Source organism: Ralstonia sp. Ralssp110 (genome assembly GCF_047325135.1).
GTDB classification, from domain to species: Bacteria; Pseudomonadota; Gammaproteobacteria; order Burkholderiales; family Burkholderiaceae; genus Ralstonia; species Ralstonia mojiangensis.
The window spans coordinates 1,638,165-1,753,507 of sequence record NZ_CP168610.1 but is presented as its reverse complement, the minus strand read 5'-3'; the positions used below and the strand labels follow the sequence as shown (position 1 = coordinate 1,753,507).

Sequence of the window (115,343 nt, the reverse complement as noted above, 5' to 3'; positions counted from 1 at the left end):
CGCGCAATGGTGCCGGGTTGCACCTTCCACCTCGTGGGTTTTCTTGAACAGGAAGCCAACCGTGAATACCTCATCTTCGGCACCAAGCTGCGCATTGAAGACATAGGCGAAACCACGGGCACCGGCCAGCAATGGCGTTGCGAAGTGGAATTCGAGGTACAGCCCACCAACGAAATATTCCGGCCCGCACGCACGCAGCACAAGCCACGTATGTCTGGCCCGATCCAAGCGCGTGTAGTCGGCCCGGCAGGACACCCGATACATACCGATCAGTACGGGCGCATCAAGGTGCAGATGCCGTACGACCTGTACGGCAACAACGACGAGCACAGCTCATGCTGGGTACGCGTTGCCAATGCGTGGGCGGGCCATCGCTTTGGCGCCATGCACCTGCCGCGGGTCGGGCAAGAGGTCTTGGTGATTGGCATTCATGGCGACCCGGATTGCCTAATCGCCACCGAGCGCGTCTACAACAAGATGAACCTGCCGCCGTGGGTCTTGCCTCAAATGCAAGCGCTCTCGGGTTTTGCCAGCCAGGAATTGCCCGATGGAGAAGGCCGCGGCAGTGGCCGCCAAAACAAGATTCTGGCGGATGACACACCGGGGCAACCGCAGGCTCAAATCGGTTCGGACTTTCAATCATCGGAATTGGCGCTCGGCCATATCGTTGAGATTCCTGGCTGGCAGGGGCGCAGGCATAAGCGCGGTGAGGGCTACGAATTGCGCACAGATGCGTGGGGAGCCATGCGGGCATCCATGGGGATGCTTCTGACGACCTACAAGCGCAACCACGGCGACGACTACGCTTTGAGCATGGGCGATATGGTGGACGCCTTGCAACAAGCGGAGTGTCAGACCGAGCAACTGGCCGACGCCGCTCAGCAGGCGGATGCCCAGAATGGCGAGCAGAAGGAAATCGCCAAGGCCATGGCACTCCAGCATGCCGCGCTCAAGGGCGATGGACCGCTCAAGGAATTCACGGCTCCTCAGCTTGCGCTGACCAGCCCCGTGGGCATCGCCACCTCAACACCGGGCCTGACCCACCTGCAGAGTGGCACGCATCTCGCCATTACCACCGGAGACCATGTATCCGTCACAGCTGGCGGAGGATTCTTCGCCAGCGTTCGGCAGGCATGGCGTGTCTTTGTCTACGAGGCAGGAATGCGCTTTGTTGCTGCCGCCGGCAACATCAATGTGCAGGCCCTCAAAGATTCCATCCACCTGCTCGCCAAGCTCGAAATTACCGCCACCGCCGAGAAGATCATCATCAAGGCCAAGCAGGAGCTGCAACTCAACGGTGGAGGCAGCTATATCAAGTTGACCACCGGCGGTATCGAAAACGGCACCGAAGGCGCGTGGAAAGTCCACGCCGCCAGTAAAAACCTCACCGGCCCAAGCAGCATGCCGGTCGAACTCAAGCCCAAGCAGGTGTGCCTTGAATGCCTGCTGAAGGCCGCCATGCGCAATACCGCCGTGGTGCCCCGCTAACTCCCCCCAACTTTTCATCAACCATCATCGAACTGATCATGCGAAATTCCTATCAAGCGCACCGACCCTCTTTTGCCTTTGTCGCAACTTCCTGGGCGGCGCTACTAGCCGGCTTTCTTGCGTTTCTCGTTGGACTCTTCAATGCCAACATGCAGTTGAATGAGCGGGGCTACTACTTCACCGTGCTCGTCTACGGCCTCTTTGCCGCTGTGTCGGTACAAAAGAGCGTGCGAGACCGGCTCGAAGGTATCCCCGTCACGGGCATCTACTACGGCCTGAGCTGGCTTTCCGTGCTTCTGGCAGTGCTGCTGCTGTGCGTGGGTCTGTTCAATGCCACGCTTGCCCTGAGCGAAAAGGGTTTCTACGGCATGTCGTTTGCCCTTGCACTGTTCGGCGCCATTGCCGTGCAAAAGAACACGCGCGATATCCAGGGAGCCCTCGTCATTGATCCGGCCCTGGTACAGCACGTTCCGGATGTCAGCGCATTCGCGCGCCAAGACGACTAGCACGCCCAGCAAGCCATCCGGCTCGCTGATGTCGCTCCGCCACCGCGAGCCGGCCACTCTCTCAGCCATCCCAAAGTGTGCAATGTCAGGAAACGAAACCACGATTCATATCTATGTGCTGGCGGATGGCGCTGCTTACCCTTTGCGCCTGGCCGCCTTGTTGCGCGAAGCGGGCATCGAATTCCGCAACGTCTACGCCGGCTTGCCAGAAGAAGAAGCAGGAGATGCCTCGCTCTTCCTCGCACAGGTGGCTGACGCCAACGCGCCGTGGCTGGCCGAGCTGGATGCGATGGACTTGCGGGCCCCATGTCTAACCTTGATCTGGAGCCGTGCCGATATTGATCCGCTCGCGCGCCACTTGCGCCAATTCCTGATTGCCGACATTGGCGATGGCATGACGGCGTTAGTCCGCTATTACGACCCACGCAATCTGCTGCTCGCAATGGAAGTCTGGGGGGATGAAATCAGCGACAAGCTCATGGACCCCATCGAGCAGTGGAAATACCGCGGCCACAGCGAAAGCTGGGAACGCATTGATGGGCCAGCAAATGGCGGCACCACGCAAACCGTTCCGCTTTCGATTCAACTCACCCAAGAGCAACTCGACCGGCTTGTTGAGCACTGCGAGCCCGATCAGCTTCTCGCAGCATTGGTGGAGAACGGCACTGTAATGCCGGATGGCCCTTACCTCCCCCGGTTCTCAGATTTTCTGCATCGCTACCAGAAAGCCGCAGCATGGGGTTTAACCGAACCCGCTGACAGACTGCGCTTTTGCGAGCTGTCCTACAAATACGGTTCCGCCTTCGATGAACACGACAGCGTTCGCATCGCATTGGAAGAGCGGATGCATCGCGGTAGCTCCATGGCGGCATGTGAAGAAGGCATTTACCCCGCAACGTGGGAGCAACTGCTTGCGAAAGCCAAGCGCTCGAAATAGCCGGATGCATTTGAAAGAACCGATCACAAACGATTGCGACGCCTCACACGAAAAGCGCGTTCGCATCCGCCTGCTCTTAAATCGAAACGTCAGCTTATGAAAACCCAATCAATCAGGGCGCTCTTGCTGATCAGCCTCGCCCTGCTTGCCGGATGCGATGACCGCACTGCCCTTGCGGCACACGATGATGGCGACCCCATGCAATACGGCGGCGTCAGTGGCTTGAACTACACGCCCTACTACATCCACACCTTCACCGTGAAAGGCCACGATGACAACGGCATCAGCGGCGGCGGACCAAACATCATGCCCGCCACCCCAGACAACATGCCATCCGGAGGGGGGGCGGAAAAATGTTGTGCCTCCTTCCCCAAGAAATGGCGCCCAGGCTTGAAGGTGACGGTGCGGTGGATTGCCAACAAGAAGCTAGACGGTATTGCATGGGGGGCCTGGTACAAAGCCGAAGCGGAGGTGCCGGAGTATGGCCCACGGGCAGGCGCACTCTTTGCCATATTTCTTTCCGGAGACCGCGTGAAGCTGATGGTGCAGGACGGTAACGCAAATGGACACAACAGTCTTGAAGTCAAACCAACTGACGATGACCCTTATGTGGCCACAGGCACGGTGGACGAAGAACTCACGCGTCAAGATGAAGAGCGGCGCGAGAAGCAACGTCAAATGAAGATCGCCCGAGAAGCCGAGTTGGCCCACGAAGCCGAACTCAGAAAGCAAGAGGAGACGAACCGATGAAGGTCCTACGCTGGCCCACTAAGATGCCTGATGGTGGCTTGCTCTCACAAGGCAAAACCGCATATGAGCACGGCAAGAGCAAAGTCATCGACCCACTCGGCTCCTGCGAACAAACCATTCATATCAGCCTGTTCTTCGATGGCACCAACAATAACGATGACGAAGACAACCCGGAGTTCCGGGACTCCAAGTGGCAAGCGCACACCAATGTGGCACGCCTCTATAACGCTGCGCATGACAAGCCCGTCAGTGGAATCTACAAGCACTACATCGCGGGCGTCGGCACCATCTTCAAGAAGCTAGGTGAGCTGGAATATTCATCCACCGGCAAAGCCTTTGCGCGAGGCTATGGCTGGCGATGCGTGTGGGGCTATACCCGCATCCTAAACTCTATCTATCGAGCCATCGCGGGTGTGGATACAACATTGATCGAGAACGACGAAGCCAAGCACCTCTGTCATTCCACCGCCGACGGCTACCGAGGCTTCTCCAATCTCTTCGACATGACACACCGCAAACTCGCCGGCATCCAACGCGACAGGCAACGCGACTGCCAGCGCAACAAGATGGTCAAGCAGGTGTGGATCAACGTGTTTGGCTTTTCGCGCGGTGCAGCCTGCGCGCGTTCGTTCATCGGAAAGCTCACGCGCGATTGGGCACCGAACGGCAAGATTGCTGGAACGATCCCCTACCAGATCAACTTCATGGGGTTGTTCGATACCGTGGCATCCGTGGGGCCACCGGATTCGGTGCGGGCGGCATTTGATTTCGATACGTTTGATGGCCACTTTGCGTGGTCCAGCAGTGGCCTCATGAACATTCCCAGAGACGTCAAACGCTGCGTCCATTTCTTTTCCATTCACGAACAGCGCATGAGTTTTCCGCTGGATACCATCATGGAGGGCCAAGCCTATCCGGGCGGCGCTGGCCAGAGGCTGGAGGTGGCCTATCCCGGCGTGCATTCAGACGTCGGCGGCGGTTATCCGCCTGGTGCCCAAGGGAAGGCCCGCGCTGGCGATGCCGACAAGCTCAGCCAGATTCCGCTGCATCACATGTATATCGAGGCGTTGCGCTGGGGTGTGCCTCTCATGCTGAAAGACGACATCGTTCGCAGCCAAGGTGAGCAGCATGATTTCGTCCTGAGCTCGTCGGTCGTCAATGCCTTCAATGCATGGTTGGACAAAATGGGCGAAATATCGACCGTGACAGATGCCATGCGCATCGGCATGCGGCAGAACCTTGCATGGCGCACGTTGCGCGCACGCTGGAACACTGGCGACTACCTCACCAATCGACCGTTCTTCAAGGCTGCTTCTGAAGACAGTTTGACGCCGCATCAACTGGAATTGCAGGTCGACAAGGCCACGGAAACCGATGCAGAAACCTTGAAGCTGCGCCAGCGCATCAAGGAGTTGGCCGCAGGCAGCGCCACTGCAGGGCTGGAAAATGCTTCACGGGGCTACGCCAGTGCGGCGACGAGAGCGGCCCAGATGGAACAGGCTGCCGAACGAGACAAGAAGATGCAGGCAGCCTGGAACGCCATGGCACGCAGGCGGGAGCAACTCTGCCAAGAAATCGCCAGGAAGAAAGACAAGACCCGGCCTGGCGAAGGTGCGGATGAAACCGTCACTAATGATCAGCATGACCTGCGGGAGAGCGCAGAAGAATTCCGCCTGCTGCTTGGCTATCTTCATCCTGAACGGCAAGCCGAGCTTGGCGTTGAGAAAATACCATCACCGTTGATGGCCAAGATGGAGCGATCTGCGCTCGGCCCGGTCGGCATTGGAGCCGCAGCCTACGATGCCTATAAGAATGCAGCGCAATTGCTTTACGTGCGACGCGATCGGAATCGCGACAGCGAGCGCATCAAGCTGGTAGACAAAGACATGCATGTGCGAACAGGCCCAGTGGTCGCTGGCGCGCTCAAGACCAAGGCATTCCTGCCAGAGCGCTACGACGTGTTGGTTCTGCCAGCACGCGAAATGGTGGAGAAGTTGCGCGAATGGACTGCACCCAAAGCAGTAGAGCAGTTTGAGCGTCAGAACCGAGCCATCATCGCCCTCTTCGATGACTATATCCATGACAACCGCGCATGGTTTCGCATGCCGTACTTTCATGAGTACGCGCCAGGCGGGTATGGCTGGGCGCGAGTGTTCTTTGTTGGCAACGACAACGCCATCAGACATTTGGGCTTGGAGGAGGATGCGCGCGCGGCGGAACAAGCAGCACGAACAAAAGCGCTCGTGCGCAGTATCAACGCCGGCCCAACGCCAACGCTCGATGAAATGCTGATGAGAGATTGAACATGCTATCCAGATCCATCATCGTGGTCGGAGACGTCAACTCCAGCAACGGCCCCGTCATCAGCGGATCACCAACGGACACCATTGACGGCAAGCCGATCGCCCGCAAGGGCGATCTCGTGGACTGCCCCGCGCGCTACCCAGATGGACGCTTGCATGGCATCAACCCCATCGTTGAAGGTGACGATTCCATGATCGTGAACGGCCAACCGGTGGCTCTGCACGGGCATCGTTGCCGATGCGGCTGCGCACTCATCGGCACCACGACGGGGTATGTCGATGGCTAAACTTCAGCGTTCAAAAAAAGCGCCAGTCTGGCTGGCCGATCGAGATGTGAAACCTGGCAAGCCGCAGGCCAAATCCGAGCGGAAGGCGCTTGCGGTTGAGAAGAAGCTCACGGACATCAAAGGCGCCATCCGCGGCAACGATACCCAGCCCGTGACGGTCGAGGCGTACAGTGAAGCCGAGCTTGAAAAGATGCTGGATCGCATCAAGCGAACGGAGCATCCGTGGGGCTTGAGAATCGCAGCAGGTCAACTACTCAGGGCCATCGCTGATCTGTCTTCCGTCAAGCACCTCAGACGCGGTCAAATCGAGCACCTGCGTGCCTTGCTGGTGCTCGAAATCCAAACCTTTATAAAGCTCTGCCATCGGGCGGGCTTTGACCGTCATCACATCGTGGGGGCGAGCTATTGCTTGTGTGCCGCGCTGGATGAGGAGGCGCATCACACTCCATGGGGTGGTGGCGGCAAAGACGGCATTGGCGCATGGTCGCAACATTCGCTCACCGCGCAGTTTCATGGCGACCGCGATGGCGGCACCAAGGTGTATCAACTCCTTGCTCGCCTGGTCGAAGACCCCGATGCCAATCTACAGTTGATCTACTTGATTTACTTCATCATGAACGTGGGCTTCATGGGCTCTTACCGCGTCAAGGAGAATGGCGAACGCGAGCATCAACTGCTGCGTGAAAAGCTCTACGCGATCGTGAAGGCTAGAGTTCCGCCCGTGCCACGGGAGCTTTCACCGTCATTGCACGTCGCCACCGAACGCAACCTCAAGCCGATCGGCGGCGTTCCAGTGTGGTTGACTGCAGTCGTTGGCCTGGTGATTGCCACTGGAACCTATGCGTACTTCCAATTCAAGCTGCACAAGGCACAGGAGGCGGCCTTGCAGACAATTGAAGCCATCGATCAGTTGGTCTCCGCCCCTCCGCCCTTGCCCGCGCTTGATGCGCCGAGATCCCGAGCGAATGGCGAGCCCAGTCGCCAGCCCTCCGGGAGCCGATAGCCATTGGGGCGGAATGCAAGCAGCTCCGCGGGGGCGACGTCGCGTGGGTAAAATTCAGCCCCACTCGTTACGTCTTTCGCTGTTCGAACACCCCGCCATGACCAAGGCACACCGTCCGCCCATCAGCATTACACCCGATCAGCACCCGGACGAATCCCTAACGCTGTCGAAGGCCCAGAAAGCATTCAACGCACTGATCAAGCAGATCGAGAATCGGCGCAAGCGGCTGGCGGACTGGGAGGCGGCTACCGTTCAGTTCCAGAGCCGATATGCCAGCGAGTTCCTGCCGCTGGAGCGAACCCGCACCGAGTTGCAGATCCGCCTTGTGCGCAGCCTCGACCAAGTCTACGAGCACGATGGCTTTACCAAAGCCGAGCGCCGCAAGATGTCCGCGCTCATCGTCGATCTGGCACGCGATCTGATTGATGAAGACCCGAGCCTGAAGCTGCTCTACAACAAATACAGCGGCACAGACTTCGACCGGCAAACCGCGCTGCAAGCCGCAGAGATGAAGTCGAGGCTGGAAGCAGCGCTCGGGGTCGACCTGGGCGACGACACGGATGACCACTCAGAGGAAGCGCTGCTGCAACGCGCCCGCGCGCACATCGAGCAACGGGCCGAGAAAAAGGCCGCCGCCGCAAGCAAGCGCGAAGCCCGCCGGGCCGCCCGGCAGAAATCTCCCAAGCAACTTGCCGCAGAAGCACGGGAAGAAGACGAGCAGGCGAAGATCAGCCTGTCCATCCGCGAGGTCTATCGCAAGCTCGCCAGCGCCCTACACCCGGACCGGGAGAGCGATCCGCAGGAGCGGGACCGGAAGACACGGCTCATGCAGCGCGTCAACGAGGCGTACGACAAGAACAACCTGCTGCAACTGCTAGAATTGCAGCTTGAGCTTGAGCACATCGACCAGCGCTCAATCAACCACCTCAGCGAAGCGCGGCTGACGCATTACAACCAGATCCTGAAAGACCAGGTGCGGGAGCTTGACCGGCAGATCCATCGGGTCGAGACCACGTTCCGATATACGTACGGGTATCAGCAATTCGAAGCGCTGCCGCCGGACGCCGTCTTGCAAAAACTCGACCTCGAGATCGCTGCGCTGCGCCAACAGGTGCGCAATATCGAGCAGGACCTTGCCGCCTTCGACGATTTCCGCGACGTGCGGCGCATGCTGAAATCCCGCTCGACGCTCGACTGACGACCTGCTGAGCCGCACGCCGATCCAGCAAAACGGGCACCCGAAGGTGCCCGTGTTCGCTACTGCGATCTGTCGATCAGAAGCGGTGTTGCAGGCCCGCCGTCACACCGACCTGGTTGTTGCCATAACCCACCACGTCGCGCGACAGGCTCACGTTCTGGCCGTTCTTGGCCTTGGCATAACCAGCAGACAGATACGCCGTGGTGCGCTTGGACAGCGCGTACTGGCCGCGCACCGAGAACAGGATCGGATCGGCATCCGTGCCGTCCTTGATGTTCTGCTTGTACACCGCGCCATACAGCGTGAAGGCCGGCGTCACGTCGTAGCTGGCGCCCGCCCAATACATATCGCTGCGCAGGCTGGCGGTGGCCGTGGTGAACGCGCGCTTGTAGTTGCGATAGCCCGCGAACAGCTTCAGTGCGCCGAAGTCGTAGCTGGCGCCGGCGTGAATGCCCTGGATGTAATCGGTCGTGTCTGCCGGCGTGGTGCTGTTGCCCGCGCCGTTCTGGCGATCCCACGTGACGGCTGCCGAGAAGCCGCCCACGCTGTAGCCGACGCCCAGGTCGTACTTGGAGCTGCTCTTGAAGTTGCCGGCTGCCTCGCCAAAGCCCACCGTGGCGCCAAGTTTCAGGCCACCAAAGGTGCCGTCATAGCGCACGGCGTTGGAAGCGCGCGAGAACAGGCCGTCCTTGCGGTCGCCCGTTGCCGTGGACGACGTGGCCCACGAGTAGTTCGGCGCATAGCCCATCGGGTCGTACGGCAGCATGAAGTCGTACGTGGTGGTGAACGTGCGGCCTGCCACCACCTGCCCGAAGCCGCCTGCTAGGCCGACCACGGCGCGGCGGTCGAACAGCGTGTTGTCGGTGTCGAGCTTGCCGGTGTCGATGGCGATGCCGCTTTCCAGGTTGAACACGGCCTTCAAGCCGCCGCCCAGGTCTTCCGTGCCGCGCATGCCCCAGCGCGACGTGTTCTTGCCGCCCGAGACGAGGCGCGTGGCGCTGCCGCCGTTCGGGCCGGCGTGGTTCACGTACTCGATACCCGAATCCATGATCCCGTACAGGGTCACGCTGGAGGATTGAGCGGCAGCAGTACCGGCCGTGGTGGCGGTGGCAAGCGCAACCACTGCCAGCGCCATCGAAGTCTTGTTCATCAGGTCTCCCTTATTCGTTGTCCTTGCGCAAGAGCCCCAGTCACAGGGGCTTTGGGCGGGACGGATCGTATGAGGGGCGCACTTTCAGTTCACTTTCGATTGGCGGGAAATTGCCGGTGTGTGTCGCGGCGTTCTCGGGGGTTTCCCTAGCTTCAAAACATGCGGCGATGTCTGTATTCCTCTGCGGCTGATTGAGAGACGTCTGATATGCGCATCCTGTTGGTGGAAGACAACCTGAAGCTGGCCAGCACGCTGGAAGAAGCCCTGAGCCAGGCGGGCTTCACCGTCGATTGCGTGCATGACGGCCACGCCGCCGACTTGCTGCTCACCACGCAGGACTACGCGCTCGCCATTCTCGACATTGGCCTGCCGCGCATGGACGGCCTGGAAGTGCTGCGCCGCCTGCGCGCGCGCAAGAACCCGCTGCCGGTGATGATCCTGACTGCACACGGCGCCGTGGAAGAACGCGTGCGCGGCCTGAACCTCGGGGCTGACGATTACCTTGCGAAACCGTTCGACCTGACCGAAGTCGAAGCCCGCGCCCGAGCGCTTATCCGGCGCAGCCACGGCCACGAAAGCACGCAGCTGCAATGCGGCCCGCTGCACTACGACGGCATCAGCGGTGCCTTCACGCTTCATGGCGAACTGCTCGCCCTGACCGGCCGCGAGCGCGCCGTGCTGGAGGTGCTGATGCTGCGCGATGGCCGCGCCGTCAACAAAGCTGCCATCTCAGAAAAGATCTTCAGCATCAATGAATCGGTCAACGCCGATGCCATCGAGATCTACGTGCATCGCTTGCGCAAGAAACTCGACGGCAGCGGTGTGGCCATCGTCATGCTGCGCGGGCTCGGGTATCTGCTGGAAGCCACGCCCGGCACGCCGGCGGCCACAGGCCGATGAGCCCGCTTACCCTGCGCCGGCAGCTTTCGTTCTGGCTGCTGCTACCGCTGATGGGGCTGCTTGCGCTCGACGCCTGGCTCACGTATGCGCGGGCCATGACGGCTGCAAACGCCGCCTTCGACCGTACGCTCGAAGCGTCGCTCAAGGCCATGCGCGAGGGCGTACGCCTGCGCAACAAGCAGTTCGCCATTGATCTGCCCTATCTCGCACTGGACATTCTCGAATCGGAAACGGGCAGCAGCATCTTCTACCGGATTGTCGATACCGGCGGCAGCACGCTCACCGGCTACGACGATTTGCCCATGCCTGGCGGACGGCGCCCCACGCCGTATCGCACTGTCTTCTACGACACGCTGTTTCGCGGCATGCAAGTGCGCATGGCCGCGCAGCCGCTGCCGGTGCGCGACGCACAGTCGGCCGAGACGCAGATCATCTGGCTTCTGGTGGGCGAAACGCTGGAGCCGCGCGAGGCGCTGGCGCACGAGATTCTGGCCGGCTCATTGCAGCAGGAGGTGCTGCTGGTGGTGCTGGCGGTGGGCATCGTCTGGCTGGGTGTGCGGCGCGGCTTGCGACCGCTGCGCGAGTTGAGCCAAACCGTTGCTGGACGCGGCACCGATGAGCTTGCCCCGCTTCCGCAGCAGGGTTTGCCGGCAGAAGTCGCTCCGCTGGTCGAGGCCATCAATCAGTATGTGGCGCGCCTGCTGCGCATGGTGCAAGCCCGCAAGCGCTTCTTTGCCGATGCCGCACATCAATTGAAGACGCCGCTGGCCGTGATCCAGGCGCAATCCGAACTCGCCCTGCGCGAGCCCGATGGAGAACGCATCCGCCGCCATCTTGAGCCCTTGCACGGCACCGTGCGCCAGGCCGCGCGGGGCGTGCAGCAACTGCTGTCGCTCTCCCGCCTGGAGACCGACAGCGGCTATGCGCCGCAACTCCAGCCGCTGCGCCTCGACACACTGGCCAGCGATGTCGCGCTGGAACTGGCGCCCGTCGCGCGCAAATCCGGCGTCGATCTCGGCTTTGAAGGCGAACCCGTCACGGTGGCCGGCGAGCCCCAATGGCTGCAGGAGCTGATCGGCACTCTGCTTGATAACGCCATCCTCTACGCCGGAAACGGCGCGCGCGTCACGCTGCGGGTCAAGCGTCAGGCGATGGCGATGCTCGGCGAGCAAGCCGTGCTGCAAGTGGAAGACGATGGCCCCGGCATTGCCGTGCCGGAGCGCGATGCGGTCTTCGGCCGTTTCTATCGCGGCGCGGCATCGGAAGGCCACGACGGCAGCGGTCTGGGTCTGGCGATCGTTCGCGAGATCGCTCGCCTGCATGGCGGCACGGTCGCGCTGTCGGAAACGCCCGGTGGAGGGCTGACCGTAAGCGTCTACCTGGCGTTGGCATTGGCTGAAGAGCCGGCCGCCTGAACGCAGGTTGCTGCACGACAACATTGTCTTCGCACGGCTCGCACACTTCCCCCAACGCCGTGCACCGTTTGCGTGACGCGGCGGCGCACCATTTCCACGCACCCTGACCGGCTCGCGGTACCGCCGAAATTGGTTCCATCTGCGCTCTGTTATGCCCGCCGCACGCGGGCTGGCATACGACCTAAACTCAAACACATCGACGCGACGGCACGATCGACCGCCGAGCTTGCTCGGGCAAGGCATCCGGGGTTTTCCCTATTGTGGTGCCACGGGCCGCACGCCCGTGGGCCACACCTGACGCGCCGCCAAAAATGGCTCCATCAAATAACCAGGATTGGGTCCACTTTGCAGAACAATGAGCCGCTATAGTCCATCAACAATTCGTCACAACACGGCATGTTGACCGACCCGAACGGATCGGAGAACGGCAGGACGGGCGGCACCAGCGTAAGCCAGCGAATGCCGCCTGCAGCCGACAGCGCTCAGGCCCGATGACCGACATGGTATGGAGGAAGCAGCAATGAAGACCGACGACGTGATCGTCAGCTTTCGCGGTGTACGTAAGACGTATGACGGCGAGACCCTCGTGGTCAAGCATCTGGACCTGGACATCTACCAGGGTGAGTTCCTGACCCTGCTCGGCCCCTCCGGCTCGGGCAAGACCACGTGCCTGATGATGCTGGCCGGGTTCGAGTTCCCGACCGGCGGCGAGATCCGCCTCGAAGGTGCGCTGCTCAACAACGTGCCGCCGCACAAGCGCAACATCGGCATGGTGTTCCAGAACTACGCGCTGTTTCCGCACCTGACGGTGGCGCAGAACGTGGAATACCCGCTGACGGTGCGCAAGATCCCCGCCAGCGAGCGTGCAGACCGCGTGCACAAGGCCCTGCAGATGGTCCGCATGGAAGGCTTTGCCAAGCGCTACCCGGCGCAGCTCTCGGGCGGCCAGCAGCAGCGCATTGCACTGGCGCGCGCGCTGGTGTTCGAGCCCAAGCTCGTGCTGATGGACGAACCGCTGGGCGCACTCGACAAGCAACTGCGCGAACACATGCAGTACGAGCTGAAATCCCTGCACGAAAAGCTGGGCGTGACCTTCGTCTACGTGACGCACGATCAGGGCGAAGCGCTCACCATGTCCGACCGCGTGGCCGTATTCGACAAGGGCATCGTGCAGCAGCTCGACACGGTGGATAGCCTCTATGAACGCCCCTGCAACGAGTTCGTCGCCAACTTCATCGGCGACAGCAACACGCTGCGCGGCACCGTCACCCGCGTCGAAGGCGACTACTGCGAGCTGCAACTGAACGACGGCGCCCGCATCATGGGCCGCAATATTGCCGGCGCCAATGTGGGTGCCACCGCCACTGGCTGCATCCGGCCCGAGCGCATGCGCCTGGCCGAGGGCGCCTCCGCTGCCGGCAATGCGTTGCAGGGCCAGACACGCGGCCTCGTCTACTTTGGCGACCACGTGCGCATGCGCTGCGCCCTGCCCGATCAGCCCGAATGTTTTGTGAAGGTGCCGCTCGGCACGCGCGCGCTCGAAGGCTTCGCGCCGGGCGCACCGATCCAGCTTGAGTTCGCACCGGAGCACCTGCGCGTTTTTGCATGACGCACGCGGGCAGCCCTGCCCGCATGCCAAGACCACACGTTGTACCCACACGCCAAAAAGAGGAGCCAGGAATGAAACACATCGCAAAGACGCGCTTGAGCATGCTTGCCGGCGCGTTCGCCATTGCATTCGGCGCGCATGCTGCGGAAATCACCGTCGTCAACTTCGGCGGCGCCAACGGTGACGCGCAGAAGGCCGCCTTCAACAAGCCGTTCGAGGCGCAGACCGGCAACAAGGTCACCGTGGTCGAGTACAACGGCGAGCAGGCCAAGATCAAGGCCATGGTCGAAGCCAAGCACGTCAACTGGGACGTGGTGGAAGTGGAATCGGGCGACATCGGCCGCGGCTGCGATGAAGGCCTGTTCGAGAAGCTCGACTGGAGCAAGATCGCCAAGAAGAGCGATCTGATCCCCGAGTCGCCGAGCACCTGCGGCGTGGGCTTCTTCGTGTGGTCGACCGCGATGGCGTACAACGCCGACAAGCTCAAGACTGCCCCCACCGGCTGGGCCGATTTCTGGGACGTGAAGAAATTCCCGGGCAAGCGCGGCATGCGCAAGGGTGCACGCGGCAACCTCGAATTCGCATTGATGGCCGACGGCGTGCCAGTCAAGGACGTGTACAAGGTGCTCGCCACCAAGGACGGCCAGAACCGCGCGTTCAAGAAGCTCGACCAGCTCAAGGCGAACATCCAGTGGTGGGAAGCCGGCGCGCAGCCGCCGCAGTTCCTGGTGGCGGGTGACGTGGTGATGTCCACCGCGTTCAATGGCCGCATCGACGCCGCGCAGCGCGAAGGCAAGAACCTGAAGGTGGTCTGGAACGGCAGCATCTACGACCTGGACTACTGGGCCATCCCCAAGGGCACGCCCAACAAGGCGCTGGCCGAGCAGTACATCGCCTACACGCTGTCGCAAAAGCCGCAGCAGGAATACGCCAAGCACATCGCCTACGGCCCGGCCAACGTAGCGGCCATCAAGGCGCTCGACGCGAAGACGCAGGCCAACATGCCGAACTCGCCGGAGAACGCCAAGAACGCCGTGCTGCAGAACCTGCAGTTCTGGACCGACCACGGCGACGAGCTGGAGCAGCGCTTCGCCTCGTGGGCTTCGAAGTAACCGCATAGCGGTGTAACGCAGTGACCGCGCGGATGCCCTCGCCCTATGGCAAGGCATCCGCCGGACGAATTCCTGTAGCGATGGCGAGGCAGCATTGAACACCATGACGATCGCGGCTGAATCGGTTCCTGATTCGACGGCCAAACTCAAACGCGAATTGAAGAGCGCTGAGGCGCGCAGGCGTGCCATGGCGCTGGCGCTGGTGGCGCCGCTCGCCATCTTCCTGCTGCTCATCTTTGTCGTGCCGATCGGCGCCCTGCTCACGCGCGCCGTGCAGAACCCCGAGGTGGCCGATGCGCTGCCCAAGACGGTCATCGCCCTCAAAGACTGGGACCGCAAGAGCCCGCCGGCCGACGCCGCCTACGCCGCGCTTGCCGCAGACCTCACGCTCGTGAGCGAAGGTGAAGCGATGGGCGCACTGGCCCGCCGCCTCAACACTGAAATTCCGGGCTTCCGCTCGCTGGTCGCCAAGACGGCGCGCGCCATGCCGCTGGCTGATGACAACGGCAAGCCATTGGCGCTGACGCCCGGCCAGACCCGTGCCAAGCTGCTCGAAGTCGACGAGCGCTGGGGCGATGTCTCGTACTGGCAGGCCATCGCGAAGAACAGCAGCCGCACGTCGCCGTTCTACCTGCTGGCCGCGCTGGACCACCGGCAAGATGCCTTCGGCCATATCGAAGCGACCGACCCCGACGAGCAGATCTATGTAACGGTGTTCATCCGCACTTTCGTCATCAGCGCGATGGTCACGTTATTCGCGCTGCTGCTCGGCTATCCGCTGTCGTACTGGATTGCCTCGCTGCCGGAGCGCCGCGCCAATCTGGTCATGGTGATGGTGCTGATCCCGTTCTGGACGTCCATCCTCGTGCGCGTGGCGGCGTGGATCGTGCTGCTGCAGACCGAAGGCCTCATCAACCACGGGCTGATGGACCTCGGCATCATCAAGGAGCCGCTGGCGCTGCTGTTCAACCGCGTGGGTGTGTACATCTCGATGACGCACATCCTGCTGCCGTTCATGATCCTGCCGCTGTACAGCGTGATGAAGTCGATCCCCCCCACATACCAGCGCGCGGCCGTGTCGCTGGGCAGCCATCCGTTTGCCGCGTTCTGGCGCGTGTACGTACCGCAGACGTATCCGGGCATCGGAGCCGGTGCGCTGCTGGTGTTCATCCTGGCACTCGGTTACTACATCACCCCCGCGCTGCTGGGCGGGCCGAACGATCAGATGGTCAGCTACTACGTGGCCTACTTCACCAACGTCACCATCAACTGGGGCATGGCCTGCGCGCTGGGTGCGCTGCTGTTGTTGGCCACGCTCGTGCTGTACGCGGTGTACGGCCGCTTTACGCGACCCAAGGTTCGTGTCGGCTAACGGAGAACATCGACCATGAAACTCGCCAAACCGATGTTTGCCCCGCACACCTCGCTCATTGAACGCATCTGGTACTTCTCGCTACGCGGTCTGGCCGTGCTGACGCTGCTCTACCTTGTGCTGCCGGTGCTGGTGATCGTGCCGCTGTCGTTCTCATCGAGCACGTTCCTCTCGTATCCGATTCCGAGCTATTCGCTGCGCTGGTATCAGAACCTCGTCACGTCGGATGAATGGCGCATGGCCGCCAAGAACAGCTTCATCGTCGCGCCCGCCGCCACGATCGTGGCAACGGTGCTGGGCACGCTGGCCGCCATCGGGCTGAACAAGGCCGACTTCCGTGGCAAGGGCCTGCTGATGGCAGTGCTGGTGTCGCCGATGATCGTGCCGGTGGTGGTGGTCGGCGTGGGCATGTATCTGTTCTTTGCACCGCTGGGGCTGGCCAACACGTATATCGGGCTGATCCTCGCGCATGCGGCGCTGGGCGTGCCGTTTGTGGTGACGACCGTGCTTGCGACGCTGCAAGGGTTCAATCACAACCTCGTACGGGCGAGCTTGTCGCTGGGTGCGAACCCGGTCATGACGTTCTTCCGCATCACTCTGCCCGTCATCGCACCGGGCGTGATTTCCGGGGCGCTGTTTGCGTTTGCCACGTCGTTTGATGAAGTGGTGGTGACGCTCTTCCTGGCGGGGGCCGATCAGGTGACGCTGCCGCGCCAGATGTTTACCGGGATTCGCGAAAACATCTCGCCGACGATTGCGGCGCTGGCGACGATTCTGATTGTGTTTTCGACGTGTCTGCTGTTGACGTTTGAGTGGCTGCGGGGGCGGGCCGCCGCCAAGGCCGTGGCCTGACAACGTCCGCCCCAACGGGTGCCGTTATGGCGAAACGAACACGTCCGTCCGGTTGGTCACGTTGCCCGAGTTGGTCTGGATGAAGAACGGCACGAACTTCGTGCCGGTCGCCGCCAGGCCAGCGTAGTCGCCAATGAAGAAGCCCTCCGCAACGGGCGCCGTCTTCATGTCGAACGGCCCGGCCAGGTGCGATTCACTGCCGAAGGATTGCCCGCCGTTGGTCGACTGCGTCTGCCAGTAGTCCGTCGGCAGTGTGGTGGTATTGCCCGCTGCCAGATTGCGCAGGTCGTAGTACGTCACCGCCACGGTACCGGCGGAATTGACGCTCACCATTGCGTTGAAGGCCGCCTTGCCTGTCGACGTGTTCACCTGGCTTGGCGCGCTCCAGGTCCGGCCGCCATCGGTGGAGGTTGAGAGCGCGATATCCGCATGCGCGCCACCGCTGAAGCGCCCATCCTGCCAGACCACATAGAGCTGCCCCGTGGCCGGGTCGATGGCAGGCTCGGGGATGATGTCGCCCGTGCGCAATGCCTCGCCGGTGTTCGGATCTGTGACGCTCACCAGTTGCAGGCTCGCAATGACCTGCGGCTTGCTCCACGTAGCTCCGCCATCCGTCGATTTGACGAACGCCACGCTGTTGCTGCCGGCCGATCTGCCGGGCGCGTGGATGTAGTTGAAAAAGTCGTACAGCGCGCCAGTCTGCGCGTTCACCACGATCTGGTTGCCGATAGTCTGATACTCCGACGGCGTGTTCACCATCACGCTGGGCGCACTCCAGGTCTGGCCCCCGTCCACCGTCTTGGAGAACATCCCCGGCCCACGAAACGCCAGTGCATGTTGATCCGCATAGGGGTTGCCATTGGGTTGCTCCAGGCGGTCCCACACTGCGTAGGCCACGCCGCGCTTGACGGGGTCTGCCGTCACTGACTCCTTGTCGTTGAAAAACTGCGTGCTCGGTTCGTCGTCGGTGATGAGCTTCGTGAGGAGAGTCCAGCTCAAGCCGCCGTCTCTTGAGACGGCTGCACCCACTGCGTTGCTGTTGTTGGTGTGGTTGAACGAAATCGACACAGAGTAGGCTGTACCGTCAGGCCCGAAGGACACCCACGGATCGGACGCCCGCTCGTACCCCAGCCCACCTGCACACGCGCTGAACGGCTGAGGCACTGGCTTCCACGTGGCCCCGCCATCGAACGAAGCCGCAGACATCAGGCCATGTGCGCCGCCATTGGACCACCGGTCCTGCTGCCAGACCCCAATGTAGTTCGTTGGATTGGCGGGGTTGACCGCGACGTAAGGCTCGACTTCTGCGTTCACGTAATTCGTCCCTGCCCCGCCGACGGTACACCCGGCAAACGGGCTGGGGCCGGAAACGAGCGTGGCCGCCCAAAGCGTCGGGCTGGCGATCACGGCCGCCGTCAGCATGCTTCTGCGCAGCAGCGCAGTCGCTCTGTTACAAGACATGAGAACCTCCTGGTTCGGAGACTGCCTGTGGTAGACGCCCCCCTTCTTCTGGGTGTGCAACGCGTGGGCAACTGGCTGCGGAGCCATACACACGATGCCCCGCATGCCGTTACCTCGAGCTCCAATGGCGAAGCGATGCCATTGCGTTCCGCCATCACGTCAATCACCCCGAAACCCGGCGGGGTCGGGTGAAAGGCGCTCAGGCAGCCGTTGCCGCGTAAGCTTAGGAAATGCTTACGACCGCGGAGTGAAGTAATTTTTATCGCTGTGCAAACCAAAACTAACGGTGCACTGCAGCCAATCGCTCGCATCAAGCCCACACGGGCGAGCACAGCAACGGTGGCTCGCCGCTCGGTTCATTTCGCTGCGATGCAGAAGGGGCAAGCGGTGGCTAGTCCGTCCACCGTCCGGGGGAGAGCGATCGATGCGCGGCACGCCGCCTCCCCTATCCGGATGACAGTGCAAGGCGAGCCTCCCACGCTGAGCGTCAAGCACGAAATAACTGACAGACCCGCCGAGCCTCTTTTCTTGAAATTCCGAGCTCAGAACTCGATGCGCGAGGCTTTTTGCTCGGCGCATGGCGCTCGGAGCTCGACGCATGGCGCTCGGAGCTCGACGCATGGCGCTCGGAGCTCGACGCATGGCGCTCAGAGCTCGACGCATGGCGCTCAGAGCTCGACGCATGGCGCTCAGAGCTCGACGCATGGAGTTCAGAACTCCACAGTTGGCGTTCTGAACCCCATGCGCGGGGAGGCCCGCCGCTTACAGGAACATCCCGCCCGATGCCTCAATCCGCTGAGCGTTGATCCAGCGGTTATCCGGCGACAGCAGCGAGGCCACCACGCCGCCGATATCATCCGGCACACCAGCGCGGCCAAGCGCCGTATTGGATGCCACCATCGCATTCAAATCGGCGTTGTCGCGCACGGCTCCGCCACCAAAGTCCGTCTCGATGGCGCCCGGCGCGACCACGTTCACGGCAATGCCACGCGGCCCGAGTTCCTTCGCCAGATAGCGCGTGAGTACCTCCACCGCCCCCTTCATCGCCGCATACGCGCCGTAGCCCGGCAGCGCAAAGCGTGCGAGACCTGACGAGACATTGACGATGCGTCCGCCGTCCGCCATGAGCGGCAGCAGGATCTGCGTGAGGAAGAACACGCCTTTGAAGTGCACGTTCATCAGTTCGTCGAACTGGGCTTCGGTGGTTTCGGCCACCGCGGCATGCACGCCAACACCGGCGTTGTTGACGAGGTAATCGAAGCGTTCAGCCTTCCACTGCGCCAGCACACCGCGCACGGCATCAGCAAAGGCGGGGAACGTAGCGATCTTGCCGGCGTCGAGCTGCAAGGCGGCGGCACGGCGGCCCTGGGCAGTCAGTTCAGCGACAAGGGCGTCGGCTTCAGCACGGTTGCTGCGGTACGTAAAGATGACGTCGGTGCCGCGCTGGGCCAGCTTCTGCACCATGTTCTTGCCAAGGCCGCGGCTGCCGCCGGTGACAATCGCGATGGGGGTGTGGGTCTGCGTCATGTTTGCTCTCCGGTTGGTTTTGGGGTGGATGTCGACCACCGTGAGAGCATGGTATTGGGCGGCAAACAAAGAATAAATCTCGCATATCCTATCGCTGTGTTTGCTCATAGATAACAATCAACCCGCCCGCCATGTCTACCAACCGACTCGAAGCCATGCAGATTTTTGTGCGCGTGGCTGAACTTGCCAGCTTCACGCGTGCGGCGGAGGCGCTGAGTATTCCCAAGCCGGCCGCCTCGGTGGCGGTGCAACAGCTCGAAACGATGCTCGGCACGCGCCTGCTGCACCGGACCACCCGCAAGGTGCAGCTCACGCAGGACGGCCAGACGTTCTACGAGCGGTGCCAGGACCTGCTGGCCGACATGGACGAACTGCAGACCATGTTCCGCCAGAGCCCGCAGGCGCTGCGCGGCCGGCTGCGCGTCGACATGCCGGTGGGCGTTGCGCGCCGCATCGTCATCCCCGCCCTGCCCGCGCTGCTCGATGCGCATCCCGAGCTGGAAATCGAACTCTCCAGCACCGACCGCCGCGTGGACCCGGTGCGTGAAGGCTTCGACTGCGTTCTGCGCATCGGCAACCTGACCGACAGCAGCCTCATCGCCCGCCCGCTCGGCCAGTTGCATCAGGTGAACTGCGCCAGCCCGGCCTACATCGCGCGCTATGGCATGCCGAAAACGCTCGACGACCTCGACCACCATCGCATCGTCCATTACGTGCAGACGTTGGGCACGAAGTCGCCGGGGTGGGAATACACGGTGGACGGCCGCTCCGCGTTTCGACCGATGAAAGGCGCGGTGACCGTCAGCTCGGCCGAGAGCTACGACGCTGCGTGCCGCGCGGGGCTGGGGATGATCCAGGCGCCCGTGTATGCGGGGCTGTCGTCGGCGATTGCGGACGGCACGCTCATCGACGTCATGCCCGACTTCCGGCCACTGCCGATGCCGGTCTCGCTGGTGTATCCGAACCGGCGAAACCTGCCGGTGCGGGTGCAGGTCTTCATGAACTGGATGAGCGAGTTGCTAGGGCCGTATCTGGAACCACTGGCATCGAATTCGTAGGCGCTCCGCCTTGCGGCCGGTGTAGTCTCACGGCTTGCCGCCGCCAGCAATCTCACCCCCGACCCAGCCAATGAACGTTCTCCAACACTGTGCGATGTGCGCGCTGCTCGCTTGCAGCGCCGCCGTCGCCTCTCCCGATGAAGATCGACTCGGCAAGGCGCAAGGCTATCCGCTTGCGCCAAGCGCGGCACGCATCCACGAGGCCCAGTACATCGTGGGCGCCTTCAGCGGCATGGACCGCATCTCGCCGTCTTGTGAACTGGCGCCGGCCGACCAACCGGTGCAGCTCAAAATCGCAGACAAGGAGGCGGATGTCCGGTATCGCTTCCGCAACCATGACTACACGCTGGCCGACTACATGGAGCATCAGCGCGCGACCGCCGTGCTGATCGTTCAGGACGGCGTCATCCTGGCCGAGCATTACGGCTACGACCGCACGCGAGACATGCGGATGCTGTCCAACTCGATGGCCAAGACGCTGGTTGCACTGGTCATCGGCAAGGCGCTGGAGGATGGAAGCCTGCGCTCGCTGGATGATCGTGTGGACCAATACGTGTCTGAACTGGCAGGCACGCTGTACGGTGGAACGCGCATCGTCGATCTGCTGCGCATGGCTTCCGGTGCGAAGTACGTCGAGGACTACACCCCGACCGACGACCGGGCACGCTTCCTCAAAACGGCAGCCAAGCAAGGCGTGCTCGCGGCAGCGGCCCAGGTCAACGAGCGCGCCGATGCGCCGGGCACGCGCTTCAACTATGCGGGTGCGCAAACCGAAGTGTTGGCGCTCGTGCTGCAGGCGGCGACGCAACGCAGCCTGTGCGACTTCGTTGACGACAAGCTATGGAAGCCGATGGGGGCCGAAGCCAAGGCGACCTACCTCCTGCGTCAATCCGACGGATCGGCATTTGCCCAAGGCGGCTTCAATGCGACGGCGCGGGACTACGCGCGCCTCGGGTCCATGCTGGCCAACGATGGCATGGTGCAAGGCCAGCAAGTCGTGCCGCGCGAGTTCCTGCTCGACATGACCGACGCATCGCGCCAGCCCGACGCGTTTCGCCCGGGGCAGATGACGTATCACGGCAGCCGCTACTACGGTTACGGCTTCCAGGTCTGGCTTCTGCCAGGACAGGCGCGGCGCTTCGTGCTGCTCGGCATCCATGGACAGGCGATCTACGTGGACCCGCAATCCAGGCTCACCATGGTCCATCTTGCGGTGGGACAAGACGCGTCGGGCGATGCAAGCGGCGCGCACCTGGGCGCAGAGCGCGAGGCGTTGTGGCGCGGTGTCGTCGAAAGGTTTGGTCGCCAAGCCGCCGTTGATAGGCCCGCCGCCGCCAATCCGTGAATCCCCACCGCTGTGTTTGCGTGCAGATAGCGATTGGCTCTCGGTGGGAATACGCGGTGGATGGCCCTTTGGAGACGGCATCGAGCAGGCGATATTGAACGCGTCACTGCGCTGGCTTGTCGCTGCGCTTCTTCAGATTGGCGCGCAGCGCGTCGCTCATCGGCATGTCGAGGTTTGCACCGGCGGGCGGGATGGGTGACTCGAACCACTTCTTGTACAGCGCTGTGAACTCGCCGGACTTCATAAGGCGTTTGATGGTCGCATCCACAAGCCGCTTGAAGGCGGGGTCGTCCTTGCGGACCATGCAGGCGTACGGCTCAACCTGCAGGGTTTCTGCCACGACTTCCAGCGCAGCCGGATTGGCCGAATTGGCCCGCAGGCCGTATAGCAGCACGTCATCCAGCGCCAATGCCGACGCTCGGCCGGTTTCGACCAGCTTCAGCCCGTCTGCATAGTCCTTGCCGGAGATGATCTGGACGTCGATGTTGTGGTCGACGGCAAATTTCTTCAGCACCTTCTCGTTCGTGCTGCCGGCAGTGCTGGCGACGGTCTTGTTCGCCAAGTCCGCGTAGTTCTTGATGCCCGAATCGCGCTTGGTCAAAAGGCGCGTTCCCGCGTAGAAGAAGTTGATCGAGAAAGCCACCTCCTTGCCTCGCGCGCTGGTGTTGGTGGTGGATCCGCATTCGAGGTCGTAGGTGCCATTGACCAGCAGCGGAATCCGGTTCGTGCCGGTGACTGGAATCGCGTCGACCTGCAAAGACGGCTTCTTCAACCGCGCGCGTACATCGTCGACGATGGCCTGCGTCAGATCGACGGAGAATCCAACGGCCTTGTTCGGGCCCAGCAAGTAGCTGAACGGAACCGCCGCTTCACGATAACCGACGGTGATCTTGTCTGCCGCCGCGATCTTTTCCAGCGTCTGCGCGTGGATGCCCTCCGCGGCCATCGCCAGTCCGGCGACGACAAGCGTGGAAGCAAGTGTGCGAATCGTGTTCATTTGCGTCTCCATGGATGCGTCCCGCGCTCCGTTGCTCTGTTGCTCTGTCGGCTTCTGGCTGCTACAGCCCCCTCTCTACGGAAATCTAGGCGCCATGCCATTTTTGCCATTGATGCAAGTCAACATGCCGCACACGCGTGGCGCAGCAAAAAAAAACGCGCCGAGTTGCCCCGGCGCGTTGTTCGTCGATCTAACTAGCGTGCGCATCTGCACGCCTTGCTCCGTCAGAACCTGTGGTTGACACGCACATATGCGGACTGCGCAGACACATGGCTCGTATTGATGGTGGCATCCAAGCCCAACGACACCGTGGTCGCCTTGGCAGCCTGAAGCGTGACGCTGGCCCCGGTGGTCAGGAACGAACGCGGCAGGTCGGTGCCGGGGGCGGCGAACACGGTGCCGTCCTGGCTCTGGACCTGGACGACGCGGCCGGCGTTCATCAGCTCGTGCGCGTAGCCCAGGCGAAGCTGCACGTTGACCGGGCGCACATCGCCGAAGGCCTTGTCGAGCGTGACACCCACATACGGTTGGAGACTGCGCGCGCTGTCCGGGCCGACTTGCAGGTTCTGGCCGTTGGCACCGTTCTCGCCAAAGCCGCTGCCGCGCACGTACGCATATCGGAGGCCCACCTGCGGCGCGAGCCGGATGCCGCCCGCTTCCATCGGCAAGCTGGCTTGGGTGGCGGCGGTGAATTCGTGCGCGAGATGGTCGCCCTCGGCGGTCCCCACGCTGCCAAACGGCCGCTTCTGTGAGAAGAAATCGAGCCCATAGCCGACGGTGGCCGACAGATTGACGGCTCCCATCGGCTGCGCCCCGTAAAGCGCGACGCGCAGGGTGTCGATGGCGCCCGATGCGCCGGTGGTGTCTTCGCCCAGCGTGGTGTGCGTGTAGCCGCCCGCCGCGCCCACGGTGGCAGCACCAAGGCGGCCCTCCGCGCCCGCGAGGAACCCATAGGCGTGCGTGAGGAAGCCCGGCGCGTTGCCCGTACCGCCCACCTTCGTGCTGGAGCCGCTGGCCGTGACCCACACGTCGTTGGAGCCGCCCGGGGCGTCCTGCGGCCCCGACAACCGGCCGAGCAGCGCCGAGTTGGCGCCCTGTGCCTGCAGCAACGCGGTCGTCCCAAGCGCCGTGTAGATGGAGGTCTTGGTCGGTGCCACCACGGTCGGGCTGCCGGGGGTGCTGGGCCCGGTAGCTTCAGCAAGCAGCAGGTCGACCGCATTCGTTCCGTAGTCGACCGAGGTCTGCAGCGTGCCGAGGTTGGCCCCGGCCGTCGCCATGCTGACGTTTGCGAAGCGGCCCGTCACGCCACTGCCTGCGCTCAACACGGTGTAGCGGCGGGCGGCATAGGTGCCCGGATCGAACACGATGGCCAGCGAGCCGCCGAGCGCTGCAGCACCGCCCACACGCAGTTGCGATGCGTCGGTCGGGCTGACCTCGATGGCGAGCGTCCCAGTCGAGCCTTGCGTGTAATTGCCGCCGACGGACAACGTTCCAATGGAGCCGCCAGGCGCGACCACCCCGCTGCTGCTGATATTGCCGGAAACCGTGCCATGGCCGCGCAGGGTGCCAAGCGCGCTCACCAGGACATTGCCGCCAAGCACGGCACTGGCGTTTGCCGCATCACCGACCGCCAGGGTGCCACCCGCTACCGTGGTCGACCCAGAGAAGCTGCTGCTGACACCATTGAGCGTGAGCGTGCCCGTGCCTTGCTTGATCAACGCGCCGTTGCCGCTCAGGCTGCCGCTGAAGGTTTGAGAGGAGTCGTCAGCCAGCGTGAGCGCGCCGCCCAGCATCACGCGGCTACCCGTGACGCCGGAGAGATGCGCCACGGTCTGGTTCACGCCAGCAGACAGATCGAGTGCCGACGTTGCCCCTGTGAGCGCGACAGTCGTAACCGACGCCAGGCGGCCAGCACCCGACAACGCCAGCGTGCCGGCATTGACGGTCGTGGCCCCGCTATACGTGTTCACGCCCGACAGTGTTTGCGTGCCGCCATCCAGCGTGAGGCCGCCTGTGCCGCCAATGGCGCCACTGAACGTGCCAGAGGCATTCGCCAAGTTGAGCGTCCGGCTGCCCAGGGCGACGGCGCCGGAGCCCGTCAGGGCATTGATGGTTGCGCCGGACGTCGTGCCGGAGATGTCGAACGTGCCGTTGTTGACCACGCCGCCGGAGGTCGCGATGCTGCCGGCCCCCGACAGCGCTAGCGTGCCCGCGTTGATGGTCGCTGCGCCGGTAAAGACGTTTGTGTTCGACAGCGTTTGCGTGCCACCCGCCACCGTCAGCCCGCCTGCGCCACCGATAACGCCGCCGAACGTGCCGGCGGCGTTGGACAAGGTCAGCGTCTGGCCACCCAGGGCGACTGCGCCGGAGCCTGTCAGCGCGCTGATGGTGGCGCCAGACGTTGTCGCCGAGATATCGAAGGTGCCGTTGTTGACCACGCCGCTGGAGCCGGCAATGCTGCCGGCGCCGGACAGCGCGAGCGTGCCCGCGTTGATGGTGGTGTTGCCGGCATAGCCCGCCGTGCCCGAGATGGTCAACGTGCCAGCCCCCGCCTGCACCAGATTGCCCGAGCCGCTGATGGTGCCGGCGTACGTCACCGCGTCGCTGCGGTTGAAGGCCAGCGTTCCGTTGTTGACGATATTGCCCGCCACCGAGCCCGTGGTTCCGCCATTGCCGATCTGCAGCGTGCCAGTGGTGATGGTGGTATCGCCCGTATAGGTGTTATTGCCTGTCAGCGTGATCGTTCGGCTGCCGGTAACGGCTGCACTGCCCGCGCCCGAGATGACGCCAGACACCACGAGGTTCGTCGTGGTCGCATCGAGCGTGACGCGCGACGTGGCGTCGCCCAGCGTGACGTTGTTGGACAGCGAGAGCCCTGCACTGCCAGCCGTGATCTTGGCTGCTGCCCCCGCCGCCACGTCGAGGTTGCCGATGATGTTCGAACCCGTCAGCAGTTGCAGCGTGTTGTTCGTCCCGTTGAACTGGATTGCGGCCGCCCGCGTGACACCATCGCTGTACAGGCCGCCGCTGATGGTGCCGCCATTGACGATGACGTCACCGTTGGAAATGACGCCCACGCCCGCGGCACCGCCATTGCCGGCCCCGCCAGTGATCGTGCCGACGTTGGAAAGCACGTTGAACCCGGCAGCCAGATTGACGCCGGCGCCGCTGGTCCCGGCCGTGCTGCCGCCGCCACCACTGGCACCGCCTACACCGCCGACGATCGTCCCAATGTTGGTGACCTGAGTACCGGAGCCCAAGGTCAGCAACCCGTCGCCGCCGCCGCCGCCGCCGCCCGGGTTCCCGGCTGTACCTCCGTTGCCACCGTTGCCGCCGATCAGCGTACCTTGATTGTTTACGTCGGCAGCCGGCGTCACTATGACGAACGCGGCGCCGCCACCACCGCCGCCGCCGCCGTTGGAGGCCAGCCCCGATGTGCCGGCACCGCCATTTCCGCCGGTGCCGCCCCGCACGGTCACCCCGCCACTGACTGTGACGCTGGTGCCGGTGGAATACACGCCAGCACCTCCGCCACCGCCGCCGCCTGCGAAATTGAATCCATCGAAGCCCTGGCCAGTCCCGCCCTGCGCGTTCGCGTTGACCACGGCATCGCCAGCGAGCACCACATCGGGCGCGCCTCCAGGGCCGCCCTGTCCACTGTCGTTCGCGGCACCGGTACCGCCCGTTCCGCCGGAAGTCGGACTACCCGGCACCTGGATAGTGGCTGAGCCGCCACCCAGCGTTGACGAACCGCCGCCCTCGCCATTGCCGCTGCCCCCATTGCCGCTGCGGTTTGGGATGCCGTTGCCGCCTGCGGCGCTGCAGTTTGCGATCGTGCTCGGCGAGCAAGTCGCGGCCCAGCCAGGGAGCGCTGCACTGGCCAGACCGAGTGACACACCGATTGAAATGATGGATGCGCGCCGACGCGCGGGTGCCGTATCGTGGCTGGCGTCAACGCCCCCGTGCGACGCCTTCGTAAGTTCGGATACCACTTGCGGAGCACGCAAGGTGCGGCTCCAGACCAGCCGATAGACCCGGTTCATGTTGACCCCTCGTTGCATAGACCCATGGATCGGGCGCTGGCCACTAAGAGGCAGGACCGCGGCGCAATCGACCCATTTTTGTGTTGTTGTTCTCTGACGCGCCGTCCGGTGGATACCGTTTTTTTTTGACTTATTGATGGGGGCGCATGCGCGCGAAATATAACACTTGCCTAGGAAATATTGCCCTGGCCATTGGTCATGGCTTGCCGCGCGGGGTCGATGGCTTTGGCTGGGGGCAAAAAAAACGCGCCGAGTCGCCCCGGCGCGTTTTTCATTGCTGCAGCAGACAGGTCAACCCATCCACTTGCGCGCATTGCGGAACATCCGCATCCACGGGCTGCTGCCGTCGCCGGCGGCTTCCCACTCCTTCGGATGCCAGCTCATTTGCACGGCGCGGAACACGCGTTCCGGGTGCGGCATCAGCGCAGTAAAGCGACCGTCGTGCGTCGTCACCGAGGCAATGCCCTGCGGCGAGCCGTTCGGGTTGAGCGGATACGCCTGCGTGACTTCGCCGCGGTTGTCGACGTAACGCAGGCCAACGGCCACTTTGCCGATGTCGCCTTGCTGGGAGAAGTCGGCATAGCCTTCACCGTGCGCAACGACGATGGGGATGCAGCTGCCTTCCATGCCCGCGTAGAAGATCGACGGCGATGCTTCGACCTGCACGGTCACCAGGCGGCCTTCGTATTGCTCCGACTGGTTGCGCGTGAACTTTGGCCATGCGCCGGCGCCCGGGATGATCGGGGCGAGGTTCGCCATCATCTGGCAGCCGTTGCACACGCCCAGCGCGATCGAATCGGTGCGGTTGAAGAAGGCCGCAAACTGCTCGGCCAGCATGCTGTTGAAGAGGATCGTCTTCGCCCAGCCTTCGCCCGCGCCCAGCACGTCGCCGTAGCTGAAACCGCCGCAGGCGACGAAGCCCTTGAAGCTGGCGAGGTTCGTGCGGCCGGCCAGCAGGTCGCTCATGTGGACGTCGTAGGTGTCGAAGCCGGCCTTGTCCATCGCATAGGCCATTTCGATCTGCGAGTTGACGCCCTGCTCGCGCAGGATCGCCATGCGCGGGCGGGCACCCGTGGCGATGAACGGCGCGGCCACGTCTTCCGCCAAGTCGAACGTGAGCTTGGGCGAGATGCCCGGGTCTTCAGCGTCGAGGATGCGGTCGTATTCGCTCTGCGTGCACTCGGGGTTGTCGCGCAGGCTGGCGATGCGCCAGGAGACGTCGGTCCAGGTGCGTTGCAGTTCGATGCGCGTCGCGCTGAACACCTTCTTGGCGTCGCGCCAGATTTCGATGTGATCGTTGGCGTTGGGTGCGCCGATCACGTGGCTGCAACCAGCCAGGCCGTGCTCGCGCAGCACCGCAAAGACGGCGTCGCGCTGGGCCAGCGGCACCTGGATGACGGCACCGAGTTCTTCGGCAAACAGCGCACGCAGGGTCAGGTCGGCACGGCGGCCGGAGACTTGCTGCGCCCAGTTCTTGGCGTCGCCATGGTCGGCTGCGTCGTCCAGCGTGAGCATGTCGACGTTGATCGACACACCGCAGTGGCCCGCAAACGCCATTTCGCAGACGGTCGCCCACAGGCCGCCGTCCGAACGGTCGTGATAGGCGAGCAGCGAGCCGCTGGCGTTCAGTTGCTGGATGGCTGCGAAGAAGCGCTTCAGATCCTCCGCGTCGTCCACGTCCGGCACGCTGTTGCCGATCTGCTCCGTGACCTGCGCCAGGATGCTGCCGCCCATGCGGTTCTTGCCGCGGCCCAGGTCGATCAGGATCAGCGTGCTGTCTGCCGGCGCGTTGGCCGATTCGACCTGCTTGAGTTGCGGCGTGAGCGTCTTGCGCACATCCGTCACCGGGGCAAACGCCGAGACGATCAGCGAGACCGGCGCGACCACTTCCTTCGCTGCGCCTTCGTCTTCCCACTTGGTGCGCATCGACAACGAATCCTTGCCCACCGGAATGCTGATGCCCAGCGCCGGGCACAGCTCCATGCCGACCGCCTTGACGGTGTCGTACAGGCGGGCGTCTTCCCCGTTCACCCCGCAGGCGGCCATCCAGTTGGCCGACAGCTTCAGTTGCGTGAGCGAGTCGATCGGTGCGGCGGCGATGTTCGTGATGGACTCGCCGATGGCCATGCGACCCGACGCGGGTGCGTTGATGACGGCCAGCGGCGTGCGCTCGCCCATCGTCATCGCCTCGCCGGCGTAGCCTTTGTAGTCCAGCGTGGTGACAGCCACGTCGGCAACCGGCACCTGCCACGGGCCGACCATCTGGTCGCGCGTGTTCAGGCCACCAACGGTGCGGTCGCCAATGGTGATGAGGAACGACTTACTGGCAACGGTCGGGTGGCGCAGCACGTCGCGCGCGACGACTTCCAGATCCAGGCCGGTGACATCGACTTCCGGGAATTCCTGCGCGACGCGGTGCACGTCACGATGCATGCGCGGCGGCTTGCCGAGCAGCACGTCCATCGGCATGTTGACGGGGAAGTGCTCGGCGACCTCGGGTGCAGTGTCGCCATCGACGACTTGCAGTTGCTGTTCATCCGTGGCGAAACCGACCACCGAAAACGGCGCGCGCTCGCGCTCGCACATAGCCTGGAAGCGCGGGAAATCGCCGGGGGCAATCGCCAGCGTGTAGCGCTCTTGCGATTCGTTGCACCAGATTTCCGCCGGGCTCAGGCCCGACTCTTCCAGATGCACCTGGCGCAGGTCGAAACGCGCGCCCTTCCCGGCGCCGTCGACGATTTCCGGGAAGGCGTTGGAGATGCCGCCCGCGCCCACGTCGTGGATCGACAGGATCGGGTTGTCCTCACCCAGCGCCCAGCACGCGTTGATGACTTCCTGCGCGCGGCGCTGCATTTCTGGGTTGCCGCGCTGGACGGAATCGAAGTCCAGGTCGGCGGTATTGGTGCCGGTGGCCATCGAGCTGGCGGCGCCGCCGCCCATGCCGATGCGCATGCCGGGGCCACCCAGCTGGATCAGCAGCGTGCCGGCCGGCAGGCCGTGCTTGTGCGTGTGACCGGCGTCGATGTTGCCGATGCCGCCGGCAATCATGATCGGCTTGTGATAGCCACGCACGGTGCCACCGACGTTCTGCTCGTAGACGCGGAAATAGCCGCCCAGGTTAGGCCGGCCAAATTCGTTGTTGAACGCCGCACCGCCGATCGGGCCTTCAATCATGATCTGCAGCGGCGAAGCGATGCGGTCCGGCTTGCCGACGGGGCCCGGTGCAGCTTCATTCGGATTGCGGTGCGCGACGGGCTGAGCGGTATCGCGCGCGTTTTCCCACGATTGCACGGCTTCGGGCAGCAGCAGGTTCGACACGGTAAAACCTGTCAGGCCGGCCTTAGGCTTGGCGCCGCGGCCGGTCGCGCCTTCGTCGCGGATTTCGCCGCCCGCGCCCGTCGACGCGCCCGGGAACGGCGAAATGGCCGTCGGGTGGTTGTGCGTCTCCACCTTCATCAGCGTGTGCGTGAGCGCTTCGCGGCGGCCGTATTGCGGCACGCCTGTCTTGCCTTCCGTACCCGCGTGCGGGAACCAGCGCTCGGCCATGCCGCCTTCCATCACGGCGGCGTTGTCGGAATACGCGACGATCGTGCCCTGCGGCGCAAGCTGGTGCGTGTTGCGGATCATCGCGAAGAGCGACTTGTCCTGCGTCTCGCCGTCGATGGTCCAGTCGGCGTTGAAGATCTTGTGGCGGCAGTGCTCGCTGTTGGCCTGCGCGAACATCATCAGCTCGACGTCGGTCGGGTTGCGTTCGAGCTTGCGGTAGGCATCGACCAGGTAGTCGATCTCATCGTCGGACAAGGCCAGACCCATTTCGACGTTGGCGGCTTCCAGCGCACGACGTCCAGCATCATGGCCGCCCCCAATGTCCACAAAGCGCAATGCCTTGGCGGGCAGCACGTCGAACAGACCGTAGCCGGCTTCGCGCGAGTCGATGACGGTTTCGGTCATGCGGTCGTGCAGATGCTCGGCAACGGCGGCGCGAGTGGCGTCGTCGAGGTGCTTGGCAGCGCCGGTCAGGCTGCGGATGAGGCCCTTCTTGCACGTGACGGTGAATTCCACGCCGCGCTCGATGCGATGGATTTGCGGCAGCGCGCAGTGGCGGGCGATTTCGGTCGCCTTGCTGGCCCACGGCGAGATCGTGCCGAAGCGCGGGATGACCACAAAGCGGTCGCCCTCGACATCGGCCGGAGCGGGCGAACCGTAAGTCAGCAGCGCTTGCACACGGGCGGATTCATCGGCCGACAGCGGCGCGTCGGCGGCCACGAAATGCAGGTATTGGGCACTGACGGCATCGATGTCCGGATCGATGCGCTTGAGGGTGGAAAGCAGGCGTTGCTGGCGGAAGGCGGACAGCGCGAGAGCGCCGGGAAAGCACGAGAAATGCGCCATGGTGGGCAAGGCAGGCAGTAGCTGGAGGGAGGGGTTTCCCGGCGTGCGCGGGAAAACCGCTATTGTACCTTGCCCTGCCGATGTTACCGACCCTCAAATCGGCCGAAAATGGCGCTGCCTCGGCTGCAACCGACCGCAAACGCCCGTTTTACAGCGACGTGGCGGACCGTGCTGCCTGCTCGTACAGGCCTGTCAGCACGCGCAGCAGGCGCGCCAGCTCGCCAATCTCGGCATTTTCCTCGCCGCTGGGCGAAATATTGCTGGTCAGGCACTGCTCGCGGATCTCGCGGTAGCGGGCGCAGGCCTTTTCTCCGGCTTCGGTGGTGGTGTAGGTGACTTCCTTGCCGTTGCGCGTGCCTTCCACCAGCTCCATCCCCTGCAGCTTCTTGAGGGAATACGTCACAAGGTGGGTGTCTTCCACGTTGAGCACGAAGCAGATGTCCGCCAGACGCTTGGCGCGGCCACGGTGGTTGACGTGGTGCACCACCAGCACATCGAGGAAGGTCAGGTCGCGCACGCCGGCGGCAGCCATGCAGCGTACGCACCAGCGGTTGTAGGCGTTGTAGGCGGTGTTGAGCGCAAACTCGAACTCCGACAGTTCCGGGCTGCGCGCCGACACCAGATGCGACGAAGACACGATCGGGCCGCCCTTTCCCGCGTCCTCATTGGCTGCGGATTGCGGCAGATCAGCTTTCGGGGTGGTCGGCGATTTGGACATTGCAACGGGCTGGGAAAGGACCGGAAACGCGGGCTATTGTAAGAGAATAGATCGTCATGTCTGCACAATGGAAAACGTAGTTGCCATGTCCTCACACCCTTCCTGGCGCGAAATCCTGATCAACGGTGCCCTCGCCGCACACACCGGCGCCGACCTGCTCTTCGGCACGGCCGGCATCCGCGCATTGGAAACGGGTGCGCATCGAACTCTCGAACCCTTCACCCTGATGGCGCGCGCGGGCGAAGCTGCCGCCGATTGGCTACAGACGCGCGCGCCACATGGGCACGTGCTGCTGGTTGCCGGCCCAGGCAACAACGGCGGCGATGCGCTCGTGGCGGCGACGGTGCTGCATCTGGCGGGGCGTGCCGTCACGGTGTGGCTTGCCGCAGACCCCGCCAAGCTGCCCGACGATGCGCGCCGAGCCTGGACGGAGGCTTGTGCCGCTAATGTCCCCATCGAACGTCTGCACGCGACGGCTTCGGTACCGGCGGCCACCGCCGCCATCGTCGATGGCCTCTTTGGTATTGGACTCGCCCGGCCGCTGACGGGATTGCATGCGGCGCTGGTCGATACCATCAACGCCAGCGGCCTGCCGGTGTACGCACTGGACATTCCCTCGGGGTTGAATGGCGATACGGGGCAGCCGCCTGCCTCAAATTCGCCCGTTATCCAGGCGCGCGCCACCATCACCTTTCTCGCCGTCAAGCCGGGCTTGCTGACGGGGGATGGCCGCGACGCCTCCGGCGACATTGCTCTGGCCGACCTGCAAGCCGCACAGACCGCTTATGACGGAGTGATCGAAGCGGACGCGTTCGTCAACACACCGTCACGCTGGCTCGCGCACGTGCCGCGCCGCCGGCATAACGGCCACAAAGGAACATACGGCAGCGCGGCAATCGTGGGAGGGGCGGCCGGTATGGTCGGAGCGCCGCTGCTGTCGGCGCGCGGAGCGCTCTATCTAGGCGCGGGCAAGGTGCACGTGGTCTCGCTTGCCGCCGATGCACCGCGTGTCGACCCCGCGCAACCTGAATTGATGCTGCACACCTGGGGCGCCCTCGATCTGGGCGACATGCAGGCGCTCGCCGTGGGCCCCGGCATGGGCATCGGCAAAGAGTCAGAAGCTGCGCTCGAACATCTCCTGGACCGCATGCTCTCCGCGCGCACGCCGGCCGTGTTCGATGCCGATGCACTCAACCTGTTTGCGAAAACGCCGGCCCTGCTCGCGCGCCTCACACGACTGGCCGGAAGCGGTGTCCCGCTGGTACTGACACCGCATCCGCTGGAAGCCGCGCGCCTGTTGCATACCGATGCGCACGCCGTGCAGCACGATCGGCTGGCCGCCGCCAAGGCGCTCGTCAATCGGACGAGCGCGGTGGTCGTGCTCAAGGGTTCCGGCACGGTTATCGCGGCACCAGGCATCCCGCCAGCCGTCAATCCAACCGGCAACGGCGGACTCGCCACGGGTGGTACAGGCGATGTGTTGACCGGCATGATCGGCGCATTGCTTGCGCAAGGCATGGGTGCGCGCGAAGCCGCACTCGCGGCCGTGTGGCTGCACGGTCGCGCCGCTGACGATCTCGTCCAAGCGGGCGTCGGCCCCATCGGCCTGCACGCAAGCGAGCTATGCGCGCCGGCCCGACGTGCGCTCAACGCTCTGCTGGCGTCGGACGTTCGCCGATAGAAAGGCGTCATACAGCGCCGTTATACTGCGCATTCGCTTTCCCGCACCAACCTCACGTCACATCACGCCGTATGCCCACAGCCCTACCCGCCTGGCAGTCCCTGACGCAACATGCTGAATCGATTCGTGCGACACATATGCGCGACTGGTTTGCTGCGCCGGACGCCGAGGAACGGGTACGCGCCTTCACGCTGGAAGCGGCTGGCCTGACGGTCGACTACTCAAAAAACCGCATCACCTCCGACACGCTCGCCCTGCTGCTGCACCTGGCAGACGAGGCCGGCGTGCTCACGCTGCGCGACGCCATGCTGCGCGGCGACCGCATCAACAACACCGAGCACCGATCCGTTCTCCACGTGGCCCTGCGCGGACAAGCGGAAGACGACTATCGCTCCGACGGCGAGCCCGTCATGCCCGAAGTGCTGCGCGTTCGGGCCCAGATGCGTGACTTCGCAAACCGCGTGCATAGCGGCACATGGACGGGCCATTCCGGCCAGCGAATCACGGACATCGTCAACATCGGCATTGGTGGTTCGGACCTCGGCCCGCGCATGGTGTGCCGCGCGCTCGACCACCTTGCCGTGCCGCAGGTGCGCGTGCATTTTGTCTCCAACGTCGACGGCACGGACCTGGCCGAAACACTCGACCACCTGAACCCGGACACCACGCTCGCCATCGTCTGCTCGAAGACGTTCACCACGCTCGAGACGATGGCCAACGCGCACAGCATGCGCCGCTGGTTTGTCGAGCATGGCGTGGCGGAAGACCAGCTCAAGCACCACTTTGTCGCCGTCTCTACCAACCGCGAGGCGGTCGTCCAGTTCGGCATCGACCCGGACAACATGTTCACGTTCTGGGATTGGGTTGGCGGGCGGTTCTCGCTGTGGTCGGCAGTGGGCCTGTCGATCGCGCTGGCGATCGGGCCGCAGCAATTTGAAGCGATGCTCGACGGCGCACGCGCGATGGACCGCCACTTCGCCACGGCCGCACCGCGTGAAAACCTGCCGCTCATTCTCGGGATGCTGTCGGTCTGGTATCGCGGCTTCTTCGATGCGGCGAGCGCATGCACTGTGCCCTACTGCGCGCCGCTGGAACTGCTGACCGACTTCATGCAGCAGTTGGAGATGGAGAGCAACGGCAAATCCGTCCAGCGTACCGGCGCGGCCATCGACACCGACACCGGCCCCATCGTCTGGGGCACGGCCGGCACCAACGGACAACATGCGTACTTCCAGCTGATTCACCAAGGCTCGCAGATCGTGCCGGTGGATTTCATCACCACGCTGGAGCCCGTGCGCAGCCTGCCCGGTCACCACGTCAAACTGCTCGCCAATTGCTTCGCGCAGGGCGAGGCGCTCCTGCTCGGCCGCACCGCCGAGGAGGTCCGCGCGGGCGGCATCACCGACGAAGCGTTGGTGCCTCATATGGTGTTCGAAGGCAATCGCCCAAGCACGACCATCCTGATGGAGCGGCTCGACGCTGCCTCACTCGGTGCGCTCATTGCCTGCGCCGAGCACCGCACGTTCGTGCAGGGCGCGGTGTGGAACATCAACTCGTTCGATCAGTGGGGCGTAGAGCTTGGCAAGAAACTCGCCAAGCCGATCCAGGCGGAACTGGAAGGCGCGCCCGCCTCGGTGGCGCATGATGCGTCGACGGCGACGTTGATCCGCCGCGCCAAAGCCGCGCTCTGACGCAAACGTTCAGAGTTCGGTGACGGTCTCGTCGCCGACGAGATGCCCAGCTTCGATGGTGAGAATGCGGCTGCAACGCGCCGCAACGGAGCGATCGTGCGTCACCAGCACCAGCGTGGAGCCGGCACTGCGGTTGAGTTCAAACATCAACGCGATAACGGCCTCGCCCGTGGCGGTATCGAGGCTGCCGGTCGGCTCGTCGGCAAAGAGAATGTCGGGCTCGGTCACGAACGCGCGTGCCAGGGCCACACGCTGCTGCTCGCCACCGGACAGCGTCTTCGGATAGTGCGAGAGCCGTGCACCCAGGCCGACGCGCTCCAGCAGAACCGTGGCGCGACGGCGCATCTCGGCGCTGCTGACATCGCCCCGCAACTCCAATGGCAGCATCACGTTCTCAAGCGCCGTCAGATGGGGCAGCAGCTGGAACGATTGGAAGACAAAACCTACGTGACTGCCGCGCACGGCCGCGCGGCCATCCTCATCCAGCTTGAACAGGTCGTTGCCCAGCAGCTTGACCGAACCCGACGTCGGCAAGTCCAGGCCTGCGAGCAACCCAAGCAGCGTCGATTTGCCCGAGCCGGAAGCGCCCACAATGGCCAGTGTCTCGCCCCGTTCCACACGGAAGGCAACATCGCTCAGAATAGGCAACTCACCGGTGGCATCGCGCACAGTCTTGTGCAGCGAATCGACTTCAATCACCCAGGTAGCGGAAGACGACATGATTGGACTGGTAGGTAGTAGAAGGCGCAGCGTGAAGTCACTTGTAGCAGCGCTTGGCTGCGCAGCGTTCGGCATGCTGCCACTGGCGCCGACGGCTGCAGCACAAGGCACGCTGGCATCGCATCGCGTGGTGGTGCTGGGTGACAGCCTGTCGGCAGGATACGGCCTTGCGCAAGGCACGGGCTGGGTCGCGTTGCTCGACAAGCGCCTCAAAGAACGGAAGCCCGATTATAGCGTCGCCAATGCAAGCATCAGCGGCGACACCACTGCCGGCGGCCGCTCACGCCTGCCCGCCGTGCTGGCGCGTGAAAAGCCCTCTGTCGTGATTCTCGAACTGGGCGGCAACGATGCGCTGCGCGGCCTCTCCCTCGCCTCCAGCGAAGGCAACATCAAGGCAATGATCGAAGCCTCGCAAGCGGCAGGCGCGAAGGTGCTGCTGGTGGGCATGCGCATCCCGCCCAACTACGGCCCGGATTACAGCGAGCGCTTCTTCGCCATGTTCGGCAAGCTGGCGCAGCAGTACAAGCTGCCGCTGGTGCCATTCCTGCTCGAAGGCGTTGCACAGCGGCCAGACTGGTTCCAGGAAGACCACATCCACCCGATTGCCGCGGCGCAGCCGACGATGCTCGATAACGTGTGGCCCAAACTGGAACCTCTTCTCAAAGCCCGGGTCGGAAGATGACAATTCTGCCGCGCCGTCTTGCGCCACTAGGCGCATCGGATTCTTAAGTCGGGCGCGGCCACATCTCACACAGGCGGACACCATGAAGCTTCTGGCAAACGGGCTGCGTGCAGCGCGCGACAACAAGCGGTTCCTGGTCGGCATGTCGTTGCTCTTTGCCTTCCGCGCCTGCATTGCCGACTGGTCAGTCGTGCCCAGCGGATCAATGAACCCCACCCTCATCGAGGGCGACTACATTTTGATGAACCGGTTGGCCTACGGGGTGCGCGTGCCGGCCACGACCGTCTGGCTCAAGCGCGGCAGCGACCCGCGACGTGGTGATGTCGTTGTCTTCGCCTCGCCCGAAGACGGCACGAAGCTGGTCAAGCGACTCATCGGGCTGCCCGGCGACGTGGTTGAAATGCGCGACGAAGCGCTCTACATCAATCGCGAGCGCATTGCCTATGCGCCGTTGCCAGACGTCGCACCCGGCACGTTGCCGCAAGCAACGGCGACGCTGCCACACGAACTCTGGTCCGAAGCGCTGCCCGGCCGCGAGCACACCGTGATGGTCCTGCCGGAAGTGCAAGCATTGCGCAGCTTCGGCCCCATCACCGTCCCTCAAGACCACTACCTCATGCTGGGCGACAACCGCGACAACAGCCGCGACTCCCGCTACTTCGGCCTCGTACCGCGCAAGAACCTGATCGCCCGCGCTTCCCACGTGGCACTGTCGTTCGATCCGGACCACTTGTATATGCCGCGCCTCACACGCGTCGGCAAGTCACTGGACTAGCCGCCCCCTCAAAAAAGAACGCAAAGAAAAAGCCCCCTCTACAACGAGGGGGCTTTTTCGTCAGACTACCTGCGGCGCGCCGTATCAGTCCTCTGCCGTATTGGCAGGTTTGCTGGTGTCAATCACGCTACTGTTGATCTTCACCTTCGAGCGCGCCTTCAGTGCTTCGTAGTAAGCGTTGAACTCGGTCTGGCCAGCGGCCTGAGCCAGTTGCTGCGCATCGGCGACACGGCGCGCCTCATCCACATTGGCCGGCGGCAGCACCTTGTTGATGCGATACAGCGCGTAGCCCTGAGCACCCAGGTCAACGCCGATGGTGGCGGGCAGCTTGGTCGCATCAGCGCGCAAGATTGCCGTCAGTGCAGCGGGCGACGTGCCCTGTGCCTGCTGGCGCGAGACCGTCTGTGCTGCGCTGAAGCCATCGGCGCTGTTGCTCTGCTTCACTGCGGCCAGCTTCTCTTCGCCGGCCTTCTTGGCCAACGCAGCCGCTTGCTCGGCGATCACCTTGGCTTTGACCTGCTCCCGCACGTCGGCCAGCTTCTTGACCGTGGCCGGACGATACTCCGCCGCACGCGCCGCAACCAGCGTGGTCGGTCCCACCTGGATGGCAGCCGTATTGCGGTGGTTCTTGATCACGTCGTCTGCAAACAGCGCCTTGAGCACCTTGTCATTGCCGATCGGGCTGCCGGACTGCGCCGGGCTCGGCGTGCGGGTCACGTTGTCGGCCGTCTGAATTTGCAGCTTGAGTTTGTCAGCCACTGGCTTCAGGCTGTCGGACTGATCTTCCACGGTGTTGGAGAACGCGTCGGCCAGTTCCGAATACTTCTTGTTGGCGAGTTGCGTGCGCAGTTCGCGCTCAAGCTCCGGCTTGACCGCCTCCAACGGCTGCACGCCACCGCCCTTCACTTCTTCCAGCTTGATGATGTGGAAACCGAAATCGCTTTGGACCACGTCACTGATGTCGCCCGGCTGCTTGAGCGCAAACAGCGCGCTCTCGAACGGCGGCACGGTAGCGCCCTTGCCCAGGAAGCCCAACTCACCGCCCTGCGCCGCCGAACCCGGATCGCCCGAGTACTTCTTGGCCAGCTCGGCAAAGCTCGCGGGGTTCTTGCGCACCTCGGCAAGGACCTCTTCGGCCTTCTTCTTGGCGGCTTCCTTGTCGGCGGGCTTGGCGTTGTCCGGCAGCTTGATCAGGATGTGCGCAGCGCGGCGTTCTTCCTGCGTCTTGAAGCGCGCGGCGTTCTGGTCGTAATACTCCTTGATCTGCTCAGGCGTGACCGGAATCTGCTTCATCATGTCTTCGCCCGAGAACACGACATACTCGGCCTTGACTTGCTCCGGCACAGAGAACTCCTGCTGGTGCGCGTCGTAGTAAGCCTGGATGGTCTTGTCATCCGCATTGACTTTCGCAGCGTAGTCGGCCGGCTTGAACAGCAGCGCCTGAACTTCACGTTGCTGATCGCGTACCTGGATAAGGCGGTCCACCAGCGACTTCGGCACGAACGCCGACGAAACGATCGATTGCGGAATCTGTTGCTGCGACAGCTCAAAACGCAGGTTGCCTTCCAACTGCTCGGGCGTCATGTTCTGCGCTGCAAGCAGTCGCACGTAGGCTTCCTGGTCGAAGGAGCCATCCGGCTTGCGCAGCGCTGCCACGGCCGGAATCTGCAGGATCGTGTCGCGAATCTTCTCGTTCGAGATGGTCAGGTTCGCATGCACGACCTCATTGGCCAGCACGCGTTGCTGGATGATGCCGTCGAGCACATCGCGGCGCATCTGCGGACCTTCGAACTGGCGCGGATCATATTGCGCGCCAAGCATCTGGCGCAGACGCTCTGTCTGCTCGCGCACGCGCGCGTCGACTTCGTTGGTGGAGATGACCTTGCCGTCGACCTTGGCGGCGTCATGCGAGCTGTCCATGAAACTCGAATAACTCTGCACACCGAAGAACACGAACGACGGGAACACCAGAATCAGCAGCACCAGAAACATCAAGCGCCGATGCGTACGTACGAAATCAAGCATGCTGGACCGGAGGTGAATGGAAGATGGAAAATCCGGCGATTCTATCAGGTGCCGCCGACATTCCGGACAATCGCGGCACCGCGTACAGGTATGCCCCGCAACGCATTCACCGCTGAAAAGACAAAGGCCCGAACGAATCGGGCCTTTGTACAGGATTTTGGCGGAGCGGACGGGACTCGAACCCGCGACCCCCGGCGTGACAGGCCGGTATTCTAACCGACTGAACTACCGCTCCAAATTGGGTCGGACCACCCGACGCAAGAGCGGCAATACGAACGATGGTGGGTGCTGAGAGGCTCGAACTCCCGACCCGCGCCTTGTAAGGGCGCTGCTCTACCAACTGAGCTAAGCACCCGTTCGTACTGCCGGCGTGAGCCGGACTGTCCGGCGCCCGTGTTGTCACCCACGAGCGCCAAAGCCCGCTAGTTTAGCGCATCTTTTAGCGCTTTACCAGGTTTGAATTTCGCAACTTTACCGCCTTCGATCGTGATGGCCGCGCCCGTACGTGGATTGCGTCCATTACGCGAAGACCGCTTGCCGACCAAGAACGTACCGAAGCCGACCAGCGTGACCGACCCACCGTCGCACAACGCATCCTTGATACCGTCGATCAGCGCGTCGATGGCGCGCCCCGCTGCGGCTTTTGACATGTCAGTTTGCGCCGCCACATGGTCGATGAGATCTGTTTTGTTCATCGCGCCACCTCCCCGAACACCCGCTAGTGTGGATTCATTAAAGTGGCCGCCAATCGACGTGTCAAGGCGAAGAACGGTGCGCCACACGTCGCAGCCTGCGCAAAGAAAAAGGGCCCGAACATGTCGGGCCCTTCCTCAACTTTGACAGGCTAAGGTGTCAGTGATGCACCATTTCCTGCGACTTGCCGTCGTCGCCCTTGGCGGGTGCCGGCTTGGCTTCTTCTTCCGGCAGCGGCTCCGGCTTGCGCACCAGCGCGAGTTCCAGCACCTTGTCGATCCAGCGCACCGGCTGAATCTCGATGCTGTTCTTCACGTTGTCCGGAATGTCCGCCAAGTCCTTGACGTTCTCTTCCGGAATCAGCGCCAGCTTGATGCCGCCGCGGTGTGCAGCCAGCAGCTTTTCCTTCAAGCCGCCGATCGGCAACACCTCGCCGCGCAGCGTGATTTCGCCGGTCATTGCCACATCAGCGCGCACCGGAATACCGGTCAGCACCGACACCAGCGCCGTCGTCATCGCAATACCTGCCGACGGGCCGTCCTTGGGCGTCGCGCCCTCGGGCACGTGGATGTGGATGTCGCGCTTCTCGAACATCTCGTCCTTGATACCCAGGCGCGCCGAACGCGAACGCACCACCGAGCGCGCAGCCTCGACCGACTCCTTCATCACGTCGCCCAACGAGCCGGTGCGGGTGATGTTGCCCTTGCCCGGCATCAGCGCGGCTTCGATGGTCAGCAGATCGCCGCCCACTTCCGTCCATGCCAAACCGGTCACCTGGCCGACCTGATCTTCCTTGCCGGCCAGACCAAAGTCGAAGCGACGCACGCCAAGGAATTTGTCCAGGTTGTCCGAATCGACCTTCACAGACGTACCGGTTTCCTTCTTCAGCAGCAGTTGCTTCACAACCTTGCGGCAGATCTTCGAAACCTCGCGCTCCAGCGACCGCACACCCGCTTCCCGCGTGTAGTAGCGGATAATGTCGCGCAGAGCGGCTTCGGTCACCTCGATCTCGCCTTCCTTCAGACCATTGTTCTTGATCTGCTTGGGCAGCAAGTAGCGACGGGCGATGTTGACCTTTTCGTCTTCCGTATAGCCCGACAGGCGAATCACTTCCATCCGGTCCAGCAGCGGCGCCGGAATGTTCAGCGAGTTCGACGTCGCCACGAACATCACATCCGACAAGTCGAAGTCCACCTCGATGTAGTGGTCCTGGAACGTGTGGTTCTGTTCCGGGTCCAGCACTTCGAGCAGGGCAGACGATGGATCGCCGCGGAAATCCGCGCCCATCTTGTCGATTTCGTCGAGCAGGAACAGCGGGTTGCGCACGCCAACCTTCGTCAGGCTCTGCAGGATCTTGCCCGGCATCGACCCGATGTACGTACGGCGGTGACCGCGAATCTCGGCCTCGTCACGCACGCCACCCAGCGCCATGCGCACGAACTTGCGGTTCGTTGCACGCGCCACCGACTGCCCGAGCGAGGTCTTGCCAACACCCGGCGGCCCCACGAGGCACAGGATCGGCGCCTTCAGCTTGTCGACGCGCTGTTGCACTGCGAGGTACTCAAGGATGCGTTCCTTGACCTTCTCCAGGCCATAATGGTCTTGATCCAGCACCTGCTCAGCGTTCGACAGGTCGTTGTTAACCTTGCTCTTCTTGCGCCACGGCAAACCGACCAACGTATCGATGTAGTTGCGCACGACCGTTGCCTCGGCCGACATCGGCGACATCAGCTTGAGCTTCTTGAACTCGGACTCGGCCTTCTTCTTGGCCTCCTTCGGCATACGGGCGGCCTTGATCTTCTTGTCCAGCTCTTCGAGATCAGCGCCCTCTTCGCCTTCGCCCAGTTCCTTCTGGATGGCCTTGACCTGCTCGTTCAGGTAGTACTCGCGCTGACTCTTCTCCATCTGGCGCTTGACGCGCCCGCGGATGCGCTTTTCCACCTGCAGGATGTCGATCTCACCTTCCAGTTGCGAGAGCAGGCTCTCCAGACGTTCGGTCACGTTGAACATCTCGAGAATCTTCTGCTTCTGCTCGAGCTTGATCGGCAGATGCGCAGCGATGGTGTCGGCCAGGCGACCCGGCTCATCGATGCCCGACAGCGACGTCAGGATCTCAGGCGGGATCTTCTTGTTCAGCTTCACGTACTGATCGAACTGCGACACGATGGCGCGACGCAGCGCCTCGGTCTCGGCCGATTCAGTAGGTTCCGGGCCGACGGGCACAGCTTCGCAGAAGAAGTGCGATTCGTCGTCGGTAACGGACAGGATGTTGGCGCGCTGCGTGCCCTCAACCAGCACCTTCACGGTGCCGTCCGGCAGCTTCAGCATCTGCAGAATGTTGGCGATACAGCCGACCTCATACAGATCCTTGTCGGTCGGCTCGTCCTTGGCGGCGGTCTTTTGCGCCACGAGCATGATGCTCTTGCCCGCCTCCATCGCAGCTTCCAGCGCCTTGATGGATTTGGGGCGCCCCACGAACAGCGGAATCACCATGTGCGGAAACACCACCACGTCACGCAGCGGCAACAGCGGCAGGCGAATCTGCTCAGCGGGTAAAAGTTGGGTTCCGGACATTATTTTCCCCAGAAAGTCATGTAAGGGCTAAATTGGGCACAGCGACGGTTTTACAAGACCGCTGCTGCAAGTCGCATGCCGACCCGGTTTCCCGAAGCAAAAAAAGCCGCTCGCAAGCGAACGGCTTCCTGCATGGGACGCATACGGCGCATCCCGGCCGGGCATTCGCTTCAGTTGGAACCTGCAACCTTGGGTTGCTCTTCGTAAATCAGCAAGGGCTTGCCTTCGTCGGAGATCGTACTTTCATCGATCACCACCTTTTGCACACCCTTGTGGTTGGGGAGGTCATACATCACATCCATCAAAGCGTGCTCGACGATGGAACGCAGACCGCGCGCCCCCGTCTTGCGCTTGATCGCCTTGCGGGCGATTGCCGTCAGCGCGCTCGGACGAATTTCCAACTCCACCCCTTCCATTGCCAGCAGCTTCTGGTACTGCTTGACGATTGCATTCTTGGGCTCGACCAGGATTTCCATCAAGGCAGCCTCGTCGAGCTTGGCCAGCGTCGCCACCACGGGCAGACGGCCTATCAATTCGGGAATCAGACCGAACTTGATGAGGTCTTCCGGCTCGACTTGCGGCAGCACTTCGCTGACATCGCGCTCTTCCTTGCTCTGCACCTCTGCACCAAAACCAATACCGGTCTTGTCAGAGCGCTGCATGATGATCTTTTCCAGACCATCGAAAGCGCCGCCGCAGATGAACAGGATGTTGGTCGTATCCACCTGCAGAAAGTCCTGGTTCGGATGCTTGCGACCACCTTGCGGAGGCACCGACGCCATCGTTCCTTCGACCAGCTTCAGCAAAGCTTGCTGGACGCCTTCCCCAGAAACGTCCCGGGTGATGGAAGGGTTGTCAGACTTGCGCGAAATCTTGTCGATCTCGTCAATGTAGACGATGCCGCGCTGGGCCTTGTCCACCTCGTAATTGCAGTTCTGCAGCAGCTTCTGGATGATGTTTTCGACATCCTCGCCTACATAACCAGCTTCGGTCAGCGTAGTGGCGTCGGCGATGACGAACGGCACGTTCAAGAGACGCGCCAGCGTCTGAGCGAGCAAGGTCTTGCCGGAGCCAGTCGGCCCGATAAGCAGGATGTTGCTCTTGGACAGCTCGACATCGTCCTTCTTGCCGAGGTGCTTCAAACGCTTGTAATGGTTGTAAACCGCGACCGCCAGGATCTTCTTGGCCTGCTCCTGACCGATCACATATTGGTCCAGGCTCTGGCGAATTTCATGCGGTGTGGGCAGATCGGACTTGACCGCCAGACCACCCTCCTTTTCGGAGATGGCAGCTTCGTCCCGGATGATCTCGTTGCACAGGTCGATACATTCATCGCAGATGAAGACCGAGGGGCCGGCAATCAGTTTCTTGACCTCATGCTGGCTCTTGCCGCAAAACGAGCAGTACAGCAGCTTTTCGCCAGTCGAGCCTTTCTTGTCCGCCATAACGATTACCAGTAGTTCTTGGCAGCATCATACGCCAAATTATCTGGCGACGATCCGCAGGTGTTGTTCAAAGCAAAAACGAGGCGCGAGGCCTCGTTTTTGACACCGCTTGACATGTTTGGTGCGGTTAACCGGTGTGCCGTAGAACGCACCGGCAACCCCGCCTACCGCGCACATCGACGCATGACTTCGACACTTCAGCGCTTGGCGATGACCTGATCGATCAGACCGTATTCCTTGGCCTGCTCGCTGCTCATGAAGTTGTCGCGATCCGTGTCGCGGGCGATCTTGTCGACTGGCTGACCGGTCGCCTCCGAAAGCACAGTGTTCAGGCGCTCACGCAGGTACAGAATCTCGCGGGCCTGAATCTCGATGTCCGAGGCTTGGCCGCGTGCACCACCCAGCGGCTGGTGAATCATGATGCGCGAGTTCGGCAAGGCAAGACGCTTGCCCTTCGCACCAGCTGCCAGCAGGAACGCGCCCATGCTGGCCGCCATGCCCATGCACAGCGTGGACACGTCCGGCTTGATGAACTGCATCGTGTCGTACATCGCCAGACCGGACGACACTGAACCGCCCGGCGAATTGATGTACAGCGAGATGTCCTTGTCCGGATTCTCACTTTCCAGGAACAGCAACTGTGCCACCACGAGGTTGGCAGTCTGGTCGTTGACCTCGCCCACCATGAAGATCACTCGCTCCTTGAGCAGGCGCGAGTAGATGTCGTAGGCGCGCTCGCCGCGGCCAGACTGCTCGACCACCATCGGCACCAGACCGAGCCCCTGCGTTTCGAGCGCGGAGGCCTGGGTGCGAGCAAGTTGGTCGATCAGTTCATTGCGGATCATGCGGTTCTCCGGTGCTTATTTCGGAAACTCTATCGATCGAATCAGCCTTGCGCCGGAGTGGCGGTCAGCTCTTCGAACGACACAGCCTTGTCGGTGACCTTGGCCTTGTCGCACACAAAATTTACCACGTTGTTTTCGAGCACGTAGGCTTCCATCTCGGCCAGGCGCTGCTGGTCGCCGTAGTACCAGCGGATGACTTCCTTCGGATCTTCGTAGCTCTTGGCGAACTCTTCGATTTCAGCCTTGATCTGCTCCGGCTTGGCTTCCAAGCCGTTGGCCTTCACGACTTCGGCCAGCACCAGACCCAGCTTCACGCGGCGCTCAGCTTGCTGCGTGAACATCTCGGCGGGGATCGGCATGTTCTTGGCGTTCGGCATGCCGCGCGATTCGAGGTCGCGACGGGCCATTTCGACCAGACGTTCTTGGTCTTGCTCGACCAGCGACTTCGGCACGTCCAGCTCTGCCACCTTCAGCAGCGCTTCCATGACTTGGTCCTTGAGCAGAGCGTGCGTGCGACGCTTGACTTCACGCTCGAGGTTTTCGCGGATGTCGGCGCGCATCTTGTCGAGGTTGCCGTCGGCGATGCCCAGCGATTGCGCAAAGGCTTCGTTGACTTCCGGCAGGTGCGCCCATTCGACTTGCTTGAGCGTGACGGTGAATTCAGCGGTCTTACCGGCGACGTCCTTGCCGTGGTAGTCCTCGGGGAACGCCAGCGGGAACTTCTTGGACTCGCCTTGCTTCAGGCCCAGCGTGGCTTGCTCGAACTCAGGCAGCATGCGGCCTTCGCCCAGCACGAAGCTGAAACCTTCAGCCTTGCCACCAGCGAATTCCACGCCATCGATCGTGCCGACGAAATCGACCGTCACGCGGTCGCCGTCTTGTGCAACAGCTGCACCGCCGTCGCCATGCTCGCCGGCTTCGCCGCGCGGGTGATAGTGCACGCGTTGCTTACGCAGGATGTCGAGGGTCTTGTCGATCTCGGCATCGGTGATTTCGGTCTTGGTGCGGGTCAGTTCCGCGCCAGCCAGATCGCCGAGCTTGACTTCCGGATACACCTCGAAGGTGGCGTCGAACGCGACTTGATCATCGGCCACGCCTTCGGTCTTCAGCTCGAAGCGCGGTTGGCCGGCAACCTTCACGCCTTGCTCATTCGTGATGTCGAAGAACTGACGGGCAGCCTTGTCGTAGCGAACTTCGAATTCGACTTGCTGGCCGTATTGCTTCTCGACCATCTTCATGGGGACCTTGCCCGGGCGGAAGCCGGACATCTTGACGGTCTTGGACAGACGCGCCAGACGGCTTTGCTTCTCTTGCTCCACTTCGGCCTTCGGGACAGCCAGGGTCACTTTGCGATCAAGCTTGCCGAGGTTTTCGATAGTCGACATGGTCGTAATTCCAGATTCAGAAAATGGTTGCGTCGAACGGCGCAGCGCCAGCAGCAGCCGTGGTTCAAAGTTCTTGGTCTTGCCGGGCTTGCAGGAATGCGGCGCGAGGGCCGCTCGACTGCACGATGCACGGCACAACGGGCGCGTTCAGGCTGGCAAACGCAAAACGCATATTATGGCATGGAACGTTCGGCGGCCCTGCTTTTTTGGGTCAGAACGCTTGGAAAACCCTTCAAACGGCGCGTCAATCCACCGGTCCCGCGATTTCATTTTCCGCGGGTGCGGCGCCCTGCTCCTGCGCGCGTCGATGCTGCAATGCCCGCAGGATGAAGCGGCCAGGATCAAGCGCCGCGGCCAGATCGGATTCAAGCGGCAACGGACCACCGTCGATCTGGGCCGCAAGCAGCTCCGCCCCCAGCACCGACCATGTGAGCCCGCGCGAGCCATACGCAAGCGCCGCATACAGCCCGGCGAGGCGAGGCAGTTGTGCATGTGGACCGCGCAAACGAAAGCCGGGCGCCATGGCCGCCGCCTCATCCACCAGTGGGCCGATCAACGGCAACCGATTTGCGGAGACGCACCGCACACCAACATAACCATGCAGTGCTGAGGGATTGAGCGTCGCCAGCGCGCCCGATTGCTGTGGCTGCAACCGGGCCAGCCGCCCGAGATTGGCCGCGTGATCGGCAACGCGCTCGGCCAGATCGGATTCGCCCGGCTGGAACGACGAGCCCGTGCGCACCGTCTTTGCCCCCGATTCGGCGGGCAGCAAGTAGCCATCGCCGCAGACGACGGCCTTCGGCCATGCCGCACCCGTGTCCAAATTGCTCATGGGCACATCGGTAAGTTGACCGCGCACTGGCTTGAGCGACGCAGATGTGAGCGGAGCCAGGCGTGCGGCACCAAGACTGTTGGCAAGAACGACGACCGGCGCGCTCGCAATCACCTCGCCTCGGGAATCCAGTGCATGCCATTGATCGCCGGCTTGGCGCAGCGATTCGACGTGCGTATTCCAGCGTGCATCGACTGCGGCGCCAGCCGCGGCCAGATTGGCGCGGCAAACGTCAGGCGGCGCGACCCAGCCGGCTTGCGCAAACCACCAGCCGCCCTGGGGCACGCCGGCACCGACGCGCCGGGCGGCGTCGTCCACATTGAGCCAATCGATGTAATCGGCCGGATAGCCGAGCGCTTGCACGATGCGTTGCTGCTCGACGGCGTCGTCGGCGTGTTCGGCGAGTTGGAGCACACCGGTGGGTTGGAAACCTGTGGCGAAGCCGGCGCGATCGAGTGCGTCCCAATGGCGGCGTGCGAGCAAGTTGCCGGCGCGCGAGAGGCGCGAGAGCACGCTGTCGTCGATGGACACATGCGGGTGCATGGCCGCTGCGCGATGCGCCGACGTACCATGCGCGGGGCCATCGCTTTCGTCGATGAGCGTGATGCGCCAGCCGCGCGATGCGAGCCGCTCGGCAACAGAGCAGCCCGCAAGCCCGGCGCCAAGCACGATGGCGTGATGCTGGCTCCAGGCGGGCGCTTCAGCCGGCCCGCGCCTGGTGCGCCAATGGGTCGGGAACTGCGCGACCGTCATGTCGCGTTTGGAGCCGAAGCCGGGCGCCTTGTGGGCCTCGAAGCCAGCCTCCTGCAGGCCGCGTCGCACGAATCCTGCGGCGGTGTACGTGGCCAATGTCGCGCCGGCACGAGCGACCCGCGCAAGCTGCTTGAACACGCGCGGCTGCCACAGGTCAGGGTTCTTGGCAGGAGAGAACCCGTCGAGATAGAACGCGTCGGCGGCGCACGAGAGTTGGGGCAGCGTCTCCATCGCATCACCGAACAGCAGCGTGAGGGTGACGCGGCCGCCGTCGAACACCAGGCGATGCACACCGGGCACCGGCACTGGCCATGATTGGCGGAGCGTCTCGGCCAGGGGGGCCAGCGCGCCGCCCTTCGGATGCACGATCGACAAGCCAGCGCGATCGAACGGATGCTTCTCGATCGAGACGAAATCGAGCCGCGCACAACGTTGCGGATCATCGCGCCATGCAGCCCACGTGGCCAGAAAATTGAGGCCCTGGCCGAAGCCGGTTTCGACGATGGTGAAAGCGCGCTTGCCCTGCCACGCAGCCGGCAAGCGGTTGCCACCCAGAAAAACGTGATGCGCCTGCGCCAGACCGCCTTCGGAGCTGTGATAGACGTCGTCGTACTGCGCCGAGAACGGTGTGCCGTCCGACGTGAGTTGAGGCGTGGCGAGAACGAGGCCGCGTGGCATGAAACACCCTGGGAAGAAGCGGCGAATTGTAACGCCGCCCCTTCCCTGCGCCTTGATCTAAGGCAGCGGCTCTGCGTTACACGTCGGCGACGGGCAGCGTGCCCATCACGCGCCGGTACCACGCGTGGAAGTGCTGCATACCGTCTTCGAGCGGCGACTGATACGGCCCCGTTTCCGACACGCCGCGCTCCATCAGGGCCCGACGGCCAGCGTCCATGCGCTCGCCAATCTCGTCGTCTTCGATGCAGGTTTCCATGTAGGCGGCGCGCTGCGCTTCGACGAATTCACGCTCGAATGTGGCAATTTCTTCCGGGTAATAGAACTCGACCACGTTGACCGTGTCTTGCGGCCCTTTCGGATACAGCGTGGAGAGCACCAGCACATGCGGATACAGCTCGATCATATGCGTAGGGAAATACGTGACCCAGATCGCGCCAAAGTCTGGCGACGCACCGTGTCGATAGTCCAGCAGACGATCGTGCCATGCACCGTAGACATCCGAGCCCGGCTGGCTGAGTGCCTGGTGGATGCCGACGCGCTGCATGCTGTACCAGTCGGCGAATTCCCATTCCAGGTTGTCGCATGTAACGAAGTGGCCAAGCCCCGGATGAAACGGCGCGACGTGGTAATCCTCCAGATAGACCTCGATGAAGGTCTTCCAGTTGTAGTTGCACTGATGGACTTCCACGTGGTCGAGCACGTAGTCGCCAAAGTCGAACTCGGGACGCGCGAACAGCGGCGCCATGTCGCGTACCGGATCGCGGGGGCCTTCGAACAGCAAGCCATGGCAGTTGCGCAGTTCAAAGCGCTGCAGGTTCTTGCATGGCTTGCTGGGGAACTGCGGGGCACCGATCAGCTCGCCGCGGTCGGTGTACGTCCAGCGGTGCAAGGGGCAGACGATGTTGCCGCCAGCTGCGCGCAAGTTGCCCGTGCCGTTCCCTGGGCCAGCCACGCTGCCCGTTTCACCTCCGAGAATCAGCGCTTGTCGATGCCGACAGACATTGGACATCAACTCCACCCCGCTGGCGTTGCGCACGAGCACACGGCCGCCCCCTTCGTGGGCGAGGCGCCGCCAATCGCCGCATTCGGGTACGGCTTTTTCGTTGCCGACATAGCAGGCGGAATGCTTGAAGATGGTTTCGAGTTCGCACGCGAACAAGGCTTCGTCGAAATACGCGGCGACGGGTAATTGGGTATGCGCTGGCATCACGTGCGCCAGGCGCCCGACATCAGTCATCGAAGAGTCTCCAACACGGAGTGGCGAGGGGTTCGGCGTGGGTCGAACGCTTCCGCCCCACCAGGTATCGGGGGACCGAGCTCGCCCCAGAACGTTCAGGACGCGCAGGACGCTTCGGCCAGCAGGCGGGCGATGCGCGCGTCTAGCGCGAGCTTCGGACAGGTGCTGCACTTTTCTCCGTCGTGGCGGCGGAAATGGTGGCAGCAGACCTTGCGGTCGAGAGCAAGCGCGCGCGTGCCGTCTCGGGCGCGGTAGGCAAAGAAGCCGCAACCACCGGAGATGCCAAGATGCGCGAGCCACTCCTCCCCTGCTGCTACCAGGCCCGCATCGGACAGCTGCGCATGCGGACGCACGGCCATGAGGGCGCCAAGCACGCACTCGGCTTGCAGCCGATCGGCAGCGCGATCGTGTAACGCCACCAACGGTTTCAGCGCGCGCCGCATTGCCGCGCTGAACATGCGAAGTTCAGCAGAAGCGGCTTCCATCCGCACGGCGAACGTGCCATCGACTGGCGCATGCACAGGTAAATGAACACCGCTCGGGAAACCGTTCTTCACGGGCTGCGCAAGACCTGTCAACCTGGGCATCGGCGCATCGAGATGCGCGGCGATCACACACAGATAGATTGGCTGCCAGATCGCCAAGCTCCAACACCGCAGGGCGAGGTAATGCGAGCCGGCTTCCGGATAAGCGCGCGCCCAGTGACCGCATAGCGCTTGCAATGCAGCGTCATCGCCCAGACGCAGTGCGCCGGCCGGCGCTTGGCCGCCCTGCTCACCGCGCAAGCTGGGGATGACGCGCTGCGCCACCGCCCACACACGCGCGAGATGCGGGGCAGGCAACGGCCGCCAGACTGCAGCCGTGGCGAAGCCCGGGGCGGTGGCGTCTTCTGCGAAGGCGCGCATGCCGTCTGTCATGCGGCCGCTTCCTCTGTTTCGGCCGCCACCGAAGGCCCCCGCGCCGCGCGCCGGAACTTGGCGATCGGATTGACCAGGTTGCCGGCCATCTTCAGGCTCGATGCCGGGTCTGCCAGATTCACCATCTGCACGTTGTTGCCCAGTTGCAGGCGGTTCAGGCACGAATGCAGGAACTCGGGGACGAACATGTCGTAGTGGGCATACTTGGCGGCGCGTTCCGGATGCGCGTCCTGGTAGTCGTACACGCAATCCGCGACCGCACCCCAGAACTCGTCTTCTGTGCAGCAGCCGTTTTCCACCAGCACGTGATTGATGTGGCGCAACACACCATCGAACACGTCGATGAAGATGCCGAGCAGTTTGAAGTTGTCCGGCACCTCCACGGCCAGGCGTTGCACACGCTCAGGCAGCCATTCGCGCGCCTTGATTTCCAGGATGGCCGACTCCTCCGCAATGTCTTTCATGATGGCGCGCACTGGCACGTGGTTGTCGATCACGAGGATGAGGTTTTCGCCATGCGGCATGAAGCTCAAGTCGTGCGCGTAGAAGCAATGCAGCAGCGGCGTGAGGTACGCCTGCAGGTATCGCCGCACCCACGTCAGTGCCGGCAGGCCGGAGCGCCGGATCAACTCCGGCATCAGCGCGACGCCGTCCTTGTCGACATGCAGCAACGCGGCCATCGTCATCAAGCGCTCACCCGGCTGCAGAAGTTGCAGCGGGTTCTCGCGCCACAGTGCAGAGAACATCTTCTTGTACGGTGTATCTGCTGGAATCGCCGCCTCGTAATAGAAATTTCGGAAGCCGATCGCGGCCACTTCCTGGAGGATGGTGAAGCCGTTCTCTCGCAGGAACGGATCGTTTGACACCAGCCCCTTGATGAACTCGTTGATGGCTGGCGTGCCCGACATGTAATAGGGCGATAGCCCACGCATGAACCCCATGTTCAGGATCGACAGCGAGGTTTTCACATAGCGCTTGGAGCGATCACTCGTGTTGAACAACGTGCGAATGGATTGCTGAGCGATGTAGTGGTCCGCGCTGTAGTCGAGGCAGATGATCTTGCGCTGCGCCACGTAGCCGGCGAATGCAATGGAAAGCTTGCTGAACCACTGCCACGGGTGCGCGGGCATGAAGTGGTAGTCGGCTGGGTCGACGCCCTTGGCAGCCACCTGCCGGGTGAAATCGTCAACCGTGCCCTGGCCCAGTTCTTCGGCCAGCAACTGCGCGTAATCCAGCGTGGAAAGCGTCGATGGCGTGGCGTGGTCTTTGTGTACCGCCAGCCAGATCACGCGGATGTCGGACCCTGCCTCCGGCGCATAGGCTTGGTAGTCGACAGCATTGAAGCCGAGCCGTCCATTGTTGGCGACAAAACCTGGGTGCCCTTCCATCATTGCGACCTCGATGGTCTGGAAGTCGGTGGCGTCGGCCAGTTGTGCACTACTTGGGGCGTCGGCCTTCATGCGCTTGTAGGCACTACCGAACAGCGTGCTGCTGATTTCGTCGAGGTAGATGGGCAGCAGATCGTCACGGATGCAAAGACGCTGGCGGCATTCGATGATGAATTGCAATGCATCAAGCGGTTGCTCAACGCCATCGACAAGGCGGCGAATCGACTCCGACCGGATGAACCAATGGCGCAGCGCCAACCGCTGGGCTTCGAACTGGTAGCAGACCTTGCCGTCGTCGGAAAACACCTGAAACAGCGCGAAGCCGTTGGCCGCGTCTTTCACGTGTTCGGGTTGCAGGATGATCTCGTGCGCATATTCGGCAATGGCTTTGCGCAGCAGCAGCCGATTGGCCTGCGCCCAGACTTCTGGCGTGAGATGAGCCGCGGCCTGGGCCGGGTGCTGGGAAAGCTGGTTCTGAAGCGTCACATTCATGGCGAATCCTTTGGCTTGTTAAGCGGTGGCTGCGGTAAGGACGGTAGCCTGTTCAAAATCCCGTCGGGTGCAGAAAGCGAGGCTGGCAATCTTTTCGGTAAAGGCGACGTTGCGGTCGTAGACGAAGCCGGCGGCCCGGTTGATGGCGTGAATACGTTCGTTGTTGGCGTCGGGCTCGACCACGATGCGGGCCGCCCCGAGGTGTTCGAACATGAAACGCATCAACGCGAAGAACACCACGCGCGTGTAGCCCGGCACGCGCACATCCGATGGGCCGATGAAGAAGTGCATGCCCAAATCGCCGGGCAGCACGTCGTAGAACGCACGGATGCGGTCGTGCGCTGGGTCGTAGCACTCGGCCAGGAAGACGGGGCGCCCTGCTTTCCAGACGAGATAGGCAGTGGCATGCCCGGAGTCCATCAGCTCTCGATAAATCTGAAGGATCTCGGCTTCGGTTTTGTCGCGCATCAGCCAGAACGACGCGCGCTCCGGCTGGAACCAGCGGTGCAGTATCGGAATGTCTTCCGGAATACGCAGCAGGTGGAAGGTGTAACCCTCGGCATCCGTGTACGGCACGTGTGCCGCATCAGCGCGACGGTGGATGGCGCGCATATCAATTGGCATGGGCGGGCGCCTCCAGGTTGGCGGGTTCGCCTGCCCTGCCTGCTTCGGTCGCACGCGCGGCACTCGGCACGTTCAGGATCAGGCGATCTAGCAGCGCTGTCAGCACAAAGCCCCCGGCCGCCAGCAGGAACGGCACGTGCAATCCGTAGCGGCTGACGATGGCCCCTGCCGCAAACGAAGACAGCAGCACACCCAGGTTCTGGAAGAAATTGGTGATGCTGTAGTCGTGCGCATAGCGCTGCGGCGTAGAAAGCCGGAACAGGCTCACATCGAGCTTGACGATGATCTGGAACAGCGCCCAGCCATAAAGCACGCGACCCAGAACGATCAGCGCAGCGTCGGGCGCAGCCTGCAGCAGCAAACCGGCGGCGCCGAGCAGCAAATTGCCCAGCGTATGGTCGGGCAGCCGACCGCCGCGTGCCCGGATGCGGGCATGCAAGCGCAACGCCATGATGGCCATCGCACCCGGTATGGCAAAGACCAAGCCTGAAACGAACTCGCTGCCGCTGCCCGATACCTGCTGCCAGTACACGGCAAAGAACGAACGAATCAGGTACGCGCTGAAGTCGAACACCAGCATCACCAATGCCAGGCGCAGGATCGGCAGGCGATCACGCCAACTTGTGCGAGTCGGCTCATCGGCAGAAGCTTGCGCATGCTCGCCCGAATTGACGGGCACGATCTTGCCGCTGCGGATCAGATACAGGCACACGCCCATCTGGAAGAAATCGCCCGCCGCCATGGCGACGATGCTTGCGCGCGGCCCCCAGGTCTGCAGAACGAAACCGCCCACCACCGCGCCGAAGATGGCGCCAAAGTGCACCACCACGGAGAGGATGCCCACCGTGGCGGCGTGCTGCGCCTTGGGAGTGAGCCGCATCATGTACGGATACATCAGCAAGTAGCTGCTCTTGCACATGAACATCAGCATCGACAGCACCCAGTACGTCACCACGTCGGGCGCCCAGTCGCTCAGCAGACTGAACGTGCCTGCCGCGAATTGCGTGTAGACCAGTAGGTGCAGCGGTTCCACGCGCTTGGCTACGCGCGCCCAGACAGGCAACGTGCACATCACTGCGATGGAGATGGCGGCCACGTACGCGCCCACATGTACGGGGCTGTCCAGCCCATAACGCGATGCAAAGAATTGCGGATAGAACGGAATCAGGATCGCATCGCTGATGACGGCAAACGCGGTCATCAGAATGATGTAGCGGCGCAATGTCATGCGGCTACCCCGGCGGTCTCCTCGACCGTTTCCGGCACGTGCTCCTGGGCAGATCCCTTGGCAGCCAGCGGAATGAAATCGGGCGTGGCCGGAATCGAAAAGTCCTGGATGGCGATGCGCTGCTCGATCTTGTAGTGTTCCACTCCTGTCAGCTCGCGGATGATGCAGGAGTTGCGGTAGCAGCTCATCCCGAGGTCAGGATTGGTCAGGCCGTGCGTGTGCAGGCCGGCGTTCTGCACGTAGACCTCATTGCCGTTGAAATCGGCCGCGTAGTTGCGCGAAAGCTGATATCGACCCTTGGCGTCCCAGCGCAGGCGGTGGCGGATGCCATCGATAAACGCGGGGATGTTCTGCTCATAGCCCGTGGCAAGCACGAGCCCTTCGGTGCGATGTGCATAGCGCGCGCCGCTGTCGAGCTGCTGAAACTCAATCTCGTAGGTACCGGTCGCGGCATCGTGCCGACAGGCCTGCAACTCGCAGTTGGTGATGAGGTGCGTGCGCAGCGCGCCCGTCTTGCGCTTGTCGTCGAGGAGATCGTATATCTGGTTGATCAGGCTCGCATTGACCCCTTTGTAGAGGCTGTCCTGCTTGCGGATGATGCTTTCCTTGCGACCATCCGGCAGGTTGAAGAAGTAATCGATGTAGTCCGGAGAGATCATCTCCAGCGTCAGCTTGGTGTTCTCCATCTGGAAGAAGCGCGGCGAACGCGTGATCCAGACGAGGCTGTAGTCGTATTTGTCGCGCTCCTTGAGCAGGTCGTAATAGACCTCCGCCGCGCTTTGCCCGCTGCCGACAATGGTGATGGAGCGTTTCTCGCGCAGCGCCTCCCGCACGTCGATGTAGTCGGCGGTGTGCAGATAGCGATGCCCATCGCGAGGCACGCATGCGGGAAATGACGGTGATGATCCAACGCCCAGCACCAGCTTGCGTGCGCGCAGTACGAACGGCTCCCGCTCTGCGCCGCGAAAGCCCGTGACGACGTAGCAATCACGTTGAGCGTCATAAACCAGCGCGTCCACGTCGTGGTGGAAATGCACGCTGCTGAGTTGTGCGATGACCCATTTGCAGTAGCGGTTGTATTCCGCGCGGCTCAGATAGAAGTTCTCGCGGATGTAGTACGAATAGATCTTGCCTTCCTGCTTGCAGTAATTCAGAAAGCTGAAGCGGCTTTTCGGGTCTGCCAGACTCACCAGATCAGCCAGAAAGGGGTTCTGCAATGTGGTGTTATCAATCAGCATGCCAGGGTGCCAATTGAATTCTTCAGCGCGCTCCAGAAATACACCATCCAAACCATCAATCGGCTCTGCCAGACAGGCCAGACTTAAATTGAATGGCCCTAAACCAATCGCAATAAAATCATAAACATCGGACCTCATCACGCTTGAACCTCCCGATTTGCAAAGACTGCATTTACCAAACGACAGCACCAGGAACGCGACTGGGCAAGCGCAGCGAACGCGCACGCCCTCCGTCGGCCGGCGGCTTGAGGCCGTGCCTAGGCCGGGTGAATTCAGGTGGGGGTTTGATCACAGCCGATGCGTGCCGGCCGCTGAATGATCATGAATATCGCAAGCGCGATATCGGGAACATATTCGAAATGCCCGGCGATGCAATGCAAGCAATCGCCGGACAACAAGCTAAGTCACAATACTACACAGAAAATGGAATGCTTGTGTGAAGAAAAGGTAATTACCATTGATAAGAAATAGTGGCCATCACATTGCGCGCATCACCCCAATAACAATAGGCATTGCTCAAGCAGGATGCCACGTAATTCTTATTAAAGAGATTCTTGGCAGACAATTGCAGCTTGGCACCCTTGAGCGACGGATCCCAACGTGCAAGGTCAATGCGCAACATCAGGTCCACCAGCGTATACGGCGGCACCTTGAAGCTGTTGGCGTTGTCGCCCCAGCTTGTGCCGACGTAGCGCAAGCCCATGCCGGCGGTGTAGCCCGGCATGAAGCGCCAGTCCACCCAGGCCGACGCCATATGGCGCGGCACCTGATACGGCGTGTTGCCTACGAAGCCCTCAGCCGACTCGATGAACTTCATGTTGGTGAAGGTGTAGTTGGCCAGCACCGACACGGTGTCCGTCACCTGCGTGCGCGCTTCCAGTTCGACGCCGCGCGTGCGGATCTTGCCGCTGGGCACGTAGTAGATCTGTCCCACCGGCTTGGTCGCCACGTTCTCCTGGTCAAGGTTGAACACAGACGCTGCCAGCAGCGTGCTTGAGCCCTTCGGCTGATAACGCACGCCTGCCTCGAACTGCTGGGCGGTGGCCGGTTGCAGCAGATTGCCCCGCTGGTCTGCGCGCAGGCTCGGGTTGAAACCATCCGAGTAGCTGAAATACGGTGCGATACCGTTGTCAAACAGATAGACCACGCCCGCACGTTTGGTGAACTTCGAGCCGCTCCATTCCGACGGCGTGCCAGTACCGTACAGATTGGACGCCTTGGCGTGGTCCTCGCGCACGCCGAGCGTGAAGCGCCAGCGGTCGATTGCAATCTGATCCTGCAAGTACAGGCCAGTCTGCTCAAGCCAACGGTCGATAGGCGATGCCGTCACGCCGGTCAAGCCGGTCACGCCGGGGCTGCCATACACCGGATTGAAGGCATTGATCGGGTCGGCGCTGCCGGATTCCCAGAAGCCATCGACGTGACGCTTCTGATAATCGAGGCCGAACAGCATCGTGTGTTTCATCGCGCCCGTGGCGAACTTGCCCTCCAACTGGTTATCAACCGTGTATGCGTGCGTGGCTTCCTTGGCGCCCGAATAGTAGCGCGTCAGTTCGTCCGCACTGGCCCAGCCGAAGCCGTAAATCTGGCGCAGGCGCGTATCGCCGAACACGTAGCGGAAGTTCTGGCGCACAGTCAGTTGGTCATTGAACGCATGCTCAAACTGATAGCCGACCATGCGCTCAGTACGACGATATTTTTCGACGGTTGGATCGCCATCGAAAAAGTAGCGGGAGATGTAGCGACCGTTGCGCGGGAAGAGGCTGCCTTCGGCCGGCACACCGCTGTGATAGCCGCCCTCCGGATCGTGCTGCAAATACGCTTGCAGCAGCAGATGCGTATCAGGCGTGAAGTTGATCGCCAGCGACGGCGCAATCGCAAAACGCTGCTCGCGCACGTGGTCGAACTGCGTGTCCATGCCGCGCGCCAGGCCGGTCACGCGGAATGCCATCACGCCGTTCTGGTCGATAGGTCCTGAGATATCGAACGCCCCTTCCAAACGGTTGCGATTGCCCACCGTGAGTTCCACCTCGTGGTACGGCTGGAAGAGCGGCTTCTTGCTCGTCAGCGCCACCACGCCACCCGGCGACGCACGACCGTACAGGATCGAACCCGGCCCCTTAAGCACGTCAATGCGCTGGAGGAAATACGGATCGACCTGGAACGAGCTGTAACTGCCCTGGTCACTCATCAGGCGCAGGCCATCGAGCAAGGTGTTGTCGACACTGCTGTCGCTAAAGCCGCGCAGCGCAACGTAGTCGTAGCGGTTGGATGCGCCCACCAGTGCGGTGAATGCGCCAGACGTGTAATTGAGCGCCTCTGAAATGCCGCGCGGCTTCTGGTCGTCCAGTTGCTGCTGCGTCACCACCGAAATCGATTGCGGCGTTTCGATGATCGGCGTATCGGTCTTCGTGCCCGCCGCGCTCTGCCTGGCAACGAAGCCTTTGCCGGGACTTTGCGCCGTCTCGCCTCGCCCCACTGCTGTGGTCGCGGGCAGCGTGGCACTGATTTCGCCGGTGGTACGCTGCGCCATCACTTGCGTTGGCAGAACCCCCGCCAGCAGCACTGCGCAACTCAGCCGTGCAGCAAGCGCTATCGGGCCCAGCCTCGTATGGCAAATCGTGTCGGATGGAAAAACCGTTGTTGTGTTCGTTTGCTTTGGCATGGTGTGTTGGAAGATGCGTGTGGTCTCCACACCCATCGACGATCCACACTGCGAAAGCGGAACTGGCTCGAGAAATTTCTTTCGATCAGGTCATCGTGCATGTCGCGCAACGCTCCACCGCTTGCACGAGGTACTTACGCACCATGCGCGTTGACTTGCCAAGCTGTTCGGCAATGCACGCATGGGACTCCCCTTCGATGTAGCGCAACCGCACCGCCTCGCGCGCACTGGGCGACAGCGTTTCCAGCATCGCGCTTGTGTGCTGCAACGCCTGCGCCTGCGCCAGGCGTTGCTCTGGCGACGGTGCATGCTCGAACTGCGCAGACCTCAATGTCAATTCGTCCAGGCATGCGCATTCGACGCGTCGATGGCGCGCCCGGTCGATCATCAAATGCTTGGCGGTAGTCGTCAGATACGCGCGCGGCTCGCGTACTTCGTTCAGCTTGTCGGGCGCAGCCAGCACACGCATGAAGGTGTCGTGCATTACGTCCGCCGCTTCTTCCGCGCACGCGAGCTTTTTGCGCAGCCACGCAAAAAGCCAATCGCAGTGCTGCATATAGAGCGCGTCGATGGACGTATTGGTGTCGTACAGCGGCTCTGGCTGAACGGCAGGCATGCGGGCTCCCGGAAATTAACCGGACGCACGCAGAACACGCACGCATCGCGTCCATACAAATGAGAATCATTCTCATTTTATGGGCGCAAAACCCTCTTCGCAAACGGGAATTCGAAAGGCAGTGCTCAGAATCGGCGGCAGGCTGCTACATGACGCTAGGCCACATCCTCCGGGGACCGACGCCTCCAAGCCATCAGCGCAACCGCCAGCGCAGCCACCGACAGGCCGATTGCCAGCCCAGTCAACCGCCCTGCCCGACGGGCTTCATCGGCTTGGTGGCGCGCCTCAATCGCCTGGCGCACGGTTTCCCAGAAGGCCTCGCGATGCTCGTTCTCGTCAAAGATGGACATGGCACGCTTCCCCGTTTCGTATGGCTCGCCTTGCCATCGTAGGGAACGCGCGGCAGGTGCGCCACCGCACATTTCGTGTAGGACACGGTGCCCACCGCAACTCAGACAGCAGCGACCGGCTTGGCCCCAGGGCCCGCGAGCCGCCGAGAGACATCGGCATCACCCTGCCCCAGGTCCATCGCATCTGCGCGTTCGGCGGTGGACAACTCGTCTGCGCGATAGCCCGTGCGGTTGAGCAGCACCAGCGTGCACGCCAGCGACACCAGCGCATACAGCGCCGACGACACCGCCACGCCCACGATATTGCCGCTGCTGTTGAGCATCCACTGCGCGAACACGGGCGTGCCGCCACCCACCACGAGCGAACACAGTTGATACGCCAGCGACAGGCCTGTATAGCGGATGCGCGTCGGGAACACGCGCGCCAGAATGCCGCCGATAGCACCGTAGAACATTGAATGCGGAATCGTTGCCAGGCACATGCCGAGCAGCGCAATCCAATACACCTTGGTCTCGATGGCAAAGAACATCACTGGCATGAGCAGGAACTCAGGCAGCACCATCAGGCAGATGGCTCGACGCATGTCCATGCGCGAAACCAGCCATGCACCGATTGGCTGCGTGATGAACTGGACCACCAACGCAATCGCGATGATGCCGAGGAAAGTGTCCTGCGCGTAGCCGAGTTCCTTCGTCGCCCATGCGAGCGCGAAATTGCTCTTCAGGTACGTCACGTGAATGAGCGGCAGCGTGCCTGCACTCAGCAGCACGAGGCCCCAGTGGTCACGCACCACGTCTTTGAGCGGCAATTTGACGGTCTTCTTCTGCGCCAGCACGCGCTTCATGTCATCCGACTCTTCCAGCTTCAGGCGGATGACCATGCCGACAATCACCAGCAGCGCCGACAGTAGGAACGGCACGCGCCAGCCCCACAGCATGAACTGCGGTGTCGGCAACGCGCTCAGGGCAAAGAACACCAGCGTCGCCAGCAGGTTGCCCGTGGGCGAACCCTGCTGGGCAAACGCCGAGTACAGAATGCTCTTGCGCTTGGGTGCGCTCTCGCTGGCGATCAGCACCGCGCCGCCCCACTCACCGCCCACCGCCACGCCCTGGATCACGCGCAGCACCACCAAGCCCACCGGCGCCCACATGCCAATCTGCGCATAGCCCGGGAGCAGGCCGATTCCCATCGTCGCCAAGCCCATCAGGATGAGCGTGATGATGAGTGTGGTCTTGCGGCCAATCTTGTCGCCCAGATGGCCAAAGATGATCCCGCCGATGGGCCGTGCCGCAAAGCCTGCCCACAGCGTGACGAACGACAGCAGTGTGGCGATGCCCGGGTCCAGCGTCTTGGAGAAGAACACCTTGCCGAAGACAAGTGCGGCAGCAAGGCCGTAGATGTAGAAGTCGTACCACTCGATGGTGGTGCCGATAAACGCGGCCACCGCAGCGCGGCGCGGTTGCAGGTTTGCGGCCGCGTCGGTCTGGGGCGCAGGCTGGTGAAGCATGTTTGTCTCCTTGGTGGTACTGCCGGTTTGGCGCAGCCTCTGCTGGGCTGACTGCCTTGTTGTGGTGAACCTGCTTTATTTCATTTCAGAACACCCGCCTGAAACAAGCGCTGACGGGTGTCTGCGTCAATGCCCAGCGACGCGAGCACGGCATCGGTATCAGCACCGAGTGCGGGCGGAGCGCTGCGATACGTTGCCGGCGTGCGCGACAGCTTGATGGGTGATCCAATCCCACGGTACGTCCCCAACTCGACCACCAGCTGCCGGTGCAGCGTATGCGGATGGCGCGCGACCACATCGACACTCAACACGGGCCCGCACGGTACGCCGCCATGGACCAGGTCTTGCGCAAGCGTCTCGCAGTCGAAGCCCGCCAGTTGTGCTTCCAGCGCGTGCTTCAGCTCCGCCCGATGCGCGCAGCGGCTACGGTTGTCGGCAAAGCGCGCGTCTTGCGCCAGTTCCGCCGCGCCGATATGCGCGCACAGCTTGGCGAACTGGCGATCGTTACCCACCGCCAGAAAGATCGGCTCGGTGCCAGTCTGGTAGCTGTCGTACGGCGCGATGTTCGGGTGCGCATTGCCGCTGCGCTGGGGTACCTTGCCCGAGCCGAAGTAGTTCGGCAGATGAGGATGCAGCAGCGATACGCCGCAGTCATACAACGCGATGTCGATCGATTGCCCGCGCCCGCTCTTCTCGCGCTCGGCCAGCGCAAGCAGGATGCCGGCGAGCGCGTTGAGCCCCGTCACCATGTCGACGATCGGCAAGCCGACGCGCATGGGGCCGCCGTCGCGTTCGCCGTTGACGCTCATCAGGCCGGCCATGGCCTGGATGGCGGCGTCGTAGCCGGGTAGCCCACCGAGCGGGCCGTCAGGGCCGAAGCCGGAAACGGCGCAGTGGATCAAGCGCGGAAAGCGCGGTTGCAGGTCGCGCTCGAAATCCATACCCCAGCGGGCGAGCGTGCCAGGCTTGAAGTTCTCGACCAGCACGTCGGCGTCCTCCAGCAATTGCCAGAGCACGGCGCGGCCCTCTTCGTTCGACAGGTCGACCGAGATACCGAGCTTGTTGCGGTTGACGCCGTTGAAGTACCAGGCGGTATCGCTTTCGTCGAAGGGCGGGCCCCAGGTGCGCGTCTCGTCGCCAACAGGTGGTTCGAGCTTGATAACCTGCGCGCCGTGATCGGCGAGTGCCTGCGTGCAATATGGGCCACCGAGCACGCGGCTCAGGTCGATGACCTTCAGGCCGTGCAATGCGCCGTGGATTGCGCTCATTGCGCGTCTCCTGTCGGCAAGGCCCGCACGGCGAGCGCAAATGACACCTCGCGCTGCTTGACGAGCGCATCGAGCAGCAATGCGTCATCGTTCTCGGGCAAGGCCAGCGGATCGACCGGCAGCAGTTTATGACGCAGCACCAGATGCGCAAGCGCCAGCCGGCGATGGTCCGGCGCCAGACGCACGCCTTCCACCGCCATGAAGATAGCCGTAGTGATGTGATACAGCGCAGAGCCGGCCTGACGCACCAGTTCGTCGCTGCCGTCTTCAGCCACTTTGCCGATTGCGCCGCATACGCGCTCAAGCGTGGCGCGCAGCAACTCATCGCTTTGCGGCGGCAGCGTGACGCCATCGAGCATGCCGATGAGATAAGCGCGCAACGGCTCCAACGCGCCTTCGCGCCTCACAGCGCGTGCAATGTCAAGCGCGACGATGTTGCTTGTACCTTCCCAGATAGAGCCCAGATGGGCGTCACGCACGAGGCGCGCATCGCTCCACTCTTCGATGTAGCCGGTGCCGCCGCGCACTTCCATCGCGTCTCCGGTTACGCGGCGCGCATCGCGGCACGCGCGGAACTTGATGAGCGGCGTCAGGATGCGCACACATTTGGCGGCTTGCGCGTCGCCTGCATCGGCCAGCGGCAGCAGTTGCGCGATCTGCATGAACATCGACCGCGCCTGCTCCGTCGGCAGCAGCATCTTCAAAAGCTGGCGCTGCATCAACGGCATGTCGATCAGCTTGCGGCCAAAGGCTTCACGGTTGCGCGCAATGTGCAACGCTTCGGTGCTGGCGCGGCGCATCAGTCCCGCAGCGCGCACGCCGTTCGACAGGCGCGACATGTTGATCATGTCGGCCATCTGGTGGAAGCCTCGGCCGATCTCGCCGATCAGGTATGCGGTGGCGCCCTCAAGCACGATCTCGCCGCTGGCCATCGAGCGGGTGCCTAGCTTGTCTTTCAGGCGGACGATGCGGTAGTGGTTGCGCGAGCCATCGCGCAGCGTCTTGGGCAACAGGAACAGTGCCAAACCGTTGATGCCGGATGGCGCCCCGTCTGGGCGGGCGAGCACCATGGCGAGATCGGCATCCGCGTTCGAGCAGAACCATTTGTCGCCGTACAGGCGCCACGTTTGCGTGCCGTCGGGTGCGGTTTCCAAGGCGGCACGCGTGGCGATGCGTGCGACGTCTGAACCGGCCGCCTGTTCAGTCATGAACATCGCGCCCTGGTACAGCACATCAAAGTCGCGCGAAGTCAGCATCGGCAGATAACGCGCCACCAACGCCGGATCGCCGAACTTGCGCAACGTGCGCGTGAGCGAATCCGTCATGCTGACGGGGCAGCACAGGCCGAACTCGGCCTGCACGAACAGATATGTGAGCGCGTATTTGACCAGCGGCGGCGGTGCATCGCCGGCATGGCTCATCGATGCGAGACCAAGCTCGGCATAGGCCACGCGTTCGAGCGCAATGTAATCGGGGTGCTTGTCGATGCTTTGCAAGGCTTCGCCGCGGCGGGTGCGGTGGCGAAGCTGCGGCGGATTGTGATCCGCGCTGATGGCCCAGGCGTCGAGTTCGTCCGAAGCGCGCTGGCCGAGCGACTTGAGCTGGGGCTCCAGCTCGCGGTATCGGGCGTCGCCCAGATACAGGCTCAAGAGACGCCCGAGGTCCGGATCGACGTGAAAGAAATTGATGCCCCGGCTGTCGGGGATATTTTGATGGCCGCTGGGATGGGTCGTAAGCGGCTCGCGGGCGATGTCGTTCATGCGGGGGCCTCGCTGTCTCCTGTTTTGTCCGGCCAGCATAGAAACGCCATCGATAATCGTCCAATACAGGTTTTATCCGGTACGATAAATATCTCTTATCGTTCAACTAGGCCGCCATGGACCTGAAACAGCTGCGCTACTTCGTTGCCGTGGCGGAAGAACTGCACTTCGGGCGTGCGGCGCAACGGCTGTTCATCTCGCAACCGGCGCTGAGTTTCGACATCCGCAAGTTCGAGGATCAACTGGGCGTGCAATTGCTCGCGCGCACCAACAAGAGCGTGGCGCTAACCAACGCCGGCCAAGTGCTATTGGACGAGGCCCGCAAGCTGTTGCAGCAAGCGGCGGAAGTCGAGCGCATCACGCAGCGCTCCGCGCACGGGCTGGCGGGCCGGCTTCGTGTCGGCTTTGTCAATTCGATGCTGTATCGCGGCCTGCCACGCGCGGTGGAGCGCTTCGAGGCCGATCACCCCGCCGTGGAGATCATCCTGCGCGAGATGAACACCGGCGAGCAGGTCCAGGCGATTCAGCGCCAGCAGATCGACCTGGGTTGCGCGTACTGGGGCACGTTTCCCGCCGAAGTCGTTTCCACGCCGATCTTCTCGGAACCTTTCGTCGCCTGCTTGCCCGCTGGCCACGCGCTGGCGCGTCGCAAGAGCGTGGGGCTGGACTCGCTTGCGCAAGAGCCGTTCATCCTCTTTCCACGCACCGTGTCGCCGCACTATCACGACCTGATCATCGCGCTGTGCGTAGATGCTGGCTTCAGCCCCGTGATTCGTCACGAGGCACGGCTGTGGCAAACGGTGGTGACGATGGTGGGGTTCAGCATGGGCGTGGCGCTGGTACCCAAGACGCTGCAGCACGCAGGCGACGCGCGCGTCAGCTTTGTTCCGCTGGCTGGCGGCAAAAAAGAATCGCCCGTGCTGTCATTGCGACGCACGGGCGATGCAGAGCCGGTAGCAAGCCGCTTTCTCGAGTACCTCGAAGCCGCTGCGCAAGAGAACGTGAAGCCTTGAGGGCTTAACTCACAGCGTCTTGCAGAGGAAGATCCGGCTCGTACCGGGCGGGTCGCAAGGGACCTCTCCAAACCGTACCCAGCCGTTGCGTTCGTAAAACTGTGGTGCCTGAAAGCTGATCGTATAGACCACCGCCGAGCGGCAACCGCGGCGGCGGCCCTCTTCTTCAAACCTGCGCAACACCTCGGTGCCAATGCCCATGCCGCGCAACGTCTCGGGCAGATGGAACAGATCGAGAAACAGCAACCCCAGCGATGTCCGCCCGCTCGCGCCGCCCACCACGTCGCCGCTCTGCGGATCGCGGACCAGCACCGCTAGCGGTTGCCTGTCGCCATAGCCGACGTGTTGATCGTTGAAGTGGTTCAACCCTTTGCCGATGACCTGGATCGATTCATCATCCGCCGCGTCGGTGACGATGATTTCTGGAGCATGCATACCGGCCCTACTGTGTTCGGGCCGGCAGGCTGACGGGGCTCGACTGCGCTGGCGGACGCATATGCGGCATCATGTTCGCGTTCAGGTGGTACATCACCCAGAGCGAACCGCTGAGCGTAATGACCACAAGCACCAGCGTGAACATCAGCGACAGCATGTTCCAGCCGCCCTCGGACTTGGCGTTCATGTGCAGGAAGTAAATCATGTGCACCACGATCTGCACCGCGCCGATGAGCAGAATCGCCACCGCCGTGGTCGATGATCTGTCGAAGACGTTCCCCATCACCAGCCAGAACGGAATTGCCGTCAGGAAGACGGACAGCACAAAACCCGTCAGGTAGCCGCCCAGCGTGGCGTGAGGCCCGATCTCTTCTTCGTGGTGACGACCATCGTGGGTATCACCGTGGCCGTTCATCGTTTGATCTTGCGCGCTCATGGCAGCGTTCCCATCAGGTAGACGAAGGTAAAGACGCCGATCCAGACAACGTCCAGAAAGTGCCAGAACATCGACAGGCACATCAGCCGGCGCTTGTTGGCTGTGATCAGCCCGTGCTTTGACACCTGCAGCATCAGCACGATCAACCAGATCAGGCCAAACGTTACGTGCAGCCCGTGCGTGCCGACCAGCGAGAAGAACGAGGTCAGGAACGCGCTGCGCGTCGGCCCCGCGCCCTCGTGTATCAGGTGCGCAAATTCGTAAAGTTCCACCGCAAGAAACGCAGCCCCGAAGGCCCACGTGATGGCCAGCCAGATCTGCATGGCGGAGACCTTGTTCTGCTGCATCTGCAACATCGCAAAGCCGTAGGTGATGGACGACAGCAGAAGGAACGATGTGTTGAGCGCCACCAGTGGCAGCTCGAACAGCTCTGCCCCGGTGGGCCCGCCTGCATACTCGCGGCCCAGCACGCCATACGCGGCAAATAGGCACGCAAATATCAGGCAGTCGCTCATCAGGTACAGCCAGAACCCGAGCAGCGTGCCATTTGGCACATGCGGTTCTTCGGTGACGTGGAACTGGTAGCCGCCCGGCGGTACGTCATCTACCGTGGTGGTACCCGTAGGGCCGGTCACATGCAGAGGTGCGGTCGTGTCAGCCATGGCCTGCCATCAGTTGGGTGCGCGATGCTTCGGTCCGGATCACCTCTTCCGTCGGGATGTAGTAATCGCGCTTGTAGTTGAAGGTGTGAATGATTGCCGAGACGATCGTGGCCCCGAATGACAGGATGGCCAGCCACCAGATATGCCAGATCAGCGCAAAGCCGCACACCGTGGACAGCCCCGCGAGCACGATCCCTGCGGCGGTGCCCTTGGGCATGTGAATGGGCTTGAAGCCCTCCTGCGGACGCCGGTAGCCGTACTGCTTCATCTGCCACCAGGCATCGGCGTCATGTACGAGCGGCGTGAACGCGAAGTTGTACTGCGGCGGCGGTGACGAGGTCGACCACTCCAGCGTGCGGCCGTTCCAGGGGTCGCCGGTCGTATCGCGCAGTTCCTCGCGGCGCCGGAAGCTGACCACAAGCTGGATCAGGAAGCAGGCGATGCCGATGGCGATCAGCAGCGCGCCAAAGGCGGCGATCTGGAACCAGATCTGCAACGACGCATCGTCGAAATGGTTCATGCGGCGTGTCACGCCAAGCATGCCAAGCCAGTACAGCGGCATGAACGCGAAATAGAAGCCGACAAACCAAAACCAGAACGAAGCCTTGCCCCACGACGACACGAGGCGGTAGCCAAATGCCTTGGGGAACCAGTAGGTGATGCCTGCCATGAGACCGAACAGCACACCGCCAATGATCACGTTGTGGAAGTGTGCGATCAGGAACAGGCTGTTGTGCAGCGAGAAATCCGCGGGCGGCACCGCCAGCAACACGCCGGTCATGCCGCCCACCACGAAGGTGACCATGAACCCGATAGTCCACAGCATCGGCGGCTCGAAGCGGATCTTGCCGTGATACATCGTGAACAGCCAGTTGAAGATTTTGGCCCCGGTCGGGATCGAGATGATCATCGTCGTGATCCCGAAGAACGAGTTGACGCTGGCGCCCGACCCCATGGTGAAGAAGTGATGGAGCCAGACCAGGTAAGACAGCACGGTGATCACGACCGTTGCGTACACCATCGACGCGTAGCCGAACAGACGCTTTCGGCAGAACGTGGCCACCACTTCCGAGAAGATGCCGAACGCGGGCAGCACCAGGATGTAGACCTCGGGATGGCCCCAGATCCAGATCAGGTTCACATACATCATCGCGCTGCCGCCCTGCTCGACCGTAAAGAAATGGGTGCCGACATAGCGGTCCAATGCGAGCAGCGTCACGGCGGCCGTCAGCACTGGAAACGCTGCAACGATCAGCGCGTTGGTGCACAGCGCCGTCCACGTGAAGATCGGCATGCGCATCAGCGTCATGCCGGGCGCACGCATCTTGACGATGGTGACCAGCAAGTTGATGCCTGATAGCACGGTCCCAACGCCCGCTATCTGCAACGCCCATATGTAGTAATCGACGCCCACGTCGGGGCTTGCAAGGATGCCGGAAAGCGGCGGATAGGCCAGCCAGCCGGTGCGGGCGAATTCGCCCACGAACAACGACATCATCACCAGGACGGCACCGCCCGTGGTCATCCAGAAACTGAAGTTGTTGAGGAACGGAAACGCCACGTCGCGCGCGCCAATCTGCAACGGCATGACAAAGTTCATCAGCCCCGTCACCAGCGGCATGGCCACGAAGAAGATCATGATCACGCCGTGCGCGGTGAAGATCTGGTCGTAGTGATGCGGCGGCAAGTAGCCGAGGTTGTCGCCAAACGCCACCGCTTGCTGGATCCGCATCATGACGGCATCGGCAAAGCCGCGCAGCAGCATCACGATGCCCAGCACGACGTACATGATGCCGATCTTCTTGTGGTCGATGCTGGTGAACCATTCACGCCAGAGGTAGCCCCAGACGCGGAAGTACGTCAGCGCTCCAACCACCACAAGGCCGCCAAGCGCGACGACCGCAAAGGTAGCGAGCAGGATGGGCTCGTGATACGGAATGGCCTCCCACGTCAGGCGGCCAAAGATCATGTTGGCGAGTTCGGAACGCTCGGGCATGGATGTCACCTGGGCCTGTATTGACCAATTCTGGCCGATCAATGTTGGCGAAAAACGTCAAAGGGACTGAAAGAGCTGAAAAGCGCAAAGGGCCGGAACGACTCAGGGCCCTCGGCTACCGCAACAGCCTTCGACCATCGTTGATGGCCGCATCCGGCGCAAACATCGGCATGGCATCGGCCGTATTGCTGGCGGTACAGATTTCCGCCGACGGGTCGAAGCGCCTTACGTTGCGGTTGCTCGCCATGGTGTCTGCCAGGCATGCCTGGCCATCCACACAGCGGTTCAGGATGCGGTCATAAAGGTCTGGCGCCACGCTGGCGTAGCGCTGCACGGGCTCGCTCTCGCTGGGCTTGGCCAGCTTCAGATAAGTGTCCTTCGACAACGGCGTGCCCGACGACTTGACCTGCTGGACCCACCGATCGAATTCTTCGTTAGACAGCCCATGGAACTTGAACCGCATGTGCGAAAAGCCTGCGCCGCTGTAGTTGGAAGAGAACCCGTCATACACGCCGGGCCGGTTGATCACCGCATGAAGCTTCGTTTCCATGCCCGGCATCGCATAGACCATGCCTGCCAGCGACGGCACGAAGAACGCGTTCATGACCGTGGTGGCCGTAATCCGGAACGCAATCGGGCGGTCGACGGGCGCAGCCAGCTCGTTGACAGTGGCAATGCCTTGCTCGGGATAGACGAACAGCCACTTCCAGTCCATTGCCACCACTTCCACGGTGAGTGGCTTGGTCTCGGCAGGCACCGGACGATTCTGATCCAGCCGCGTTAGCGGCCGATACGGATCCAGTTGATGGGTGCTGACCCAGGTGATGGCGCCCAGCGTGATGATGATCAGCAGCGGCGCGGCCCAGATGGCCAGCTCCAGCACGGTGGAATGGTCCCAATCGGGGTTGTAGTTCGCGTTTTCAGCGCTTTCCCGATATCGCCACGCAAACAGCAGCGTGAGAAAGATCACGGGCACGATGATCAGCAACATCAGGCATGTCGCAATGATGATCAAGTCCCGCTGTCGTACCGCCATGTCGCCAGCCGGCGACAACAGCACGGCGTGGCTACAACCTGTAAGGGTCACCAACAAGGCAATTGCTGCACCTCGCCAAAGCGACCTTCCCGTAATTCCAAGGGGTGTCACTACTGCATTGAAGCGTGGCATGGGTCTCGGAAGTGGCGTTTGGTTAACGTCGCGCTGGGATGGCCCAACGATCTTTCGACTTGTCGTTGCAGTTTAGGCGCTATTCTGGTCTTGTGATGACGGACTTTTAGATCGCCGTACGACACCCCCCTCCCCCGAAATCTCGATGGAGACTCCACGATGGCAAGTCTGACCCACCAGCATCGCGCGTCGCCCACTGCACCTCCGGCACCAGGTCACCATGACGTTGCACCGGCAGAGATCGCCATAGGCGTCGTGATCGGGCGAGCGTCGGAGTACTTCGACTTTTTCGTCTATGGCATTGCCTCGGTGCTGGTTTTCCCTACCGTGTACTTTCCGTTTGCGAGTGAACTGGCTGGGCTGTTGTTCAGCTTCACGGTGTTCTCGTTCGCCTTTATCGGCCGCCCATTCGGCACGGCGCTATTCATGCGCATCCAGCGCCGATGGGGGCGCAGCACCAAGCTGACGGCATCGCTGTTCCTGCTTGGCACGGCCACGGTGGGCATTGCGTTCTTGCCGTCGTATGCGTCGATCGGCCATTCGGCAATCTATCTGCTGGCACTGTTCCGCTTCATGCAGGGCATCGCCTTTGGCGGTTCGTGGGACGGCCTGCCATCGCTGCTTGCATTGAACGCACCGGAGAACAAGCGCGGCTGGTACGCCATGGTTGGGCAACTGGGTGCCCCCACCGGCTTCATCATTGCAGGCGCGCTGTTCCTGTTCCTCTACACCAGCCTGAACTTTCAGGAATTTATCGAGTGGGGCTGGCGCTATCCCTTCTACGTCGCCTTCGCCATCAACGTGGTGGCGCTGTTTGCGCGGCTGCGGTTGGTGGTCACGCACGAATACACGCAACTGCTTGAGGAAGAAGATCTGGAACCCATCAGCACTCTGCAGATGGTGAACGCCCAGGGTTTCAATATCTTCCTGGGCGCCTTTGCTGCATTGGCAAGCTACGCGCTATTCCACCTGGTCACCGTGTTTCCGCTGTCATGGGTGTCGCTGCGCAAGACACAGACGGTGCCTGCCGTGCTGACCGTCCAGATCATCGGCGCAGCGATTGCGTTTGTGGGTACGCTGGTCTCCGGCCTGATCGCAGACCGTTTCGGCCGACGCACCACCTTGGCGGCCATGGCCGTGCTGATCGGCATCTTCAGCCTGGCCGCGCCGTGGCTGCTCGATGGCGGTGTTGCTGGGCAGGACATTTTCATTCTGGTCGGCTTTGGCCTGCTGGGGCTGTCCTATGGCCAGGCGGCTGGCGTGGTGACGTCCAACTTCGAAAGTCGATTCCGCTACACCGGTGCTGCGCTGACGACCGATTTTGGATGGCTGTTCGGTGCGGCATTCGCGCCGCTCGTGGCGCTAGGCCTGTCGTCGCTATTCGGGCTCGGTGCGGTGAGCCTGTATCTGCTCTCAGGCGTGGTTGGGACGCTGGTGGCGCTGCGGATCAATAAGGCGCTCGGAACGCCAGACTCGTAGACTCGCCGCCCAGGAACCCGCATGACCGTCAAACGTATGGACAACGTCGGCATCGTTGTCGCCGACGTCGATGCTGCCGTGGAGTTTTTCACCGAACTCGGCCTCGAACTCGAAGGGCGCGCCCCATCGAGGGGGACTGGGCGGATGGCGTCACGGGATTGCCCGGCATGCGCGTTGAGATCGCCATGATGCGCACGCCGGACGGTCATAGCCGCGTGGAGATTTCCCGCTTTCTGAACCCGCCCGTGGTCGCCGATCATCGCGTCGCGCCTGTCAACGCACTCGGTTATCTGCGGATCATGTTCACCGTCGACGACATCGACGGTACGCTCGCCCGGCTCGAGAAACGCGGCGCCACCATTGTCGGGGACGTCGTCCAATATGGCGACGTCTATCGGTTGTGCTACATCAGGGGCCCAGAGGGAATACTTCTCGGGCTCGCCGAGCAACTGGGCACGTAACGCCTGGCCGCCGGGCACGCCAGCTGCTACCAATCCGCAGTGCGCAAGGGCGCATTTTCAAAGGAGCGGATCATGAACAAGGACCAAGTGAAAGGTACTGTCGAGAAAATGAAGGGCAAGGTCAACGAGGCCGTGGGTAAAGCGACGAACAATCCTGCGCGGGAATTGAAGGGCGACCTTCAGCAGGCTGGCGGCCAAGCGCGCAAGGATGAGGGAGACGTCAAGGAAGCAGCGAAGGATATTGCGAAGAAGTCCCGCTAACTGGCGTGCGCGTGGGCGCGGGACGCTGGCGCTGATGCGCATGACCAAGAAAAAAGGGCGACGAGTTGGTCGCCCTTTTTTCTTGGCTCGCAGGGGGCCGGATATGCTGCCCTCGCACGCGCAACGGCTCAAGGTCGCCCCCAAAGATGGGGGCAAATCGAGTGTAAATCTGGCAAGAGAACGGTTAGATTTTTAATGACCTAAAAATCTAAATCGTTGATCTTCAAAGGAGTTTTGGTGCGAGGGAGGGGACTCGAACCCCTACACCATTGCTGGCGTCAGGACCTAAACCTGGTGCGTCTACCAATTTCGCCACCCTCGCCGGATGGATCGCGGCGCCCCTAGCTAGGGCGCCGGAAAGGAAGCCCGCGATTATATCGCAGTCGGCCGGGGGTTTCCATCCCCCACCCCGCATGGCGTGGTAGAGGGGTTGGAGTCCCCTCCCTCGCACCTGCTCCAAGAACGCAAACGTCAGGCTGCGGGCGCCGCCGCCTGCGCCTCGGGCCGCTTGACGCGGAACCACGCCGCATACAGCGCCGGCAGGAACAGCAGCGTCAACACCGTGGCGATGATCAGGCCACCCATGATGGCGGCCGCCATCGGCCCCCAGAACACGCTGCGCGACAGCGGAATCATTGCCAGCACCGCCGCCGCAGCGGTCAGGATGATGGGCCGGAAGCGCCGCACGGCCGCCTCGACAATGGCATTCCACGTCGGCACGCCGGCCGCCACGTCCTGCTCGATCTGGTCCACCAGAATGACCGAGTTGCGAATGATCATCCCGATCAGCGCGGTAATGCCGAGTTGCGCAACAAAGCCCATCGGCGCACGCAGCAGCAGCAACGTGGCTGCCGCGCCAATCAGCCCCAGCGGCCCGGTCAGGAACACCATCACCGAGCGCGAGAAGCTGTGCAGCTGCAGCATCAACAGCGTGAAGATGATGAAGATGCACAGCGGCATCTGCGCAGCGATGGACGCACCCGCGTTGGCACTCTCCTCTTCCGCGCCGGCAATCTTGATCTGATAGTCCGGCGGCAAGTCGGCGCGAATCTTGTCGAGCAGCGGGTTGATCTGCGCTGTCACGGTCGGGCCTTGCACGCCGTCCACCACGTCGGATTGCACGGTGATGCCGTAGTCGCGGTTCTCACGCCAGATCACGCCGGGCTCCCACGCGAAGCCCACACGCGCCACCTGGGTCAGCGGGACCGTACGGCCGCTGCTGGTCGGCACCTGCACGCGCTGCAAGGCGTCGAGCGTATTGCGCTCGTCCTCCTGCGGACGCATCACGATGTCGAGCAGCTTGTCGCCGTCTCGGTACTGGGCGATGGGCGCGCCAGACATCACCGTCTGCGTGACCTGCGAGATGGACCCCGTCGACACACCCAGCGCGCGCGCCTTGTCCTGGTCGATGTCCAGGCGCAGCACCTTGACGTTTTCGTTCCAGTTGTCGTTCACGCCCACCGTATTTGGGTTGGCGCTCATGATGGCCTTGACCTGATCGGCAATCTTGCGCACGCCGCCAATGTCCGGGCCCATCACGCGGAACTGCACCGGATACGGCACCGGCGGCCCATTCGGCAGCAGCTTCACGCGGCCACGCAGATGCGGGAATTGCGACTTCAGCAGCCCGATGACGTGTTGCCGCACACCCTCGCGCGCCTCCAGCGAAGTGGGCATCACGATGGCCTGCGCCACGTTGGTCTGCGGAAGAATCTGGTCCAGCGGCAGATAGAACCGCGGCGCGCCGGAGCCGATGAACAGCGTCACGCTGTCAACGTTCTGCTCCTTGCGCATCAGCGCCTCAAAGCGTTTCGCTTCGGCTTCGGTCTGGTTGAAGCTGGAGCCCTCCGGCAACCACAGCTCCACCATCAGCTCGGGGCGGCTGGAATCGGGGAAGAACTGCTTCTCGACATACTTGAAGCCGAACACGCCAAGACCGAATGCCACCAGCGTGATCACGATCACCGTCTTGCGATACTCCACGCACCAGTTCACCCAGCCGCGGAAGCGGTTGTAGAACGGCGTGTCGAACAGCTCGTGATGGCCACCGCCTTCCACATGCGATTTGGTCCGCAGCAGCAGGAAGCCGAGATACGGCACAAACACCACTGCGGCAAACCACGAGAGCACCAGCGCCAATGCCGTCACGGCAAAGATGCCGAACGTGTATTCACCCACCGTCGAACGCGCGAGTCCCACCGGAAGGAACCCCGTGGCGGTGATCAGCGTGCCGGTCAGCATCGGCATGGCGGTCGAGGTGTACGCGAAGGTGGCCGCCTCCATCTTGGAGAAGCCCTCTTCCAGCTTGCGCACCATCATTTCCACCGCGATGATCGCGTCGTCCACCAGCAGACCCAGGGCGATGATCAGCGCACCGAGCGAAATCTTGTGCAGCCCGATGTCGAAGATGTTCATGAACAGGAACGTCACCGCCAGCACCAGCGGGATCGTCAGGCCCACCACCAGGCCCGGCCACACGTCAATGCGCAGCTTCGGCTTGGTGTGCAGACCCAGCGAGAGGAAACTCACGCCCAGCACGATCACCACGGCCTCGATCAGCACATGCACGAACTCGCCCACCGAACTCTGCACCGATTTCGGCTGGTTCTGCACCTGCTGCATCTCGATGCCCATCGGCAGCTTCGCGCGGATCTTGTCAACCGTCGCGCGCAAGTCCTTGCCAAGCTGAATGATGTCGCCGCCCTTGGTCATCGAGATGCCCAGGCCGATCACCTCCTTGCCGTTGAATCGCATCTTGGCGTGCGGCGGGTCGACGTAGCCGTGCTTGACCGTGGCGATGTCGCCCAGGCGGATGTTTGTCGTGCCGCCAGGGCCGCGCAGCGTCAGGTTCTCCAGATCGCGGATGTCCGAGAACTGGCCCGACAGGCGGATCTGCACGTTGTCGGTCGGCGTGACCAGCACGCCGCTGGGGCCGATGTTGTTCTGCTGGCTGATCTGCGTGGCGATGCTGTTGATGTCCATCCCCATCTGCGCCAGCTTGGCCTGCTGGAACTCGATGTAGATCTTTTCGTCCTGGTCGCCCAGCAATTCGACCTTGGCGACATTGGGCACGCGCAGCAATTGCTGGCGAATCGCATCGGCGTAGTCGTTGAGCTGCCGGTATGTAAAGCCATCGGCGGACAGCGCATAGATCGAGCCATACACGTCGCCGAAATCATCATTGAAGTACGGCCCGCGCACGCCTTGCGGCAACGTGGGCGCGATATCGCCCACTTTCTTGCGCACGGTGTACCAAAGCTGCTGCGTTTCCTTGGCAGGCGACGTGTCGGCCAGTTGGAAGGTCACGAGCGTTTCGCCTGGCTTGGAGTAGCTGCGGATCTTCCAGGCGTACGGCACTTCCTGCAGCGCCTTCTCGATCTTGTCGGTCACCTGGCGCGACATCTGCTCGGCCGTGGCGCCGGGCCAGAAAGCCTGCACGACCATCGCGCGGAAGGTGAAAGGCGGATCTTCATCCTGCCCCAGTTTGGAATACGCAAAGATGCCGCCGAGCAACAGCGCCACCAGCAAGAAGCGCGTGAGCGGTTGATGTTCAAGCGCCCAGCGTGACAGGTTGAAACGGGAATGTTCCATACGCGCGAAGGTTGGCGTGTTGGGGCGGGAGCCGGATGCGGCTTACCGGCGCGGCGTGATGGCGGACTGCGCCGACGGCTGATCGGCCGGCGCCATCGGCATCACCTTCTGGCCGGCCTTGAGCAGGTGCACGCCAGCGGTCACGATGGTCTGGCCGGGCTGGAGCCCACTCGTCACCAGCAGCACGTTGTCGCGCGGCGCGCCCACCGTCACCGGCACGGGCTTTACCGTTTGCGATGCGGCGTCGTACAGCCACACCACGTTCTTGCCTTGATCCTGCAACAGCGCGCTGATCGGCACGCGTACGCCCATGCCGCCGCTGTCTGCGCCACCGCCGGGCCGCACAAACGTGGCCACTGCCGTCATGCCGAGTCTCAGTTCAGGCGGCGGATTCGGTACCGAAATCTTCACGGTGTACGTGCGCGTGAGCGGGTCGGCCGCCGGTGCAATCTCGCGCACCTTGGCCGGAATGCTGCGCGACTGGTCGGCCCACAACTTGACGCTTACCTCGGGCGATTTGCGCAGCGTATCGACCTGATCCTCGGGAATACCGACCACGACTTCCTTCTCGGCCGTCTGAGCCACACGCACGACCGGCTGACCGGCCGACACCACCTGCCCGACTTCGGCATCGACGCCCGTCACCACGCCATCGGCGTCGGCTTCAAGCGTGGCATATCCGGCTTGGTTCACCTGGTTGCGATAGCCGGCCCCGGCTTGCTCGTAGCGAGCCTGGGCGGCGTCATAGTTGGCTTGATGGCGCTGCTGTTCGGCCGCGCTGATGAAGCCCTTGGCGAACAGCTCGGAATAGCGTTTGAGATCCGCCGCAGCCAGATCGCGGTCGGTCTTGGCGGCGGACAACTGCGCCTGCGACGATTGCTGGGCGAGGGCCAGATCAGTCGGGTCGAGCCGCGCGAGCACCTGGCCTTTCTTGACGGTGGCGCCCACATCCACCAGGCGGGCGACGATTTTGCCCGGCACGCGGAAGCCCAGGCGCGATTCAATGCGGGGGCGCACGTCGCCTGAGAACTCCGCCGTGCCGGCGCCCTGCTCGCTGGTGACCGTCATGGTGCGCACAGGGCGCACTTCGGGCGCCTTGGGCGCCTCCTTGCTGCAGCCGGCCAGCAGTGCCGCGCCAATCAACAAGGCGGCCGATGCCGTCATCGGCAATGAACGCGTGCGCGGCCGAGACCGCGTGTCGGAGAAACCGGTGGAGTCGGAATGCGGGTACGGCAAACGCAACGCTGGCATGACACGCTCTCAGTAAATAACTGACCGGTCAGTAATATACCCACGGCAATGCGCAGGGTCAACGACACGGCCGCGTCTGATTGACTTTTCTTGGCACCTGCTCAAGCAAGGCTTTGCGGCATGCTGCGCTGCAACGCGCTGTAGAATGGCCGCCCTGCTTCAAATCTCAACACGACGGCCCTTCCGTGACCCCCGACGACTACTGCGCCGACAAGGCCGCACCGCCCGGCAGCGACGTGTACTACAGCGTATTGTTTCTGGCGCCCGAACGCCGCCGCGCGACCATCGCCCTGGAAGCCGTGCGCCGCGAGCTGGAAGACGCCGTGCGCGATGCGAGCGATCCGGCGGTCGTGCAATCAAAGCTGCAGTGGTGGCGGCAAGAGCTGGCGCGGCTGTTTGACGGCCGCCCCGAGCACCCGGCGGCCAAGGCATTGCTGCCGCATCTGGCCCGCTACGATATCGGCGCCGTGCATCTGGGCGAATTGCTGGCCGGCGTCGAGGCCGATGCCATGCAGAACCGCTATCTGGATTGGCCCAATCTGCGCCGCCACGGCGATCAGGTGGCTGGCGTGGCAGGTCGGCTGACGGCTCGCATTGCCGGACAGGCGCATGCGCGCACGCTTGAATTCGCGCGGCTGATGGCGCTGACCGAACAGCTTGTCCACTTCATCCGGAACCTGGGCGAAGACGTGCGGCACAACCGCATCTACATCCCCGTGGATGAGCTGCAGCGCTTCAACGTCCCGGCCGCCGATCTGTTCAACCGCCGATATGCAGAAGGCTTCAAGCCGTTGATGACCTTTCAGGCCGAGCGCGCCCGGGCAACGTACAAGGAAGCGCTCGCCGCGCTGCCAGCCGAAGATCGCCGCGCCCAGCGCTCGGCACTGATTCGCGGCGTGCTCGCCATGCGCCTGCTTGACGAAGTGGAAGCGGACGGCTTCCAGGTGCTCACGCAGCGCACGGACCTGACGCCGCTGCGCAAGCTGTGGCTGGCCTGGAAGACGCAGATCCGCGGTTGATCAGGCTTTGATGAGATCCAGCGGCGCAAACCGTCCCGCCAGCACCGGCTGCGAATCCATCCCCCACCAGCGCTCCAGCACCGTGGCATAAAGCGAGCGGAAATCGACCGACGGGTCGAGATTGCCACCGCCGTCCAGGCGTTCAAGCACCGGCCCCTGCCCGGCCAGTCCGCCCTTCACGCGGCCGCCGGCCACGAAATGCGCGGCAGCCGTGCCGTGATCCGTCCCGTTGTTCAGGTTCTCGCGCGGGCGGCGGCCAAACTCGGAATACGTGACGATCAGCGTGTCATTCCAGCGGCCCAGCTCCGTCAATGCGCTCTTGAGCGAAGCCACGCCTTCGCCCAACTGCCGCAGCAGGTTCGCCTGCGTGCCCTGCTGGTTGGTATGGGTATCAAAACTGCCGAGCGACAGGCACACCACGGCAACATCCGCACCGCCATGGCCCGGCGCTGCCACCACCTGCATCGCCGCCTTGATCGAGTTGCCGAACCCGCCATCGGGAAAGTGCGTCTGGAACGCAAACTTGCCGGACTTTGGACGCAGCCCGTCGGCGGCTTTGACAATGTCTGCCTCGACTTTCAGCACGTGTGCGAGCGTCGCATTGCCCATCGCGTGCGAAGGCATCGCCAGCTTGGCTTCATTGAGGAACGCATCGGGATTTGCCAGCGCCACGGCACGTGCGCCGCCGTCGAGGGGGCCAAGATCAGCGCTGCCGATGATCACGCCATCGGCACCGAACGATGGCGGCACGGGCTTCGCGGCAAATGCACGCGTCAGCCAGCCTTCGCGCAGGTATTGGTCGGAGCGCGAGGCCGTATCCCAGATCTCGATCGAGCGAAAGTGCGAGAGATTCGGCTGCGGATACGACAACCCCTGCACGACCGACAATTCACCCGCCTGCCACAGCGGCATCATTGCCTGCAAAGACGGATGCAGCCCGTAGCGGTCATCCAGTTGCAGCACCTGCTCCCGCTTGACGGCGATGCGCGGCCGCAGCGCGTAGTACTGCGCGCTTGTGTACGGCACCACGGTGTTCAGCCCGTCGTTGCCGCCCTTGAGTTCGATGAGGATGAGCAGGTTGCCATAGCCCTTGCGCTTGTCCTGCCCTTGCGCAAAGACAATCCCCGGTACTGCGCCACCCATGCCGAGCATGGCGCCTGCCTTCAGAAAATCGCGACGTTCCATGATGTGTGCTCCTGCGGCGGTGGCGTTACTTCAACTGGTAAGCCGGGTCCATCATCAGCGTGCGCAGGTACGCCGTACCGGCCAGCTTGACGGGAATCGGCGCGGTCGGCTCGATCGGCAACACCGCACGCTGGATGGAGATGCGCGGTGCAAGTTGCGGCGGGTCATCTCCATCCGCGCCAAACTGCGCAAGCCACTTGGCTGAGTTGAACGACACCATCGTCTGCGACTGCGCCAGCTTGAAGCGACCTTCCTGCCCCATGCCCTTGAGCGCCTGGCCCAGGCCCTGCACGGTGCCGCCCTGCTTCAGGTCTTCGCGCATGGCGGCCACCATCATGCCTGGCTTCTGCTGTTGCGCCTGTTGCTTGGCCGGGGGCGCCTTCATCTCGGTCGAGCGGAACAGTTGATCAAGAAACTGCTTGCGCCCCAGCAGCGTGGTCGAGTTGATCCAAGCATCGCCGCCGGGCCAGCCCTTCACGTTGGGCGGGGCCAGCAGGTTCTGCCCCAACTGCGCAGACTTGATGGCAAACGGCGTCGGGTCGGTGTACTGCACATTGAACTGCTTCAGCGTGCCGACAATCATCTCCACCGGCGACTTCACCAGCGTCGCGTGCGATTGCGGCGCCCAGAACGCCGGCGTCAGGAACAGCCCGCGCAATGCCACTTTGATGTCGTAGCCGCTTGCCCGGAAGGCATCGGCCACGCGCTGCGCCTGTGCCGCATCAACGTCCGGCGAAACGAACTCATGCCAGAGCTTGGTGACGATGAAGTTGGCCGTCTCGGGGCGCGACAGGAGGATGTCGAGCATCTTGTCACCGTCGTAATCGCCGCTCTGGCCGAACACCGTCTTCACGCCCGTGTCATGAATCTGCGGCCGCCAGATGTAGGCGAAATCGTGCTCGCGGTCGATGCTCCAGCCCGTATAGGTGCGCGCGGCTTCCTTGATGTCCTGCTCGGTGTAATGGCCCTCGCCGAGCGTGAACAGCTCCATCACCTCACGAGCGAAGTTCTCGTTCGGCTTGCCCTTGCGGCTTTCGGCGCCATCCAGGTAAATCAACATCGCCGGGTCTTTACCGATGGCGTGCAGCATCGTGCCGAAGTTGCCCACCGCGTTCTGCCGCAGCAGCACGTTCTGCCGGTACATCAACTGCGCAAACGGCACCTTTTGTGAACTGGAAACGAAATGGTTGTGCCAGAACAGCGTCATGCGCTCGGTCAGCGGTGACGGCGTCTTGATCATCTCGCCCATCCACCACGCGCGCAGCTCCAGCTCGTGCGCAGCGTTCTTTTGGCGTGCCGCCTTGCGGGCGTCTTCGTCCGGCAGCTTGTTGTACGGGATGATCGGCTCGTTCACCCACGCTGGGGGCGCTTGCGTGGCAACGGTGCCCGTCTGGGCAAGGACGCGGTCGACGGCTTCGCGGTGCGTGAGTCCGGCATAGGCGTCGAGTTCGCTTTCGGAAGGCGCAAAGCCAACGCGGGTGAGGAAATAGCGCGCATCGTCTCGGTCTAGGCGCTGCTCGTCGGCGGCGGGCGCCTTGGCTTGCGCGCTGTGGCGATGTGGCTTGTTCTGCGTTGCCGCATACGCGGGCTGCAGTGAAAGCGCGCCGGCTGCGGCCAGCGCCAAGAAGATCGTGGTGCTACAGATTCGCATGTCGGTCCCCCGAAACGACCCTACTGCTTTGCCGGGGCAGCGATTCGTGCGCCTTTCCTCGGCCCCTACCTAGCCGCCACGGTGGTAGATATCCCGCGTGACGTCATAGATGTTCTGACGCAATTGCTTGCGCTCCTCGGGAGACAGCTTGCGTTGCCCAGACCCACGATCAGCATTCTCACCACGGCGGTTTTCCATCGCGGCGGCACGGCGGCTGCGTTCATAGCCGCCATGCCCGCGCGCCGGACCCTGCCCCCCCTTTTTTTCCTGTGCGCCGGCCTGCATCGCATGCCCGCCGCCGAAAAAGCCGCCGAATCCGCCAAAGCCACCGCGATCACCGCGCGCGTGCGCCTGCGAGCCGGCCGCACAGAGGGCAAGAACACAGGTCAACAGCGCCGCGCGCCGCCGAAACATCACTGAGCGATTCGAAAAAGGGAGTTGAGAAGCCACGTCTTTGTTGCTGGAAACCGATGCGCCATGCATCATTGCGCGACAATCGATAACAGGCAACCGCATTGCACGCCAGTCCCCTCCGCGGGGGGAAACAGACCCCAAACCGTTGCGAGGAACTGCCAAGGCAGTGTAGCTGCGCGTCCTACAGACTGTTCGCGTGACTCGGTAAATAATGTAACCGTCTGTTTCAATTGGGCTTTTACTGCCTCCTGTTGTCGATTGGGCCCATGTTTTTGTCGTTACCATAAGCGCCATGGAAAATTCCGGTCAAAAGATTCTCGTCGTCGACGACGACCCCCGCCTGCGTGATCTGCTGCGCCGTTACCTGGGGGAACAGGGCTTCACCGTGCTGGTGGCAGAAAACGCCACGGCCATGAACAAACTCTGGCTGCGCGAGCGCTTCGACCTGCTCGTGCTCGACCTGATGATGCCGGGTGAAGACGGCTTGTCGATCTGCCGTCGCCTGCGCGGCGCAAACGATCAGACGCCGATCATCATGCTCACCGCCAAGGGCGAAGACGTCGACCGCATTGTCGGCCTCGAAATGGGCGCGGACGATTATCTGCCCAAGCCCTTCAACCCCCGCGAGCTGATCGCCCGCATCCACGCCGTGCTGCGCCGCCGCGGTCCGGCTGAAATCCCGGGTGCGCCGTCGGAGACGCCTGAAACCTTCGCCTTTGGCGATTTCGTCCTTAACCTGGCCACGCGCACGCTCAAGAAAAACGACGAAGAGATCACCCTCACGACGGGTGAATTCTCCGTGCTGAAGGTGTTCGCACGCCATCCGCGCCAACCCCTATCGCGCGAAAAACTGATGGAAATGGCGCGCGGCCGCGAATACGAAGTGTTCGACCGCAGCCTTGACGTGCAGATTTCGCGCCTGCGCAAGCTGATCGAACCGGACGCCAGCAACCCCCGCTTCATCCAGACCGTGTGGGGCCTGGGCTACGTGTTCATTCCCGACGGCGCCAAGTAAGCACCCGAGCAACCTTTCTTTTCCGCATCCGACTTGCGCATCCCGCGTCCGGCCGCGTTGCGGCGTCTGCTGATCAGTGTGTTTGGTTCGCTGTTCTGGCGAACCTTCATGCTGATCGCATTGCTCATCGCGATCTCTCTGGGCGTGTGGTTCCAGAGCTTCCGTATTTTCGAGCGCGAACCGCGCGCGCAGCAGATCGCCATGCAGGTGGTCAGCGTGGTCAAGCTCACGCGGGCGGCGCTGCTGTATTCCGATCCGTCGCGACGCCGCTTCCTGCTACTCGATCTCGTGCAGAACGAGGGCATCAAGGTCTACCCGCGCGAGAAGGAAGACGAATACCGCGAGCCTCACACCAATCCGTATCTGACACAGCTCGTCCAGCAGGAAATCCGCAACCGGCTCGGCGCAGATGCGGTAATCGCCACGGCCGTCAATGACATCCCGGGCGTGTGGGTGAGCTTCCAGATCGAGGGCGACGACTACTGGGTTGCCATCAGCCCGGACCGTTTTGAGCACGTGCCTGGGTTGCAATGGCTGTGGTGGTCGATGGCGGCGCTGGTGCTGTCGGTGCTTGGCGCAGCGTTCATTACGTCACGCGTGAACCAGCCGCTCAAGCGCCTGGCCGATACGGCGCGCGCCATCAGCGCGGGGGATGATCCGAAGGCGCTGCCCGAAGGCGGCGGCACCGAAGTGGCGCAGGCGAATCACAGCTTCAACCAGATGGTGCGCGACCTCAAGCAGCTTGAGGCCGATCGCGCAGTCATGCTGGCCGGCATCTCGCATGACCTGCGCACGCCGCTTACGCGCCTGCGCCTGGAAACGGAGATGAGCCCCGTCGACGAGCAAACGCGCGAACTGATGGTGGCCGACATCGAACAGATGGACGCGATCATCGGCCAGTTCCTGGACTACGCGCGCCCGAGCGGCGAGATGCTCGAAGACGTGGACCTGACCGAACTCGTGCGCGACACGGCGCCCGTCTACTCCGCACACGACGATATCGACCTGACGCTCAAGCTCGCGCCCGAGGCCATCGCCCGCTGCAACCGCATGGAAACGCAGCGCATTCTCGACAACCTGATCGAAAACGCACGACGCTACGGCAAGACCCCCGGCACGAATCGCGCCGAGATTACCGTCAGCACCTTCCTGCAAGGCAACGAAGTTGTATTGTGCGTGGCCGATCGCGGTGCGGGTGTGCCGACCGATCAGCTTGCGTTGCTCACCCGGCCGTTCTACCGCCTCGAATCGGCACGCAGCGAAGCCAAGGGCGCCGGGCTGGGCATGTCGATCGTCAATCGCATCTTGCAGCGCAGCGGCGGTCGCCTCGTGCTTGAGAACCGCACGCCGCCCGAAACGGGGCTGCTCGTGAGCGCCTGCTACTCGCGCGCCTGATCCGGCACACCGCCTGGCTGGCGCGTCCCGGCACATCCGGGCACACCCCCTGCTTCCCACCGCTGTCATGCGTCGCCGATCAGGTGCGGCGGCAGGCAGCGCTATGGCTGGCGTTGAGAATATCAATTGGCCGGTTTTGAAATCATCGCCAATACTCCAGCCGCCAGGCTGCACGCCTGCGCGTTCTTCGTCTCCGTCCGAACGCCTCAGCCGGACCGGACGGCCGGTGAGCGTGTGTTTGCAAATCCCCGTTTGGGTTCCGCACCCATTGCCACACAACTCCAGGAGAAGCTCATGAAGACCATTGGTGACAAGCTCGAACCGTTCAAGGTCGTCGGCGTCAAGCCCGGGTTCAACAATCACGAGGAGAACGGCCAGTCGGCGTTCGAAGACATCACCGAGACCTCGTTCCCAGGCAAATGGAAAGTCATCTTCTTCTATCCGAAGGACTTCACCTTTGTCTGCCCGACCGAAATCGTTGCCTTCGCCAAACTGAACGATGACTTTGCCGACCGCGACACCGTCGTGCTCGGCGGCTCGACCGACAATGAATTCGTCAAGCTCGCATGGCGCCGCGAGCACAAAGACTTGAACAAGCTGAATCAGTGGTCGTTTGCGGATTCGACAGGCGCCCTGGTCGACCAGCTTGGCGTACGCGAGCACGAGGCCGGCGTGGCGTTGCGCGCCACCTTCATCGTCGACCCGGACAACGTGATCCAGCATGTGTCGGTCAACAACCTGAACGTGGGCCGCAATCCGGACGAAGTGCTACGCATTCTCGACGGCCTGCAAACGGATGAGCTGTGCCCGTGCAATCGCGCGGTTGGCGGCTCGACGCTGTAACGGCCGCGCAGCGCCCTACTCAGCCGAAGCCCACCCTTGCTGCGGGCTTTCCTTTTCGGTGCTCGCTGACGGGAGGCATTCATGGAATTTTTGCAGACGCTCAAGAGCCGGATTCCGGACTAAGCCAAAGACATCCGCCTGAACCTGGACGGCACGGTCGCGCGCTCCTCGCTGGAGGGCAATGACGCGGTGGGCGTCGCGTTGGCTGCAGCTTTTGCCACGAAGAGCAAAGTGCTGACCGATGCCATCCGCAATGCCGGGGTGCTCTCACCCGAAGAGGTGAACGGCGCGCTGACCGCTGCCGCGCTCATGGGCATGAACAACGTCTGGTATCCGTACGTCGAGATGGCCGACGACTCCGACCTCGCGCAGCAGAAAGCGGAGTTGCGCATGAACGCCTACGCCAACAACGGCGGCGTCGACAAGCGCAGGTTCGAGATGTACGCCCTGGCCGCGTCCATCATCGGCAAATGCCATTTCTGCATCAAATCGCACTACGACTTGCTGAAGAATCACCAGGGCATGAGCGCGCAGCAATTGCGCGATGTCGGCCGCATTGCGGCTGTCATCAACGCGGCGGCGCAGGTCATCGCCGCCGAGTAACGCGCCGATTGCACAAACGAAAAACGGCAGCCCGGTTCGCGCCGGTGCTGTCGTTTGCGTTGCGCGATGCGGCGGGAACTCAGTCCTGCTCGGCGGCTTCTGCGCGATAGATCAACACCACCGCCTGCGCGACGATGCCTTCCTCCTTGCCTTCAAAGCCAAGCTTTTCGTTGGTCTTGGCCTTGACATTGCACCGCTCGGGCGCAATGCCCAAGTCCTCAGCCAGGTTGGCGACCATGCCAGGCACATGTGGCGCGAGTTTCGGCTTCTGCGCGATGACAGTCGCGTCGACATTGCCGACCGCATAGCCGGCCTTGTGCATGCGGCGCACGGCTTCGCGCAGCAGCACGCGGCTGTCGGCGCCGGCAAACGCCGGGTCCGTGTCGGGAAAATGCCGGCCGATATCGCCCAGGCCGGCGGCGCCGAACAGCGCGTCGGTAATCGCATGCAGCAGCGCGTCGGCATCGGAGTGGCCGAGCAGGCCGCGGGTGTGCGGAATCTCCACGCCGCCCAGGATGAGCTTGCGGCCCTCCACCAGCGCGTGCACGTCGTAACCCTGGCCAATGCGGATGTCCATCCAGTTCATGCTTGCGATGCCTCGTCGGGTTGTGCGCTCTGCGCGAGGATGGCCTCGGCGAGCGCGAAATCGTCGGGATACGTCACTTTGAAGTTGCGCAGCGCGCCCGGAACAAGCAGCGGCGGATGGCCGGCGGCTTCAATCGCGCTGGCTTCGTCGGTGACGATGCGATGTTGCAACAGCGCTTCCCGCAAGGCGCGCTCCAGCAGACCAAGCGGAAACATCTGCGGCGTCTGCGCTTGCCACAGTCCATCGCGCGGCACGGTCGCGCCGATGTGCTGTGCTGCATCGGCACGTTTGAGCGTGTCAGCCACGGGCAGTGCAAGGATGCCCCCCGCAGCTTGCGTGCCTTCGGCCTCTACAGCCGCAACCAAACGTGCGATCAGGGCGGGCGTCAAACCGGGGCGCGCCGCGTCGTGAACGAGCACCCAATCGTCATCGCGTGCACCCAGACCTCGCAACGCCGCCAACCCGTGGGCGACGGATGCGTGGCGCGAATCGCCACCGCAATCGACCTCCACCAGCTCGGGCGCGTCAAAACCACCGTCGGGAAATCGCTGCACCAGCGGTTGTGCGCCGGGCGTTGTCACCACAAGCACGGTGTCGATTTCGGGGCTGGCCAGGAACGCCTGCGCCGTGTGCCACAGCATCGGCCGCCCGGCGATCACCTGATATTGCTTGGGCAGGTCACCGCCGGCACGCGAGCCGGTGCCAGCCGAGGGAATCAGCGCAAAACGGCGTCGGCCAGGGAGGGAGATCGACATGACAGGCGGGAAAGTGAACGTGGGCGCAGCATTTGCGTGGGTTTTGGCCTCGCCAAGCGCGCGATTGCCGCGGATTTTATAATAGCGGTCTGCGTCACGACACCCCGCCTGCACATGCCGGCGGGGTGTCGTGCTTTGTCTTGCAGTCGTGCCCCACAAAACCTGACACCTCATGTCCGATTTTTCGCTCTCCGCCCTGCCCGCCGTCAAACCGGGCTCGCGCTTCGTCTTCAGCGGCCTGCAGGGCGCGGCCGACGCCCTGCTGCTTGCGCGCTACATGGAGCAGCATCGCGCCGCCGTGCCGATGCTGGCGGTGGTCTGCTCCAATGCCGTCGATGCCCAGCGCCTGGCGGAAGAGCTGCGCTGGTTTGCCCCGCAGGCGCGCGTGAAGCTGCTACCGGACTGGGAAACGCTGCCGTACGACAATTTCTCGCCGCACCAGGATTTGATCTCCGAGCGGCTGGCGACGCTGCATGACCTGCAGAACGGTGCGTGCGACATCCTGCTGGTGCCGGCCTCCACGGCCCTGCAACGCGTAGCGCCCCCGTCATTCCTGGCCGCCTACACGTTCTTCTTCAAGAAGGGCGAAAAGCTGGACGAGGCCGCGCTGAAAGCGCAATTCACGCTGGCCGGCTATGAGCACGTCAGCGCGGTGATGCGCCCAGGCGAATACTCCGTGCGCGGCGGTCTGATCGACTTGTTCCCGATGGGCTCGCCACTGCCATATCGGCTCGACCTGTTTGGCGACGAAATCGAGACCATCCGTTCGTTCGACCCGGATACGCAGCGCAGTCTCTACCCGGTGAACGAAGTCCGCCTGCTGCCGGGCCGCGAATTTCCGATGGACGAGGCCTCGCGCACCGCCTTCCGTGGACGCTGGCGCGAGGTGTTCGAGGGTGACCCGACGCGCTCGCCCATCTACAAAGACATCGGCAACGGCGTGCCCAGCGCCGGCATCGAGTATTACCTGCCGCTGTTCTTTGAAGAGACCGCGACGCTGTTCGACTACCTGCCCGGCGCCACGCACCTTGCCTTCGTGGGCGACATCGAAGGCGCGGTGCGCCGCTTCTGGGCCGACACCACGCAGCGCTACAACTTCATGCGCCACGATCGTGAACGGCCGCTGCTGCAGCCGTCAGCGCTGTATCTGGACGAAGAAGCGTTCTTCGTCGCGGCCAAGCCGCACGCGCGTCTGGTGTTGCGCGCGGAGCCCGGCGATGCACCGCTTTCGCTGCCGTTGCCGAACGTTGCCGTCAACCGCCGCGCGGAAGACCCGCTGGTCAATCTCGAATCGTTCCTGATGCGCAGCAATTGCCGCGTGATGATCTGCGCCGAATCCGCAGGCCGTCGCGAGACGCTTGCGCAAATGCTTGCCGCCAGCGGTCTGCATCCCGAAGGCGTCGCGGACTTCGCCGACCTGATGAGCGGCGATGCCAAGTTCGTGCTGGGCGTGGCACCGCTGTACCAGGGTTTCATCCTCGGCGACGAACGCATCGCGCTGATCACCGAGACCGAGCTGTACGCCCAGACCGTGCGTCGCACTGGTCGCCGCAAGCAGGAACAGGCCACCGCCGTCGATTCGATGGTGCGCGATCTGGCCGAGCTGAAGATCGGTGACCCAGTGGTGCACAGCGAACACGGCATCGGGCGCTACCAGGGGCTGGTCTCCATCGACATGGGCAACGGCGAGGAAGAGTTCCTGCACCTCGACTACGACAAGGGCAGCAAGCTTTACGTGCCGGTGCATCAACTGCACGTGATTTCGCGGTATTCGGGCGCCGATCCGGAAACCGCGCCGCTGCATTCGCTAGGCTCCGGTCAATGGGAAAAGGCCAAGCGCAAGGCGGCGCAGCAGATTCGCGATACGGCAGCCGAACTGCTGAATCTCTACGCGCGACGCGCGTTGCGCCAGGGCTTCGCCTTCCCGCTCACGCCCGAGGATTACGCCACCTTTGCCGAGAGCTTCGGCTTTGACGAAACACCCGACCAGGCCGCCGCCATCGCTGCCGTAATCGCTGACATGACGTCGGGCAAGCCAATGGACCGCCTCGTCTGCGGCGACGTTGGCTTCGGCAAGACGGAAGTCGCGCTGCGTGCCGCGTTTGTTGCGGTGATGGGCGGCAAGCAGGTTGCCATCCTGGCGCCGACCACGCTGCTGGCCGAACAGCATTACCAGACGCTGGTCGACCGCTTTGCCGACTGGCCAGTGCGCATAGCCGAGATCTCGCGTTTCAAGAACAAGAAAGAGATCGACACCGCGATCGAAGCCATCAACGCCGGCACCATCGATATCGTGATCGGCACGCACAAGCTGCTCTCGCCGGATGTGAAGTTCGACCGGCTGGGGCTCGTCATCATCGATGAAGAGCATCGCTTTGGCGTGCGCCAGAAGGAAGCGCTCAAAACATTACGCGCCGAGGTGGACGTGCTCACGCTCACCGCCACACCGATCCCGCGCACGCTGGGCATGGCGCTGGAAGGCCTGCGCGATTTCTCGGTGATCGCAACCGCGCCGCAAAAGCGTCTGGCCATCAAGACGTTCCTGCGCCGCGAGGAAGACGGCGTGCTGCGCGAGGCCATCCTGCGCGAGTTGAAACGCGGCGGACAGGTCTACTTCCTGCACAACGAAGTCGAGACCATCGAGAACAAACGCGCCAAGCTCGAAGAGCTGATTCCGGAAGCGCGCGTGGTCGTTGCGCACGGCCAGATGCACGAGCGCGAGCTGGAGCGCGTGATGCGCGATTTCGTGGCGCAGCGCGCCAACATCCTGCTGTGCACGACGATCATCGAGACCGGCATCGACGTGCCGACTGCCAACACGATCCTGATCCACCGCGCGGACAAGTTCGGCCTGGCGCAGTTGCACCAGTTGCGCGGCCGCGTCGGGCGCTCGCACCACCAGGCGTATGCGTATCTGCTGGTGCATGACGTAGACGGTCTGACCAAGCAGGCACAACGCCGCCTTGAAGCCATTCAGCAGATGGAAGAATTGGGGGCGGGCTTCTACCTCGCGATGCATGATCTGGAAATCCGCGGCGCCGGCGAGGTGCTGGGCGACAAGCAATCGGGCGAAATTTCCGAGATCGGCTTCCAGCTCTACACCGACATGCTCAACCAGGCGGTGAAGTCGCTCAAAGCCGGCAAGGAACCCGATCTGATGGCGCCGCTTGCGGCGACCACCGAGATCAACCTCGGTACGCCGGCCCTGCTGCCGCAAGACTATTGCGGCGATGTGCAGGAACGCCTGTCGCTGTACAAACGCCTGGCCAACTGCGAAAGCAGCGAGACGATCGACAACATCCAGGAGGAACTGATCGATCGTTTCGGCAAGCTGCCGCCGCAGGCGCAATCGCTCATCGAAACGCACCGGCTGCGCATTGCCGCCGCGCCGCTGGGCATCCGCAAGATCGACACGGGCACGAACGCCGTCACGCTGCAGTTCATACCGAACCCGCCTGTCGACGCCATCAAGATCATCGATCTCGTGCAGAAGAACCGGCAGATCAAGCTGGCAGGGCAGGATCGCCTGCGCATCGAAAACATTCCCGCCGAATTCGCCGCGCTGACGCAGACCATTCGCCACGCCATTCGGCAATTGGCGTGATCCGGTAGCATCCGCCGATCAGAACAAGGAAACCATCATGAGCACCGCCCCCACACCGTTCTCTACCCTCGACTGGACGAACAAGCTCGTCAGCTTCGACACCACGAGCCGTGGCTCGAACCTGGCGCTGATCGAAACCGTGCGCGACTACCTGCGCGGCGTCGGACTCGAATCGCATCTCTCGCACAACGACGATGGCAACAAGGCCAACCTGTTTGCCACGATTCCCGCAGCGGACGGCAGCGTGCAAGGCGGTATCGTGCTGTCGGGCCACACCGATGTGGTGCCGGTGGACGGCCAGAGATGGGACAGCAACCCATTTGCGCCGGAAGTGCGCGACGGCAGGCTCTACGGCCGCGGCACGTGCGACATGAAGGGGTTCATTGCCTCGTCGCTGGCGCTGGTGCCGTCGCTGCTGCAGGCCAAGCTGCGCGAGCCTGTGCACCTTGCGCTCTCATACGACGAGGAAGTCGGCTGCGTGGGCGCCCCGCGCATGATCGAAGACCTGATCGCGCGCGGCATCAAGCCCGCCGGCTGCATCGTCGGCGAGCCCACCTCCATGCGCCCGATCGTCGCCCACAAGGGCATCAACGCCTACCGCTGCCGCGTGCACGGCCGCGCCGCGCATTCGTCGCTCACGCCACAGGGTGTGAACGCCATCGAATACGCCGCGCGCATCATCTGTTTCGTGCGCGACCTGGCCGATGAATTCCGCGCCAAGGGCCCGTTCGACGATGCATTTGACGTGCCGTTCACCACGGCATCGACCGGCCTCATCAACGGCGGTATTGCGCTGAACACGATCCCCGCACTGTGCGAGCTGGTGTTTGAATTCCGCAACCTGCCGGGCGTGGACGCGCCGGCCATCCGCGCGCGCGTCGAGCACTACGTGCGCGAAACCATCGAGCCCACCATGCAGCGTGAGCACCCGGACGCCCGCATCGAACTTGACGAGATTGCCGCTGCGCCGTCGCTGGACGCATCGGAGCAAGCCGCCATCACGCAGCTTGTGCGTGTGCTGACGGAAGACAACGACAAGCGCAAAGTCGCCTACGGCACTGAAGCGGGGCTCTTCCAGCGCGCCGGCATTCCGGCCGTGCTGTGCGGTCCGGGCAACATCGAACAGGCGCACAAAGCCAACGAATACGTCGAACTGGCCCAGCTCGACGCCTGCGACCGCTTCCTCGCCAAGGTGGCGCGCAGCCTGATGGCCGAAACCGCGTCCGCCTAACGCTTACACAGCAACGCCTCACCTTTTGGTGGGGCGCATGCCGCCCGGGGCGTTCGCTACAATAGCGGGCTTCCCCGGCGCCGAACTGCCGCACCCCGCTCCTGTCACTCCATGCCCGTCATTCTGCAAAGCCTGTCGCCGCTGTCGACCGGCGACATTGAATCCATCCGCAGCCTGTTCGGCAGCGCCACCTATGAGATGCGCGCGCCCAACGTCGCGGCCATCGAATGGGTGCACGAACTGCCCAGCGAATTGCGCGTCCAGCTTGATGCCATCTGCGCCAACCTGAAGTTGGACTACGCGTGGATTCCCGACGAATGGACGTTCGGCGATTTCCGTGTGCTGGCGATGGACATGGATTCGACGCTCATCACCATCGAGTGCATCGACGAAATCGCAGATTTCTGCGGGCTCAAGCCGCAGGTGGCCGCCATCACCGAAGCGTCGATGCGCGGCGAGATCAAGGATTTCAACGAGAGCCTGACGCGCCGCGTCGAACTGCTCAAGGGTCTGGATGCGAGCGTGCTGGAGCGCGTCTATGCCGAGCGCCTGCAGCTCTCCCTGGGGGCCGAAAAAATGCTCAAGGCCGTGCAAGCGCTGGGCATCCGCACGCTGCTGGTTTCGGGCGGCTTCGAATTCTTCACCTCACGCCTGCAGGAGCGTCTGGGGTTGGACCGCACGCGCGCCAACACGCTGGAGATCGTCGACGGCAAGCTCACCGGCCGCGTGCTGGGTGAGATCGTCAATGCGGATGTGAAGGCGCAGACGCTCAAGGCGTTCTGCCAGGATCTGGGGGTATCGCCGCACAACGCCATCGCCATGGGCGACGGCTCGAACGATCTGAAGATGATGGGCGTGGCCGGTCTGTCGGTCGCGTTCCGCGCCAAGCCCATCGTGCAGGCGCAGGCCGACGTGGCGTTCAACGTTGTCGGCCTGGATGGGTTGTTGAATTTGTTTCCGCAGCAATAAGCTGCTGCGGAAATTTCCGCCTGCGGAAACGCGTTACGCCGCCCGCAGGTGCGTCTCCATCGCCTGCTTCAAATCCGCAATCAGATCTCGCGGATCTTCCAGCCCGATATACAGCCGCACAAAACCGCCCGCGTTCTCCCAATCGGCTGGCGGCCAGGCAGTCGCCGTGCGCATCGACGGGATGTTGTATGGCAGCGCCAGACTGTGCGCCCCGCCCCACGAAAAGCCGATCGCAAAGTAGCGCAGGCCTTCGATAAAGGCATCGATCTGCGCCTGCGAATAGCGTTCATGCAGCACGATCGAGAACAATCCGCTCGCGCCGGTAAAGTCGCGTTTCCAGTTTTCGTGGCCCGGACAATCGGGCAGCGCCGGATGAAGCACGCGCACGACTTCGGGTCGGTCCGCCAGCCATTCGGCCACTTCGCGGGCATGCGCGTCATGGGCGGCCAGGCGCGTCAGCAGGCTCGGCAGGCCACGCAGCACGAAATAGCAATCGTCTGCCGAAACGCCCCAGCCCATGCGCATTCGCGTGGCAAGCAGCTTGTGGTGCAGCGCTTCGTCGTTCGTGATAGCGGCACCCATCAGCACATCGCTGCCGCCTGATTGGTACTTGGTCAGCGCCTGGACGGAGATGTCGATGCCGTGTTCAAACGGCTGGTAATACACGCCGCCACTCCAGGTGTTGTCGATGGCGGTGACGGCGCCGGCCTTGCGCGCCACCTCCGCGATGGCCCTGCAGTCGGGCACTTCCATCGTCACGGAGCCCGGCGCTTCGAGCCACACGAGCTTGGTGTTGTGACGCATCAGGTCGGCAATGCCGGCACCGATCATCGGATCGTAATAGCGCACGGTAATGCCGAACTGGCGCGCCATCCACTCGCCATGGTCGCGGTTCGGTCCGTAGGCGTTGTCCGGAATCAGGACATCGTCGCCGGATTTGATGAGCGAGAAGTACACCAGCGAAATCGCCGCCAGCCCCGACGGAAGCAGCAGCGCGTGCGAGCCGCCCTCGATCTGCGCCAGCGCTTGGCACAACGTGTCGGATGTCGGCGTGGCATGCAGGCCGTAGCGCCAGTGCACCACACTGCCGCTGCCGAAGGCGCGCATGTCGGCGAGGTTCTTGAACACCACCGTCGACGCACGATGCGTGGCATGCGAGAACGCCGTGAAGCCCGGCGGGATATGCAATTCCGGATGGACAGCCTGGGTCGCGGGAAACATGGGCGGGAGCTTGGTGTCGTCGTTCACGAGGTTTCCTGTTTGATGGCGTATGAGCAATTTCTTGCTGCTTACCAGTGCGCGCTTGATCGCGTTGGGTTGCTGGACGGTGGCGCAATCTGACCCGGTGCGGCGGGAACTAGCGGCGTGATTGGCGTTGCGGGCACTGCGGCATTGCTGTTGGCTGCGGCATCGTAAGGCGGAATCACCACCACCGCGACGGGCCGCAGCACAAAGGGCAACGTGTGGCCGTCGTGTGCCACGTCCGTCCACGTGCCGCGCACAATGCCGTGACCGTCGATGGCGCCTTCCCAGGTGCCCGTGACGTGCATGCCGTCATCGGACTCCTCCATGAGAAAACCGCCGTTTTCATATTCGCCGGTCACCAGGCGCACGCCCGCCGCGCTGCCCGGAACGTATTCGCCGTGGACGCTGTCGATTTCACCGGCCTTGCGTCCGAGACGCATGCGAATCGGCATGTCGCCGATCACGCCGGTATAGACGGGATATTTTGCGTAGTCGGGCTGTGGTTGCAGCACACGGAGCGGCGGAGTCTGCGCCGAGAACCCGTTGTCGCCCTTCCTGGCCTGAGCGCGGCGCTTGTCGCCATCGGCAACGGCGCGGTTCAGGCCCAGGTCACCTGGCTGCACGTTGGTGCTGCCGGTCGATACGTCGTAGCCGTTGTTGGCGGCCGGCGTCTGCGCGGACACCGGCGCCACGCCTGCGGCCAGCACCAGCGCAAGCAGCGCGCCGGTGGGCCAAATCAGGCGTTCAATCGAAAAAATGGGTTCAGATGCGCTCGAACACCGCCGCAATGCCTTGTCCTCCACCAATACACATGGTCACCAGCGCGTAGCGACCACCGATGCGCTGCAGCTCGTGCAGCGCCTTGACCGTGATAAGCGCACCCGTTGCGCCGATCGGGTGGCCGAGCGAGATGCCCGAACCGTTCGGGTTGACCTTGGCCGGGTCCAGGCCGAGTTCCTTCGTCACCGCGCAGGCTTGGGCGGCAAATGCCTCGTTGGCTTCGATCACATCCAGATCCTTGACCGACAGGCCTGCGCGCTCCAGCGCCTTGCGCGTGGCCGGCACCGGGCCGATACCCATGATCTTCGGATCCACGCCAGCGTGGCCGTACGACACCAGCCGCGCCAACGGCTTGAGCCCGCGCTTCTCTGCCTCCGAGCGCTCCATCAGCACCAGCGCGGCAGCCGCGTCATTCAGGCCCGAAGCGTTGCCTGCCGTGACCGTGCCGTTCTCTTTCGTGAAGACCGGCTTGAGCTTGGTCATATCGTCGATGGTCGCGTCGTGGCGGACGTGCTCATCGGTATCGAACCGGATATCGCCCTTGCGCGACTTGATCGTCACCGGAACGATTTGGTCTTTGAAGTAGCCGGCCTGGATGGCGCGCGATGCACGCTGGTGCGATTCCAGCGCCGTCTGGTCTTGCTGCTCGCGGCTGATGCCGAATTCGCGGGCGACGTTCTCCGCCGTCACCCCCATGTGGATCGCGTGGAACGGGTCGTGCAACGCGCCCAGCATCATGTCGACCATCTTGGCGTCGCCCATGCGCGAACCCCAGCGGGCGGCGGGCGCAAGGTACGGCGCACGACTCATGCTTTCCGCACCGCCGGCTATGGCAACGTCGGCGTCGCCCAGCAGAACGGTTTGCGCGGCGCTCACCACAGCCTGCAAGCCCGAGCCGCAAAGGCGGTTCACGTTGAATGCAGGCGTTTCGGCCGACACACCACCGTTCACGGCGGCCACGCGCGAGAGATACATGTCGCGCGGCTCGGTGTTGATCACGTGGCCAAACACCACGTGGCCGACTTCCTCGCCCTTCACGCCGGCGCGGGCCAGTGCCTCGCGCACGACGAGCGCGCCCAGTTCGCACGGCGCCACATCCTTCAGGCTGCCGCCAAACGTCCCGATTGCGGTACGAACGCCACTCACCACCACCACTTCACGTGCCATTGCTGTCTCCTGAGCCATCGAAATTGGATGGCGGCCAGTATAAACGCACGACCGTTCGCAAAATTTAGGTACGACTACCTAAGTGGGTCAGACCTCGCCCCACAGGTCGTGGCCGTCCGCGCCGGTAATCTTGACCGACACGAAATCGCCCGCCTTGTAGCGCTTGTAAGGCTTCGACGGCGGCGCGATATAGACCAGGCCGTCGATCTCCGGGGCATCCGCCGACGAACGGCCAATGCCACCGTCCTGATTCACCTCGTCCACGAGCACACGCAGCGACTTGCCCACCTTGCGCTGCAGACGGCGCGCAGACACGCGCTCGGCGACTTCCATGAAGCGCGCGCGGCGCTCCTCACGCACCTCATCGGGCAGCGCGCCCGGCAGATCGTTGGCGGTGGCACCTTCGACCGGCGAATACGCGAAGCAACCCACGCGGTCCAGCTCTGCCTCGGCGATGAAGTCGAGCAGCGTTTGGAACTCTTCCTCCGTTTCACCCGGGAAGCCTGCGATGAATGTGCTGCGGATAGTCAACTCGGGGCACACCTCGCGCCAGGCACGGATGCGGTCCAGCGTTTTCTCGGCGTTGGCCGGGCGCTTCATGCGCTTGAGCACGTCGGGGTGGGCGTGCTGCAGGGGTACGTCCAGATACGGCAGGACCTTGCCTTCGGCCATCAACGGCATCACCTCATCGACGCTCGGGTACGGGTACACGTAATGCAGGCGCACCCAGGCGCCGTACTGCGACGCCAACTCGCCAAGCGCACCCACCAGTTCGGTCATGCGCGTCTTCAGCGGGCGGCCGTTCCAGAAGCCCATGCGGAATTTGACATCGACGCCATAAGCGCTGGTGTCCTGCGAGATGACGAGCAGCTCCTTTACGCCGGCCTTCAGAAGGTTTTCAGCCTCCAGCATCACTTCGGCCACCGGGCGCGAGACGAGATCGCCACGCATCGACGGGATGATGCAGAAGCTGCAGCGGTGGTTGCAGCCTTCGGAAATTTTCAGATACGCGTAGTGCTTGGGCGTGAGCTTGATGCCCTGCGGCGGCACCAGATCGATGAACGGATCGTGCGGCTTGGGCAGGTGCGTATGCACCGCTTCCATCACCTCGCCCAGCGCATGGGGGCCCGTCACAGCCAGCACCTTCGGGTGCACGCTCGTGATGATGTCCTGGCCAGCGGCGTCCTTCTTGGCACCCAGGCAGCCGGTCACGATCACCTTGCCGTTCTCGGCCAGCGCCTCGCCAATCGCATCCAGGCTTTCCTGCACAGCCTCGTCGATAAAGCCGCAGGTGTTGACGACCACCAGGTCCGCCCCGCCGTACGTGCCGGAGATCTCATACCCCTCCGCGCGCAGTTGGGTGATGATCTGCTCGGAATCGACCAAGGCCTTGGGGCAACCGAGACTGACGAACCCCACCTTGGGGCTCTGGGTACTGACGTCGGACATGGGAACAACCTGATGTGGGAGAGGATTTGCGCTGAGCACGTGGGTGTGCCGCGCGGTTGCGTATTTTAACCGTTCGCCGCGCCGGGGCGGCCAAGCCGAAGCTGCATCTGTTCGATCACGCACTCGATTTCCAGCGCGTCTTGCAGTCTGCGGATCGCATCGTGCAGTTCCGAGGCCTGCGGCCACGTCCGCTTCAGATAGCTGAGCCACAATTTGACGCGGCCATGCTCATGTTTGGCCGAGATGCGCGCATGCAGCTTTTTCAGATAATCGGCGAGGTAGCCCAGCACAACCGGCCATTCCGCCGCAGACGGCGTTTGATCCATCTGCCCGCGAATGCGCTGAGCCAGGAACGGGTCAGACACGGCGCCGCGCCCGATCATCACGTCATTGCAGCCGCTGACGGCCCGGCAGCGCTCCCAATCAGCCACGGTCCAGACTTCGCCGTTGGCCGTCACCGGAATGCTCACGGCGTCGGCGATGCGTGCAATCCAATCCCAATGGGCGGGTGGACGGTAGCCATGGTCGCGCGTGCGGGCATGCACCACGAGCGATTCGGCACCGCCTTCCGCCAGGGCCGTCGCACAGTCAATCGCACGGGAAGTATCGGAAACGCCGAGCCGCATCTTGGCCGTCACCGAAATATTGGCCGGCACGGCGGCCCGCACGGCATGGACGATGTCGTACAGCACTTCCGGCGTAGCGAGCAGCATGGCGCCGCCGCCGTGTCGGTTCACGACCTTGGCCGGGCAACCGAAGTTAAGGTCGATGCCGTGCGGCGTGAGGGACGCCGCGTATGCCGCATTGCGTGCCAGCCATTCCGGATCGCTGCCGAGGAGCTGGATGGTCATCGGTGTGCCGCTGGCGGTATAGCCACCGTTGCGGATCTCGGGCGTCTCACGTTCGTACGTGCGCGCTGGCAGCAGCGAGCCCGTCACCCGGACGAACTCCGAGACGCATCCGTCGTAGCCGCCAGCTTGGGTCAGCACGTCGCGCATGACGTAATCCGCGACCCCTTCCATCGGGGCAAGCAACAGGCGGCTCATGCGAAAACGGAAGACGGCCGGCGCACGGGCCGGGAGCGGACATCGAACATGGGGAGACCGAAGGGGGGAATCGTGATCGTCGGAGAGGCGTATGCCTCACCTGAAAGACACGTATTTTACCTTGCCGCCCTCACCCACGCCCGCCCAACAAAAAAGGCGAACCGCCATGCGATTCGCCTCGTTTTACCAGCCCGCCGAACTTACTTCTTTTCGGGCGGCTGGTTGAACGGGAATGTCCCGAACATGTTCTTGGCTTGGCTCTGCATCTGCTCCTGCATTTGCACGAACAGGTTTTTGCTCTGCTCGATGTAGTTGCTCATCATGCCTTGCATCATCGGCCCCTGCATGTTCATGAATTGCGACCACATGTCAGGGTTGAAGGAGTTGCCGCTGTACAGATCCTTCGAGTTTTCGGCCAGCTTGCTCTGGATGTCGACAAACGCCTGGATGTTCTTTTCCAGGTACGTGCCCATCATGCCCTGCATGGCGTTTCCATAGAAACGGATGATCTGAGCGAGCATCGCGCCGGAGAACATCGGCACGCCGCCGGTTTCCTCTTCCAGGATGATCTGCAGCAGGATGCTGCGGGTCAGGTCTTCACCGGATTTCGCATCGACGACGCGAAACTCTTCGGTTTCCATCACGAGTTGCTTGACGTCTGCCAGCGTGATGTACGTGCTGGTTTGGGTATCGTAGAGCCGGCGGTTGGGATATTTCTTGATCAGCCGTTCGGTGCCCTTCTTGCTGGTGGCCATCGTGCCTTTCCGTGTTGGCGATGCTGCTGCGGTGCAGCCGATGCAGTGCGAAATGACTGCACCGAGCGATGCAGCAAAATACGCGGTTGCCCGGCTGTTCCGATCTGCGCGCAAATGCTGCATTCAAGAGCAGCGCAGATGCATCCGGTTATGATCGGACGCCCCGTGTCTCCCTGCGGAGCGCCTCCGTGACTGGATTCTATGCGGATCGCCCTGCAAAGAAAAGGCGACCTCCCCCGGTAAAAACCCGCAGCATTTTGATGCGGCTCATGCACTCGAACAGTGTCCGGAGGGGACGCAAAAAGCCTGCTGCGATGCAATCGAGCATCGCAGCATGCAGGTAAAGGCAAGGGAAAAATTGCTGCATCCATGCTGCAGCATCGCCGCAGCATGGGCATTGAGCGTCAGCCCATGTGCAGGCCGCCGTTGAGGGAGAAGTCCGCGCCGGTGGAGAAGCCAGACTCTTCAGATGCCAGCCATGCGCAGATCGAGGCGATCTCCGTCGGCTCGCCCAAGCGCTTGACCGGGATGGTGCCAATAATCTTGTCGAGCACATCCTGACGAATCGCTTTCACCATGTCGGTGGCGATATAGCCCGGCGACACGGTATTGACCGTCACACCCTTGGTTGCGACTTCCTGCGCCAGCGCCATCGTGAAGCCATGCAAGCCGGCCTTGGCCGTGGAGTAGTTGGTCTGACCAAACTGCCCCTTCTGGCCATTCACCGACGAGATGTTGACGATACGGCCCCAGCCGCGATCAGCCATGCCGTCGATAACCTGCTTGGTCACGTTGAACAGCGAAGTCAGGTTGGTGTCGATCACCGCATCCCAGTCGGCGCGGGTCATCTTGCGAAACACCACGTCGCGCGTGATGCCGGCGTTGTTGATCAGGACATCCACCTCGCCCACTTCGGCCTTGACCTTGTCGAACGCGGCCTTGGTGGACTCCCAATCGCCGACGTTGCCCTCGGACGGCACGAAATCGAAACCGAGCGCCTTTTGCTGTTCGAGCCATTTCGCCTTGCGCGGCGAGTTCGGGCCACAGCCTGCGACAACGGTGAAGCCGTCGCGCGCCAAGCGCTGGCAAATCGCCGTTCCGATACCGCCCATGCCACCGGTGACGTATGCGATGCGTTTGGTCATGTCCACTCCTAGTCCTTGTTGTTAGAACTGCCAGGCCTCTTGCCGGGCAGCGGATGCTCAGGTTTCTCGGATTGGCGTGTGCGGTATTCGTTCCACCCCACGCCAATCCCACTGCAAAAGACTTACGGACGTTCAACCGCCAGCGCCACGCCCATGCCGCCGCCGATACACAGCGAGGCCAAGCCCTTCTTCGCATCGCGCTTCTGCATTTCGTGCAGCAGCGTGACCAGGATGCGGCAGCCCGACGCGCCGATCGGGTGGCCGATCGCAATCGCACCACCATTGACGTTGACCTTGGACGTATCCCAGCCCATCTGCTGATGCACGGCCAGCGCCTGAGCGGCAAACGCCTCGTTGATCTCCATCAGGTCCAGGTCGGCCACCGACCAGCCGGCGCGCGAAAGGCAGCGCTTCGATGCCGGAACCGGCCCCATACCCATGACCTTCGGATCCAAGCCAGCACTCGCGTACGCACGGATCGTGGCCAGGGGCGTCAGGCCCAGCTCCTTGGCCTTGGCGGCCGACATCACCACAACAGCGGCGGCGCCATCGTTCAGACCCGAGGCATTGGCAGCCGTCACAGTGCCGGCCTTGTCGAAGGCAGGCTTCAGCCCTGCCATCGATTCGAGCGTGGCGCCATGGCGGACGAACTCATCCTGCGTAAAGGCAATCGGATCACCCTTGCGCTGCGGGATCAGGATCGGAACGATTTCGTCATTGAAACGGCCCGACTTCTGCGCAGCTTCAGCCTTGTTCTGCGATGCCACGGCAAACTCGTCCTGCGCTTCACGCGTGATGCCATATTCCTTGGCGACGTTCTCGGCCGTGATGCCCATGTGGTACTGGTTGTAGACGTCCCACAGCCCGTCCACAATCATCGAATCGATCAGCTTGGCATCTCCCATGCGGAAACCATCGCGCGAGCCCGGCAGGACGTGCGGCGCGGCGGACATGTTTTCCTGGCCACCGGCCACGACAATCTCGGCATCGCCCGCGATGATGGCGTTGGCGGCCAGCATTACGGCCTTCAGGCCCGAGCCGCACACCTTGTTGATGGTCAGGCCGGGCACCATGTTCGGCAGCCCAGCCTTGATGACGGCCTGACGCGCCGGATTCTGGCCCGAGCCGGCAGTCAGCACCTGCCCCATGATGACTTCGCTCACCTGGTCGGGTGACACCTTGGCGCGCGCCAGCGCTTCGCGGATAACGGCCGCGCCAAGCTCAGGCGCAGCGATCTTCGCCAACGAGCCACCAAACTTGCCCACGGCGGTGCGTACCGCCGATACGATCACAACATCGGTCATTTGCTTACCTTCCACTGTCGAAAGAGAGGGTCGTTGGACGCCGTCAGCAGCCGAAGCCGCGACGGCAACGGGGTTCATGCGCGCGATCTTACGCTTTCTGTTTGACGTAGCGGCCAGGCGCCGGCTCGATGGCCGGGTAATCCGCATTGCCATAGCTCTTGGGTGCACTCTTCTGCGCACCGGCGTGTGATGCCAGCCATGTTGACCAATCCGGCCACCAACTGCCCGGATGCTCCTTGGCACCCTCGAACCACGCATCGGCGGTATCGGGCAGCTTGGCATTGATCCAATGCGAACGCTTGTTGGCCGCGGGCGGGTTGATCACGCCTGCGATATGTCCCGAGGCGCCCAGCACGAAACGCCGCTTGCCCTTAAGCAGCGGCACAGAGCCATAAGCGGACTTCCACGGCACGATGTGGTCTTCACGCGATCCGTAGATGTAGACCGGCACGTCGATCTTGCCTAAATCCACCGGCGTGCCGTTCACCTTCAGCTTGCCTGGCGTTTTGAGGTCGTTCTGCAGATACGTATGGCGCAGGTACCAGCAGTACCACGGGCCAGGCAGGTTGGTCGAGTCGCCATTCCAATACAGCAGGTCGAACGGCGCGGGCGTCTTGCCCTTTAGATAATTCTCGACAACGTAGTTCCAGACCAGATCGTTCGGACGCAGGAACGAGAACGTGTTTGCCAGCTCCACGCCACGCAGCAGGCCCGGGCCGGTCGGCGCATTGCTGCCGATGGTCTTCTCACGCATTTCCACCTGGGCCTGATCGACGAACACGTCGAGAATGCCGGTGTCCGTAAAGTCGAGCAGCGTGGTCAGCAGCGTCAGGCTTGCGGCCGGATGCTCGCCGCGCTCCGCCAGCACGGCCAGGGCCGTCGACAGGATCGTTCCGCCCACGCAGAAGCCCAGCACATTGATCTGGTCCTGCGCAGAAATTTCGCGCGCTACGCGGATGGCCTCGATCGCGCCGCCTTCGATGTAGTCATCCCACGTGCGGGACGCCATGCTCGCGTCCGGATTGCGCCATGACACCAGGAAAACGGTATTGCCCTGCTCCACCGCATAGCGCACGAGCGAATTGGCCGGCTGCAGGTCCAGGATGTAGAACTTGTTGATGCACGGCGGCACTAGCAGCAGCGGGCGCGCATGCACCTTGGCTGTCAGCGGCTTGTATTGGATGAGCTGGAAATAGTCGTTCTCGAAGACGACGGCGCCTTCGCTGTTGGCGACATTGCGGCCGATCTCGAACGCCGTTTCGTCGGTCTGCGAGATCTTGCCGCGCTCCATGTCCTGCAGCATGTTCAGGATGCCGGTACGCAGGGATTCGCCTCGCGATTCAATCAGATGCTTCTGCGCCTCAGGGTTGGTCGCAAGGAAGTTGGACGGCGACATGGCGGCCGTCCATTGCGACACTGCAAAACGCACGCGCTCGCGGGTCTTGGCGTCAGCTTGCACGGCGTCGGCCATTTCCATCAGGGTGCGGGCGTTGAGCACGTAGAACGCAGCGGCGTAGCCGTACAGCGGGCTCTTGCGCCACGCATCGTTCGAGAAACGGCGATCAGACGGCGCCACGGCCTCGGCGCTTTCGCCGGTGCTCATGTGGCGCCAGATCTGGAGCCACTCTTCGAGATATTTCTGCTGGATTTCGGCCAGCCGATCATGCGGGATCAGCGCGAAGGGAACTGCGCCTTCGCCCATCGCTGCGCCGTTGAACTGGCCAAGACCCTGCGCCGCAGCACCGGGTTGTGCGAAGGCGCCCGCAAAGGCCTGCCATTGCTTGAACTGCTCTGCCCACTGCGTAGGGTCCGACAAGCTCTGCCAGGGAGCTTGAGTGTGGGCGCTAGATGCTTTGGATGATGTCGATTGACGCGATGCCATAGTGCCCTCGATCCGACGATTGCGCCGCTCCGGTTGGAACGGCGGCGCAACTCGTAGTATTGCGGGGCATTGTTGCCTTGCCGTTTCAAGGCTGTCAATCGGAGTTAGTTAATGGTCGGCCGGAAATGCCCAGCCAGCGCGGGTTTTGGCACATTCGCCGAAAATGACTCCGACCGAATGGCTAAGCGCAGAACCGGGGCTATGGTCCAATTTGCGCGATTTCGTGCGAGACTGCCGCATTACGCCAATGCCGGGCACCGCTTTTTCTCATGTATATCGTCGCCATCGCCTGGCTCTACGTCGTACTGATGATGTCCTTGACTGAGCAATCTTGGATTGCAGGCATCGGCACATTTGTCTTCTACGGCGTGGCCCCGTTATCGCTCTTCCTGTGGATTGTCGGCACGCCGGCACGCAGACGACGCCGAAAAGCCCAGGAAGCCGCGCACGACAAAGCGGACACCACCCCCACACTGAGCAGCGACACAGGCGACGGCGCCGCCTGAGCGCTCACTCTGCGCGCCAGATCAGCGTCGCCATGCGGCCGGTGGTGCGCTCCCGGCGGTACGAATAGAAGCGCTCGGCGTCCCTCATTGTGCACAGGCCGCCGCCGTACACGTCGGTACAGCCAACGCGTGCCAGCCGCAGCCGGGCCAGCGCATACAGGTCAGCAAAGAACTTGTCGGCGGATGCGCCTTCCAAGAAAGCCGCCTGGGTGGCTGGTAATTCACCGGGCTGAGCGGCGTCGATAAACGCCTGGCGCACTTCCACACCCACTTCAAAACACGATGGCCCAATGGCCGGCCCCAGCCATGCCAGCCACGTTGGATCAGCTTCCTGGCCGCTGGCGCGCAACCGTTGCAGCATCGCATCCAGCGTGCGCTCGATGACGCCCCCGCATAGACCGCGCCAGCCCGCATGCGCCGCACCCACGGTTACGCCGCGAGCGTCGCTCAGCAAGACAGGCAGGCAATCGGCCGTCATGACCACGCAGACACGATCCCGCCACGACGCCACCGCCGCGTCGGCAACCACAGGCGCAGACGTGCCGACGAGCTGATCAAGATCCGCCACGCCGGTGCCGTGCACTTGCTCCATCCACGTCGGCTCGACGGGTAGCGCTGCACGCAAGATGCGGCGATTCTGTTCAACGGCTTCGGGCGCATCACCGACATGCCGGCCAAGGTTCAGGCCACCGGGCAAGCCACCCGCCAATCCGTAAGGCCCTGCGCTGACGCCACCCAGGCGGGTCGTGGCCAGCGCCTTGACATGCGGATGGGCTGGCCAGTCAGGGACGATCCAATCAGTTGATATCGGCATCGGGATCCAGGTCCAGGGCTTCCAGCAGATCGGCGAAATCATCCGGCACGCCAACTTCCCAGTGCACTGATTTGCCCGATGCAGGATGCACGAGCCCCAGGCGCACCGCGTGCAGCGCCTGCCGTGTAAATGGCACCGGTAGCGGCGCCTTGATCGTCTGCGGCTTGCCACGGCGGAAATTGCGCGTGTACACAGGATCGCCAAGCAGCGGATGCCCCTCCGATTCAAAGTGCACACGGATCTGGTGTGTACGACCGGTCTCAAGCTGGCAGCGCACCAGAGATACCTGCGCCCGCCCGAGGTCCACCACGTCCAGCGTCTTGAAATGCGTGCGCGCCGGCTTGCCGCTGGCCGTCTCGATGATCGCCATGCGCGTGCGGTCACGCGGATCGCGGCCGATCGGAGCGTCAATCGTGGCCTCTTCGGGCGTTTCGCCCCACACGAGTGCGAGATAAGTCCGCTTGACAGTACGTGCCTGAAGTTGGCGGACGAGGTCCGTCTGTGCGGGCAGCGTGCGGGCGACCACCATCAGGCCGGAAGTGTCCTTGTCAAGGCGGTGGACGATACCGGCGCGCGGCAACTCCACCGCGTCGGGATAGCGGTGCAGCAGGCCGTTGAGCACCGTGCCGCTCCAGTTGCCGGCGGCCGGATGCACCACCAGCCCGGCAGGCTTGTTGATGACGAGCAGCGTGTCGTCTTCGTACACCACATCTAGGTCGATGGGCTCGGCAACGAAGGCATTTTCGTCGGCCGCGCGTTGCGGGACGACTTCGATGCGATCACCGCCGGAGATGGCCGCACGCGGGCGCACCACCTCACCACGCAGACGCACCGCGCCGGCATCAATCCATTGCTGGAGGCGGCTGCGCGAATAGTCAGGCAGCAGCTTGGCAAGCGCCTTGTCCAGGCGTTCGCCGTGCATGGCTTCGGGAATCTCGACGATGATCGGTTCGGCAGCCGGTGCCGCATCGGCGGCAGGCAAATCGAGCGCCTCATCATCGAGGGCGTCTTCCGTCTCCGGCGCAGCGAGGGAAACGTCAGCCAGTGCGTCGTCTGACACAGGGCTTGGGCTATAATGCTTGATGCGATTTTTCATTCAGAAAAGGTGCCCATGTCGGTCACGAGCGTAAAGCAGGCGCGTATTGGCAGTCGAATCGGCAGTCGAATCCGCGCACAAATCGGAGCAGTGTTGGTGGCAGGCGTTGCATGTCTGACTATCTCGGCCTGCGGCATCCTGCCGGAACAGCAAGACGAAACTGCTGGCTGGTCAGCCAACAAATTATATTCGGAAGCGAAGGATTCGCTCGACGGCGGCGACTACGCCAAGGCGGTCAAGTACTACGAAAAGCTCGAAAGCCGCTATCCGTTCGGGCCGTACGCCCAGCAAGCCCAGATCGAAACCGCCTACGCCAACTACAAGGATGGCGAGACGGCTGCCGCGCTGGCCGCGGTGGATCGCTTCATCCAGTTGCACCCGAATCACCCGAGCGTCGATTACGCCTATTACCTCAAGGGCCTGATCAACTTCAACGACAACCTGGGCTGGCTCGGCCGCTTCTCGAACCAGGACTTGAGCGAGCGCGACCCGAAGGCGGCACGCGCAGCCTACGACGCGTTCAAGACGCTGATCACGCGTTTCCCGAACAGCAAGTACACGCCGGACGCCACCCAGCGCATGCAGTACATCGTCAACGCGATGGCCGAGCATGAAGTGGGCGCCGCGCGCTACTACTATCGCCGCGGCGCCTACCTGGCTGCCGTCAACCGCGCGCAGGACGCCATCAAGGATTACGACCGCGCCCCAGCAGTGGAAGAAGCGCTGTACATCATGATGAAGTCGTATGAAGCGCTGGGCATGAAAGACATGCGCGACGACACCGAACGCATCATCAAGCAGAACTACCCGAAGAGCGATTTCCTCGCCTACGGCCAGCGCAAGAAAGACAAGCCCTGGTACCAATGGTGGTAAGCAAGGCTTGAACAGCACAACAAAAAGCCCGGTCGATTGGCCGGGCTTTTTGTTTGTGCACGCAGATCAGTCTTCAGACCCGCCGGCAGCCGCCTCTTCCGAATCTGGCCGCAGCGAACGCAGAAAATCGGCAGCCGTCTCGGCCTCGCGCGTACGCTTGAACGGCGGCAGGCTCTGCCAGATCTGGCGACCGTAGTTCTTCTCAACGAGCCGCGGGTCACAGATCATCAGCACACCGCGATCGGTCTCCGAACGAATCAATCGCCCTGCGCCTTGCTTGAGCGTGATGACTGCATGCGGCAGTTGGTGCACGGCAAACGGGCTCAGCCCCTTCTTTTCAAGCGCCTCCATGCGCGCGCTCAGCACCGGATCATCGGGCGGGGCAAACGGCAACTTGTCGATGACGACCAGCGAGAGCGCCTCGCCGCGTACGTCCACGCCTTCCCAAAAGCTCTGGCTGCCGATCAGGACGGCGTTGCCGAGCGCACGAAAACGGTCCAGCAGCTCCGTACGGCTGGCCTGGCCCTGCACTAGCAGCGGGAAATCCCAGCCGCGTTGCACGAATTCATCTGACAACCGCTCGGCGGCGCGATTCACAGCGCGCAGCGTTGTGCACAGCAGGAACGTCTTGCCGCCCGCCGCTTCAATCAGCGGCAAGGTGGCGTCGAGCACCGCATCGGTAAAACGCGGATCGCTCGGCTGCGGCAGATCACGCGGCACATACAGCAAGCCTTGCGATGCGTAGTCGAACGGGCTGTCGAGCGTCATGGAGCGATCACGATCCAAGCCCAACTGTGCAGCGTAGTGTGTGAAGTTGCCGCGCACCGAAAGCGTAGCGGACGTGAAGACCCACGCGCGCGGCTGGCCCGCACGTTGGCGCGAAAAAATCGGCGCGATCGACAACGGTGTCAGGTGCAACTGCACGGAATTGGCGAATACCTCGACCCAGCGCACACGCTCGTCAACGGGGGCCGCACTTTCGCTGTCCGCGCCCGCGTCATCCCCTTCTTTCTTTGGCGCCTTGGGCGGTTTTGGATCGACCCACGCCTCAAGTTTTTCACACAGCGCCACGGCGCGGCGATGACATTGCTCGATGGTTTCGGCGCGCTCAGCCTGGGCTTCCAGCGCGCCGGTAAAGTCGGAAAGTCCCTGCTCCAGCTTCGACAACACCTCGTAGAACGGCTTGGCGAGTGCCGCATCATTGTCGATCTGCTTGATAGACAGGCGAGAACCGTCCTGGCGGAAGACCAGGCGCAGATCACGCGCAGCACGCTCCAGCGGCGCGGCAATCGCAACCCAATCCACCGCATCGCGGGCATGCGAAAGGCCTTCGGCCACGCTGTCACGCGCAAGTTCGAGAATCTGGTTCGTCGAGATGGTCTCGCCAAAGAACAACGTGGCGGTTTCTGGCAGCTGGTGCGCTTCGTCGAAGATGATCGTGTTGGCAGCAGGCAGCAACTCCGCCATGCCGGTGTCCTTCAACATCACGTCCGCGAAGAACAGGTGATGGTTCACCACGACCACGTCGGCCTGCTGCGCCTCCTTGCGGGCGCGCATGACAAAGCAGTCTTTGTAGTAGGCGCAGTCCGAACCGAGGCAGTTATCGCGCGTGGACGTGACGAGGTTCCACACCGGCGCGTTCTCGGGCACGCTGGCAAGTTCGGCCTTGTCGCCAGTTTTCGTTGTCTTCAGGAAGAGGTTGATCTGGCGCAGCCACGCGGCGTCCTGGCGCGAAGAAAGGCGCCCGTTCTGCGACGTGCGCTCCACGTGGTAATGGCAGACGTAGTTGGCGCGCCCCTTGAGCAGCGCCACCGACACCGGCGCATTCAGCGCCTTGCGCACCGTCGGGATGTCGCGCAGGAAGAGCTGGTCCTGCAGGTTCTTCGTCCCGGTGGAGACGATCACCTTGCCACCCCACAGCATCGCGGGAACAAGGTAGGCGTACGTTTTGCCCGTGCCCGTACCGGCCTCGACGATGATCGAATCGGCGGCTTCGATGGCGTTGGCAACGGCCTGCGCCATCGTCAGCTGCGCACTGCGGGGCCGGTAGCCATCGATACCCTTGGCCAGCGTGCCGTCATCGGCAAAGAGCGTCGCCAGTTCAACATGATGGGCATCGGCAGGTAGCGAGGCGGCGGGAGCCGAAGCGTCGCTGGTATCGGCGTCGGAATCAGCCGACGGCTCGGCCAGCGGGGAAAGCGAAGTCAACGCGGAATCCGTGGAGTCAAATGACGGAGGCCGCACGTGATTGCGGCCTCTCGGAATGAAAATCGAACCAACTTTGGGCAGGCGCTAAGCCGGCACGTCCGGCTCAAGCTGCAACTGTAGCAGGGTGATGGTGTCCTTGAGTTTCAGGCGGCGCTTCTTGAGGCGGCGCAGCTGCAACTCGTCGTGATCGGCTGTAGCCGCCAGCCGGTCGATCAGGAAATCGAGATCGCGGTGCTCGATCTGCAATTCAATGATGCGACGCGAGATCGTATTCAGATCGCTGTCCATCGCTTTCCTCCCGGAAACCCGGCCTTGGCTGAAGTTTAGAACCCCAGCGGACTGGTGTTGTTCTGGTTTTGCTCGTTGCGGCGCTTGGTTTGTTCGCGGCGCTCTTCCAGTTCTTTCTGGCGCTTCACGGCGTCTTGCTGCTTTTCCTGGAACTGCTTCGCGCTTTCGGCACGCTTGGCGGCGTTTGCAGCGCCCTGCTCCTGCGCGGCCTTCAGCTTGGCGTCGTAATCCGCCTGCTTCTTGGCTGCAGCTTGCGCATTGGCGGCGCGCTGCGGCGCTTCGGCCTGGCGCTGCACTTCATTCAGGCGCTGCTGCTCTTGCTTGTTCGAGAAATCGGTGCGGTTCTTCTGCTCGGCGGCTTCACGCTGGGGGCGTTCGGCGTTGTACTGAGCCTCGCGGATGGCGCGTTCCTGGTCGCGGCGGGCTGCGCGGTCGGCACGCTCGGCTTCGTCCAGTGCCAACTCGCGTTCGCGGATGGTGTGGAGTTCCGTGCGGCGCACATCCTTGGCCTTGTCGATGCAGCGCGTGACGAGAAATTTGTCGTAGCAGGCGCGCTCAGCCTGGGCATAGCGGTATTCGGCCCAGGATTTGGCGCTGGTGATGCGATCGTGCTCGGCGCCGAAATCGGGCTGTGTGGCGGGCACCGCAGCGGCTGGCGCAGAGGCCTGCTGAGACTGGCTCCATACAGGCGCGGCGAGCAGTGCGGCACTGAGGACGGACGCCGGCAGAACCAAACGGGAAGCGCGGCGCGCAAGAGCGCGGCGACGGGCAGAAAACAGGAGCGTAGGCATAACGCGCATTTTATCACCGCGCCTGTGCGGCAAACGCCGCGCGGCCACGGATTTACGCTCAGGAACAGGGTTCGCGTTGTGGCAAAATGCGCGGCTTTCCATCGCACTCTCTGGAAGCAATGACTGATTCCGTGTTGCAGAAGATCGTCTCCCGCATCGCCACTGAACTGGCGGTCAGGCCGCAGCAGGTTGCCGCCGCCGTGCAACTGCTGGACGAAGGCGCCACCGTGCCCTTTATTGCGCGTTACCGCAAGGAGGTGACGGACAACCTGGACGACACGCAACTGCGCAACCTGGAAGAACGCCTGCTGTACCTGCGCGAACTGGAAGACCGCCGCGCGGCCATCCTGGCTTCCATTGAAGAGCAAGGCAAGCTGACCGATGCCCTGCGTACCGCCATCGAGGCGGCCGAGACCAAGCAGGTGCTGGAAGATCTCTACCTGCCCTACAAGCCGAAGCGCCGCACGCGCGCTCAGATCGCTCGCGAATGCGGCTTGGAGCCGCTGGCCCAGGCACTGCTGGCCGACCCGACACTCGACCCTCAAACCGAAGCCGCCAAGTTCGTCAACGGCAATCCGACTGCCGATGGCGGCGTGCCGGACGTGAAGGCCGCGCTGGACGGCGCGCGCGACATCCTCTCCGAGCAGTTTGGCGAGACGGCGGAGCTGCTGGGCAAGGTGCGCGACCACCTTTGGAATCAGGGCCAGGTTTCGTCGACGGTGGTCGAAGGCAAGGAAAGCGCCGAAGAAGAAAAATTCCGCGATTACTACGCATACAGCGAGCCGATCCGCAACGTACCGTCGCACCGCGCGCTGGCGCTGTTCCGCGGCCGCAACGCGGGCGTGCTGTTCGTCAAGCTCGGGTTGGGCGAAGAACAGGACGCGTTAATCCCCCACCCGTGCGAAGTCATGATCGCGCGCCATGTCGGCATCGAAAACAAAGGCCGCGCGGCGGACAAGTGGCTGTCGGACGTGTGCCGCTGGTGCTGGCGCGTAAAGGTCCAGCCGCATATCGAAACCGAACTGCTCACGCAACTGCGCGAATCCGCTGAGGCCGAGGCCATCAAGATCTTCGGTCGCAATCTGCACGACCTGCTGCTGGCCGCGCCGGCTGGCCCCAAGGCGGTAATGGGCGTCGACCCGGGCATCCGCACGGGCTGCAAGATCGCAGTGGTGGACCACACCGGCAAGCTGCTCGAAACCGCCACGATCTACCCGCACGAACCGCGCCGCGACTGGAACGGTTCGCTCGCAACGATGGCCCGTCTGGCCAAGCAGCACGGCGTGGCACTGGTTTCCATCGGCAACGGCACAGCAAGCCGCGAGACCGACAAGCTGGTGCAAGACCTCATGCGTAACGCTCCGGAGCTGAAGCTGACCAAGATCGTGGTGAGCGAGGCCGGCGCGTCGGTGTATTCAGCGTCGGAACTGGCGGCCAAGGAATTCCCGGAGCTGGATGTGTCGCTGCGTGGCGCGGTGTCGATCGCGCGTCGCCTGCAAGACCCGCTGGCCGAACTTGTGAAGATCGACCCGAAGTCGATCGGCGTCGGCCAGTATCAGCATGACGTGAACCAGCGCGAACTGGCCCGCGCGCTGGACGCCATCGTCGAGGATTGCGTCAACGCGGTGGGCGTGGATGTCAACACGGCCTCTGCCCCGCTGCTGGCGCGTGTGTCGGGGCTGAACTCGATCCTCGCCAAGAACATCGTCGAGTACCGCGATGCGAACGGCGCGTTCCCCAACCGCGACGCGCTCAAGAAAGTACCGCGCCTGGGTGACAAGACGTTCGAGCAGGCCGCCGGCTTCCTGCGCATCAATGATGGCGACAATCCGCTCGATCGCTCCTCGGTGCACCCGGAAGCGTATCCGGTGGTCAAGCGCATCCTGGACAGCATCAAGAAAGGCATCGGCGACGTGCTCGGCAACTGCGAGGCGCTGCGCGGCCTGACCGCGCGCGACTTCACCGACGAGAAGTTCGGCCTGCCGACCGTGGTCGACATCCTCTCGGAACTGGAGAAGCCCGGCCGCGACCCGCGCCCCGAGTTCAAGACGGCGACATTCCAGGACGGCGTAGAAGACATCAAGGATCTGCAGCCCGGCATGGTGCTCGAAGGCGTGGTGACGAACGTGGCAGCGTTTGGCGCGTTCATCGATATCGGCGTGCATCAGGATGGACTGGTACACGTGTCGGCGCTGTCGACCAAGTTCGTGCGCGACCCGCACGAGGTGGTCAAGCCCGGCCAGATCGTCAAGGTCAAGGTGATGGAAGTGGACGTGAAGCGCAACCGTATCGGTCTGACCATGCGCTTATCCGACGAGCCCGGCCAAGCGCCTGCGCGTACCAGCGGCGGCGATCGCCCGAGTAGTGGCGGCAATCGCCACGGCGGCCAGCAGCGTCGCGCGCCGGAACCGTCCGGCGCCATGGCGGAAGCCTTCGCCAAGCTCAAGCGCTAACGCAGATTCTGTTTAGCGGAACCCGCCCGGTTTTCAGACTCGGCGGGTTTTTTCATGGCTGGGCGCGCCCGTTACACATCCTTACGCGCATGGATATTTTCTAACACTCGCGCGTCGGCGCCACGTCTTTTCCGCCCGTTATGGAGACACAGGCACACACCGCCTGGCACCCACGAGGAGAAACTCCATGAAGACGAGCCACACCCTGATCGCTGCCCTGCTTGCTGTTGCCGGTACCGCCGCTTTCGCACAGACCACGCCGCCCGCTCCTGTGTCGCCTGTTACGCAAGTCCAGCAAGACAATCAGAAGATTCATCAGGACAACCGTGACATCCGTCACGATAACCGCGACATTCGCCACGACCGCGCCGATATCGGCAAAGACAAAGCTGCCCTGGCTGACGAACGCACCGAGCGCAATACCGCGCAACGCCGCGAAAACCGCGATCTGGCAAATGGCAACGTCAAGGGTGCCGAATACTGGAGCAAGCAACGCGCTCAAGATCAGCATCAGGTCAACGCCGACCGCCGTGACTTGCACCAGGACCGCAAGGACCTGCACGCCGACGTCAAGGATCGCAACCACGACGTACACGCCCGCAACCACGAAGTGCACAAACGCGACCGCGATGCCTCGAAGATCTAACCCGGACATCGCCTGACATCCAAACAAAACGGCCCGTGCGTCTCTCTCGCACGGGCCGTTTGTTATGCAGCGATACGATCGGTCAGATCTCGACCTTCGTGCCCAACTCCACCACGCGGTTTGCAGGGATGTGGAAGAAGTCCGACGGCTTGGCGCCGTTCTGATGCATCCACGCAAACAGACGCTCGCGCCACATCGACATGCCCGGCAGCTTGGACGGCACCACCGATTCACGCGCAATAAAGAACGACGTATCCATCAGCTCGCAGCGCGTGCCAATCTGCGGTTGACCCAGTTCGAGCACACGGTACACGTCCGGCGTTTCCTTGAAGCCGTACTCCGCCTTGACGATGTAGATGCCGCTGCCCAAGTCGCGCACGGACACGCGGCGCTTGTCGTCCACGTAGGGAATATCGCGCGTGACGAAGCTGATGAAGATCACGCGCTCGTGGAGCACGCGGTTGTGCTTCAGGTTATGCAGCAACGACACCGGCACGAACTCTGTATTGCCGGTGAGGAAAACGGCCGTGCCCTCGACACGATGCGGCGGATGCGCCAGCAATCCGGCCAGGAACGGCTCGAGCGGGATGCCGTCCTCCAGGCTGCGGGCGCGCAAAAGTTTCTTGCCCTTGTACCAGGTCATCAGCAGGAAGAACACACCGGCGCCCAGCGTCAGCGGGAACCAACCGCCATCGCGGATCTTCAAGAGGTTGGCCGAGAAGAACGCCATGTCGACCACCAGGAAACACAGGCTGACAAGCGTCACCAGCACCGGATGCCAACGCCAGACTGAGCGCATCACCACTGCCGCCAGCACTGTCGTGATGACCATCGTTGTGGTCACGGCAATGCCGTAGGCGGCGGCCAGGTTGTCGGACTTTTTGAACGCCAGCACCACGCCCACCACTAGGATCAGCAGCATCCAGTTGACCATCGGCACGTAGATCTGGCCGATCTCGGCTTCCGAGGTGTAGCGAATGCGCATGCGCGGCACAAAGCCAAGCTGAATTGCTTGGCTCGTCAGCGAGAACGCGCCCGAAATCACAGCCTGCGAGGCAATGACGGTTGCCGCTGCAGCAAGCACGACCATGGGGAGTTGCAGCGCTTCTGGCACCGAACGGTAGAACGGGTTTTCGATGGTGCTCGGATCGGTCAAAAGCATCGCGCCTTGGCCGAAGTAGTTCAGCAACAGGCTCGGCGCCACGATGAAGAACCACGCCCAGCGGATCGGGCGGGCGCCGAAGTGGCCCATGTCGGCGTACAGCGCTTCAGCACCGGTCAGTACCAGGAACACCGAACCCAGCACGATGAACGCCTGCAGCGCATGGTCGTGCAGGAACGAAATCGCATACATCGGGTTGACGGCCCCGAGGATCTGCGGCGCCTTCACCAGATTCATCATGCCCAGCGCGGCCAGCGCAGCAAACCACAGCAGCATCACCGGACCGAACAGCTTGCCGACCACCGACGTGCCGCTGCGCTGGATGAGGAACAGCACTGCCAGGATCACGAGCGTGATCGGCAATACGAACGGCGACAAGGCGGGCGCGGCGATTTCAAGACCTTCCATGGCGGAGAGGACCGAGATGGCCGGCGTAATCACCGCATCGCCGTAGAACATGCACGCACCGAAGACGCCCAGCATCATCAGCAGCGACATGCGCTTGGAATTGGTATTGGCCGTACGCAGCGACAGCGCCATCAGCGCGAGGATGCCGCCCTCGCCGTTGTTGTCGGCACGCATGACGAACAGCACGTACTTGAGCGACACCACGATCACCATCGCCCAAAACAGCATGGAGATGATGCCGAGCACCGCCCCGCTGGAAAAGGGAATGCCGTGCTCGGGGCTGAAGCACTCCTTGAGCGAATACAGCGGGCTGGTGCCGATGTCTCCGAACACCACACCCACGGCACCAATCACCATGGCGCGCAGGTTCACGTTGGTCTGGGGCGACCCTGTTGCTGTAAGAGCTTGACTCATGAACTTGGAAATCGGCCGAATTGCTGGCCGCTCAAAAAATCGTGCATTGCACAATGAGGGCGGATTGTACTCCCCGCCTCCATCACGCCAACCCCTCAAACGGGCATTCGTTGCCGCAGTGCATCACGATGCACAGCCATATTGGTAAAGCATTCTGCAAGGCTGAAAGAACGTTGCCCAGGCATGCACATCCCCGAATGAAGCACATTGTGCAGCGCCGGGCGGCCGCCTTGGTGCGCTGGCAACATGTCGTGCTTGCTGTGCTGCACATAGCCGAAAGTAGGACTGCAGCCGACAGAACTTTGTAGGAAAATGCCTGACAAACCTTTATTGCAAAATAACGTTGAGTGGCTAGCACCCGGCTAGCCCAACGCTTCTGACTCGGGGACGGCCTT

The 115,343-nt window shown here is 62.9% G+C and carries 90 protein-coding genes, 3 tRNA genes and 1 pseudogene (2 of these 94 cut by a window edge); 37 read left to right on the top strand and 57 right to left on the bottom strand.

Annotation, left to right across the window (positions count from 1 at the left end; genetic code table 11):
- From ACEN9T_RS17065 to ACEN9T_RS17030, 8 genes are all read left to right on the top strand, one after another.
- Nucleotides 1-1,488, top strand: partial view of a type VI secretion system Vgr family protein gene (locus tag ACEN9T_RS17065; RefSeq protein WP_413708383.1) — the 3' portion only. 993 nt of this gene lie to the left of the window's left edge; the window shows 1,488 of its 2,481 coding nt (coding positions 994-2,481); its start codon lies off the left edge, out of view; the stop codon is at nt 1,486-1,488.
- A 38-nt stretch (nt 1,489-1,526) separates the two neighbouring features.
- Nucleotides 1,527-1,994, top strand: a complete 468-nt coding sequence (gene yiaA / locus ACEN9T_RS17060; protein ID WP_413708466.1) for an inner membrane protein YiaA — start codon at nt 1,527-1,529, stop codon at nt 1,992-1,994.
- A gap of 82 nt (nt 1,995-2,076) precedes the next feature.
- Nucleotides 2,077-2,931: a DUF4123 domain-containing protein gene (locus ACEN9T_RS17055; protein WP_413708382.1), complete on the top strand. Its 855-nt coding sequence runs from the start codon at nt 2,077-2,079 to the stop codon at nt 2,929-2,931.
- Between the two features lie 96 nt (nt 2,932-3,027).
- Nucleotides 3,028-3,681, top strand: a complete 654-nt coding sequence (locus ACEN9T_RS17050) for a DUF3304 domain-containing protein (RefSeq protein WP_413708381.1) — start codon at nt 3,028-3,030, stop codon at nt 3,679-3,681.
- On the top strand, nt 3,678-5,984 hold the full coding sequence (locus ACEN9T_RS17045) for a T6SS phospholipase effector Tle1-like catalytic domain-containing protein (protein ID WP_413708380.1): 2,307 nt from the start codon (nt 3,678-3,680) through the stop codon (nt 5,982-5,984). Before ACEN9T_RS17050 ends, ACEN9T_RS17045 begins: the two co-directional genes overlap by 4 nt.
- A gap of 2 nt (nt 5,985-5,986) precedes the next feature.
- Nucleotides 5,987-6,271: a PAAR domain-containing protein gene (locus tag ACEN9T_RS17040; protein WP_116577026.1), complete on the top strand. Its 285-nt coding sequence runs from the start codon at nt 5,987-5,989 to the stop codon at nt 6,269-6,271.
- A complete protein-coding gene (icmH, locus tag ACEN9T_RS17035; RefSeq protein ID WP_413708379.1) occupies nt 6,264-7,274 on the top strand; it encodes a type IVB secretion system protein IcmH/DotU in 1,011 nt (336 codons plus the stop codon). The genes ACEN9T_RS17040 and icmH overlap by 8 nt, the downstream gene beginning before the upstream one ends.
- 97 nt (nt 7,275-7,371) lie before the next feature.
- Nucleotides 7,372-8,472: a J domain-containing protein gene (locus ACEN9T_RS17030; protein ID WP_413708378.1), complete on the top strand. Its 1,101-nt coding sequence runs from the start codon at nt 7,372-7,374 to the stop codon at nt 8,470-8,472.
- Nucleotides 8,473-8,548: 76 nt separating this feature from the next.
- Here ACEN9T_RS17030 and ACEN9T_RS17025 read toward each other — a convergent pair whose 3' ends face one another.
- Nucleotides 8,549-9,622, bottom strand: coding sequence for a porin (locus ACEN9T_RS17025; protein ID WP_413708377.1), 1,074 nt, complete (start codon nt 9,620-9,622; stop codon nt 8,549-8,551).
- Nucleotides 9,623-9,829: 207 nt separating this feature from the next.
- Here ACEN9T_RS17025 and ACEN9T_RS17020 point away from each other — a divergent pair, with 207 nt between their 5' ends.
- From ACEN9T_RS17020 to ACEN9T_RS16995, 6 genes are all read left to right on the top strand, one after another.
- Nucleotides 9,830-10,522 (top strand): response regulator, encoded by a 693-nt coding sequence (locus tag ACEN9T_RS17020; RefSeq protein WP_413708376.1) that lies wholly within the window; start codon nt 9,830-9,832, stop codon nt 10,520-10,522.
- Nucleotides 10,519-11,937 carry a sensor histidine kinase N-terminal domain-containing protein gene (locus ACEN9T_RS17015; protein ID WP_413708375.1) on the top strand — a complete coding sequence of 473 codons (1,419 nt, stop codon included), beginning with the start codon at nt 10,519-10,521 and terminating at the stop codon, nt 11,935-11,937. The genes ACEN9T_RS17020 and ACEN9T_RS17015 overlap by 4 nt, the downstream gene beginning before the upstream one ends.
- 520 nt (nt 11,938-12,457) lie before the next feature.
- Entirely contained in the window at nt 12,458-13,546 is a 1,089-nt protein-coding gene (locus tag ACEN9T_RS17010) for an ABC transporter ATP-binding protein (RefSeq protein WP_024975615.1), read from the top strand.
- 71 nt (nt 13,547-13,617) lie between these two features.
- Nucleotides 13,618-14,658 (top strand): ABC transporter substrate-binding protein, encoded by a 1,041-nt coding sequence (locus ACEN9T_RS17005; RefSeq protein ID WP_092970280.1) that lies wholly within the window; start codon nt 13,618-13,620, stop codon nt 14,656-14,658.
- Nucleotides 14,659-14,761: 103 nt separating this feature from the next.
- Complete coding sequence (locus tag ACEN9T_RS17000; protein ID WP_413708374.1) at nt 14,762-16,030, top strand: ABC transporter permease; 1,269 nt, start codon at nt 14,762-14,764, stop codon at nt 16,028-16,030.
- Between the two features lie 15 nt (nt 16,031-16,045).
- Nucleotides 16,046-16,882 carry an ABC transporter permease gene (locus ACEN9T_RS16995; RefSeq protein WP_252691540.1) on the top strand — a complete coding sequence of 279 codons (837 nt, stop codon included), beginning with the start codon at nt 16,046-16,048 and terminating at the stop codon, nt 16,880-16,882.
- A gap of 24 nt (nt 16,883-16,906) precedes the next feature.
- On the opposite strand, the gene ACEN9T_RS16990 is transcribed toward ACEN9T_RS16995, so the two are convergent.
- Nucleotides 16,907-18,304 carry a sialidase family protein gene (locus ACEN9T_RS16990; RefSeq protein ID WP_413708465.1) on the bottom strand — a complete coding sequence of 466 codons (1,398 nt, stop codon included), beginning with the start codon at nt 18,302-18,304 and terminating at the stop codon, nt 16,907-16,909.
- Between the two features lie 801 nt (nt 18,305-19,105).
- Nucleotides 19,106-19,870: an SDR family NAD(P)-dependent oxidoreductase gene (locus ACEN9T_RS16985; RefSeq protein WP_413708373.1), complete on the bottom strand. Its 765-nt coding sequence runs from the start codon at nt 19,868-19,870 to the stop codon at nt 19,106-19,108.
- Between the two features lie 131 nt (nt 19,871-20,001).
- Between ACEN9T_RS16985 and ACEN9T_RS16980 the strand changes: the two genes are divergently transcribed.
- The gene (locus ACEN9T_RS16980; RefSeq protein ID WP_413708372.1) at nt 20,002-20,928 is read left to right on the top strand and encodes a LysR family transcriptional regulator; all 927 of its coding nucleotides are present in this window, start codon (nt 20,002-20,004) and stop codon (nt 20,926-20,928) included.
- A 70-nt stretch (nt 20,929-20,998) separates the two neighbouring features.
- Nucleotides 20,999-22,273 (top strand): serine hydrolase domain-containing protein, encoded by a 1,275-nt coding sequence (locus ACEN9T_RS16975; RefSeq protein ID WP_413708371.1) that lies wholly within the window; start codon nt 20,999-21,001, stop codon nt 22,271-22,273.
- 103 nt (nt 22,274-22,376) lie between these two features.
- On the opposite strand, the gene ACEN9T_RS16970 is transcribed toward ACEN9T_RS16975, so the two are convergent.
- From ACEN9T_RS16970 to ACEN9T_RS16955, 4 genes are all read right to left on the bottom strand, one after another.
- Nucleotides 22,377-23,270, bottom strand: coding sequence for a transporter substrate-binding domain-containing protein (locus ACEN9T_RS16970; RefSeq protein WP_413708370.1), 894 nt, complete (start codon nt 23,268-23,270; stop codon nt 22,377-22,379).
- A 224-nt stretch (nt 23,271-23,494) separates the two neighbouring features.
- Complete coding sequence (locus ACEN9T_RS16965; protein ID WP_413708369.1) at nt 23,495-27,313, bottom strand: autotransporter domain-containing protein; 3,819 nt, start codon at nt 27,311-27,313, stop codon at nt 23,495-23,497.
- A 291-nt stretch (nt 27,314-27,604) separates the two neighbouring features.
- Nucleotides 27,605-31,705, bottom strand: a complete 4,101-nt coding sequence (gene purL, locus ACEN9T_RS16960) for a phosphoribosylformylglycinamidine synthase (RefSeq protein ID WP_413708368.1) — start codon at nt 31,703-31,705, stop codon at nt 27,605-27,607.
- 148 nt (nt 31,706-31,853) lie between these two features.
- The gene (locus ACEN9T_RS16955; protein WP_009238068.1) at nt 31,854-32,423 is read right to left on the bottom strand and encodes a winged helix DNA-binding protein; all 570 of its coding nucleotides are present in this window, start codon (nt 32,421-32,423) and stop codon (nt 31,854-31,856) included.
- 85 nt (nt 32,424-32,508) lie between these two features.
- Between ACEN9T_RS16955 and ACEN9T_RS16950 the strand changes: the two genes are divergently transcribed.
- Nucleotides 32,509-34,104, top strand: coding sequence for an NAD(P)H-hydrate dehydratase (locus ACEN9T_RS16950; RefSeq protein WP_413708367.1), 1,596 nt, complete (start codon nt 32,509-32,511; stop codon nt 34,102-34,104).
- Nucleotides 34,105-34,175: 71 nt separating this feature from the next.
- The gene (pgi, locus tag ACEN9T_RS16945; RefSeq protein WP_413708366.1) at nt 34,176-35,795 is read left to right on the top strand and encodes a glucose-6-phosphate isomerase; all 1,620 of its coding nucleotides are present in this window, start codon (nt 34,176-34,178) and stop codon (nt 35,793-35,795) included.
- 9 nt (nt 35,796-35,804) lie between these two features.
- On the opposite strand, the gene ACEN9T_RS16940 is transcribed toward pgi, so the two are convergent.
- A complete protein-coding gene (locus ACEN9T_RS16940; RefSeq protein ID WP_413708365.1) occupies nt 35,805-36,515 on the bottom strand; it encodes an ABC transporter ATP-binding protein in 711 nt (236 codons plus the stop codon).
- 73 nt (nt 36,516-36,588) lie between these two features.
- Here ACEN9T_RS16940 and ACEN9T_RS16935 point away from each other — a divergent pair, with 73 nt between their 5' ends.
- The gene (locus ACEN9T_RS16935; protein WP_413708464.1) at nt 36,589-37,197 is read left to right on the top strand and encodes an arylesterase; all 609 of its coding nucleotides are present in this window, start codon (nt 36,589-36,591) and stop codon (nt 37,195-37,197) included.
- Nucleotides 37,198-37,279: 82 nt separating this feature from the next.
- Nucleotides 37,280-37,972, top strand: coding sequence for a signal peptidase I (gene lepB / locus ACEN9T_RS16930; protein WP_413708364.1), 693 nt, complete (start codon nt 37,280-37,282; stop codon nt 37,970-37,972).
- A gap of 84 nt (nt 37,973-38,056) precedes the next feature.
- On the opposite strand, the gene ACEN9T_RS16925 is transcribed toward lepB, so the two are convergent.
- The 21 genes from ACEN9T_RS16925 to ACEN9T_RS16825 form a co-directional block, all read right to left on the bottom strand.
- Nucleotides 38,057-39,997: a SurA N-terminal domain-containing protein gene (locus ACEN9T_RS16925; protein WP_092970250.1), complete on the bottom strand. Its 1,941-nt coding sequence runs from the start codon at nt 39,995-39,997 to the stop codon at nt 38,057-38,059.
- Nucleotides 39,998-40,155: 158 nt separating this feature from the next.
- Nucleotides 40,156-40,232, bottom strand: a tRNA-Asp gene (locus ACEN9T_RS16920).
- A gap of 44 nt (nt 40,233-40,276) precedes the next feature.
- Nucleotides 40,277-40,352, bottom strand: a tRNA-Val gene (locus tag ACEN9T_RS16915).
- Nucleotides 40,353-40,419: 67 nt separating this feature from the next.
- A complete protein-coding gene (locus tag ACEN9T_RS16910) occupies nt 40,420-40,692 on the bottom strand; it encodes an HU family DNA-binding protein (RefSeq protein ID WP_009238061.1) in 273 nt (90 codons plus the stop codon).
- Between the two features lie 157 nt (nt 40,693-40,849).
- The gene (lon, locus tag ACEN9T_RS16905) at nt 40,850-43,264 is read right to left on the bottom strand and encodes an endopeptidase La (protein WP_413708363.1); all 2,415 of its coding nucleotides are present in this window, start codon (nt 43,262-43,264) and stop codon (nt 40,850-40,852) included.
- 170 nt (nt 43,265-43,434) lie between these two features.
- Entirely contained in the window at nt 43,435-44,709 is a 1,275-nt protein-coding gene (gene clpX, locus ACEN9T_RS16900; RefSeq protein ID WP_009238059.1) for an ATP-dependent Clp protease ATP-binding subunit ClpX, read from the bottom strand.
- A 197-nt stretch (nt 44,710-44,906) separates the two neighbouring features.
- Nucleotides 44,907-45,554, bottom strand: a complete 648-nt coding sequence (gene clpP / locus ACEN9T_RS16895; RefSeq protein ID WP_024975598.1) for an ATP-dependent Clp endopeptidase proteolytic subunit ClpP — start codon at nt 45,552-45,554, stop codon at nt 44,907-44,909.
- Nucleotides 45,555-45,595: 41 nt separating this feature from the next.
- Nucleotides 45,596-46,939, bottom strand: a complete 1,344-nt coding sequence (gene tig, locus ACEN9T_RS16890) for a trigger factor (RefSeq protein WP_092970246.1) — start codon at nt 46,937-46,939, stop codon at nt 45,596-45,598.
- Between the two features lie 244 nt (nt 46,940-47,183).
- Nucleotides 47,184-49,202 (bottom strand): bifunctional tRNA (5-methylaminomethyl-2-thiouridine)(34)-methyltransferase MnmD/FAD-dependent 5-carboxymethylaminomethyl-2-thiouridine(34) oxidoreductase MnmC, encoded by a 2,019-nt coding sequence (gene mnmC, locus ACEN9T_RS16885; RefSeq protein WP_413708362.1) that lies wholly within the window; start codon nt 49,200-49,202, stop codon nt 47,184-47,186.
- 76 nt (nt 49,203-49,278) lie between these two features.
- Complete coding sequence (locus tag ACEN9T_RS16880) at nt 49,279-50,439, bottom strand: aromatic ring-hydroxylating oxygenase subunit alpha (RefSeq protein ID WP_413708361.1); 1,161 nt, start codon at nt 50,437-50,439, stop codon at nt 49,279-49,281.
- 95 nt (nt 50,440-50,534) lie between these two features.
- The gene (locus ACEN9T_RS16875) at nt 50,535-51,356 is read right to left on the bottom strand and encodes a siderophore ferric iron reductase (RefSeq protein WP_413708360.1); all 822 of its coding nucleotides are present in this window, start codon (nt 51,354-51,356) and stop codon (nt 50,535-50,537) included.
- Nucleotides 51,353-53,236: an IucA/IucC family protein gene (locus tag ACEN9T_RS16870; RefSeq protein ID WP_413708359.1), complete on the bottom strand. Its 1,884-nt coding sequence runs from the start codon at nt 53,234-53,236 to the stop codon at nt 51,353-51,355. The genes ACEN9T_RS16875 and ACEN9T_RS16870 overlap by 4 nt, the downstream gene beginning before the upstream one ends.
- Before the next feature lie 18 nt (nt 53,237-53,254).
- Nucleotides 53,255-53,860 (bottom strand): GNAT family N-acetyltransferase, encoded by a 606-nt coding sequence (locus ACEN9T_RS16865; protein ID WP_413708358.1) that lies wholly within the window; start codon nt 53,858-53,860, stop codon nt 53,255-53,257.
- A complete protein-coding gene (locus ACEN9T_RS16860; protein WP_092970234.1) occupies nt 53,850-55,088 on the bottom strand; it encodes an MFS transporter in 1,239 nt (412 codons plus the stop codon). Before ACEN9T_RS16860 ends, ACEN9T_RS16865 begins: the two co-directional genes overlap by 11 nt.
- Nucleotides 55,085-56,464 carry a lysine N(6)-hydroxylase/L-ornithine N(5)-oxygenase family protein gene (locus ACEN9T_RS16855; RefSeq protein WP_413708357.1) on the bottom strand — a complete coding sequence of 460 codons (1,380 nt, stop codon included), beginning with the start codon at nt 56,462-56,464 and terminating at the stop codon, nt 55,085-55,087. The genes ACEN9T_RS16860 and ACEN9T_RS16855 overlap by 4 nt, the downstream gene beginning before the upstream one ends.
- Nucleotides 56,465-56,777: 313 nt before the next feature.
- Nucleotides 56,778-58,859 carry a TonB-dependent siderophore receptor gene (locus ACEN9T_RS16850; RefSeq protein WP_413708356.1) on the bottom strand — a complete coding sequence of 694 codons (2,082 nt, stop codon included), beginning with the start codon at nt 58,857-58,859 and terminating at the stop codon, nt 56,778-56,780.
- A gap of 217 nt (nt 58,860-59,076) precedes the next feature.
- Complete coding sequence (locus ACEN9T_RS16845) at nt 59,077-59,607, bottom strand: sigma-70 family RNA polymerase sigma factor (protein WP_413708355.1); 531 nt, start codon at nt 59,605-59,607, stop codon at nt 59,077-59,079.
- 155 nt (nt 59,608-59,762) lie between these two features.
- Nucleotides 59,763-59,957 carry a hypothetical protein gene (locus ACEN9T_RS16840; RefSeq protein ID WP_260771918.1) on the bottom strand — a complete coding sequence of 65 codons (195 nt, stop codon included), beginning with the start codon at nt 59,955-59,957 and terminating at the stop codon, nt 59,763-59,765.
- A gap of 101 nt (nt 59,958-60,058) precedes the next feature.
- Entirely contained in the window at nt 60,059-61,465 is a 1,407-nt protein-coding gene (locus ACEN9T_RS16835) for an MFS transporter (protein ID WP_413708354.1), read from the bottom strand.
- Nucleotides 61,466-61,545: 80 nt separating this feature from the next.
- A complete protein-coding gene (locus tag ACEN9T_RS16830; protein WP_413708353.1) occupies nt 61,546-62,733 on the bottom strand; it encodes a CaiB/BaiF CoA transferase family protein in 1,188 nt (395 codons plus the stop codon).
- Nucleotides 62,730-64,493 (bottom strand): acyl-CoA dehydrogenase family protein, encoded by a 1,764-nt coding sequence (locus ACEN9T_RS16825; protein ID WP_413708352.1) that lies wholly within the window; start codon nt 64,491-64,493, stop codon nt 62,730-62,732. The genes ACEN9T_RS16830 and ACEN9T_RS16825 overlap by 4 nt, the downstream gene beginning before the upstream one ends.
- A gap of 116 nt (nt 64,494-64,609) precedes the next feature.
- Here ACEN9T_RS16825 and ACEN9T_RS16820 point away from each other — a divergent pair, with 116 nt between their 5' ends.
- Nucleotides 64,610-65,506 (top strand): LysR family transcriptional regulator, encoded by an 897-nt coding sequence (locus tag ACEN9T_RS16820; protein WP_413708351.1) that lies wholly within the window; start codon nt 64,610-64,612, stop codon nt 65,504-65,506.
- A gap of 9 nt (nt 65,507-65,515) precedes the next feature.
- Here the strand turns inward: ACEN9T_RS16820 and ACEN9T_RS16815 are convergent, their stop codons facing one another.
- The 5 genes from ACEN9T_RS16815 to cyoA form a co-directional block, all read right to left on the bottom strand.
- Nucleotides 65,516-65,941 carry a GNAT family N-acetyltransferase gene (locus ACEN9T_RS16815; RefSeq protein WP_092970216.1) on the bottom strand — a complete coding sequence of 142 codons (426 nt, stop codon included), beginning with the start codon at nt 65,939-65,941 and terminating at the stop codon, nt 65,516-65,518.
- Between the two features lie 7 nt (nt 65,942-65,948).
- Complete coding sequence (cyoD, locus tag ACEN9T_RS16810) at nt 65,949-66,377, bottom strand: cytochrome o ubiquinol oxidase subunit IV (protein ID WP_413708350.1); 429 nt, start codon at nt 66,375-66,377, stop codon at nt 65,949-65,951.
- On the bottom strand, nt 66,374-67,039 hold the full coding sequence (gene cyoC, locus ACEN9T_RS16805) for a cytochrome o ubiquinol oxidase subunit III (RefSeq protein WP_092970212.1): 666 nt from the start codon (nt 67,037-67,039) through the stop codon (nt 66,374-66,376). Before cyoC ends, cyoD begins: the two co-directional genes overlap by 4 nt.
- The gene (gene cyoB / locus ACEN9T_RS16800) at nt 67,032-69,035 is read right to left on the bottom strand and encodes a cytochrome o ubiquinol oxidase subunit I (RefSeq protein ID WP_413708349.1); all 2,004 of its coding nucleotides are present in this window, start codon (nt 69,033-69,035) and stop codon (nt 67,032-67,034) included. Before cyoB ends, cyoC begins: the two co-directional genes overlap by 8 nt.
- A gap of 115 nt (nt 69,036-69,150) precedes the next feature.
- Nucleotides 69,151-70,203: a ubiquinol oxidase subunit II gene (cyoA, locus tag ACEN9T_RS16795; RefSeq protein WP_413708348.1), complete on the bottom strand. Its 1,053-nt coding sequence runs from the start codon at nt 70,201-70,203 to the stop codon at nt 69,151-69,153.
- A gap of 159 nt (nt 70,204-70,362) precedes the next feature.
- Here cyoA and ACEN9T_RS16790 point away from each other — a divergent pair, with 159 nt between their 5' ends.
- The 3 genes and pseudogenes from ACEN9T_RS16790 to ACEN9T_RS16780 all read left to right on the top strand — a co-directional run bounded on the left by ACEN9T_RS16790 (nt 70,363) and on the right by ACEN9T_RS16780 (nt 72,404).
- Complete coding sequence (locus tag ACEN9T_RS16790; RefSeq protein ID WP_413708347.1) at nt 70,363-71,682, top strand: MFS transporter; 1,320 nt, start codon at nt 70,363-70,365, stop codon at nt 71,680-71,682.
- Between the two features lie 21 nt (nt 71,683-71,703).
- Nucleotides 71,704-72,143, top strand: a pseudogene (locus ACEN9T_RS16785) (VOC family protein).
- Between the two features lie 72 nt (nt 72,144-72,215).
- Nucleotides 72,216-72,404, top strand: a complete 189-nt coding sequence (locus tag ACEN9T_RS16780) for a CsbD family protein (protein ID WP_413708346.1) — start codon at nt 72,216-72,218, stop codon at nt 72,402-72,404.
- A gap of 235 nt (nt 72,405-72,639) precedes the next feature.
- On the opposite strand, the gene ACEN9T_RS16775 is transcribed toward ACEN9T_RS16780, so the two are convergent.
- The 3 genes from ACEN9T_RS16775 to ACEN9T_RS16765 form a co-directional block, all read right to left on the bottom strand.
- Nucleotides 72,640-72,726 (bottom strand) — tRNA-Leu (locus ACEN9T_RS16775).
- Between the two features lie 149 nt (nt 72,727-72,875).
- Nucleotides 72,876-75,995: an efflux RND transporter permease subunit gene (locus tag ACEN9T_RS16770; protein ID WP_092970202.1), complete on the bottom strand. Its 3,120-nt coding sequence runs from the start codon at nt 75,993-75,995 to the stop codon at nt 72,876-72,878.
- A gap of 42 nt (nt 75,996-76,037) precedes the next feature.
- Complete coding sequence (locus ACEN9T_RS16765; RefSeq protein ID WP_413708345.1) at nt 76,038-77,246, bottom strand: efflux RND transporter periplasmic adaptor subunit; 1,209 nt, start codon at nt 77,244-77,246, stop codon at nt 76,038-76,040.
- A 185-nt stretch (nt 77,247-77,431) separates the two neighbouring features.
- On the opposite strand from ACEN9T_RS16765, the gene hpnD reads away from it, so the two are divergent.
- Entirely contained in the window at nt 77,432-78,265 is an 834-nt protein-coding gene (gene hpnD / locus ACEN9T_RS16760) for a presqualene diphosphate synthase HpnD (protein WP_413708344.1), read from the top strand.
- On the opposite strand, the gene ACEN9T_RS16755 is transcribed toward hpnD, so the two are convergent.
- The 3 genes from ACEN9T_RS16755 to ACEN9T_RS16745 form a co-directional block, all read right to left on the bottom strand.
- A complete protein-coding gene (locus ACEN9T_RS16755; RefSeq protein ID WP_092970198.1) occupies nt 78,266-79,450 on the bottom strand; it encodes a DUF1501 domain-containing protein in 1,185 nt (394 codons plus the stop codon).
- 25 nt (nt 79,451-79,475) lie between these two features.
- Nucleotides 79,476-81,101, bottom strand: a complete 1,626-nt coding sequence (locus tag ACEN9T_RS16750) for a DUF1800 domain-containing protein (RefSeq protein WP_413708343.1) — start codon at nt 81,099-81,101, stop codon at nt 79,476-79,478.
- Nucleotides 81,102-81,170: 69 nt separating this feature from the next.
- On the bottom strand, nt 81,171-81,617 hold the full coding sequence (locus ACEN9T_RS16745) for a hypothetical protein (protein ID WP_413708342.1): 447 nt from the start codon (nt 81,615-81,617) through the stop codon (nt 81,171-81,173).
- 190 nt (nt 81,618-81,807) lie between these two features.
- Between ACEN9T_RS16745 and ompR the strand changes: the two genes are divergently transcribed.
- From ompR to ACEN9T_RS16725, 4 genes are all read left to right on the top strand, one after another.
- Nucleotides 81,808-82,530, top strand: a complete 723-nt coding sequence (ompR, locus tag ACEN9T_RS16740) for a two-component system response regulator OmpR (RefSeq protein WP_004627064.1) — start codon at nt 81,808-81,810, stop codon at nt 82,528-82,530.
- Nucleotides 82,531-82,563: 33 nt separating this feature from the next.
- Complete coding sequence (locus ACEN9T_RS16735) at nt 82,564-83,925, top strand: ATP-binding protein (protein ID WP_092970192.1); 1,362 nt, start codon at nt 82,564-82,566, stop codon at nt 83,923-83,925.
- Between the two features lie 294 nt (nt 83,926-84,219).
- The gene (locus tag ACEN9T_RS16730; RefSeq protein WP_092970190.1) at nt 84,220-84,768 is read left to right on the top strand and encodes a peroxiredoxin; all 549 of its coding nucleotides are present in this window, start codon (nt 84,220-84,222) and stop codon (nt 84,766-84,768) included.
- 132 nt (nt 84,769-84,900) lie between these two features.
- Entirely contained in the window at nt 84,901-85,371 is a 471-nt protein-coding gene (locus ACEN9T_RS16725; RefSeq protein WP_413708463.1) for a carboxymuconolactone decarboxylase family protein, read from the top strand.
- 79 nt (nt 85,372-85,450) lie between these two features.
- Here ACEN9T_RS16725 and ispF read toward each other — a convergent pair whose 3' ends face one another.
- Together ispF and ispD are read right to left on the bottom strand one after the other, a co-directional pair.
- A complete protein-coding gene (gene ispF, locus ACEN9T_RS16720) occupies nt 85,451-85,957 on the bottom strand; it encodes a 2-C-methyl-D-erythritol 2,4-cyclodiphosphate synthase (RefSeq protein ID WP_413708341.1) in 507 nt (168 codons plus the stop codon).
- On the bottom strand, nt 85,954-86,712 hold the full coding sequence (gene ispD / locus ACEN9T_RS16715) for a 2-C-methyl-D-erythritol 4-phosphate cytidylyltransferase (protein WP_413708340.1): 759 nt from the start codon (nt 86,710-86,712) through the stop codon (nt 85,954-85,956). The genes ispF and ispD overlap by 4 nt, the downstream gene beginning before the upstream one ends.
- A 172-nt stretch (nt 86,713-86,884) precedes the next feature.
- Between ispD and mfd the strand changes: the two genes are divergently transcribed.
- The 3 genes from mfd to serB all read left to right on the top strand — a co-directional run bounded on the left by mfd (nt 86,885) and on the right by serB (nt 92,516).
- Entirely contained in the window at nt 86,885-90,316 is a 3,432-nt protein-coding gene (gene mfd, locus ACEN9T_RS16710) for a transcription-repair coupling factor (protein WP_413708339.1), read from the top strand.
- A 37-nt stretch (nt 90,317-90,353) separates the two neighbouring features.
- Complete coding sequence (gene argE, locus ACEN9T_RS16705) at nt 90,354-91,547, top strand: acetylornithine deacetylase (protein ID WP_413708338.1); 1,194 nt, start codon at nt 90,354-90,356, stop codon at nt 91,545-91,547.
- A gap of 111 nt (nt 91,548-91,658) precedes the next feature.
- Nucleotides 91,659-92,516 (top strand): phosphoserine phosphatase SerB, encoded by an 858-nt coding sequence (gene serB, locus ACEN9T_RS16700; RefSeq protein WP_413708337.1) that lies wholly within the window; start codon nt 91,659-91,661, stop codon nt 92,514-92,516.
- Nucleotides 92,517-92,549: 33 nt separating this feature from the next.
- Here the strand turns inward: serB and ACEN9T_RS16695 are convergent, their stop codons facing one another.
- The 9 genes from ACEN9T_RS16695 to phaC form a co-directional block, all read right to left on the bottom strand.
- Nucleotides 92,550-93,764, bottom strand: coding sequence for a cystathionine beta-lyase (locus ACEN9T_RS16695; RefSeq protein WP_413708336.1), 1,215 nt, complete (start codon nt 93,762-93,764; stop codon nt 92,550-92,552).
- Nucleotides 93,765-93,805: 41 nt separating this feature from the next.
- On the bottom strand, nt 93,806-94,549 hold the full coding sequence (locus ACEN9T_RS16690) for a hypothetical protein (protein ID WP_413708335.1): 744 nt from the start codon (nt 94,547-94,549) through the stop codon (nt 93,806-93,808).
- Entirely contained in the window at nt 94,524-95,708 is a 1,185-nt protein-coding gene (gene bktB, locus ACEN9T_RS16685) for a beta-ketothiolase BktB (RefSeq protein WP_413708334.1), read from the bottom strand. The genes ACEN9T_RS16690 and bktB overlap by 26 nt, the downstream gene beginning before the upstream one ends.
- 87 nt (nt 95,709-95,795) lie before the next feature.
- Entirely contained in the window at nt 95,796-97,157 is a 1,362-nt protein-coding gene (rimO, locus tag ACEN9T_RS16680) for a 30S ribosomal protein S12 methylthiotransferase RimO (protein WP_009240757.1), read from the bottom strand.
- A gap of 65 nt (nt 97,158-97,222) precedes the next feature.
- A complete protein-coding gene (locus ACEN9T_RS16675) occupies nt 97,223-98,203 on the bottom strand; it encodes a tRNA dihydrouridine synthase (protein WP_413708333.1) in 981 nt (326 codons plus the stop codon).
- Between the two features lie 200 nt (nt 98,204-98,403).
- A complete protein-coding gene (gene phaR / locus ACEN9T_RS16670) occupies nt 98,404-98,958 on the bottom strand; it encodes a polyhydroxyalkanoate synthesis repressor PhaR (RefSeq protein WP_024975563.1) in 555 nt (184 codons plus the stop codon).
- A gap of 404 nt (nt 98,959-99,362) precedes the next feature.
- Nucleotides 99,363-100,103, bottom strand: a complete 741-nt coding sequence (locus tag ACEN9T_RS16665) for a 3-ketoacyl-ACP reductase (protein WP_024975562.1) — start codon at nt 100,101-100,103, stop codon at nt 99,363-99,365.
- A 122-nt stretch (nt 100,104-100,225) separates the two neighbouring features.
- The gene (locus ACEN9T_RS16660; protein ID WP_092970174.1) at nt 100,226-101,407 is read right to left on the bottom strand and encodes an acetyl-CoA C-acetyltransferase; all 1,182 of its coding nucleotides are present in this window, start codon (nt 101,405-101,407) and stop codon (nt 100,226-100,228) included.
- An 88-nt stretch (nt 101,408-101,495) separates the two neighbouring features.
- A complete protein-coding gene (gene phaC / locus ACEN9T_RS16655; protein ID WP_413708332.1) occupies nt 101,496-103,289 on the bottom strand; it encodes a class I poly(R)-hydroxyalkanoic acid synthase in 1,794 nt (597 codons plus the stop codon).
- Between the two features lie 269 nt (nt 103,290-103,558).
- Between phaC and ACEN9T_RS16650 the strand changes: the two genes are divergently transcribed.
- Nucleotides 103,559-103,795, top strand: coding sequence for a hypothetical protein (locus ACEN9T_RS16650; protein ID WP_092970170.1), 237 nt, complete (start codon nt 103,559-103,561; stop codon nt 103,793-103,795).
- A gap of 4 nt (nt 103,796-103,799) precedes the next feature.
- On the opposite strand, the gene pgeF is transcribed toward ACEN9T_RS16650, so the two are convergent.
- Complete coding sequence (gene pgeF / locus ACEN9T_RS16645; RefSeq protein WP_413708331.1) at nt 103,800-104,609, bottom strand: peptidoglycan editing factor PgeF; 810 nt, start codon at nt 104,607-104,609, stop codon at nt 103,800-103,802.
- Nucleotides 104,593-105,705: an RluA family pseudouridine synthase gene (locus ACEN9T_RS16640; RefSeq protein WP_413708330.1), complete on the bottom strand. Its 1,113-nt coding sequence runs from the start codon at nt 105,703-105,705 to the stop codon at nt 104,593-104,595. The genes pgeF and ACEN9T_RS16640 overlap by 17 nt, the downstream gene beginning before the upstream one ends.
- A gap of 15 nt (nt 105,706-105,720) precedes the next feature.
- Here ACEN9T_RS16640 and ACEN9T_RS16635 point away from each other — a divergent pair, with 15 nt between their 5' ends.
- Nucleotides 105,721-106,578 (top strand): outer membrane protein assembly factor BamD, encoded by an 858-nt coding sequence (locus ACEN9T_RS16635; protein ID WP_413708329.1) that lies wholly within the window; start codon nt 105,721-105,723, stop codon nt 106,576-106,578.
- Nucleotides 106,579-106,644: 66 nt separating this feature from the next.
- Here the strand turns inward: ACEN9T_RS16635 and ACEN9T_RS16630 are convergent, their stop codons facing one another.
- The 3 genes from ACEN9T_RS16630 to ACEN9T_RS16620 all read right to left on the bottom strand — a co-directional run bounded on the left by ACEN9T_RS16630 (nt 106,645) and on the right by ACEN9T_RS16620 (nt 109,874).
- Nucleotides 106,645-108,786 carry an ATP-dependent DNA helicase gene (locus ACEN9T_RS16630; RefSeq protein WP_413708328.1) on the bottom strand — a complete coding sequence of 714 codons (2,142 nt, stop codon included), beginning with the start codon at nt 108,784-108,786 and terminating at the stop codon, nt 106,645-106,647.
- 84 nt (nt 108,787-108,870) lie between these two features.
- Nucleotides 108,871-109,074, bottom strand: a complete 204-nt coding sequence (locus ACEN9T_RS16625) for a DUF465 domain-containing protein (RefSeq protein ID WP_027681294.1) — start codon at nt 109,072-109,074, stop codon at nt 108,871-108,873.
- A gap of 35 nt (nt 109,075-109,109) precedes the next feature.
- Complete coding sequence (locus ACEN9T_RS16620) at nt 109,110-109,874, bottom strand: hypothetical protein (protein WP_413708327.1); 765 nt, start codon at nt 109,872-109,874, stop codon at nt 109,110-109,112.
- A 110-nt stretch (nt 109,875-109,984) separates the two neighbouring features.
- Between ACEN9T_RS16620 and ACEN9T_RS16615 the strand changes: the two genes are divergently transcribed.
- Together ACEN9T_RS16615 and ACEN9T_RS16610 are read left to right on the top strand one after the other, a co-directional pair.
- On the top strand, nt 109,985-112,318 hold the full coding sequence (locus tag ACEN9T_RS16615) for a Tex family protein (RefSeq protein ID WP_413708326.1): 2,334 nt from the start codon (nt 109,985-109,987) through the stop codon (nt 112,316-112,318).
- Between the two features lie 187 nt (nt 112,319-112,505).
- A complete protein-coding gene (locus ACEN9T_RS16610; protein ID WP_413708325.1) occupies nt 112,506-112,964 on the top strand; it encodes a hypothetical protein in 459 nt (152 codons plus the stop codon).
- 82 nt (nt 112,965-113,046) lie between these two features.
- Here the strand turns inward: ACEN9T_RS16610 and ACEN9T_RS16605 are convergent, their stop codons facing one another.
- Entirely contained in the window at nt 113,047-114,948 is a 1,902-nt protein-coding gene (locus ACEN9T_RS16605) for a potassium transporter Kup (RefSeq protein ID WP_092970160.1), read from the bottom strand.
- 393 nt (nt 114,949-115,341) lie between these two features.
- Here ACEN9T_RS16605 and ACEN9T_RS16600 point away from each other — a divergent pair, with 393 nt between their 5' ends.
- Nucleotides 115,342-115,343: a 2-nt sliver of a hypothetical protein gene (locus ACEN9T_RS16600; RefSeq protein WP_313903643.1), read on the top strand. It continues 238 nt past the right edge of the window; only 2 of the gene's 240 nt are visible here; only part of the start codon is in view: it crosses the right edge, with 2 bases visible at nt 115,342-115,343; its stop codon lies beyond the right edge, outside the window.

Bases quoted from the DNA above. Each gene is read 5' to 3' on its own strand.
- ACEN9T_RS16950 (WP_413708367.1), top strand. From the start codon at position 32,509: ATGTCCTCACACCCTTCCTGGCGCGAAATCCTGATCAACGGTGCCCTC.
- ACEN9T_RS16870 (WP_413708359.1), bottom strand. From the start codon at position 53,236: ATGAATGTGACGCTTCAGAACCAGCTTTCCCAGCACCCGGCCCAGGCC.
- ACEN9T_RS16970 (WP_413708370.1), bottom strand. From the start codon at position 23,270: ATGAACACGATTCGCACACTTGCTTCCACGCTTGTCGTCGCCGGACTG.
- ACEN9T_RS16820 (WP_413708351.1), top strand. From the start codon at position 64,610: ATGGACCTGAAACAGCTGCGCTACTTCGTTGCCGTGGCGGAAGAACTG.
- ACEN9T_RS16985 (WP_413708373.1), bottom strand. From the start codon at position 19,870: ATGACGCAGACCCACACCCCCATCGCGATTGTCACCGGCGGCAGCCGC.
- ACEN9T_RS16995 (WP_252691540.1), top strand. From the start codon at position 16,046: ATGAAACTCGCCAAACCGATGTTTGCCCCGCACACCTCGCTCATTGAA.
- phaC (WP_413708332.1), bottom strand. From the start codon at position 103,289: ATGGCATCGCGTCAATCGACATCATCCAAAGCATCTAGCGCCCACACT.
- ACEN9T_RS16770 (WP_092970202.1), bottom strand. From the start codon at position 75,995: ATGGAACATTCCCGTTTCAACCTGTCACGCTGGGCGCTTGAACATCAA.
- ACEN9T_RS16980 (WP_413708372.1), top strand. From the start codon at position 20,002: ATGTCTACCAACCGACTCGAAGCCATGCAGATTTTTGTGCGCGTGGCT.
- ACEN9T_RS17010 (WP_024975615.1), top strand. From the start codon at position 12,458: ATGAAGACCGACGACGTGATCGTCAGCTTTCGCGGTGTACGTAAGACG.
- ACEN9T_RS16610 (WP_413708325.1), top strand. From the start codon at position 112,506: ATGAAGACGAGCCACACCCTGATCGCTGCCCTGCTTGCTGTTGCCGGT.
- pgi (WP_413708366.1), top strand. From the start codon at position 34,176: ATGCCCACAGCCCTACCCGCCTGGCAGTCCCTGACGCAACATGCTGAA.
- ACEN9T_RS16665 (WP_024975562.1), bottom strand. From the start codon at position 100,103: ATGACCAAACGCATCGCATACGTCACCGGTGGCATGGGCGGTATCGGA.
- ACEN9T_RS16605 (WP_092970160.1), bottom strand. From the start codon at position 114,948: ATGAGTCAAGCTCTTACAGCAACAGGGTCGCCCCAGACCAACGTGAAC.
- ACEN9T_RS17045 (WP_413708380.1), top strand. From the start codon at position 3,678: ATGAAGGTCCTACGCTGGCCCACTAAGATGCCTGATGGTGGCTTGCTC.
- ACEN9T_RS17025 (WP_413708377.1), bottom strand. From the start codon at position 9,622: ATGAACAAGACTTCGATGGCGCTGGCAGTGGTTGCGCTTGCCACCGCC.
- ACEN9T_RS16745 (WP_413708342.1), bottom strand. From the start codon at position 81,617: ATGCGGTTGCCTGTTATCGATTGTCGCGCAATGATGCATGGCGCATCG.
- ACEN9T_RS16640 (WP_413708330.1), bottom strand. From the start codon at position 105,705: ATGAAAAATCGCATCAAGCATTATAGCCCAAGCCCTGTGTCAGACGAC.
- ACEN9T_RS16635 (WP_413708329.1), top strand. From the start codon at position 105,721: ATGTCGGTCACGAGCGTAAAGCAGGCGCGTATTGGCAGTCGAATCGGC.
- bktB (WP_413708334.1), bottom strand. From the start codon at position 95,708: ATGGCACGTGAAGTGGTGGTGGTGAGTGGCGTTCGTACCGCAATCGGG.
- lon (WP_413708363.1), bottom strand. From the start codon at position 43,264: ATGTCCGGAACCCAACTTTTACCCGCTGAGCAGATTCGCCTGCCGCTG.
- ACEN9T_RS16990 (WP_413708465.1), bottom strand. From the start codon at position 18,304: ATGCTGACGGCGGCCGTGATCGCCAGCCCGACGCTTTGGGCGGCCACG.
- ispF (WP_413708341.1), bottom strand. From the start codon at position 85,957: ATGAACTGGATGGACATCCGCATTGGCCAGGGTTACGACGTGCACGCG.
- lepB (WP_413708364.1), top strand. From the start codon at position 37,280: ATGAAGCTTCTGGCAAACGGGCTGCGTGCAGCGCGCGACAACAAGCGG.
- ompR (WP_004627064.1), top strand. From the start codon at position 81,808: ATGGAAAATTCCGGTCAAAAGATTCTCGTCGTCGACGACGACCCCCGC.
- ACEN9T_RS16625 (WP_027681294.1), bottom strand. From the start codon at position 109,074: ATGGACAGCGATCTGAATACGATCTCGCGTCGCATCATTGAATTGCAG.
- ACEN9T_RS16660 (WP_092970174.1), bottom strand. From the start codon at position 101,407: ATGACCGATGTTGTGATCGTATCGGCGGTACGCACCGCCGTGGGCAAG.
- ACEN9T_RS16825 (WP_413708352.1), bottom strand. From the start codon at position 64,493: ATGAACGACATCGCCCGCGAGCCGCTTACGACCCATCCCAGCGGCCAT.
- ACEN9T_RS16615 (WP_413708326.1), top strand. From the start codon at position 109,985: ATGACTGATTCCGTGTTGCAGAAGATCGTCTCCCGCATCGCCACTGAA.
- ACEN9T_RS16830 (WP_413708353.1), bottom strand. From the start codon at position 62,733: ATGAGCGCAATCCACGGCGCATTGCACGGCCTGAAGGTCATCGACCTG.
- ACEN9T_RS16840 (WP_260771918.1), bottom strand. From the start codon at position 59,957: ATGTCCATCTTTGACGAGAACGAGCATCGCGAGGCCTTCTGGGAAACC.
- argE (WP_413708338.1), top strand. From the start codon at position 90,354: ATGAGCACCGCCCCCACACCGTTCTCTACCCTCGACTGGACGAACAAG.
- ACEN9T_RS17050 (WP_413708381.1), top strand. From the start codon at position 3,028: ATGAAAACCCAATCAATCAGGGCGCTCTTGCTGATCAGCCTCGCCCTG.
- ACEN9T_RS16965 (WP_413708369.1), bottom strand. From the start codon at position 27,313: ATGAACCGGGTCTATCGGCTGGTCTGGAGCCGCACCTTGCGTGCTCCG.
- ACEN9T_RS16845 (WP_413708355.1), bottom strand. From the start codon at position 59,607: ATGCCTGCCGTTCAGCCAGAGCCGCTGTACGACACCAATACGTCCATC.
- cyoD (WP_413708350.1), bottom strand. From the start codon at position 66,377: ATGAGCGCGCAAGATCAAACGATGAACGGCCACGGTGATACCCACGAT.
- ACEN9T_RS16835 (WP_413708354.1), bottom strand. From the start codon at position 61,465: ATGCTTCACCAGCCTGCGCCCCAGACCGACGCGGCCGCAAACCTGCAA.
- ACEN9T_RS16755 (WP_092970198.1), bottom strand. From the start codon at position 79,450: ATGGAACGTCGCGATTTTCTGAAGGCAGGCGCCATGCTCGGCATGGGT.
- ACEN9T_RS17020 (WP_413708376.1), top strand. From the start codon at position 9,830: ATGCGCATCCTGTTGGTGGAAGACAACCTGAAGCTGGCCAGCACGCTG.
- ACEN9T_RS16790 (WP_413708347.1), top strand. From the start codon at position 70,363: ATGGCAAGTCTGACCCACCAGCATCGCGCGTCGCCCACTGCACCTCCG.
- icmH (WP_413708379.1), top strand. From the start codon at position 6,264: ATGGCTAAACTTCAGCGTTCAAAAAAAGCGCCAGTCTGGCTGGCCGAT.
- clpX (WP_009238059.1), bottom strand. From the start codon at position 44,709: ATGGCGGACAAGAAAGGCTCGACTGGCGAAAAGCTGCTGTACTGCTCG.
- pgeF (WP_413708331.1), bottom strand. From the start codon at position 104,609: ATGCCGATATCAACTGATTGGATCGTCCCTGACTGGCCAGCCCATCCG.
- ACEN9T_RS16650 (WP_092970170.1), top strand. From the start codon at position 103,559: ATGTATATCGTCGCCATCGCCTGGCTCTACGTCGTACTGATGATGTCC.
- ACEN9T_RS16675 (WP_413708333.1), bottom strand. From the start codon at position 98,203: ATGAGCCGCCTGTTGCTTGCCCCGATGGAAGGGGTCGCGGATTACGTC.
- ACEN9T_RS17030 (WP_413708378.1), top strand. From the start codon at position 7,372: ATGACCAAGGCACACCGTCCGCCCATCAGCATTACACCCGATCAGCAC.
- purL (WP_413708368.1), bottom strand. From the start codon at position 31,705: ATGGCGCATTTCTCGTGCTTTCCCGGCGCTCTCGCGCTGTCCGCCTTC.
- ACEN9T_RS17015 (WP_413708375.1), top strand. From the start codon at position 10,519: ATGAGCCCGCTTACCCTGCGCCGGCAGCTTTCGTTCTGGCTGCTGCTA.
- ACEN9T_RS16780 (WP_413708346.1), top strand. From the start codon at position 72,216: ATGAACAAGGACCAAGTGAAAGGTACTGTCGAGAAAATGAAGGGCAAG.
- cyoB (WP_413708349.1), bottom strand. From the start codon at position 69,035: ATGCCCGAGCGTTCCGAACTCGCCAACATGATCTTTGGCCGCCTGACG.
- mnmC (WP_413708362.1), bottom strand. From the start codon at position 49,202: ATGCCACGCGGCCTCGTTCTCGCCACGCCTCAACTCACGTCGGACGGC.
- ACEN9T_RS16850 (WP_413708356.1), bottom strand. From the start codon at position 58,859: ATGGCGCAGCGTACCACCGGCGAAATCAGTGCCACGCTGCCCGCGACC.
- cyoA (WP_413708348.1), bottom strand. From the start codon at position 70,203: ATGCCACGCTTCAATGCAGTAGTGACACCCCTTGGAATTACGGGAAGG.
- ACEN9T_RS16860 (WP_092970234.1), bottom strand. From the start codon at position 55,088: ATGACATTGCGCCGCTACATCATTCTGATGACCGCGTTTGCCGTCATC.
- cyoC (WP_092970212.1), bottom strand. From the start codon at position 67,039: ATGGCTGACACGACCGCACCTCTGCATGTGACCGGCCCTACGGGTACC.
- ACEN9T_RS16925 (WP_092970250.1), bottom strand. From the start codon at position 39,997: ATGCTTGATTTCGTACGTACGCATCGGCGCTTGATGTTTCTGGTGCTG.
- ACEN9T_RS17040 (WP_116577026.1), top strand. From the start codon at position 5,987: ATGCTATCCAGATCCATCATCGTGGTCGGAGACGTCAACTCCAGCAAC.
- ispD (WP_413708340.1), bottom strand. From the start codon at position 86,712: ATGTCGATCTCCCTCCCTGGCCGACGCCGTTTTGCGCTGATTCCCTCG.
- ACEN9T_RS17000 (WP_413708374.1), top strand. From the start codon at position 14,762: ATGACGATCGCGGCTGAATCGGTTCCTGATTCGACGGCCAAACTCAAA.
- ACEN9T_RS16815 (WP_092970216.1), bottom strand. From the start codon at position 65,941: ATGCATGCTCCAGAAATCATCGTCACCGACGCGGCGGATGATGAATCG.
- ACEN9T_RS16855 (WP_413708357.1), bottom strand. From the start codon at position 56,464: ATGAGGTCCGATGTTTATGATTTTATTGCGATTGGTTTAGGGCCATTC.
- ACEN9T_RS16935 (WP_413708464.1), top strand. From the start codon at position 36,589: ATGCTGCCACTGGCGCCGACGGCTGCAGCACAAGGCACGCTGGCATCG.
- ACEN9T_RS16955 (WP_009238068.1), bottom strand. From the start codon at position 32,423: ATGTCCAAATCGCCGACCACCCCGAAAGCTGATCTGCCGCAATCCGCA.
- ACEN9T_RS16750 (WP_413708343.1), bottom strand. From the start codon at position 81,101: ATGCGAATCTGTAGCACCACGATCTTCTTGGCGCTGGCCGCAGCCGGC.
- tig (WP_092970246.1), bottom strand. From the start codon at position 46,939: ATGTCGACTATCGAAAACCTCGGCAAGCTTGATCGCAAAGTGACCCTG.
- ACEN9T_RS16875 (WP_413708360.1), bottom strand. From the start codon at position 51,356: ATGACAGACGGCATGCGCGCCTTCGCAGAAGACGCCACCGCCCCGGGC.
- phaR (WP_024975563.1), bottom strand. From the start codon at position 98,958: ATGGCCACCAGCAAGAAGGGCACCGAACGGCTGATCAAGAAATATCCC.
- ACEN9T_RS16880 (WP_413708361.1), bottom strand. From the start codon at position 50,439: ATGACTGATGTCGGGCGCCTGGCGCACGTGATGCCAGCGCATACCCAA.
- clpP (WP_024975598.1), bottom strand. From the start codon at position 45,554: ATGATCCGCAATGAACTGATCGACCAACTTGCTCGCACCCAGGCCTCC.
- ACEN9T_RS17055 (WP_413708382.1), top strand. From the start codon at position 2,077: ATGTCAGGAAACGAAACCACGATTCATATCTATGTGCTGGCGGATGGC.
- rimO (WP_009240757.1), bottom strand. From the start codon at position 97,157: ATGTCCGACGTCAGTACCCAGAGCCCCAAGGTGGGGTTCGTCAGTCTC.
- ACEN9T_RS16975 (WP_413708371.1), top strand. From the start codon at position 20,999: ATGAACGTTCTCCAACACTGTGCGATGTGCGCGCTGCTCGCTTGCAGC.
- ACEN9T_RS17005 (WP_092970280.1), top strand. From the start codon at position 13,618: ATGAAACACATCGCAAAGACGCGCTTGAGCATGCTTGCCGGCGCGTTC.
- ACEN9T_RS16940 (WP_413708365.1), bottom strand. From the start codon at position 36,515: ATGTCGTCTTCCGCTACCTGGGTGATTGAAGTCGATTCGCTGCACAAG.
- serB (WP_413708337.1), top strand. From the start codon at position 91,659: ATGCCCGTCATTCTGCAAAGCCTGTCGCCGCTGTCGACCGGCGACATT.
- ACEN9T_RS16620 (WP_413708327.1), bottom strand. From the start codon at position 109,874: ATGCGCGTTATGCCTACGCTCCTGTTTTCTGCCCGTCGCCGCGCTCTT.
- ACEN9T_RS16865 (WP_413708358.1), bottom strand. From the start codon at position 53,860: ATGCCAATTGATATGCGCGCCATCCACCGTCGCGCTGATGCGGCACAC.
- ACEN9T_RS16910 (WP_009238061.1), bottom strand. From the start codon at position 40,692: ATGAACAAAACAGATCTCATCGACCATGTGGCGGCGCAAACTGACATG.
- mfd (WP_413708339.1), top strand. From the start codon at position 86,885: ATGTCCGATTTTTCGCTCTCCGCCCTGCCCGCCGTCAAACCGGGCTCG.
- ACEN9T_RS16730 (WP_092970190.1), top strand. From the start codon at position 84,220: ATGAAGACCATTGGTGACAAGCTCGAACCGTTCAAGGTCGTCGGCGTC.
- yiaA (WP_413708466.1), top strand. From the start codon at position 1,527: ATGCGAAATTCCTATCAAGCGCACCGACCCTCTTTTGCCTTTGTCGCA.
- ACEN9T_RS16765 (WP_413708345.1), bottom strand. From the start codon at position 77,246: ATGCCAGCGTTGCGTTTGCCGTACCCGCATTCCGACTCCACCGGTTTC.